At 73.7% G+C, this 92,643-nt stretch carries 76 protein-coding genes, 2 rRNA genes, 2 pseudogenes and 2 riboswitches (1 of these 82 running past the window's edge); of the genes and pseudogenes, 34 read left to right on the forward strand and 46 right to left on the reverse strand.

Annotated elements, in window-relative coordinates:
- Nucleotides 1-68: 68 nt before the first annotated feature.
- Complete coding sequence (locus tag ACF9IK_RS05780; RefSeq protein ID WP_395293155.1) at nt 69-1,166, forward strand: NUDIX hydrolase; 1,098 nt, start codon at nt 69-71, stop codon at nt 1,164-1,166.
- A 76-nt stretch (nt 1,167-1,242) separates the two neighbouring features.
- Complete coding sequence (locus tag ACF9IK_RS05785) at nt 1,243-1,668, forward strand: DUF6188 family protein (protein ID WP_395293156.1); 426 nt, start codon at nt 1,243-1,245, stop codon at nt 1,666-1,668.
- A gap of 66 nt (nt 1,669-1,734) precedes the next feature.
- Here ACF9IK_RS05785 and ACF9IK_RS05790 read toward each other — a convergent pair whose 3' ends face one another.
- From ACF9IK_RS05790 to ACF9IK_RS05810, 5 genes are all read right to left on the reverse strand, one after another.
- Nucleotides 1,735-2,109 (reverse strand): hypothetical protein, encoded by a 375-nt coding sequence (locus tag ACF9IK_RS05790; protein WP_395293157.1) that lies wholly within the window; start codon nt 2,107-2,109, stop codon nt 1,735-1,737.
- A 195-nt stretch (nt 2,110-2,304) separates the two neighbouring features.
- On the reverse strand, nt 2,305-2,709 hold the full coding sequence (locus ACF9IK_RS05795) for a roadblock/LC7 domain-containing protein (RefSeq protein WP_395293158.1): 405 nt from the start codon (nt 2,707-2,709) through the stop codon (nt 2,305-2,307).
- 82 nt (nt 2,710-2,791) lie between these two features.
- Nucleotides 2,792-4,225: a hypothetical protein gene (locus ACF9IK_RS05800; protein WP_395293159.1), complete on the reverse strand. Its 1,434-nt coding sequence runs from the start codon at nt 4,223-4,225 to the stop codon at nt 2,792-2,794.
- Between the two features lie 223 nt (nt 4,226-4,448).
- Nucleotides 4,449-4,832: a hypothetical protein gene (locus tag ACF9IK_RS05805; RefSeq protein ID WP_395293160.1), complete on the reverse strand. Its 384-nt coding sequence runs from the start codon at nt 4,830-4,832 to the stop codon at nt 4,449-4,451.
- A gap of 686 nt (nt 4,833-5,518) precedes the next feature.
- A complete protein-coding gene (locus tag ACF9IK_RS05810; RefSeq protein ID WP_395293161.1) occupies nt 5,519-7,906 on the reverse strand; it encodes an ATP-binding cassette domain-containing protein in 2,388 nt (795 codons plus the stop codon).
- 193 nt (nt 7,907-8,099) lie between these two features.
- On the opposite strand from ACF9IK_RS05810, the gene ACF9IK_RS05815 reads away from it, so the two are divergent.
- The 4 genes from ACF9IK_RS05815 to ACF9IK_RS05830 all read left to right on the forward strand — a co-directional run bounded on the left by ACF9IK_RS05815 (nt 8,100) and on the right by ACF9IK_RS05830 (nt 12,771).
- Complete coding sequence (locus ACF9IK_RS05815; RefSeq protein ID WP_395293162.1) at nt 8,100-8,741, forward strand: alpha-ketoglutarate-dependent dioxygenase AlkB; 642 nt, start codon at nt 8,100-8,102, stop codon at nt 8,739-8,741.
- A gap of 154 nt (nt 8,742-8,895) precedes the next feature.
- Nucleotides 8,896-9,711 (forward strand): VOC family protein, encoded by an 816-nt coding sequence (locus tag ACF9IK_RS05820; RefSeq protein WP_395293163.1) that lies wholly within the window; start codon nt 8,896-8,898, stop codon nt 9,709-9,711.
- A gap of 448 nt (nt 9,712-10,159) precedes the next feature.
- The gene (locus ACF9IK_RS05825) at nt 10,160-10,885 is read left to right on the forward strand and encodes an alpha/beta hydrolase (protein WP_395293164.1); all 726 of its coding nucleotides are present in this window, start codon (nt 10,160-10,162) and stop codon (nt 10,883-10,885) included.
- Between the two features lie 80 nt (nt 10,886-10,965).
- Nucleotides 10,966-12,771, forward strand: coding sequence for a zinc-ribbon domain-containing protein (locus tag ACF9IK_RS05830; RefSeq protein ID WP_395293165.1), 1,806 nt, complete (start codon nt 10,966-10,968; stop codon nt 12,769-12,771).
- A gap of 62 nt (nt 12,772-12,833) precedes the next feature.
- Here ACF9IK_RS05830 and ACF9IK_RS05835 read toward each other — a convergent pair whose 3' ends face one another.
- The 5 genes from ACF9IK_RS05835 to ACF9IK_RS05855 form a co-directional block, all read right to left on the reverse strand.
- Complete coding sequence (locus tag ACF9IK_RS05835) at nt 12,834-14,210, reverse strand: nitrate/nitrite transporter (RefSeq protein WP_395293166.1); 1,377 nt, start codon at nt 14,208-14,210, stop codon at nt 12,834-12,836.
- Entirely contained in the window at nt 14,207-14,620 is a 414-nt protein-coding gene (nirD, locus tag ACF9IK_RS05840) for a nitrite reductase small subunit NirD (RefSeq protein ID WP_395293167.1), read from the reverse strand. Before nirD ends, ACF9IK_RS05835 begins: the two co-directional genes overlap by 4 nt.
- On the reverse strand, nt 14,617-17,211 hold the full coding sequence (gene nirB, locus ACF9IK_RS05845) for a nitrite reductase large subunit NirB (protein ID WP_395293168.1): 2,595 nt from the start codon (nt 17,209-17,211) through the stop codon (nt 14,617-14,619). Before nirB ends, nirD begins: the two co-directional genes overlap by 4 nt.
- 148 nt (nt 17,212-17,359) lie before the next feature.
- A complete protein-coding gene (locus tag ACF9IK_RS05850; RefSeq protein WP_395293169.1) occupies nt 17,360-18,568 on the reverse strand; it encodes an NAD(P)/FAD-dependent oxidoreductase in 1,209 nt (402 codons plus the stop codon).
- Nucleotides 18,565-20,727, reverse strand: coding sequence for a molybdopterin oxidoreductase family protein (locus tag ACF9IK_RS05855; RefSeq protein WP_395293170.1), 2,163 nt, complete (start codon nt 20,725-20,727; stop codon nt 18,565-18,567). The genes ACF9IK_RS05850 and ACF9IK_RS05855 overlap by 4 nt, the downstream gene beginning before the upstream one ends.
- 192 nt (nt 20,728-20,919) lie before the next feature.
- Here ACF9IK_RS05855 and ACF9IK_RS05860 point away from each other — a divergent pair, with 192 nt between their 5' ends.
- From ACF9IK_RS05860 to ACF9IK_RS05875, 4 genes are all read left to right on the forward strand, one after another.
- Nucleotides 20,920-22,068, forward strand: a complete 1,149-nt coding sequence (locus ACF9IK_RS05860; protein WP_395293171.1) for a uroporphyrinogen-III synthase — start codon at nt 20,920-20,922, stop codon at nt 22,066-22,068.
- A gap of 116 nt (nt 22,069-22,184) precedes the next feature.
- Nucleotides 22,185-22,988 carry a sirohydrochlorin chelatase gene (locus ACF9IK_RS05865; protein ID WP_395293172.1) on the forward strand — a complete coding sequence of 268 codons (804 nt, stop codon included), beginning with the start codon at nt 22,185-22,187 and terminating at the stop codon, nt 22,986-22,988.
- Nucleotides 22,989-23,155: 167 nt separating this feature from the next.
- Complete coding sequence (locus ACF9IK_RS05870) at nt 23,156-24,682, forward strand: carboxyl transferase domain-containing protein (RefSeq protein ID WP_395293173.1); 1,527 nt, start codon at nt 23,156-23,158, stop codon at nt 24,680-24,682.
- 583 nt (nt 24,683-25,265) lie between these two features.
- Entirely contained in the window at nt 25,266-25,640 is a 375-nt protein-coding gene (locus ACF9IK_RS05875) for a transglycosylase SLT domain-containing protein (protein WP_238864535.1), read from the forward strand.
- 223 nt (nt 25,641-25,863) lie between these two features.
- Here the strand turns inward: ACF9IK_RS05875 and ACF9IK_RS05880 are convergent, their stop codons facing one another.
- Nucleotides 25,864-26,355: an HD domain-containing protein gene (locus tag ACF9IK_RS05880; protein WP_395293174.1), complete on the reverse strand. Its 492-nt coding sequence runs from the start codon at nt 26,353-26,355 to the stop codon at nt 25,864-25,866.
- A 172-nt stretch (nt 26,356-26,527) separates the two neighbouring features.
- Here ACF9IK_RS05880 and ACF9IK_RS05885 point away from each other — a divergent pair, with 172 nt between their 5' ends.
- Complete coding sequence (locus ACF9IK_RS05885; protein ID WP_395293175.1) at nt 26,528-27,574, forward strand: AEC family transporter; 1,047 nt, start codon at nt 26,528-26,530, stop codon at nt 27,572-27,574.
- Nucleotides 27,575-27,637: 63 nt separating this feature from the next.
- Here the strand turns inward: ACF9IK_RS05885 and ACF9IK_RS05890 are convergent, their stop codons facing one another.
- Entirely contained in the window at nt 27,638-28,072 is a 435-nt protein-coding gene (locus tag ACF9IK_RS05890; protein ID WP_395298475.1) for a MarR family transcriptional regulator, read from the reverse strand.
- A 198-nt stretch (nt 28,073-28,270) separates the two neighbouring features.
- Here ACF9IK_RS05890 and ACF9IK_RS05895 point away from each other — a divergent pair, with 198 nt between their 5' ends.
- On the forward strand, nt 28,271-29,209 hold the full coding sequence (locus ACF9IK_RS05895; RefSeq protein ID WP_395293176.1) for an alpha/beta fold hydrolase: 939 nt from the start codon (nt 28,271-28,273) through the stop codon (nt 29,207-29,209).
- Between the two features lie 148 nt (nt 29,210-29,357).
- On the forward strand, nt 29,358-29,831 hold the full coding sequence (locus ACF9IK_RS05900; protein WP_395293177.1) for a carboxymuconolactone decarboxylase family protein: 474 nt from the start codon (nt 29,358-29,360) through the stop codon (nt 29,829-29,831).
- 130 nt (nt 29,832-29,961) lie between these two features.
- Here ACF9IK_RS05900 and ACF9IK_RS05905 read toward each other — a convergent pair whose 3' ends face one another.
- Nucleotides 29,962-30,225: a dsRBD fold-containing protein gene (locus ACF9IK_RS05905; protein ID WP_238864540.1), complete on the reverse strand. Its 264-nt coding sequence runs from the start codon at nt 30,223-30,225 to the stop codon at nt 29,962-29,964.
- 288 nt (nt 30,226-30,513) lie between these two features.
- Between ACF9IK_RS05905 and ACF9IK_RS05910 the strand changes: the two are divergent.
- Both ACF9IK_RS05910 and ACF9IK_RS05915 read left to right on the forward strand, forming a co-directional pair.
- A pseudogene (locus ACF9IK_RS05910) lies at nt 30,514-31,362 on the forward strand (DMT family transporter); the annotation flags it as partial.
- A 340-nt stretch (nt 31,363-31,702) separates the two neighbouring features.
- Nucleotides 31,703-32,785 carry a DUF6629 family protein gene (locus tag ACF9IK_RS05915; RefSeq protein WP_395293178.1) on the forward strand — a complete coding sequence of 361 codons (1,083 nt, stop codon included), beginning with the start codon at nt 31,703-31,705 and terminating at the stop codon, nt 32,783-32,785.
- Nucleotides 32,786-32,973: 188 nt separating this feature from the next.
- Here the strand turns inward: ACF9IK_RS05915 and ACF9IK_RS05920 are convergent, their stop codons facing one another.
- The 4 genes from ACF9IK_RS05920 to ACF9IK_RS05935 form a co-directional block, all read right to left on the reverse strand.
- On the reverse strand, nt 32,974-33,504 hold the full coding sequence (locus ACF9IK_RS05920; RefSeq protein WP_395293179.1) for an NUDIX domain-containing protein: 531 nt from the start codon (nt 33,502-33,504) through the stop codon (nt 32,974-32,976).
- A gap of 192 nt (nt 33,505-33,696) precedes the next feature.
- Entirely contained in the window at nt 33,697-35,064 is a 1,368-nt protein-coding gene (locus ACF9IK_RS05925; protein ID WP_395293180.1) for an MFS transporter, read from the reverse strand.
- Nucleotides 35,061-35,732, reverse strand: a complete 672-nt coding sequence (locus ACF9IK_RS05930) for an ArsR/SmtB family transcription factor (protein WP_395293181.1) — start codon at nt 35,730-35,732, stop codon at nt 35,061-35,063. The genes ACF9IK_RS05925 and ACF9IK_RS05930 overlap by 4 nt, the downstream gene beginning before the upstream one ends.
- Nucleotides 35,733-35,877: 145 nt before the next feature.
- Nucleotides 35,878-36,477 (reverse strand): hypothetical protein, encoded by a 600-nt coding sequence (locus ACF9IK_RS05935; protein WP_395293182.1) that lies wholly within the window; start codon nt 36,475-36,477, stop codon nt 35,878-35,880.
- A gap of 548 nt (nt 36,478-37,025) precedes the next feature.
- Here ACF9IK_RS05935 and polX point away from each other — a divergent pair.
- From polX to ACF9IK_RS05950, 3 genes are all read left to right on the forward strand, one after another.
- A complete protein-coding gene (gene polX / locus ACF9IK_RS05940) occupies nt 37,026-38,753 on the forward strand; it encodes a DNA polymerase/3'-5' exonuclease PolX (protein WP_395293183.1) in 1,728 nt (575 codons plus the stop codon).
- 364 nt (nt 38,754-39,117) lie between these two features.
- Nucleotides 39,118-39,855 carry a (2Fe-2S)-binding protein gene (locus ACF9IK_RS05945; RefSeq protein WP_395293184.1) on the forward strand — a complete coding sequence of 246 codons (738 nt, stop codon included), beginning with the start codon at nt 39,118-39,120 and terminating at the stop codon, nt 39,853-39,855.
- A gap of 166 nt (nt 39,856-40,021) precedes the next feature.
- Nucleotides 40,022-40,306, forward strand: a complete 285-nt coding sequence (locus tag ACF9IK_RS05950; protein WP_395293185.1) for a hypothetical protein — start codon at nt 40,022-40,024, stop codon at nt 40,304-40,306.
- A gap of 147 nt (nt 40,307-40,453) precedes the next feature.
- Here ACF9IK_RS05950 and ACF9IK_RS05955 read toward each other — a convergent pair whose 3' ends face one another.
- From ACF9IK_RS05955 to ACF9IK_RS05975, 5 genes are all read right to left on the reverse strand, one after another.
- The gene (locus ACF9IK_RS05955) at nt 40,454-41,509 is read right to left on the reverse strand and encodes a hypothetical protein (RefSeq protein WP_395293186.1); all 1,056 of its coding nucleotides are present in this window, start codon (nt 41,507-41,509) and stop codon (nt 40,454-40,456) included.
- A 186-nt stretch (nt 41,510-41,695) separates the two neighbouring features.
- On the reverse strand, nt 41,696-43,276 hold the full coding sequence (locus tag ACF9IK_RS05960) for an alpha-amylase family glycosyl hydrolase (protein WP_395293187.1): 1,581 nt from the start codon (nt 43,274-43,276) through the stop codon (nt 41,696-41,698).
- Between the two features lie 151 nt (nt 43,277-43,427).
- Nucleotides 43,428-44,066, reverse strand: coding sequence for a bifunctional 4-hydroxy-2-oxoglutarate aldolase/2-dehydro-3-deoxy-phosphogluconate aldolase (locus ACF9IK_RS05965; protein ID WP_395293188.1), 639 nt, complete (start codon nt 44,064-44,066; stop codon nt 43,428-43,430).
- Nucleotides 44,063-45,673, reverse strand: a complete 1,611-nt coding sequence (locus ACF9IK_RS05970; protein ID WP_395293189.1) for an N-acyl-D-amino-acid deacylase family protein — start codon at nt 45,671-45,673, stop codon at nt 44,063-44,065. The genes ACF9IK_RS05965 and ACF9IK_RS05970 overlap by 4 nt, the downstream gene beginning before the upstream one ends.
- Nucleotides 45,673-46,974: an amino acid deaminase gene (locus ACF9IK_RS05975; protein ID WP_395293190.1), complete on the reverse strand. Its 1,302-nt coding sequence runs from the start codon at nt 46,972-46,974 to the stop codon at nt 45,673-45,675. Before ACF9IK_RS05975 ends, ACF9IK_RS05970 begins: the two co-directional genes overlap by 1 nt.
- Before the next feature lie 186 nt (nt 46,975-47,160).
- Here ACF9IK_RS05975 and ACF9IK_RS05980 point away from each other — a divergent pair, with 186 nt between their 5' ends.
- From ACF9IK_RS05980 to ACF9IK_RS05995, 4 genes are all read left to right on the forward strand, one after another.
- Complete coding sequence (locus ACF9IK_RS05980) at nt 47,161-48,297, forward strand: sugar kinase (protein WP_395293191.1); 1,137 nt, start codon at nt 47,161-47,163, stop codon at nt 48,295-48,297.
- Nucleotides 48,294-49,046, forward strand: a complete 753-nt coding sequence (locus ACF9IK_RS05985; RefSeq protein WP_395293192.1) for an IclR family transcriptional regulator — start codon at nt 48,294-48,296, stop codon at nt 49,044-49,046. Before ACF9IK_RS05980 ends, ACF9IK_RS05985 begins: the two co-directional genes overlap by 4 nt.
- A 79-nt stretch (nt 49,047-49,125) precedes the next feature.
- The gene (locus ACF9IK_RS05990) at nt 49,126-49,539 is read left to right on the forward strand and encodes a RidA family protein (RefSeq protein ID WP_395293193.1); all 414 of its coding nucleotides are present in this window, start codon (nt 49,126-49,128) and stop codon (nt 49,537-49,539) included.
- Nucleotides 49,540-49,713: 174 nt separating this feature from the next.
- Nucleotides 49,714-50,457 carry a DUF2470 domain-containing protein gene (locus ACF9IK_RS05995; protein WP_395293194.1) on the forward strand — a complete coding sequence of 248 codons (744 nt, stop codon included), beginning with the start codon at nt 49,714-49,716 and terminating at the stop codon, nt 50,455-50,457.
- 266 nt (nt 50,458-50,723) lie between these two features.
- On the opposite strand, the gene ACF9IK_RS06000 is transcribed toward ACF9IK_RS05995, so the two are convergent.
- Nucleotides 50,724-51,716, reverse strand: a complete 993-nt coding sequence (locus ACF9IK_RS06000) for a peptidoglycan DD-metalloendopeptidase family protein (protein ID WP_395293195.1) — start codon at nt 51,714-51,716, stop codon at nt 50,724-50,726.
- A 3-nt stretch (nt 51,717-51,719) separates the two neighbouring features.
- Nucleotides 51,720-51,879: riboswitch (cyclic di-AMP (ydaO/yuaA leader) on the reverse strand.
- A gap of 311 nt (nt 51,880-52,190) precedes the next feature.
- On the opposite strand from ACF9IK_RS06000, the gene ACF9IK_RS06005 reads away from it, so the two are divergent.
- Nucleotides 52,191-53,690, forward strand: coding sequence for an MFS transporter (locus tag ACF9IK_RS06005; RefSeq protein ID WP_395293196.1), 1,500 nt, complete (start codon nt 52,191-52,193; stop codon nt 53,688-53,690).
- 79 nt (nt 53,691-53,769) lie between these two features.
- Here ACF9IK_RS06005 and purB read toward each other — a convergent pair whose 3' ends face one another.
- From purB to ACF9IK_RS06025, 4 genes are all read right to left on the reverse strand, one after another.
- A complete protein-coding gene (purB, locus tag ACF9IK_RS06010; RefSeq protein ID WP_395293197.1) occupies nt 53,770-55,200 on the reverse strand; it encodes an adenylosuccinate lyase in 1,431 nt (476 codons plus the stop codon).
- Between the two features lie 143 nt (nt 55,201-55,343).
- Nucleotides 55,344-55,799 (reverse strand): MarR family winged helix-turn-helix transcriptional regulator, encoded by a 456-nt coding sequence (locus ACF9IK_RS06015; protein WP_395293198.1) that lies wholly within the window; start codon nt 55,797-55,799, stop codon nt 55,344-55,346.
- Nucleotides 55,800-55,913: 114 nt separating this feature from the next.
- A complete protein-coding gene (locus ACF9IK_RS06020) occupies nt 55,914-56,330 on the reverse strand; it encodes a DUF3037 domain-containing protein (protein ID WP_395293199.1) in 417 nt (138 codons plus the stop codon).
- On the reverse strand, nt 56,327-57,082 hold the full coding sequence (locus ACF9IK_RS06025) for a HipA family kinase (RefSeq protein ID WP_395293200.1): 756 nt from the start codon (nt 57,080-57,082) through the stop codon (nt 56,327-56,329). Before ACF9IK_RS06025 ends, ACF9IK_RS06020 begins: the two co-directional genes overlap by 4 nt.
- A 309-nt stretch (nt 57,083-57,391) precedes the next feature.
- Here ACF9IK_RS06025 and ACF9IK_RS06030 point away from each other — a divergent pair, with 309 nt between their 5' ends.
- Nucleotides 57,392-58,750, forward strand: a complete 1,359-nt coding sequence (locus ACF9IK_RS06030; protein ID WP_395293201.1) for an NAD(P)/FAD-dependent oxidoreductase — start codon at nt 57,392-57,394, stop codon at nt 58,748-58,750.
- Between the two features lie 102 nt (nt 58,751-58,852).
- Here ACF9IK_RS06030 and ACF9IK_RS06035 read toward each other — a convergent pair whose 3' ends face one another.
- Nucleotides 58,853-60,043, reverse strand: a complete 1,191-nt coding sequence (locus ACF9IK_RS06035) for a GDSL-type esterase/lipase family protein (RefSeq protein WP_395293202.1) — start codon at nt 60,041-60,043, stop codon at nt 58,853-58,855.
- Between the two features lie 156 nt (nt 60,044-60,199).
- Nucleotides 60,200-61,537 (reverse strand): aminotransferase class I/II-fold pyridoxal phosphate-dependent enzyme, encoded by a 1,338-nt coding sequence (locus tag ACF9IK_RS06040; RefSeq protein WP_395293203.1) that lies wholly within the window; start codon nt 61,535-61,537, stop codon nt 60,200-60,202.
- A 34-nt stretch (nt 61,538-61,571) separates the two neighbouring features.
- Between ACF9IK_RS06040 and ACF9IK_RS06045 the strand changes: the two genes are divergently transcribed.
- The 6 genes from ACF9IK_RS06045 (at nt 61,572) to ACF9IK_RS06070 (ending at nt 67,330) form a co-directional block, all read left to right on the forward strand.
- The gene (locus tag ACF9IK_RS06045) at nt 61,572-62,234 is read left to right on the forward strand and encodes a pyridoxamine 5'-phosphate oxidase family protein (RefSeq protein ID WP_395293204.1); all 663 of its coding nucleotides are present in this window, start codon (nt 61,572-61,574) and stop codon (nt 62,232-62,234) included.
- A 12-nt stretch (nt 62,235-62,246) separates the two neighbouring features.
- A complete protein-coding gene (locus ACF9IK_RS06050) occupies nt 62,247-62,903 on the forward strand; it encodes an FMN-binding negative transcriptional regulator (protein WP_395293205.1) in 657 nt (218 codons plus the stop codon).
- A 116-nt stretch (nt 62,904-63,019) separates the two neighbouring features.
- Nucleotides 63,020-64,432 (forward strand): sugar porter family MFS transporter, encoded by a 1,413-nt coding sequence (locus ACF9IK_RS06055; RefSeq protein ID WP_395293206.1) that lies wholly within the window; start codon nt 63,020-63,022, stop codon nt 64,430-64,432.
- Between the two features lie 99 nt (nt 64,433-64,531).
- The gene (locus ACF9IK_RS06060; RefSeq protein ID WP_395293207.1) at nt 64,532-65,233 is read left to right on the forward strand and encodes a dienelactone hydrolase family protein; all 702 of its coding nucleotides are present in this window, start codon (nt 64,532-64,534) and stop codon (nt 65,231-65,233) included.
- A gap of 146 nt (nt 65,234-65,379) precedes the next feature.
- Nucleotides 65,380-66,675 carry an MFS transporter gene (locus ACF9IK_RS06065; protein WP_395293208.1) on the forward strand — a complete coding sequence of 432 codons (1,296 nt, stop codon included), beginning with the start codon at nt 65,380-65,382 and terminating at the stop codon, nt 66,673-66,675.
- A 121-nt stretch (nt 66,676-66,796) separates the two neighbouring features.
- A complete protein-coding gene (locus ACF9IK_RS06070) occupies nt 66,797-67,330 on the forward strand; it encodes an HAD domain-containing protein (RefSeq protein ID WP_395293209.1) in 534 nt (177 codons plus the stop codon).
- Here ACF9IK_RS06070 and ACF9IK_RS06075 read toward each other — a convergent pair.
- Nucleotides 67,308-68,099: a CPBP family intramembrane glutamic endopeptidase gene (locus tag ACF9IK_RS06075; RefSeq protein ID WP_395293210.1), complete on the reverse strand. Its 792-nt coding sequence runs from the start codon at nt 68,097-68,099 to the stop codon at nt 67,308-67,310. The genes ACF9IK_RS06070 and ACF9IK_RS06075 overlap by 23 nt on opposite strands.
- Nucleotides 68,100-68,238: 139 nt before the next feature.
- The gene (locus ACF9IK_RS06080; protein ID WP_395293211.1) at nt 68,239-69,744 is read right to left on the reverse strand and encodes a glutamate--cysteine ligase; all 1,506 of its coding nucleotides are present in this window, start codon (nt 69,742-69,744) and stop codon (nt 68,239-68,241) included.
- 365 nt (nt 69,745-70,109) lie between these two features.
- On the opposite strand from ACF9IK_RS06080, the gene ACF9IK_RS06085 reads away from it, so the two are divergent.
- Together ACF9IK_RS06085 and ACF9IK_RS06090 are read left to right on the forward strand one after the other, a co-directional pair.
- On the forward strand, nt 70,110-70,682 hold the full coding sequence (locus ACF9IK_RS06085) for a hypothetical protein (RefSeq protein ID WP_313766697.1): 573 nt from the start codon (nt 70,110-70,112) through the stop codon (nt 70,680-70,682).
- Between the two features lie 432 nt (nt 70,683-71,114).
- Entirely contained in the window at nt 71,115-71,306 is a 192-nt protein-coding gene (locus ACF9IK_RS06090) for a DUF5999 family protein (RefSeq protein WP_238864564.1), read from the forward strand.
- 111 nt (nt 71,307-71,417) lie between these two features.
- Here ACF9IK_RS06090 and gcvP read toward each other — a convergent pair whose 3' ends face one another.
- Complete coding sequence (gene gcvP / locus ACF9IK_RS06095; RefSeq protein ID WP_395293212.1) at nt 71,418-74,318, reverse strand: aminomethyl-transferring glycine dehydrogenase; 2,901 nt, start codon at nt 74,316-74,318, stop codon at nt 71,418-71,420.
- Nucleotides 74,319-74,554: 236 nt separating this feature from the next.
- A riboswitch (glycine riboswitch) is annotated at nt 74,555-74,658 on the reverse strand.
- 224 nt (nt 74,659-74,882) lie between these two features.
- On the opposite strand from gcvP, the gene ACF9IK_RS06100 reads away from it, so the two are divergent.
- Both ACF9IK_RS06100 and ACF9IK_RS06105 read left to right on the forward strand, forming a co-directional pair.
- Complete coding sequence (locus ACF9IK_RS06100; protein WP_395293213.1) at nt 74,883-76,082, forward strand: PRC and DUF2382 domain-containing protein; 1,200 nt, start codon at nt 74,883-74,885, stop codon at nt 76,080-76,082.
- Between the two features lie 146 nt (nt 76,083-76,228).
- Nucleotides 76,229-77,719, forward strand: coding sequence for an MFS transporter (locus ACF9IK_RS06105; RefSeq protein ID WP_395293214.1), 1,491 nt, complete (start codon nt 76,229-76,231; stop codon nt 77,717-77,719).
- 149 nt (nt 77,720-77,868) lie between these two features.
- Here the strand turns inward: ACF9IK_RS06105 and ACF9IK_RS06110 are convergent, their stop codons facing one another.
- The 14 genes and pseudogenes from ACF9IK_RS06110 to ACF9IK_RS06175 all read right to left on the reverse strand — a co-directional run.
- Entirely contained in the window at nt 77,869-79,047 is a 1,179-nt protein-coding gene (locus ACF9IK_RS06110; RefSeq protein WP_395298423.1) for an IS30 family transposase, read from the reverse strand.
- A 284-nt stretch (nt 79,048-79,331) separates the two neighbouring features.
- Nucleotides 79,332-80,825 (reverse strand): DNA polymerase IV, encoded by a 1,494-nt coding sequence (locus ACF9IK_RS06115; RefSeq protein ID WP_395293215.1) that lies wholly within the window; start codon nt 80,823-80,825, stop codon nt 79,332-79,334.
- A gap of 123 nt (nt 80,826-80,948) precedes the next feature.
- A complete protein-coding gene (locus ACF9IK_RS06120) occupies nt 80,949-81,647 on the reverse strand; it encodes a SanA/YdcF family protein (RefSeq protein WP_395298476.1) in 699 nt (232 codons plus the stop codon).
- Nucleotides 81,648-81,816: 169 nt separating this feature from the next.
- Nucleotides 81,817-82,476 (reverse strand): MerR family transcriptional regulator, encoded by a 660-nt coding sequence (locus tag ACF9IK_RS06125; RefSeq protein ID WP_395293216.1) that lies wholly within the window; start codon nt 82,474-82,476, stop codon nt 81,817-81,819.
- 268 nt (nt 82,477-82,744) lie between these two features.
- The gene (locus ACF9IK_RS06130) at nt 82,745-83,221 is read right to left on the reverse strand and encodes a bifunctional nuclease family protein (protein WP_148641491.1); all 477 of its coding nucleotides are present in this window, start codon (nt 83,219-83,221) and stop codon (nt 82,745-82,747) included.
- 74 nt (nt 83,222-83,295) lie between these two features.
- The gene (locus ACF9IK_RS06135) at nt 83,296-83,991 is read right to left on the reverse strand and encodes a MerR family transcriptional regulator (RefSeq protein ID WP_395298477.1); all 696 of its coding nucleotides are present in this window, start codon (nt 83,989-83,991) and stop codon (nt 83,296-83,298) included.
- A gap of 182 nt (nt 83,992-84,173) precedes the next feature.
- Nucleotides 84,174-84,716 (reverse strand): FHA domain-containing protein, encoded by a 543-nt coding sequence (locus ACF9IK_RS06140; RefSeq protein ID WP_313766689.1) that lies wholly within the window; start codon nt 84,714-84,716, stop codon nt 84,174-84,176.
- A 553-nt stretch (nt 84,717-85,269) separates the two neighbouring features.
- Complete coding sequence (locus ACF9IK_RS06145) at nt 85,270-86,274, reverse strand: DUF881 domain-containing protein (protein ID WP_395298478.1); 1,005 nt, start codon at nt 86,272-86,274, stop codon at nt 85,270-85,272.
- 265 nt (nt 86,275-86,539) lie between these two features.
- Nucleotides 86,540-86,872 carry a small basic family protein gene (locus tag ACF9IK_RS06150; protein ID WP_030062488.1) on the reverse strand — a complete coding sequence of 111 codons (333 nt, stop codon included), beginning with the start codon at nt 86,870-86,872 and terminating at the stop codon, nt 86,540-86,542.
- A gap of 249 nt (nt 86,873-87,121) precedes the next feature.
- Nucleotides 87,122-88,015: pseudogene (locus ACF9IK_RS06155) on the reverse strand (DUF881 domain-containing protein); the annotation flags it as partial.
- Nucleotides 88,016-88,222: 207 nt separating this feature from the next.
- The gene (locus tag ACF9IK_RS06160; RefSeq protein ID WP_395293217.1) at nt 88,223-90,718 is read right to left on the reverse strand and encodes a sugar phosphate nucleotidyltransferase; all 2,496 of its coding nucleotides are present in this window, start codon (nt 90,716-90,718) and stop codon (nt 88,223-88,225) included.
- 123 nt (nt 90,719-90,841) lie between these two features.
- Nucleotides 90,842-91,462, reverse strand: coding sequence for a CDP-alcohol phosphatidyltransferase family protein (locus ACF9IK_RS06165; RefSeq protein WP_395293218.1), 621 nt, complete (start codon nt 91,460-91,462; stop codon nt 90,842-90,844).
- A 104-nt stretch (nt 91,463-91,566) separates the two neighbouring features.
- Nucleotides 91,567-91,683, reverse strand: a 5S ribosomal RNA gene (gene rrf, locus ACF9IK_RS06170).
- Between the two features lie 79 nt (nt 91,684-91,762).
- Nucleotides 91,763-92,643 (reverse strand): 23S ribosomal RNA (locus ACF9IK_RS06175); it runs 2,237 nt beyond the window's last position.

Here is a 92,643-nt window from a genome sequence, read left to right on the forward strand (position 1 = left end):
GGGAGTGGGTCGCAGTGGTGACGTCATCGTCGGCAAGTGCACAGGACGGGCGCGCGGGACGCGAGTTGATGGCCGCCGCCGGGGTGCTCTTCCCGGACGGGCAGGGCCGGGTGCTGGTGGTCCGGCTTCCGTACGACCGGAAGCACCCGGTGGCGATCCCGGGCGGGGGCTGGGAGCCCGCGGACCTGTCGCCGCGCCGGACGGCCGTCCGGGAGATCGCCGAGGAGCTGGGGTTCACGCCCCGGCTCGGCCCGCTGGCCTGCATCGACTGGACGATGGACGACTTCCGGCCGCCGATCGCCGCGCACCTCTACTGGGCCGAGCCGCTCACGCCCGGGCAGGTGTCAGCGTTCACGCCGGACTCGGCGGAGGTCGGCGGCTGGGCGTGGCTGACGCCGGAGCAGGCGGGCCACGCGCTGCCGCCACGACTGTCCCGGCGGGTCGGCGCCTGTCTGCGGGTACCTCGTTCGGCCGGTCCGCTGGAGCTGGAGGACAGCCTGCCGGCCGGGCACACGCTCGACCACCTGGTGGCCGAACCGCCCGTCGACTACACGCGGTTGGCGGGCGTGGCGCTCACCGGCGGCGCCGACCGGCCGATCCCCGAGAACGCCGGTCCCCCGCTGGACCGCGCCACGTACATCGCCACCCGGCCGCGGATCCGGGCCAAGGCCCGGACGCTCTTCACGGACCGGGACGGGCGGGTTCTGCTGGTCCGGCTCCGGCCGTGGGACGGCCCGGGGGGCGAGGAGCCGTACTGGGTGCTCCCGGGCGGCGGCATCGAGGCGGACCGGGAGCTGCCCCGGGCAGCGGCCCGCCGCGAGGTCCGCGAGGAGCTGGGGTGGGAGTGCGAACCGGGCCGGCTGCTGGCGCTGGACTGGCTGCCCGGCCGGGACGCGGACCCCGCGAGCCGGCGGGACACGGCCGTCCTGGTCTACCTCTTCGACGGCGGTACGGTGACGGAGGAACAGTCGGCTTCGGCCGTCCTGGCCGAGGACGAGCTGGTGGAACTGCGGTTCTGCGGCCCGGAGGAGGCACAGCGCCTGCTCTCGCCGGAGTCCTGGGCCCGGACGTCGGCCGCGCTCGCCGCCCGGCACCGCCCGGGCGGGCCGGCCGAGCTGGTCGGGGGACGTGCGGCCGAACGACCCGAGCGGCCTCAGGCGCGCTGACCCCGCGGGGTGGTCCGGTGGTGCTCGTCCCTGTGGTCCACTGCTCCGAACGGTGTTCCTGGGTGACACTGGGCGCATGCAGAACGGGATCGCAGAGGTGCTCACCGGACGGCGGGTGGCGGCGGTCAGCGGCGGCGGCCGGCTCGACCTCACACTGGACGGGCCGGTGACCGTGCGGGTGGCGCACGAGTTCCGTGTCGACGCGCCGTCCGAGGTGGAGCATCACTACCCCGGGCTGACCCTCCGCCCCACCGGCCCCCTGCTGGGTCTGGTCGGACGGGCGGTCGCCGGCGCCCGGGTGACCATGGCCGGCGGGCTGGAGGTGGCGTTCGACGGCGGCGTCACGCTCTCGGTGCCACCGCACGCGGTGGTCGCGCCCTGGAGCGTGCTCACGCCCGAGGGCGCCGTCTGCGACGGGCTCGCCGGCGGCGAGGTGGTCTGGTCGGCCGGCCCGGCAGCGGAACGCCGAACCGAGGGGTGGGCCGGGCCGCACGCCGGATGACGCGCGGCCCGGCCCCCGGGGAGGCCTCCGGGGGTGTGGCCTCCCCGGGGGTCGGACCCTCGGCCGTCAGACCTCCAGGTCGTTCTCGATCTTCGTCAGCTGGTGGCGTGCCATGGCGAGGTTGGCCCGGGCCTTGTCCAGTGCGAGGTAGAGGAACAGGCCCTTGCCGCTGCGGCTGGTGAGCGGGCGGATCAGGTGGTACTGGCTGCTGAGCGTGATGAGGATGTCCTCGATCCCGTCCCCCAGGCCCAGCATGTCCATCGTGCGCATCTTGGCACGGACCACATCGGTGTTCCCGGCGGCGGCGACGTTGAGGTCGAGCCCGCCCGCGCCGTCGAGGGTGGCGAGCGCCATCCCGCTGCTGTAGTCCACCAGGGCGGCGCCGATGGCGCCTTCGATCCCGCTCATGGCCTGCTTGAGTGCGCCGGGTGCGTCCGTCATGTCGGTTTCTCCAGTTCGTTCGAAGGGGTGGTTCGAGGTTGGTCGAAAGGTGGGTGGTCGAAAGGTGGGGTGGTCGGGTGGGTCGGCGGTCAGGTGGATCGGCGGTCAGGTGGGTCGGTGGTCGGGTGGGTCGGTGGTCGGGTGGTCGGATCGCCAGGTCGCCCTGGCGGGCGGGGAGGCGCCGGGGCGGAGCGGTCAGCTCACCTCGCGCGGTTCCCGGGCCTCCTTGGGGGTGAGGGAGTCGTTGAGCAGCGCGGCGATCCGCTGGGCGGAGCGGCGGGCCTCCAGGTGCAACCGGCCGACGTTCACGTCCGGGTGTGCCAGCAGCGTGAGCACGCAGCTGCCGCCCGCGCCGTAGGTGGCCACGTAGCCGTACTCGCCGCGGACCAACGACTCCCGGAAGTCGCCCTGCCCGGTGGCGTCGGCGAGGCGCTGGGCCAGACTGAGGGAGGCGGCGGTCATGGCGGCCACCCCGGTCGGCTCGGTTCCATGGGTGTCGTGTGCGACCAGCATGCCGTCCACACTCCCCACCAGGCCGCCCGCGAGGTGCGGCACCCGGTGCTTGAGGGCGCGGAGTTCGGCCAGCAGCTCGGTCTCCAAGGCGATCAGTTGTCTCCTTCCGACACGCTGCTTGAGCGCCCGCCTCATGGCCGAGAGGGCGGGGTCGCGGGCGGAGAGAGGTTCAAAGTCGGGCCTCCAGAAGGGTTCGGACCCGGGTCAGCAGCGCGATGTCCGGGTCGGTGACGGTCAACGGGTGGGCCGCTGCCGGGGTCGGTGGGTGGATCGGGGTGGGCGGACGGGCGGAGCGGGCGGCGGGCGGGAGCAGTCCTGCCAGCGCGGCGCCGGGCACCCGCCGGTGCAGGCCGCCGACGGTACGGCCGGCGACGGCCTGACCGGCACCCACGACCTGCCCTGCACCCGTCACCTGGCCCGTCCCGGCTGCCTGATCGGCAGTCGGGGCCTGGCCGGTACCGGCGCTCTGACCGGCCGCGACCGCCTGGTCGACCGCAGCCGTCGGACCGGCCTCGGCCACCGGGCCGGCGCCGACGACCCCACCCCCGCCGGTGGCCTGACCACTGTCGGGACCACTGCCTCCGGCACGGCCCGGAGCGGCACGGCCGGCGGCCTGTCCGCCGGGCCCCCGGACCTCCGCGGCGCGGGCGCCCCCGTCCCGTACCTCACCGGCCGGCACCCCCGCCGCCTGCACCCCGGTGGTGCGGACGACCGGCTCCGCGGCCGGACGAGCGGCGTGCCGCGGCGCGGGCCGGGGCACGTTTCGCCCCGGGGTGGCGACCAGTCCGGCGGCCGCCAGCCGCCGGACGTCGGCCGTGGTGGCGAAGGCCGAGCGGCCGAGCAGCCGGGCCAGCTCCGCCGGGGTTCTTCGGCCGTCGGCCTGGTCGAGCAGCTCGCACTGGCGCCGCGTGGGCGGGCGCTGACGGCCGGCGCGGTCACCCGGCCCGGCCACCGCTCCCCGGACGCCGGTCGGGCACACCGGCGCGGCGTCGAGCTGCGGCCAGGGCCAGATCCGGTCCAGCAGGCGGCGCCGGCGCTCGACCTCCCGGCAGAGCCGCTTGGCGCTCACCGCCGAGACCGGACCGAGCCAGTGCCGGACACCCGGTTCGAACAGCCAGTCCTCGGTGCCCGGTTCGCCGTCGTCGGCCTCGGCCACGACCTGCCCGCCACCACTGGACCCGCCACGCCCGAACCCGTCGCCCCCGGGGGCTCCGCCGCCCGGTCTCCCGGTCCGCAGACCCGCCTCCCCCGCACACGACGCGACACGGCCCGCCGTCAGAACACAGTAGGCGGCGTCGAACAGGACTCCGAGGTGGCTCACCTCCAACTCGCCGCGCGTGAGTCGCCGTTGGTCCACCAGCGCGCCGGCCACCAGGCCGTACGGACCGAACGCACCGACCACCTCGTGCCACGCCTCCGGGGCGATCCGGCCGCTCCGGGTGAGCAGCACGGCCAGGTCCGGGGCGAGGTCGGACTCGGCGTGCACCACCAGGCCGTCGGTGAAGTACACGGCGCCTGCCGGTCCTCGCAGTACGCCGGTCGCGCGCTGGTCGGCCAGCCAGCCGACGGCGGCGAGCGCGTCGACGGCGGTCACGGTCGTCACGCCGACCACCGGGGAAGCCGAACGGGACGGGAGCCCCGGGAGGAGGGAGGCCGGAGGGCACCGGCGGCCCGGAAGTCCTGGAGGAGCCGAAGCAGTCGGAGGGGACGCCCCAGGCGCGCGGTCCCGCCGTCGGTCCGGCCGACGTGGCCGCAACCACGGTCGCTTGGCCGAAACATGACGGCTCGCCCACGCTCGCCTCCCTGTACGTTCACCGACTCGTTCGTCATCCGAGCACCAGTTCCTCGGCAAGGGTCTGGAGGCGGTAGCGGGCAGCGGCGAGATTGCCGTCGACCCGGTCCAACCAGAGGTGCAGGACGAGCGGACTGTCGAAGACGGTGTCAATGAAGCAGATCAGGTGGTAACTACGGCCCGCAGTGACGATGATGTCCTGCAGCGGTGTCCGCACGTCCTCCGCAGCGGTGAAGGTCTGGCCCTCAACGGCCGCCCGCACCAAGTCGGTTGCCTCCGCCGCCGAGGTCTCGTGGTCTCCCGCGGGGCTGACGCCGAGGCTGCCGAGGGCGAGTCCGCTGCTCCAGTCGATGAGACTGGCTGCACGGGCGCCGGCGATCGCCATCGCCCCGGACAGGCATTCGTCGATACCCGGCACTCGGGCTCCTTCGGAGGGTTGGGGCAGCCGGTTTCACTCGGCCGGCGCCGGCCGGACCACCACGACCAGTGGCGGGTTCGACACGGAAGGCTACTGCCGGATCCCGTACGACGAACATTCCGATGGCATATTCACACCAGATGCGCCTGTTTCCAGCCAACCTGTGATAATGCATCAGCGCAGCGTGACCGGCAAAAGCCCTGGCCGTGACCGCGGTGCAGATCCGCCCAGTCGAGCCACCTGGGACGGGACCTTGGCCGGTACTCGGCCACGCCAGACGGTTTCAGCCACAACCTGCGATAGGACAGACCTTCGACCTCGCCCGGAACCGGCTCGGCCCACACCCGGCCGGCCCCAGGCCGAACCCCGGCCCCACCCGGCACGAGCACAGGCGGGCGGGCAGGCGGGCAGGCGCAACGCACCACGACGACACAGCGGCGCGACGACGACACGACGACGAGGGGCCGTTCCAGTGCGGAACGGCCCCTCGGATGGAGCGCCAGGCCCGGGTTGAACGGACTCTCCCTACTGAAAGTAGGACGTGCTCCGGTAGCACCACTGACGCCTGTTCGAGAGAACGTCTCCCCTCGACGCGATGAACAGTAGCAGGACATCACGCCTGCTCAGAAATCGCATGGAAGCGGACGGAGAGGTGGACCTCCCGGGCGGCGGCCGCACCCCACCCCTCAGGCGCCGACGTACTCCGCCAGGTGCCGGCCGGTCAGCGTGGAACGGGCGGCGACCAGCTCCGCCGGAGTGCCCTCGAAGACGACCCGGCCGCCGTCGTGGCCGGCGCCGGGCCCGAGGTCGATGATCCAGTCGGCGTGCGCCATGACCGCCTGGTGGTGCTCGATGACGACGACCGACTTGCCGGAGTCGACCAACCGGTCGAGCAGGCCCAGCAGCTGCTCCACGTCGGCGAGGTGGAGGCCGGTGGTCGGCTCGTCGAGGACGTAGACACCACCCTTCTCGGCCATGTGGGTGGCCAGCTTGAGCCGCTGCCGCTCGCCACCGGACAGCGTGGTGAGCGGCTGGCCGAGGGTCAGGTAGCCGAGCCCGACGTCGGCGAGCCGCCCGAGGATGCGGTGCGCGGCCGGCGTGCGCGCCGCTCCGTCACCGAAGAACGCCGCCGCCTCGGCCACCGACATCGCGAGCACCTCGCTGATGTCACGGCCGCCGAGCCGGTACTCCAGCACCGACGCCTCGAACCGCTTCCCCTCGCACTCCTCGCACGTGGTGGCGACGCCCGCCATCATCGCCAGGTCGGTGTAGACGACGCCGGCGCCGTTGCAGGTGGGACAGGCTCCCTCGGAGTTGGCGCTGAACAACGCAGGCTTCACGCCGTTGGCCTTCGCGAACGCCTTGCGGATCGGGTCGAGCAGACCGCTGTAGGTGGCCGGGTTGCTCCGCCGCGAGCCGCGGATCGCCGCCTGGTCGATCGCGACCACGCCCGCGCCGTCGCCGCCCGCGCCGCCGGCCCCCGGGGCGTTCACCAGCGACCCGTGCACCAGCGAGCTCTTTCCGGAGCCGGCCACACCGGTGACGACGCACAGCACCCCGAGCGGGACGTCGACGTCGACGTCGCGCAGGTTGTTCGCCGACGCACCGCGGATCTCCAGCGCACCGGTGGGCTTGCGGACCGTCTCCTTGAGCGCCGCCCGGTCGTCGAGGTGGCGGCCCGTGACGGTGCCACCGGCTCGCAGGCCGGCCACGGTGCCCTCGAAGCAGACCGTGCCGCCCCCCGAACCGGCTCCGGGTCCCAGGTCGACGACGTGGTCGGCGATCGCGATCATCTCCGGCTTGTGCTCCACCACCAGCACCGTGTTGCCCTTGTCCCGCAGGCGCAGCAGCAGCTCGTTCATCCGCTGGATGTCGTGCGGGTGCAGCCCGATCGTCGGCTCGTCGAAGACGTAGGTGGTGTCGGTGAGCGAGGAGCCGAGGTGGCGGATCATCTTGACGCGTTGCGCCTCGCCGCCGGACAGGGTGCCGGAGGGCCGGTCGAGCGCGAGGTAGCCGAGGCCGATCTCGACGAAGGAGTCGAGGGTCTGTCGTAGCGAGGCGAGCAGCGGCGCGACCGACGGCTCGTCAAGTCCGCGGACCCAGGTGGCGAGGTCGCTGATCTGCATCGCACAGGCGTCGGCGATGCAGATCCCCTCGATCTTCGAGGACCGGGCGCCCTCGTTGAGCCGCGTGCCGTCGCAGTCGGGGCAGGTGCCGAAGGTCGTCGCCCGCTCGACGAAGGCGCGGATGTGCGGCTGCAGCGAGTCGACGTCCTTGGCCAGGAAGGACTTCTGGATCTTCGGGATCAGGCCCTCGTACGTCAGGTTGATGCCGTCGACCTTGATCTTGGTGGGCTCCCGGTGGAGCAGGTCGTGCAGCTCCTGCTGGGTGAACTCCCGGATCGGCTTGTCCGGGTCGAAGAAGCCGCAGCCACGGAAGATGCGGCCGTACCAGCCGTCCATGGTGTAGCCGGGGATCGTCAGCGCGCCCTCGTTGAGCGACTTGCCGTCGTCGTACAGCTGGGTGAGGTCGATGTCGGACACCGTGCCGCGGCCCTCACAGGTGGAGCACATGCCACCGGTGACGGTGAAGCTGCGCCGCTCCTTCACGGTCTTCCCGCCGCGTTCGAGCGTGATCGCGCCCGCTCCGGCCACCGAGGGGATGTTGAAGGAGAAGGCCCGGGACGATCCGATGTGCGGCCGGCCGAGCCGGCTGAAGAGGATGCGCAGCATCGCGTTGGCGTCGGTGGCGGTGCCGACCGTGGACCGCGGGTCGCCGCCCATCCGCTGCTGGTCGACGATGATCGCGGTGGTCAGCCCTTCGAGGACGTCGACGTCGGGCCGGGCCAGGGTCGGCATGAAGCCCTGGACGAACGCACTGTAGGTCTCGTTGATCAGCCGCTGCGACTCGGCGGCGATCGTGCTGAACACCAGCGAGCTCTTGCCGGAGCCGGACACACCGGTGAACACCGTCAGCCGGCGCTTCGGGATCTCGACGCTGACGTCCTTGAGGTTGTTCTCGCGCGCGCCGTGCACGCGGATCAGATCGTGACTGTCGGCGGCGGCCATGCTCATCGTCGTCTCCCCTTGTCGCCTCGTCGGCCCCTGGCGGCCCATCGGCGGGCCCCACTTCGCCAGTGGGCCCCGCTTCGCCGGTGGGACGCGTCCACAGCCTCCGCGGCCCGGCATGGCCGAAGCCTAGCCCCGGGGTCGGACAGTCGCAGGAATCGGTTCGAGCAGGTGTTCGAATAAGGCGTACGCTGGAGGCATGCGCAACACCGTCGCCCTCCAGCCCTCACTGTTCGACGACGCCGGGCGGAGCGGGATCCTGCTCGGGCCGCTCGCCGGGGCACGGCGGGCGGAGCTCGGCGCGGGCGCCTGGGTGGAGGTGCTGGAGGGCTGGGTCAAGGGGGCGGACCAGCTGTTCGAACAGCTGGCGGCCGAGGTGCCGTGGCGGGCCGAGCAGCGGGAGATGTACGAGCGGGTGGTGGAGGTGCCGCGGCTGCTCGCCTCGTACGGGGAGCGGGACGAGCCGCCCCACCCGGTGCTCGGCGAGGCGCGAGCGGCGCTGAGCGCCCACTACGGGACCGAGCTGGGCGAGCCGTTCCGGACCCTGGGGCTCTGCTACTACCGCGACGGGCGGGACAGCGTGGCCTGGCACGGCGACCGGATCGGCCGCGGGGCGCGCGAGGACACCATGGTGGCGATCGTCTCGGTCGGCGAACCGCGGGCACTGCTGCTGCGGCCCCGGGGCGGCGGCGGGCCGGTCGTCCGGCACCAGGTGGGGCACGGGGACCTGCTGGTGATGGGCGGCTCGTGCCAGCGCACGTGGGAGCACGCCGTGCCGAAGACCGCCCGGCCGGTGGGGCCGCGGATCAGCATCCAGTTCCGGCCGCGCGGTGTGGCCTGATCCGTTCGTCGCCCCGGCCCGGCGCGGCCCGGACGGCCGGCCCTTCCACGGGGAGAAGGCAGGCGCCCCGGTTGCCGGGGCGGGCGGGGTCGCGGAGGCTGTCCGGGGAAGTCCACGGGGGGTCCACGGGGTCCACCGGGGTTGGGAGGACGACATGCCGAAGGCGGGCACTTACCACGAGGGCGTGCCGTGCTGGGTCGAGCTGTCCGTACGGGACGTCGGGCGGGCCCGGCGCTTCTACGGCGGACTCTTCGGCTGGGAGTTCGTCGAGCTGGACGGCTACACCGTGGCGACGCTGCGCGGGGCGCAGGTCGCCGGAATCACCCGGCCGGGCGACGGCGGGAACCGCACCCCGACGGCCGCCGAGCCGTCGGTCTGGACGACCTGCCTCGCGGTGCACGACGCCGACAGAGCGGCCGGGGCCGTCCGGGAGGCCGGCGGTCGGATCGCCCGCGAGCCCGAGGAGGTGGCGGAGCTGGGCCGCACCGCCCTGGCCGTGGACCCGCTCGGCGCACCGTTCGGCCTCTGGCAGGGCCGGCTGAACCCGGGTGCGGGCCTGGTCAACGAGCCGGACACGTTCACCTGGAACGAGCACCTGTCGCCCGACCCGGACGCCGCCCGCGCCTTCTACCGGCAGGTCTTCGGGTACGGCTACGACAGCCCGGCCGGCGACTACACCCTCTTCCGGGTCGACAGCCTTCCGAGCGGCGGGATCGGCGGCAACCCGGGGGTCGATCCGGCGGGCCCCGCCGCGTACTGGGCGGTCTACTTCGCCGCGGCCGACACCGACCGCACGGTGGAGCGGGCGCTGCGGCTCGGCGGTACCGTGCTGGACGGCCCGGAGCCGACCCCGTTCGGACGGATGGCGGTGGTGCGGGACGACGACGGTGCGGCGTTCACCCTGATCGCCGGCCCGTCGGGCGACAGCAGGGCCTGGAGCGACCTCGACGACACGGCGGAGGCGGCCTGAGACGGATCCCGAGCCGGGAGCGCGGACGGGGTCCGGCACCCTCACAGGCACCGGACCCCGTCCGACGATAGAGCGCCAGGCCCGGGTCGCACGGACTCTCCCTACTGAAAGTAGGACGTGCTCTGGTAGCACCACTGACGCCTGACGAGGAATCATCTCCCTCGCGACAGGAAGAACACTAGCAGGTCAGCGCCGGTGCACCCAACGCACAACCCTCGGCCCCGACCACCCCGCCCCGAGCCGGGAACGCGAACGGGGCCCGGCACCCTCACAGGAACCGGACCCCGTCCGACGATAGAGCGCCAGGCCCGGGTCGCACGGACTCTCCCTACTGAAAGTAGGACGTGCTCTGGTAGCACCACTGACGCCTGACGAGAGATCATCTCCCTCGCGACAGGAAGAACACTAGCAGGTCGGAACCCCTGCCCGAACCTGAGGAGAACAGCCCATGGCCACCCTGCACCCCGCCCCGACCGAGGTCGTCGAGTACGCCCCCGGCAAGCTGATGGACGTCCACCGCCCCTCAGGTGGCGAGGGCCCGTTCCCCGTCGTCCTGCTCTGGCACGGGAGGGGTCCCGACGAGCGGGACGTCATGCGCCCGCTGGGCCTCGCCGCGGCCGGGCTCGGCCTGCTGGTACTGGTCCCCGACTGGCGGTCCGACGAGGAGGACGGCGGCCGGGCCCACCTGCTCGCCTCCTTCGAGTACGCCCGCCGGCACGCGACCGCCCACGCCGGCGATCCGGACCGCTTCGTGCTGGCCGGCTGGTCGATGAGCGGCCGGGAGGCCGTCGCCCTGGCCACGCACCCCGACACTCCCGCCGAGCTGCGCCCGACGGCCGCCGTCGGCATAGCCTCCAGCTACGAGCGCGCCGCCGTCACCACCGGCGAGTCCCCACTCGCCCACCTCCGCGCCCACCCCTCCCCCGTCCCGGTCCGGCTGGTCCACGGCACGCGCGACGAGCTCGTGCCCGCGGACCGGAGCCGCGAGCTGAGCACCGCCCTCGCGGCGCGGGGCTCGCACCACCTCCTGGAGCCGGACTCCGACCACGCCGGGGTGATCCTCACCGAGTACGATCCGGCGGTCGCCCGCTGCGTGCCCGCCGAGGCCGACCACGCCGTCCGGGCCGGCCTGGCCACGGCCCGCGTCCTCGCCGAGGCGGCCCGCCTGGACTGAGCCGCGATCGACCCGCTGCCGAACCGCCGCGCCGCCCGGGGCCGGGAATCACACGTCAGACACCGTGGAACGATTCGCACATGAGTGCAACTCCAGGCGGTAAGGCGGTCCAGCTCTGCTCCGAGCCGGAGTGTTCGCGGCCGGCCGCCTTCCGGACCCGCTCACGTCCCACGTGGTGCGACGACCACATCACGGAGATCCTCCGCGAGGGCGGCCTCGAACCGCTGGAGCCCTTCGACAAGCCGACCGCCTGGCGGCTGACCCGCTGTCTGGTCTGCGGCTGCGAGGCGCACTACCGCTTCCAGTACACACTCGACAACAACGCGCACGGCGAGGCCACCTGCCGGGCGTGCTACTGGCGGACGTGGGCCCGCGAATCGCGGGAACGACTCGGCCCCGACGCCGATCTCGCCCCGGTTCCCACCGGGGCGATGCGGGCGCACGCCGAGCAGCACGGGTACGACTACCTCGGCCCGCTCACCGATCCGTCGCTCCCCGACGACCCCCACCGCGTCCGCTGCCGCTACTGCGGGCGGCTGAGCGCCGATCGGCCGGGGGACATCGCCTTCGGCTGCCGCTGCCAGACCAACCCCAGGCGCGACCGTCAGACCACGAACGTTTCCGGGCCGCGGCAACGGGATCTGCTCAAGGACAGCGGTCTGCCCGTCCTCGACTGGTGGGACCACGAGGCCAACGACACCGCGACCTGGGAAACCGTCAGCGTCAGGGGGCACCGCGAGGCGGCCTGGCGCTGCCCCGCGTGCGGGCTGCGGTTCCGGCGGAAGGTCCTCGACATGGTCCACGTCCGCCAGTGCCCCGACTGCGAACCCCGGCACCGCGCCGCCCGGGAGGCGGAGTACGAGCGCCACCGGGTGACGCCGGTCGCCGAGGTGCCCGAGTTGCTCGCGGCCTGGGCCGACGAGGCCGACCCGCACACGGTGACGGTCGTCGACGACGGGCCGCCGCGCCGGTTCCGCTGCCCGCAGGGACACCATCCGCGGCTGGCGCCGCGCACGTACCTGAAGTCCGGTTGCCCGTCCTGCACCGGCCTGGCGACGCGCGCCGAGAACCAGGCGATCGCCGACACCCACCGGGCGGGCGTCCGGCTCAACCCGGAGATCGCCGCGCAGTGGCACCCGGAGCTCAACGGCGACACCCGGCCGGCCAAGGTGTCCCCCGGATCGCGCAAGGCGGTCTGGTGGCAGGACCCGAACTGCGGCCACGTGTGGCAGGACGCCCCGGCCGGGCGGGACAAGGGCCAGCGCCTGCGCTGCCCCGAGTGCCGCACCATCCTCGACTCGCTGGCCTTCCACTTCCCCGAGCTGGCCGCCGAGTGGTCGCCGGAGAACCCGGTCACCGCCTGGCACGTCCGCCCGACCGGGCAGACGCCGTTCGTCCCCGTCTGGTTGTGCGCGGCGAATCCCGAGCACGTGTGGCAGGCGGCCCTGGCCTCGCGCTCCAACGGCAGCGGATGCCCGGAGTGCCGCGTGCCGGGGAAGTCGCAGGTCGAACTGGACCACCACGCGGCGGCGGAGCGCGCGTTCGGCCGGGCCGCCTCGGGCCGGTCCGTTCGCCACGAGGCGTTCGTCCGACGCGGCTCCTGGATCGTCGACATCACCGTGGAGCAGGCCGACGGACGGCTGCTCGCCATCGAGTACGACGGCTCCTACTGGCACGCGGACAAGGTGGGGTTGGACACCGACAAGTCCCGCAACCTGCTGGCCGCCGGCTACCTGGTGGCCCGGCTGCGCGAACACCCGCTGCCCCCGCTGCCGATCGGCGACCCGGCCTACGCGGAGTTCCCCGTCCACTCCGCCACCCCCGATCCGGACGGCGCGATCGCCCGCGTCCGCGCGTGGACCCTCGGGAGCGGAGCACCGGTGTAGGGGCGCACCGGCCGGCCCCCGGGCGGCGGGGCGCCCGGGGGCCGGCCGGCGGGTCGAGACCGTCAGGCCTCGGCGGCGGCCGACCGGGCCGCCCGCGGGCGGAGCCAGACCGCCCAGGTGAGCACGGAGCAGACCACGTACGTGGCCAGGAAGCCCAGGTAGGCCGCGTCACCGTTGTGGCTGGCGAGGAAGGACTGCCGGAAGGCGAGGTTGACCAGCACCCCGCCGAAGGCGCCCACCGCGCCGGCCAGGCCGATCAGAGCGGCCGAGCGGCGGCGGGCGTCGTACTCGGCCGTCGCCGGGTCGGTGCCGGCCGCGACGGCTGCCCGCGCCCTGGCCTGGTAGTGGGCCGGGATCATCTTGTAGGTCGAGCCGTTGCCGATGCCGCTGAGCACGAAGAGCGCGATGAAGCCGCCGAGGAAGAGCGGCAGCGAGTGCGCCCGGGAGGCGACCAGGACGACCACGGTGCCGGCTCCCATCGCCACGAAGGTGGCCAGGGTGACGCGGGCGCCGCCCCAGCGGTCGGCCAGCCGGCCGCCGACCGGCCGGAGCAGCGAGCCGAGCAGCGGACCGAGGAAGGTCAGCGCGGCCGCCTTCACCGGGGTGTCGAAGCGGTCGTGGAACTGCACCTGGAGCACCTGCCCGAAGGCGAAGCCGAAGCCGATGAACGAGCCGAAGGTGCCGACGTACAGGACGGAGACCGCCCATCCGTACGGGTCACGGGCCGCCTCCCGCAACGCCCGGCCCTCGCCGCGCGGTGCGGCCGCCAGGTTGTCCATCCGCCACCGGGCGCCGGCCGCGGCCAGCACGATCAGCGGCAGGTAGAGCAGCGGCAGCAGCCGGGGGTGGGCCGCGCCGGCGGTGGCCAGGACGAGCAGGCCGAGCAACTGCACCGCCGGGACGCCCAGGTTGCCGCCGCCCGCGTTGATCCCGAGCGCCCAGCCCTTGAGCCGGTGCGGGTAGAAGGCGTTGATGTTGGCCATCGAGGAGGCGAAGTTGCCGCCGCCGACACCGGACACGCAGGCCACCGCGAGCAGCGTGCCGTAGGAGACGCCGGGGGTGAGCACCAGGGCCGCCAGGGCGGCGGGGACGAGCAGCAGCAGCGCGCTGACGACCGTCCAGTTGCGGCCGCCGAACCGCCCGACGGCGAAGGTGTAGGGCAGGCGCAGCAGGGCGCCGAGGGCGGTGGGCAGCGCCGTCAGGGTGAACTTGCCCGCGGTGTCGATGTGGTACTCGGGACCGAGGAAGAGCACCAGGACCGACCAGATGCTCCAGACCGAGAAGCCGATGTGCTCGCTGAGCACGGAGTAGACCAGGTTGCGGCGGGCGATCGCGGCACCGGTCCGCTCCCAGAAGACCGGGTCCTCCGGGTCCCAGTGGGTGAGCGGCGCGGCGCCGGCTCTGCCGCTCGCGGGCGGGGTCTCGACGGCGGCGCTCATTCCGCGCCCTCCTGCCCGGCGAGTCCGGCCCGCGCGGCGCGCGCGGACCCGGGGCCGTCCGTGCCGTCGCCCGCGCCGTCGCGGATCGGCCAGAGCCGAAGGACGGCCGGGGCGCCGTCGGGCCCGGTCTCCTCGTCGAGGCAGCGGCCGTCGGTGAGGTCGAAGACCTGCTTGTACATCGGGGAGGCCAGGGTCGGCCGGTCGCCGCGGCTGCCCATCAGTCCGCGGGAGAGGACGTGGGCGCCGCTGAACGGATCGCGGTTGTCGACGGCGTGCAGCGCGCCGGCTCGGTCACGGAACACGGCCACCTGGTCGGCGCCGAGCAGTACGGCCACACCTCGGCCGGGCTGCAGGTCGTCGAGGGTGCAGACGGGCTGCCAGCGGGTGCCGTCGTGGATCTCCACGGTCACGGGGTGAGCACCTCCAGTCGGGACCCGGCCACCAGGACCGGGGTCGGGGCGGCGAGGACGTGCCCGTCCTCGTCGGGGCGGGCGGGGCGGATCTGGCCGCGTTCGGGGACGAAGGTGACGGCCGGATCCGGGGTGCCGGGGGCGTTGACGAAGGACGAGAACCGGCGCAGCCGGTCCGGGTCGGCCAGGGTGGCCGCCCATTCGTCCTGGTAGGAGTCGATGTGGCGGGCCATCAGGTCGTCCAGTTCGGCGGCGATGCCGAGCGAGTCGTCCATGACCACTGCGCGCAGGTGGTCCAGGCCGCCTTCCAGCCGCTCCAGCCAGACCGAGGTGCGTTCCAGGCGGTCGGCGGTGCGGATGTAGAACATCAGGTACCGGTCGACGGTCCGGATCAACGCCTCCCGGTCCAGGTCGGCGGCCAGAAGGTCGGCATGACGTGGCGTCATACCACCGTTGCCGCCGACGTAGAGGTTCCAGCCGGAGGAGGTGGCGATGATGCCGAAGTCCTTGCTCCGGGCCTCGGCGCATTCCCGGGCGCACCCGGAGACGGCGGACTTGAGCTTGTGCGGGGAGCGCAGCCCGCGGTAGCGGAGCTCCAGTTCGATCGCGAGCCCGACCGAGTCCTGCACCCCGTAGCGGCACCAGGTCTCGCCCACGCAGGACTTCACGGTGCGCAGTGCCTTGCCGTAGGCGTGGCCGGATTCGAAGCCCGCGTCGACCAGTCGCCGCCAGATGGTGGGGAGCTGGTCGACGGTGGCGCCGAAGAGGTCGATCCGCTGGCCACCGGTGATCTTGGTGTAGAGGCCGTGGTCGCGGGCGATCTCGCCGATCGCGATCAGGCCCTCGGGGGTGATCTCGCCGCCGGGGACGCGGGGCACCACCGAGTAGGAGCCGTTGCGCTGGAGGTTGGCGAGGAAGTGGTCGTTGGAGTCCTGCAGCGCGGCCTGCTCGCCGTCCAGGATGTGGCCGTTGCCGAGGCTGGCCAGGACCGAGGCGACGGTCGGCTTGCAGATGTCGCAGCCCTCGCCCCCGCCGTGGCGGTCGACGAGTTCGGAGAAGGTGGTGATGCCGGTGACGCGGACGATCTCGTACAACTCGGCGCGGGTCTGCGGGAAGTGCTCGCAGAGGCCGCTCCGGGTGGCGACGCCGGAGGCGGCGAGCTCCTCGTTGACGACGGTGGTGAGCTGCTTGACGCAGCTGCCGCAGCCACTGCCGGCCCGGGTGCACTTCTTGACGGCGGCGACGGAGTCGCAGCCGTCCTCGTGCACCGCTGCCCGGACGGCGCCCTGGGTGACGTTGTGGCAGGAGCAGAGCACCGCGTCGTCGGGCAGCGCGACCGGACCGGCTGCGGCGAACCCGGCGGGCAGCACCAGCTGTTCGGCGGGGGTGGTGAGCGGCTTCCCGGCCGTCGCGAGCGGCCGCAGGGTGCCGTAGGACTCGGTGTCACCGACCAGGACACCGCCGAGCAGCGCGCCGTCGGTGCCGATCACGAGCTTGCGGTAGACGCCGCGCCGGCTGTCGCTGTAGAGCACGTCGAGCGCGCCCTCGGCGGTACCGTGCGGGTCGCCGAAGCTGGCCACGTCCACGCCGAGCAGCTTGAGCTTGGTGGAGGTGTCCGCGCCGGTGAAACCGGAACCGGCGGTGCCGGCCAGAGCGCGGGCGGCCGTGTCGGCCATCTGGTAGCCGGGTGCGACCAGGCCGTAGACCCGGCCGTCCACGGTCTGCGCGCACTCGCCGATGGCCAGGACGGCCGGGTCGGCGGTACGGCAGTGCTCGTCCACCACGATGCCGCCACGCGGACCGACCGGCAGGTCGCAGTCGCGGGCGAGCTGGTCGCGGGGGCGGACGCCGGCCGAGAACACCACCAGGTCGGCGGCGAGTTCGCGGCCGTCGGAGAGGGCCAGGGCGCGGACCCGGCCGTCCTCGCCGGTCTCGACGCCACTGGCGCCGGCGCTGGTGTGGACGGTGACACCGAGCTCCTCGATCTTGCGCCGGAGCAGTTCGCCGCCGCCCTCGTCGACCTGGACGGCCATCAGCCGGGGGGCGAACTCGACCACGTGGGTGGCGACGCCCATCGCCCTGAGCGCGCCCGCGGCCTCCAGCCCGAGCAGGCCGCCGCCGACCACCACGCCGGCCCCGGCCCGGCCGGCGTCGGCGCGGATCGCGTCCAGGTCCTCGATGGTGCGGTAGACGTGGCAGCCGGCCGCTTCCTTGCCGGGCACCGGCGGCACGAACGGCACGGAGCCGGTGGCCAGCACCAGGGCGTCGTAGCACAGCCGTTCTCCCGCCCGGGTGGTGACGGTCCGTTCGGCGCGGTCGACCGCGGTGACCGGGTCGCCGAGACGCAGGTCGATGCCGTGCTCGGCGAGGAAGCCCGGCGGGCACAGCGCGAGGTCCTCGGCGGTCTTCCCGTCGAACAGTGCGCTGAGGCGGACGCGGTCGTAGGCCGGGCGCGGTTCCTCGGCGAGCACGGTGATCCGCCAGCCCTCGGCGCCGGGCTGCTCGGTGAAGGCCTCCAGGAAGCGCTGGCCGACCATGCCGTGGCCGACGAGGACGAGGTCCCGTGGTCGGTCGGGCGTGTGCGATGTCATCGCGATGCTCCTCGGGATCGTGCGGGGTGCGGGATGCGGGATGCGAGGTGCCGGGGGTTCCGGCGGGTCCCGGTGTCCGGGTGTCCGGGTGTCCGGGTGTCCGGGTCCGTGGGACGCCGGGTCCGGGCCGGGGAGCCGGTGGGGCGGCTCAGGTGAGCAGGTGCAGGGGGTGGTCGACGAGCGGGTCGTCGCGCCGCCAGGCCTCGGCGAGGGCGTCGACGCCGGCGAGGTCGCCGAGCAGGATCGCGCCGACCAGCCGGTCCCCGCGCAGCACGAGCTTCTTGTAGCTCCCACGCGTGGCGTCGGTGAGCCGCAGCACGTCCAGGCCGGCGTCGAGACCCTCGTCCACCGCACCGAAGGCCGCGTACTCCAGGCCGCCGGTGCTCAGCCGGGCCGGGGACCTGGAGCCGGTGTAGCGGGCGTCCGGCCCGGCACCCGACAGGCGCAACGCCAGCACGTCGGCCTGGTCCCAGGCAGGCAGTGCCAGACCGTGCACGGTGCTGCGGTGCTCCGCGCAGTCGCCGATCGCGTGGACGCCCGGGGCCGCCGTGGCGAGCGCGTCGTCCACCAGCACGCCGGTGGCGACCGGCAGGCCGGCGGTGTGCGCGAGCGCGGTCCGCGGCCGGGTGCCGCAGGCGAGCACCACCAGGTCGCAGTCGAGGACGTACCCGTTGGCCAACTCGACACCGGTCACCCGGTCCTCGCCGCGCAGGGCGCGGGCCCGGTTGCCGGGGTAGGTCTCCACACCGGCCTCCAGCAGCCGGCCGCGGAGCACCTCCCCTGCCTGCGCGTCGAGTTGACGCTCGATCAGGTACGGCCCCTGGTGGACGATCTCGGTGGGCACCCCGAGCGCGGCCAGGGCACGGGCGGCGCTCACCCCGAGAACCCCGCCGCCGATCACGACGGCCCGGCGGGCGGCCACGGCGTCCTCGGCGAGCCGGCCGCAGTCCTCCAGGGTGCGCAGGGTGTGGACACCTTCGGTGAGGCCGCCGGCGTCCGCCCGCCGCAGGCCCCGGACGGGCGGCAGCACCGGGTTGGCACCGGTGGCGAGCACCAGCTCGTCCCACGGCTCCACGGTGCCGTCGGCGAGGCCGAGCGTGCGGGCGGCCGGGTCCAGGGCCACCACCTCGCAGCCGGGCCGCGGCTCGGCGCCGCCCAGCGGCAACGCGATCGACTCGGCGTCGTAGCGGCCGGTGAGCACGTCGGCGAGCAGCACCCGGTTGTAGGGGGCCCGGGGCTCGGCGCCGTACACGGTGACCCGGCCGGTGCCGCCCAGCGCGGTGTAGCGCTCGGCGAAGCGGGCCGCGGCCATCCCGCCGCCGACCACCGCGATCCGCCGGTCCTGTGCGTTCCTCACGGCGCCACCTCCTGGTCTGCTTCCCGGGCCGGCTCGTGGGCCGGCCCCTGGGCCGCCTCCCGGGCCGGCTCCACGCGGACGGCGCAGAGCTTGAACTCCGGCATCCGGGAGACCGGGTCCAGGGCCGGGTTGGTCAGGGTGTTGGCCCGCCCCGCGCCGGGCCAGTGGAACGGCATGAAGACGGTGTCCGGGCGGATGGCGTCGGTGATCCGGGCCGGCGCCACCGCGCGGCCGCGCCGGCTGGTCACCGCGACCAGGTCGCCCTCCGCGACGGCCAGCCGGGCGGCCAGCCGCGGGTGCAGCTCGACGAACGGCCCGGGCGCGGCCGCGTTCAGCTCCGGCACCCGACGGGTCTGCGCGCCGCTCTGGTACTGGGCGAGCACCCGGCCGGTGGTCAGGTGGAGCGGGTAGTCGCGGTCCGGCTCCTCCCCGGCCGGGCGGTGGGTGACGCCGGCGAAACGGGCGCGGCCGTCCGGGGTGGCGAAGCGGTCCAGGAAGAGCCGCGGGGTGCCCGGGTGCGCGTCGTCGGGGCAGGGCCAGAAGACGCCGTCCTCGGCCGCGATCCGCCGGTAGCTGATGCCGGAGTAGTCGGCGTCCCCACCGGCCGAGGCGCGGCGCAGCTCGTCGAAGACCTCCTCGGCTCCGTCCGGGAAACCCTTCTCCACGCCCAGCCGGGCGGCGAGTTCGCGCAGCACCCGGAGCTCGCTGCGCACGCCCTCGGGCGGGTCCAGCGCGCGGCGGCGCAGGACCACCCTGCCCTCCAGGTTGGTGGTGGTGCCGTCCTCCTCGGCCCACTGGGTGACCGGCAGGACGACGTCCGCCAGCCGGGCCGTCTCGGAGAGCACCGGGTCGGCGACGACGAGGAGGTCCAGCCCGCGCAGCCGGGTCGTGACGTGGGCGGCGTTCGGCGCGGAGACCACCGGGTTGGAACCCGTCAGCAGCAGAGCGCGGACCCCGCCAGGCCGGCCGAGGCCGTCCAGCAGCTCGTAGGCGGAGCGGCCTGCGCCGGGCAGCTCGTCCGGGTCGACGCCCCAGACTCCGGCGACGTGCGCCCGGGCCTCCGGGTCCTCGATCGAGCGGTAGCCGGGGAGCTGGTCGGCCTTCTGGCCGTGCTCCCGGCCCCCCTGGCCGTTGCCCTGACCGGTCAGGCAGCCGTACCCCGAGTACGGGCGGCCGGCCTTCCCGGTGGCCAGGCAGAGGTCGATCCAGGCGCCGACCGTGTCGGTGCCCTTGCTCTGCTGCTCCGGGCCGCGCGCGGTCAGCACCATGCCCGTCTCGGCACGGCCGAACAGCTCGGCTGCGGCGCGCAGTCGGGCGACCGGGACGCCGGTGATCCGCTCCACCCGGTCCGGCCAGTGCGCCATCGCGGCGGCCCGGGCCCGTTCGAAGCCGGTGGTGCGGGCGGCGACGAACTCCTCGTCCACCCGGCCGTCGGCGATCACCAGGTGGAGCAGGCCGAGCGCCAGCGCGAGGTCGCCGCCGGGCCGCGGCTGCAGGTGCAGGTCGGCCTCCGCCGCGGTTCGCGTGCGGCGCGGGTCCACCACGATCAACGTCCCGCCGTTCTCGCGGAGTTCGCGGAAGTAGCGGAGCGCCGGCGGCATCGTCTCGGCGGGGTTGCCGCCCACCAGGATCAGGCAACCCGTCTGCGGGATGTCCGCCAGCGGGAACGGCAGGCCGCGGTCCAGTCCGAACGCCCTGCGGTGCGCGGCGGCCGCCGAGGACATGCAGAACCGGCCGTTGTAGTCGATGTTCGCGGTGCGCAGCACCACCCGGGCGAACTTACCCAGCTGGTAGGCCTTTTCGTTGGTCAGCCCGCCGCCGCCGAACACCCCTACGGCGTCCGCCCCGTGGCGCTCGCGCACCTCGGCCAGGCCCGTGGCCACCCGGTCCAGCGCCTCCGTCCACCCCGCCGACCGCAGCGGGCCGCCCGGACGGTCGCGCAGCAGCGGGCCGGTCAGCCGGGCGCCCGGCGCCAGCAGCGCGGGCGCCGAACGGCCCTTGTTGCAGAGCGCACCGCGGTTCACCGGGAACCCGGGCCGCTCCAGCACCTCGGCGGGCGCCCCGGCCGCACCGGCCTCGGCCGGGTCGCCCCCGGTGCGCAGCCGCATCCCGCACTGCAACGAGCAGTACGGGCAGTGGGTGTCGGTGGTCGTCGTCATGCCGAAGAATCTCGACGGCGATCGTTTCGCCGCCGGGTCCTCCGTGTTGCGGGCGCGGTACGCCTCGCTCACGCCGCCGCCCGCACGGGGTGCGCGGCCGGACATCGGCCGTAACCGGCCGGCCTGATTCGCTAACGCGCAGGTGACGGCCGGGCAATCCACCCGTAATGCGGCCGACGCACCCTTGCCGCCATGGTTCCCTCCCCCGCCCCCGCCGTCCCGCGTCCCAGCGCGCAGCCGGGACCCCTCACCGGCTTCACCATCGGCGTCACCGCCGCCCGGCGGCGCGACGAACTGGTCGCGCTGCTCGCCCGGCGCGGCGCCCAGGTGGTCGAGGCACCTGTGCTGCGGATCACCCCGCTCGCCGACGACCTGGCCCTGCGTCAGGCCACCGAGCGCTGCCTGGCCGCACCGCTCGACTACGTGGTCGCCACCACCGGCGTCGGCTGGCGCGGCTGGATGAGCGCGGCCGAGGGCTGGGGCCGGGGCGGCGCCCTCGCCGACGCCTGCCGGGACGCGGTGGTGCTCAGCCGGGGCCCCAAGGCCACCGGCGCGGTGCGGGCCAGCGGCCTCGGCGAGCGCTTCTCCCCCGGCTCCGAGGCCACCGACGAACTGCTCACCTGGCTGCTCGCCCGCCCGCTGGCCGGCCGCCGGATCGCCCTCCAGGAGCACGGCATCCGGCTGGACGCGTTCGCGGCGGCGCTGCGCGAGCGCGGCGCCGAGGTGATCTCCGTCCCGGTCTACCGCTGGGAGCCGCCGGACGACCCGGCCCCGGTGCGCCGACTGGTCGAGCAGACCGTCCGGCGCCAGGTCCACGCGCTCACCTTCACCAGCGCCCCGGCGGTCACCGCTTTCGTCGAGACCGCCACCGCCGAGGGCCTGCGCGAACCACTGCTCGACGCGCTGCGCGCCGACGTCCTGCCGGTCTGCGTCGGTGCGCTCTGCGCCCGGCCGTTCGCCGAGCTCGGCCTGTCGGCGGTCTTCCCGGAGCGCGGCCGGCTCGGCTCGCTGGTCCGGCTGCTCGCCGAGGCCCTGCCCGGCCGCGGCCGCCAGGAGGTCGCGCTCGCCGGGCGGGTGCTCACCCTCCAGGGCAACGCCGTCCTGGTCGACGGCCAGAGCCACTGGCTCAGCCCGCGCGGCGCCGCCGTCCTGCGCGCCCTCGCCGCGCAGCCCGGCCGGGTACTCAGCCGCGCCGAACTCCTCCGCACCGCCTGGGCCGACTCGGCCGCCGACGAGCACGCCGTCGAGGCGGCGGTCGGCCGGCTGCGCGCGGCGCTCGGGCCGCACGGTGCACTGATCCGCACGGTGCCCAAGCGCGGCTACCGCCTGGCGGCGAGTTGACGGCCGGCGCAGTGGCGGCGACGGCGGGCGGAGTGGTGACGGCAGGCGGAGTGGTGACGGGCCTGGCGGCCGGCGGGCCGCCGGGACCGCAGGACCCTCCCCCGGCGGGCGTCGCGGTGAGGCGGCCGGAGGCCCCGACCCGGGGCACCGACCGGCCGGTTCTGCTCGCCGTCGCCCACGGCAGCCGGAACCCCGCCGGCGTCGCCGCGACCCGGGCGCTGCTCGATCTGGTCCGCACACAGCGGCCCGAACTCGACGTCCGCTGCTGTTTCCTCGACCTCGCCTCACCCTCCCTGCCCGAGTCCCTGGCCGGGCTCGCCGGCGACGAGCCGGCCGTCCTCGTGCCGCTGCTCCTCGGAACCGGCTACCACCTGCGGGTGGACATCCCCGGTGCGCTGGCCGCCACCCGGCTGCCACACGTCCGGCTCGCCCCCGCACTCGGCCCGGACCCGTTGCTGGCCACCGTTCTCGCGGACCGGCTCGCCGAGAGCGGACGTGCCCCGGGCGCCGGCCCGGTGGTGCTCGCCGCAGCCGGCTCCTCCGACCCGGCGGCCGCCGCCGACACCCGCCGGACGGCCCGGCTGCTCGCGGCCCGGCTGGCCGACGGCCGACCGGTCGTCCCGGCCCACCTCTCCGCCGCCCGGCCGACCCCGCGCGAGGCGGTCGAGGCCCTGCACGCCGCGGGCCACGAGCGGGTCTCCGTCGCCACCTACCTCCTCGGCCCCGGCTTCTTCGCCGACCGGGCGGCCGACACCCCCGCCCACTGGACCAGCGCGCCGCTGGGCACCCACGACGCCCTCGCCCGCCTGGTCGGCACCCGCTACGACAACGCCTGCGCCGACCTCCTCGACCGCGCGCACGCCGGGCCGACGGCCCGGTCCGGCCGGCTCCGACGGCCCGCCCTGGCCCGCGCGCACTGACGGTCCGGCCTGCTGACGGGCTTCCCGAGGCCGGTGGGTCCGCCGCAGCCGGCGGGTCTGCCGGGGCTGTCGACCCGGTCACATCCGCACGTCGGACCGGGACGCGCCCGCGCCCGCTGCGTAGGGTGGATCTTGTCGGTGCGGGCGGCTCGGGTGCGGGGTGGGCGTTGGGTACGGGAAGCTCTCTGACGGCGCGCCAACTCCTCGGACTCCTGGTGGACCCCGGCTCGTTCCTGTCCTGGGACGAGCCGGTCGGCCGCGAGCCCGCCGACGCCGGGTACCGCTCGGCGCTGGCCCGGGCACAGGAGCGCACCGGGGCGGACGAGGCCGTGATCACCGGGACCGCGCTGATCGGCGGCCGGGCGGTGGCCCTGGTGGCGTCCGAGTTCCGGTTCCTCGGCGGATCGATCGGAGTGGCCACCGCCGAGCGGATCACCCGGGCCGTGGAGCGGGCCACCGCCGAGCGGCTGCCCCTGGTCGCCCTGCCGGTGTCGGGCGGCACGCGGATGCAGGAGGGTTCGGCGGCCTTCCTCTGCATGCTCCGGATCACCGCCGCCGTGCAGGCACACCGGGCAGCCGGCCTCCCCTACCTCACCTATCTGCGCAATCCGACGATGGGCGGCGTGTTCGCCTCCTGGGGCACCCTCGGGCACCTGGTGTTCGCCGAGCCGGGCGCCCGGCTCGGCTTCCTCGGCCCCCGGGTGTACGAGGAGCTGCGCGGCGTCGAGCTGCCCCCGGACGTGCAGCGCGCCGAGACCCTGGCCGGCCACGGCCTGGTGGACGCGGTGGTCCCGCCGGAGGAACTGCGCGAGGTGCTGCGGCGCGCGCTCGCCGTCCTGGGCCTGGCCGCCGGGTCGGCGACCGGCCCCGCCGGCGCGCCCCGGACCGGCGCCGCCCCCGACGGACCGCCGCCGGCCGGCCGCCCCGACGCCTGGGAGTCGGTGCGCCGCACCCGCCGCCCCGACCGCCCGGGAACCCGCGAGCTGCTGCGCCGGACCGCCGAGGAGCTGCTCCTGCTGGACGCCCCGGGCGGCCGGGACGGCGCGCTGGTGCGCGCACTCGTCGTGCTGCACGGCCGGCCCGCGCTGGTGGTCGGGCAGCAGCGGCAGGACGCGGAGCGCGAGCGCCCCTTCACCGCCGCCGACCTGCGTGCCGTCCGCCGCACCGCCCGGCTCGCCGAACAGCTCGGTCTGCCGCTGGTCACGGTCGTGGACACGGCCGGCGCCGAACTCTCCGCACAGGCGGAGCTGGACGGCATCGCGATCGAGATCGCGCACTGCCTCACCACCCTGCTCGCCCTGCGCACACCGGTCCTCGCGGTGCTGCTCGGCCAGGGATCGGGTGGCGGTGCGCTCGCCCTGCTCCCGGCCGACCGGGTACTCGCCGCCGAACACTCCTGGCTGGCCCCGCTCCCGCCCGAGGGCGCCTCGGCGATCGTCCACCGCGACGGCGCCCACGCCGCCGAGCTCGCCCGCACACAGGGCATCGGCGCGTACGACCTGGCGGAGGTCGGCCTGGTGGACGCGGTCGTCCCCGAGCGGCCGGACGCCGCCGAGGAGCCGGCCGCGTTCTGCGAGCGGCTCGGCCTCGCCCTCGGCACCGCGCTCGACGCACTCGCCCCGGCATCGGCGGCGGACCGGCTCACCGCCCGCGCGGCCCGCCACCGCCGGCTCGGGGACGTGCTCGCCGGCTGAGGTCCACGGGCCGGGCCGCACCGGGCCGGACGGCCCTCACCGTCAACGCCGGTGCGGCGGACCGGGTGCAAACGGCAGCGGCACCCCCGCCGACGCCCGCGCCGGCTCCGACCGGGCTCCGGCTGTGGCGCCGCTCTCAGATCGTCTGTACGCGCAGTGGCGCCCGCCGTCCCGTCGGTGACGGTGCGGGGCAGTCGCTCGGTGAGTGCGCTCACACGCGATTGGACGCCACGACGGCCGGTAGTGCGTGCCGAGCAGCGCTGGCGGGCGGCCCCGCGGGAGAACGTTCCCGCAGGTCGGCCGGCACTGCGATGACCGCCTCAGCCGGCCCTTCGATTCCACGGCGGGGAGCGGCGCTACGACGGCGGGTCGTAGCCGGGGGGTCTTGGCGGCGGGCGATCCGGTCTGGCAACAATGGCTCAGTCGTCAGCCGCCCCGGCTCCTGTCCCGCCGGAGGACGGCTCGTTGCCGAGTCACGCCCCGCGACCGTTTCGGCCCCTGTCCGGCCACCGGTCGAGGCGGGGCGTGACACCGGCCCAACCCGATTGAGGTCCAGTTCTTCATGCCCGCTTTCAAGCTCCGTATGCGTACTTCTGCCGCGATTCTTGCCGGCGCCGCCGGTCTGACCGCCGTGGGTGCCGGTCTGCTGCCCTCCACCGCCTCCGCCGCGACCGTCTCCCCGAAGACCATCGCCGCGCAGATCGTGCCGGCCAACCAGCTCGCCTCGTTCAGCCAGATCATCAGCCACGAGTCCAGCTGGAACGTGACCGCGACCAACCCGAGCTCGGGCGCGTACGGTCTGGCGCAGGCGCTGCCGGGCTCCAAGATGGCCTCCGCGGGTGCTGACTGGAAGACCAACCCGGCCACCCAGATCAAGTGGGCGCTGGACTACATGAACACCCGCTACGGCAGCCCGAACGCCGCCTGGGCCTTCTGGCAGACCCACCACTGGTACTAAGCCGCTGGTACCGGACCACCGGTGCTGAGCCGCCGGCATTCGAGCCGCCCGGCTCCGCTTCCCCCAGCTTCCGAACCGCTGTCCCCCCTCACCCCGGGGATCGGACAGGGATCACCGGGGTGACCGAGAGGGCCCGTGCACGCGCGATCCGCGTGCACGGGCCCTCTCGCCCGTCCGACCCCCGCAGCCCGGACACGACACCGACCGGTGGACCGGCGCCCCGTCAGTCTTCGGCCAGACCGAGCAGTTCGCGCGTCCGCCGGTACTTCTCGGCGAGGCGGGCGGCGGTCACGTCGTCCAGCGAGGCCAGCCGCGCCGGGTTCGAGTTGTGGGCCAGATCGGCCTGCTTGACCAACAGGGCGCCCGGGGTCGCCAGGATCCGGGCGGTGTAGACCTCCAGCGACTCGCCGGGCCGCTTGGTCAGCGCATCGACGATCGCCTTCGTGGCGCCGGAGAGCGCGGCCTCCGCCAGCCACTCCCGGCTCAGTGCATCGTCCTCGATCGCGTCGTGCAGCCAGCCGGCCGCGACCTGCTCGTCACTCCCGCCACGCGCGGCCACACCGTGCGCCACCGCGGCGAGGTGCTCGGAGTACGGGTGACCGTTCTTGTCGACCTGCCCCTCGTGCGCTCGACGTGCGATCGTCTCCACCTCGGCCAGGCTCAGATAGTCCACCGGGTCATGGTAGGCCGCGGGGCGTCTGGTTGACTTCGGCATGGCCGGGCGACCCCCGGCTCGGCGGCCACCCCGCCGACCCGCCCCCTCGCCCCGAGGACGCCGCCACCACCCGGGCGGTGCCACCGCACCGCCGCGCCGACGTCGCCCCACCGCTGCGCCGCCGACTCGGCCCGGCACCGCCACCCGGCGCGGCCGAGCCCTCCGAGGAACCATGCCCAGCCTGCATCCGCTGCTCTCCGGGTTCGCCCCGATCTGGGCCCTCACCGGGGTCGGCTACCTGGTCGGCCGCAGCGGACTGCTCGGGCCGCAGGCGGAGGCGGTACTGAGCCGGTTCGTCTTCCACGTGGCGATGCCGGCCGCGCTGTTCCTGATGATCGGCCGTACGCCGCTGGACCAGTTCGCCAACCCGTCGATGCTGGCCTTCGCCGCCGGAACGGCGCTCGCCGTGGGCATCGGCACACTGGTCGCACACCGCTTCTTCGGCCGGCCGCCGGCCGAGCGGGCGATCGGCGGCATGGCGGCCGGCTACGTCAACTCGGCCAACCTCGGCATCCCGGTCGCCATGCAGATCCTGGGCGACGCCTCCTTCGCCGCACCGGTGGTGCTGTTCCAGACCCTCCTGGTGACGCCCGCCGTACTGACGGTGCTGGACACCGGGCGCGCGGGCCTCCGGGCAGCGCTCACCCTGCCGCTGCGCAACCCCATCCTGCTCGCGGCGGCGCTGGGTGCAGCGGCGTCGGCCGGTGGCTGGCAGCTGCCGGCCGAGCTGAACCGGTCCTGCGAGCTGCTCGGCGGCGCCGGCGTGCCGACCGCCCTGGTCGCTCTCGGCATGTCGCTGTACCGCCCCTCTGCCGACCGGCCGGGCACCGACTCCGGTGACGCAGCCCTTCGGGCCACGGATCCTCGGCGCGCCGACCCCGTCGGCACCGACCCGCGAGGAGCCGACCGGCGGTTCGGCGACCGCGGGCGGGGCCGCCGTCCGGGCCGCTACGCGGAGGTCGGCGCGGCGGTCGCGATCAAGACGCTGATACAGCCGCTCGGCGCGTTCGCCACGGGCGCCTTCCTGCTCCACCTGCCGGCACACCAGTTGCTCACCGTGGTGCTGTTCTCCGCACTGCCGACGGCCCAGAACGTCTTCGTCTACGCCCGCGAGTACGGCCATGCCGCCGCCCTCGCCCGCGACTCGGTGCTCTGTTCGACCCTCGTGTCGATGGCCACCCTCTCCGCCGTCAGCTGGGTGCTCTCCCCCGGTCACTGAGCCGGCCGCGGTCGCCGCCCCCTCGCTGCGCGGCCGGTCCCGCGGCCCACCGCGACGGCCGGGTCACCCTTCCCGGGCCGCGGCGACCACGGCGGTCATGGACTCCAGGAACCGCTGCGCCGTCGCCAGCTCTCCGGCGTCGAACCGGCCCATGGCCGCCACGAGGTCCCCGATCAGGCCGCCGAAGAAGTCCTGCCCCAGCTCCATCGCCCGGTCCTCGACCAGCAGCCGGACCTTTCGCCGGTCCTCCGGGTCGCGCTCGCGGCGGATCAGGCCGAGCCGCTCCAGCCGGTCGACCAGGCCCGTGGTGCCCGCCGAGTTGAGCCGCAGCGCCGCACCGAGCCGACCGGGCGTCACGACCGTGCCGGCCCGTGCGGCGTCCAACAGGTGGATCAGCGCCCGCAGGTCGGTCGGGTGAAGTCCGTGCCGGCCGGCGAATTCCGCACCGAACAGGTCGAGTTCGACGGTCAGCCCACGCAGGAGATGGACCAGCTGCATCGGCTCCGCGGCACCGCCCGCCCGCCCCTCCGGCCGCCCGGCGACACCGCCTCCCCGCTGCGCGTCAGGCTGCCCGTCCGGCCGCCCGTCGACCTGTGCACCCACCCTGTCGTCCTTCCCTCGGCACGCCCTGTACGACTATTCTCTCGCTCAGCGAGACTATTGGTCAGCGAGTGAATTCGCCATCCATCGGAGGGCATGATGTCAGCACGCACCACCGGGTCCGCCCACGCCTCGTCCGGCTCGCCCGGCCCGGCCGCCGCACAGGCCTCGCCAGCGCTCGCCGCGTTCCTCGCCGCCTACGACGCGACCCTCGGCCACTGGCCCGTGCCCGCCGAGGCGATCACCGTCCGGACTCCGCACGGCACCACCCGGGTCAACGCCTGCGGCCCGCGCGACGGCCGACCGCTGATCCTGCTGCACGGCGGCGGCGCCACCTCCACCGGCTGGTTCGCCAATGTCGAGGCGCTCACCAAGGCCGGCCACCGCGTCTTCGCCGTCGACCTGATCGGCGACCCCGGCCGCAGCACCCTCGACGCCCCGCTCGGCGGCGTGGGCGGCCTGATGCGCTGGCTCGGCGCGGTGCTGGACGGGCTCGGCGTCGCCGAGGCGGACCTCTGCGGCCACTCCTACGGCGGCTGGATCGCACTGGAGTACGCGCTGCACGCGCCGACGGGGATCGGCCGGCTGGCCCTGCTCGACCCGACCCAGTGCTTCGCCGGCTTCCGCCCGGGCTACCTGCTGCGCGCCCTGCCGCTCTTCCTGCCGCCCCGGACGGCCGGCAAGGCCTGCTCCTACCTCGCCTGGGAGACCCGGGGCGGCGGTTCCGGCACCACCGCCGAATTCGCCTGGCGCGAGCTCTACGCACGCGGGTTCGCCGACTTCCCCTCCGCCCGCCCGGTCACCGGCCCCCGACCGACCCCCGACCGGCTACGCCACCTCACCACGCCGACGCTGGTCCTGCTCGCCGCCCGCAGCCGCACGCACGACGCCCGGCGCGTCGCCGACCTGGCGCGAAAGGCCCTGCCCGAGGCCACCGTGGACGTGCTCGCCGACGTCTCCCACCACAATCTTCCGGCCGCCCACCCGGCCGAACTCAACCGCCGCCTCACCGAGTTCCTCGCCGTCCGCACGTAGCGGGCGCCGAGCGGATCGGGTCGCGCCGCCGCGCCAGGGCCGACGAGCCACAGAGGAGTGACACCCGTCACGCCGGCTCCGTGTCACAAACGACCGGGCTTTCCCGTCAAGGACGTGGAACCGCAGAACGACGGCAACGGAGCCCATCATGGACGCACGCCTCGACCCCTTCACCAACCCGGTCCTCGGCAAGGTCTTCAAGCACATCATCGCCGCGGGCAAGGTGCTCGCCGACTCGACCCTGCCGGCCTCGACCCAGGAGCTCGTGAAGCTCCGCGCCAGCCAGATCAACGGCTGTGGCTTCTGCACCGACATGCACTTCAAGGACGCCGTGCACGCCGGCGAGAGCCCCGAGCGCCTCAACCTGGTCGCGGCCTGGCGCGAGGCGACGGTGTTCACCGACGCCGAACGCGCGGCGCTGGAGCTGGCGGAGGAGGCCACCCGCATCGCCGACGCCTCCGGGGGCGTCCCGGACGAGGTCTGGGCCAACGCCGCCGAGCACTACGACGAGGAGCAGCTCGGCGCCCTGGTGGGTGTCATCACCGTCATCAACGCCTTCAACCGCGGCAACGTCATACTCCAGACGCCCGCCGGCGACTACCAGCCCGGACAGTTCGGCTGATCGGCTGATCGGCTGATCAACCGGAGACCCGACGGGGCCGGGCGCACACTGTGCCCGGCCCCGTTGCTGCAGCGGCCCCGTCGGCCGGTTCGCGGCCGTCGACGGCTACGCGGACGCCGGTCGGTACCGTTCAGTAGATCAGGTAGCCGGGCCGGTGGCCCTCGTCCTCGATCTCCCCGGTGGCCTGTGCCCGGAGTTTGTGGGCCAGTTCCTCCAGTGCACGGGAGGCCGCCATCTCCTCGCCGATCCGCGCGAGAGGGCGGTCGTCCGCGCTCTTGACGGACTCCCCGTGCGCGCTGAGGCCCGGTGCCCTGGCCCCGGTCAGCCTCGCGTCGCACGCCGTGTGCACGCCGTCCTCGTCGAAGCTCAGCTCCACATCCCATTGGTTGTGCATGCCACACCTCCTGGCGTCCGCCCCCGTCGTGCCTGCTCTGACCGGCACGGATGCCGACGCCGTGGCGGCCGCTCACACCAGCGTGCGCCCGCTCCGCCCACCGCGGCAAGCGCGGACGGGGCCACGGGCGGGGGCCACGGCCGCGAACCCCGGCGCCACGCCCACCCCGGGCGGCTACCGGGGGTCGGCGGGCCGCCCCGGCGGTACGCTGACGAGAGCGCGCCGCAACCGCCGTCGAACCACAGACCGCCGGTGCGGCGCGGGCAGCGACATTGGGGTGGTCCCTTCGTGGCGGTCTTCCTCCTCGCACTGAGCGCCGCCTGCTGCCTGGGCCTCGGGTTCGTCCTCCAGCAGCACGCGGCACAACGGGCCCCGCGTGGCGACCTGCTGCACTGGCGACTGCTGCTCGACCTGCTGCGGATGCCCGAGTGGCTGCTCGGCACCGGCTTCATGATCAGCGGACTCATCCTCTCCGCGCTCGCCCTCAACCAGGGCGAGGTCTCGCTGGTCGAGCCGTTGCTCGCGACCAACCTGCTCTTCGCCATGGCCCTCTCCCGGGTCCTGACCCGCCAGTCCCTCGGGCGGTCCGGCTGGATCGGGGTACTGCTGCTCGCCCTCGGTGTCACGGCCTTCATCGTGGCCGGACGGCCCACCGGCGGCGGTCCACCGGCAGGTGAGCTGCGGCACTGGCTGGTGGTCGGGACGGTCACCGGCCTGACCCTGCTCCTGGTCGCGCTCGCCCGCCGGCTGCCCCTCTTCGAGGAGGCCACGCTGCTCGCCCTGGCCGCCGGCCTGCTCTACGGCCTCCAGGACGCCCTCACCCGCACCACCACCCAGCGTCTCGACCACGACGGCCTTCGAGCGGTGCTCGGCACCTGGCAGCCGTACGCGGTGGTGGCGGCCGGCGTGGTCGGACTGCTGCTGGTGCAGAGCGCGTTCGAGGCGGCGCCGCTGCGGATGTCACTGCCCGCGCTCACCGCCGCGCAGCCGATCACCGGGATCGTCTGCGCGGTCGGCTTCCTCGGCGACCGCCTGCGGGTCACACCCGGCGCGCTGGCGTGGGAGATCGCCGGGCTGATCGCCATCGTCGTCGGCGTGATCGTGATCGGCCGCCACCCCGCGATGCCCGGCTCCACCGGCGACCTGCTGGAGAGCGTCGGCGACCTCCCCGAAGACGCGGACCGGACCGGGGCTGAGGCCGCCCCCGCCGCAGGTTCCGGTTCCGGTTCCGGTTCCGACCCAGGTGCCGGTGCGGATCCCGCCCCTGACCACACCCCGGGCCCGCCGCCCCAGGACTCCCCCGGCAGCGGCCCCGCCGGTGGCACCGGCGACGGCAGCCCGACAACCGACCGCAGCGGGTCCGGCCGCCGTACGCCCGACGACCGCGGACCCGACGACCAGGGCCCCGACCGCCGCGAGGGCAACGATCCGCGCGGCACCGGCGGGAGCCCCCGGTAATCCCGGGACGGGCAACGGCATGTGTTGGAGCGCGCAGGCGGACTTGGCGGCCGGCGGCGTGGTCGCGGGGATCGGTCTGCTCTGCCTGGCCCGCACGTACCGCGCCGGACGACCGGAGCGCCTGCTTCTCGCCTCGCTTCCCCTGGTACTCGGCGTGCACCAGCTGATCGAGGCCGCGGTCTGGTTCGGCGCCGACGGCGACCTGCCCGCACCCGCGGCAGGGTGGGCCCGCACCGCGTGGGCGGTGATCGCCCTGCCGCTGCTGCCCGTGCTCGTCCCCGCCGGCGTCTGGTGCGCGGCACGCGAACCGGGCCGCCGACGGCGCCTCCTGCCCTTCGTGCTCCTCGGCCTCCTCGTCGCCGCCCCGCTTGCCGTGGCCGTCGCCACCCACCCGGTCGGGGCCACCGAGCACGGCCACACCCTCGCCTACGCCGTCGACCTCCCGCACCCGGGACTCCTGCTGACCGGGTACCTGCTCGCCACCGTCGGCCCGCTCCTCCTCAGCGGAGACCGCCGGCTGCGGCAGCTCGGTCTGCTCGCCGGCGTGGGCGCTGCCGTCTGCGCGCTGCTGTGGCGGCTGGCCTTCGTCTCCACCTGGTGCGCCCTCGCGGCTCTGGCCAGCATGCTCCTGCTCCGCTGGACCGCCACCCCGTCCGGCGGCCGCCCGCCACGCGGCCGCCCGTCCGGCGGCCGCCGCCCCCACCGGAAGCCGGCCGACCAGGGCACGCCCTCCGGCGGAGCGCGAGGTCCGGGCAGCGTCTGGCATCGCCGGAACGACCGCGCCCGGGTCCTGGCTGATCCTCGTCGCGCACGACGAGAGCGTCTCCGGCCGCCTCCGGCCCGCAGCCGCGGCCCGCGCCGGACCACGGGATCGGGGCATCGACCGGGCCCCCTCACCGCCGACGACATCCGCTCCGGCCTGACCTGCGACGTCGGCCCGGACGGCCGACGGCACGGCTGGTTCCACGTCCACCTCCACGGGCCGCTCCTCCGCCGGCTCGGGCTGCACCCCGATCAGCGGGCCCCGACGGTCACCGGAACGGCCCCGCCCGGACGGTGGCACGCCGAAGCCCGGCGCCACGCCCACGCCCCCGGCCCGTGATCCCGTCGGCCGGCCCTTGCGGACCGGCCCCCCGGGAACAGCTGCTCGCGTCCGGCGCCTTCACCGTCACGAGCTCGCGGCCCGCACCACCCGGCAGGAGATCTCCGGGCACTGCCGACGCCACGAACCCGTGGCGCCGGTAGAGCGCCACGGCCGGTTCGTTCCCCGGGAGCCCGGGGTTCCTCGGATCAGGCGGTCGGCGGGGGCTCGCTTCCGACGGTGGAGGGCAGGTAGACCGCAGCGCCGCTCCTGCGGGCAGCGTCCACCTGCTGCAGGCGGGCGAACTCAGTCGCCCCCATCAGGTCGAGCCATCCGGCCACGGGCCGGACCTGCCACTCGGTGTGCTCGTCGGGGTCGAGGACGATGCCCGCGAGTTGGTCGTCGGTCAGCTCGCCGCCGTCGAAGACGAATCCGACCTTGGCCAGCGGCCAGGCCTCATCGGGCCCGTTGAACATGACGGCCAGGAGCCGGGGCCTCGCCAGCAGACCGGGGCAGGCGGTCTCCAGGTCGATGCCGGTCTCCTCATGGCACTCCCGCGCCGCGGTCTCCAGGGGATGCTCGCCGCGCTCGACGTTCCCGCCGGGCCAGCCCCAGAACCCCGGGTCGTGGCGCGAGCGCATCCCGAGCGGACGACCGAGGGTGTCCGTGAAGTAGAAGCAGCCGAAGACGGTCGCGTTCTCGATGGTCTGCACGTACTGTTCCGGCGGCAACCAGCCCATGCTCGGTCTCCTCGTCGGGCGTGCGCCACGGCGCGCCTGTACGTCCGGGGGCCACGCTATCGCCCGCACCCGCGGTTCGTCCGCGGGTGCGTTCGGCCGACGCGGGTCTCGGCTCGGGCGGCTCGGGCGGCTCGCGCCGGCCGGCAGGAGAGCGAGCAGGCCCGGACGCCCGGCGCCGCACGGGCGCCGCCGTCACCGGGCCGCCGCCCCCAACGGTTCGCCGACCGCCGAATCGGCACCGACCGGGCTCCTCGGAACCGATCCGGCCACCGCGCCCCGGCCGCGCGAGCGGTCCATCTCCCGCCACTCCGGGCGCAGACCCGCCAGGGTGGTGGTGGCGAGGTAGAGGCCGCCGAAGGCGAGCAACACGGGCAGCAGGCCGGTGAGCGCGGCGGCGCTGCCGGCCAGCAGGCCGCCGAGAGGTATGCCGGCCCAGGCCAGCGAGTCCCCCAGGGCGCCGACCCGGCCGAGCAGGTGGCGCGGGACGCGTTCGAAGGTGATCGCGCCGAGGATCGGGTTGAGGAACCCGGCCCCGAAGCCACCCACCGCGAACACGGCGAGCACCACACCCATCGGCGCATCCAGTGCGAGGACCAGGAAGCGCGGGGCGCCGCACAGCAGGAAACCGGCGAAGAAGACCGACCGGCGCGGCAAGCGGTGGGCGACGGACGCCGCCACCAGGCTGCCCGCGACCGCGGCGATCCCCCAGGCGCTGCCGGAGAGCCCGATCGCCGCCGGGCCGCCGCCGGACTCCTTGGCCCAGAGCGGTATCAGGACCGTCATGAACCCGGCGTCCAGCAGGTTGGTGATGCCGATCATCACGATCACGGTGAGCATCAGCGGCTCGCTGCGCAGGAAGGTGAACCCCTCCCGGAACATCCTCCAGTAGCCGGCCCTCTCTCCGGGTGCGCCCTCGTCGGCGGGCTCGGGCGCGGCGGCCGCGCGGCCCATGCCGGCCGGCAGGGCGAGCGCGATCACCAGCGAGCCGAGCGCGAACGCGGCGGCGTTGACGGCCAGTCCCGCCATCGGGCCGAGCAGCGCGATGAGACCACCACCGACGGCCGGGCCGACCGTCGAGGCCAGCCGCTCGGTCACGCCGGCGAGGCCGGTGGCCCGCTCCAGCGGTATCCGGGCTCGGTCGGCCGCCTCGGGGACCATCACCTCCTTGGCGAGGTCCCCCGGGCCGCGGACCCCGCCGACCACACCCACCATGACCAGGAGCAGCCAGAACGGCAGCGCGCCGAGGCCGTGCAGCAGCGGGATCAGGCCCGCGGCGACGGCACTGACCGCGTCCGTCGTCCAGGAGACGACGCGCGGGCCCAGCCGGTCGATCAGCGGCCCGGTGAGGGCCTTGACCAGCACGTACGGCGTCATCTCGACGAAGGCGACGAGGCCGGTCATGGTGGCGCTGCCGGTGGTGGCGAGGACGAACCAGGGCAGGGCGATGGCCGATACCCGCGTCCCCGTCAGCGAGATCGCCATCGCCCCGAACACGCCGGCCAGCGGGCGGACGGTGCGGGGCGCCGCGGGGGCCGGACCCCGCTCCGGTGCGGGGCTCATCGCGACTCCTCCTGCTCGTCCGGGCCGCCCTCTGCCGCCTCGGCCTCGTCCGGTTCGTCCGCCGGCAGCCCGCCCGCGGGATCAGGCAGCACCTGGAGCACGACCGCGACCCGCTCGGCCCCCTCGGGTGCGTCCTCCCGGGCGTCGTCCCGGCGGTAGCGGGCGACCACCGCCGCCAGCTCCTCGGCGAGCTCGCGCGACTCCTCCGGCGTCAGCAGCAGCGCCCAGTCGCTGAAGTCGAACGCGTGCCGCCAGCTGCGCGGCATGGCGTCGAACTCGTTCAGGGCGCGCTGGGCGGTCAGCGCGTTCGCGGCGACCACCGACCGGAGGAAGCCGATTGCGGCCTCGGGCTCCTGCTCGGCCAAGTCCCGATCCGACCAGACGGTGTTCCGATGGGCGGCCTTCCACCACCGCTCACGGGCGTTGCCGCGCTCGGTGTCCTCGGTGACGAAGCCCGCGGCCGCCAGCTGGCGCAGGTGGTAGCTGGTCGCACCCGACGTCAGGCCCATCCGCTCGGCGAGCCTGGTCGCGGTGGACGGCCCGAGTCGGCGCAGCAGCCCGACCAGTTGCACGCGCACCGGATGGGCCATCGCCCGCAGGCCCCGGGCGTCGAGGACGACGTCGGTCTGCGGGTCGGGGCTGTGCGGCCACCGCTTCTCTTCGGTCATGGCAGTAGCCTAGAACCGCAAAGGGTTCTTCGCAAAGGAATTTTGCGAAGAACCCTTTGCGGTTCTCCGAAGGCGATCCGAAGGCGATCCGAAGGCAGCCGAAGGCAGCCGAAGACGCTCCGGCCCGGCACCGCCGGGCCCGTCGTCACTCCAGCGCGACCGTCAGCGCCAGCACCACGGTCAGGCCGCCGCCCGGGGTCTGCTCCACGGCGAGCCGCCCGCCCGCAGCCCGGACCAGCCCGTGCACGGCCGGGCCGACGGGCCCGCTCGTACGCATCCCCGCCAGCAGCCACTGCCGGGCCTCGGGCAGTTCACACGGACCGCGGTCCACCACCCGGACCTCCACCCGGGCCGGGGCCCCGCGCCATCCGCTCTCCGGATCCGGGCCGCCCCCGCCCCCGAGGCCCCCCGCGTCGTCGGCGTCGCCTGCACGCCGCGGGCGGGTCCGGCCGCCCGCGGCGACCTCGGCCCGGACCACCACCGCGGAGCCGGCCGGACTCCGCCGGACGGCGTGGTCCACCAGCCCGGCCAGCGCCGTCTCCAGCCGCCGGGCGTCGCCCTTCACCACCGGCAGCCCACCGGGTATCCGCGCCGAGACGGCCGCCGCACGACCGCCGCCCCGCAGCACCCGCTGCACCACCTCGGCCACCTGGACGTGCTGCGGCTGCGGGCCGCAGCCGATCGGGCGGACCGTCCAGCGCACCCGCTCCAACTCGGCCCGGCTGAGCGGCCGGGGGCCGGCCATCACCCCTGCGCGCGACCGTCCCGGGCCCTCCGCGGCACGGCCGGGTCCGCCCGGACCGGCGCCCCCGCCCCAACCGGGCCCACCGGGCCCGCCGCCACCGCCCGGCCGCCCCCCGGCGCTGCCGCCGGCGCCCCCGGCCGCGGCGAGTCCGCCGAGCATCCGGGCACCGGAGGCCACGTAGCCCCAGAGCCTCCCGCGTGCCATCGCGCCCTGCCCCTCGTACTTCGCCGACCGGTACCGCCGTCGGACGCGGGCGGGCCGGAGCGGGCCGCGTTCCCGGCCCCTCCGCCAAGCCTGCGCCCCTGCCGGACGGGTGACAATCCGGCTCAGGGACGCAGATTCGCCCGACTCCCCCGCCGACCGGCGGGGTCCGGGCCGGCCGACGGGCGGGGCGGACCGGACGGCACCGCCGGCCCCCACCACCCGGAGGTCCGCGCGGCCCGCTCCCGCCCGGTCGCCCCGCACACGACCCGTCCCGCACCACCGGCTCCGCCGGACCCGGCCGGCCCGATCCGACCCGATCCGGCCGCCGAACCTAGACTGGCCCCATGACCCGGATCAACGACCAGGTCCAGGAGCTCCTCCAGGAGTACGCCGACCTGATCTCGATCAGCGGAGGGGACGCCTTCCGGGCCCGTTCCTACGAGAAGGCCGCCCGCGCGGTGGGGGGCCACCCGGAGGACGTCGGACGACTGGACCCCAAGGGGCTCCAACAGATCCCGGGCGTCGGCAAGTCCACCGCCGAGAAGATCGCCGAGTACCTCGCCACCGGCCGGATGTCCGCGCTGGAGAAGCTGCGCGCCAGGATCCCGCCCGGTGTCCGGGAGATGATGGCCGTCCCCAGCGTGGGGCCCAAGCGCGCCCTCGCCCTCTACCGCGACCTCGGCATCGCCTCCGTCGACGAGCTCGCCGAGGCCGTCCGCGCCGACCGGCTGAGCGAGGTGGCCGGATTCGGCGAGCGCAGCGGCGAGAAGATCCTGCACGGCATCGAGCTGATGCGGCAGTCCGGCGGCCGGACGCTGCTCGACGCCGCCACCGAGCAGGCCGAGCAGATCGTCACGGCGGTCTCCGCCGTCCCGGGCTGCACGCGCTGCGCCTACGCGGGATCGCTGCGCCGGATGCGCGAGACCGTCGGCGACATCGACGTCCTCGCCACCGCCGAGGACTCCCGACCGCTGATGACCGCACTCACCGAACTCCCCTACGTGGCCGAGGTGATCGTCCACGGACCGACCAAGACCTCGGTACGCACCACCAGGGGCCTGCAAGTGGACCTGCGGGTGGTGCCCGAGGAGGACTGGGGCGCCGCGCTGGTCTACTTCACCGGATCCAAGGCCCACAACATCAAGCTCCGCACCATGGCGGTCCGGGCCGGGCTGAAGCTCTCCGAGTACGGCCTGTTCGACGCGGGGAGCGGGGAGAAGGTCGTCTCGGCGACGGAGGACGAGGTCTACGCCGCACTCGGGCTGCCCTGGATCGCGCCGCCGCTGCGCGAGGACCGGGGCGAGGTCGAGGCGGCGCTGCGCGGCGAACTGCCGGACCTGGTGGCCGAGTCGGACCTCCGTGGCGATCTGCACACCCACACCGACCTCACCGATGGGCTGGCCACCCTGGAGGACATGATCGACACGGCCGCCGCCCGCGGCTACAGCTACTACGCGGTCACCGACCACGCACCGGACCTGGTCATGCAGCGGATGACGGACGAGAAGATGCTCGCCCAGCGCGAGCGGCTGCGCGGGCTCGCCGACCGGCACAGGCGGATGCGGCTGCTCCACGGCACCGAGCTGAACATCGGTCCGGACGGCGGGGTGGACTGGCCCGCCGAGTTCCTGGCCGGTTTCGACGTCTGCGTGGCCTCCGTCCACTCGCACTTCGGCGCCGACCGCACCGCCCAGACCCGCCGGCTGATCCGGGCCTGCGAGAACCCGCACGTGCACGTCATCGGCCACCTCACGACCCGGCGGATCGGCCGGCGCGGGCCGATCGACGTCGACCTGGACGCCGTCTTCGAGGCCGCCGCCCGGACCGGCACCGCGATCGAGATCAACAGCTCGCCCCAGCGGCTCGACCTGCGGGACGAGGACGTCCTGCGGGCCAAGCGGTACGGCGTGAAGTTCTCGATCGACAGCGACGCCCACGCCACCGGCCACCTGGCCTACCCCCGGTACGGGATCGGCACCGCCCAGCGGGCCTGGCTGACCACCGAGGACGTGATCAACACCTGGACCTGGCAGCGACTGAAGAAGTTCCTGCGCAAGGACGCGCTGCGCTGACCACGAGGATCGAAATGCCGGACTCCGCCCGGATTAGCAGCGGCGAAACCCTGGTGCAACGACCGGGACAGGCGCATGATGGAAGTGGACCTGCGAGGTAGACGAGGAAGTTCGACCGCAGGAGGCAGTGGCGACAGATCGAGACGGATCAGGGTCTGCCGCTGGTACCTAGGTCGACGATCGAACTACAGGCCGGAGGACGCGACGTCCGGAGGCCGCCCCCGCCTCGCAGGTTCCGCACGTCCGGACCTCCGCGGCCGTCGGCGCTCCCGAACTCCGGCCACGCGCTACCGTTCCTCCGTACCGACAGCGGCCCTCGCCCGACGGCGCCGGGCCGCCCACCGCCGACCCGGAGGACGGCCCGATGCCCGACTACCGCCGACTCGCCGTCGTCGGGCCGTACTTCGCGCTCGACACCGCCCCCGCCCCCGCCGACACCCCTCCGCCGGGCTACCGTCCGCTGCGCGAGCTGTACGCGACCGGGCCGGACTCCCTGCCGGCCGCGCGGGTCCGGGAGGTCGCGCGCCGACTCGGCACCGCCGAGCCCCGGGTGGCGGCGTCGATCCTGCACCTCGGGCTGGCCGCCCGGTTCTGCTCGGTGGGCCTCGGCGCCGCCGTCCTGCTCGGCACCGTCCCCGAGTTGGACCCCGACCGGGCCCACGTGCGCATCCCCGAGCAGGGCCCGATCGACCTGTGGACACCCCTCCGACCCCAGCCCGCGGACGACGGCCCCCCGCCCGGCGAGGCCGGCCCCGAGAACCTCCCCGAACTGGCCGACCGGCTCCACCGAGTGCTGATCCAGGGGCAGTTGGCGCCGTTGGCCACCGCCGTCCGGGCGGTGGTCCCGCTCTCGGAGCGGCTGCTCGACGGCAATGCCGCCTCGGCGCTGGCGGGCACGCTGCGGATGCTCCGCCCGCACGCGACCCCCGGCCGGGCCGAGTCGCTCGTCGCGCGCCTGCTGGACCGGCCGCCACTGGCAGGCGCCGGGACGCTGCGCACCGGCGGCTTCCGGCGCACCAGCTGCTGCCTCTACTACCGCGTCGGCCCGACCGCGGGCGTCTGCGGCGACTGCTGCTTCACCGGCCCGCCCCGCCGCTCCTGACCCCCACCGGCAGAAGCCGCATCGGCACGCGCCCTCCACTCCCCTCCCCCGGACGCCTCAACTCCCCCCGGACGGCTCACCCGCCGCCACCGGGTCACCGGTCCGGCTTCACCGTCGCCCCGCCCCCGCCGGCCCCGCACCACGGCACGGCGGGTAGGGTCGCGCCGTGTCGCTCGCTCTTCTCCTGCTCGCCGGGGTGGCCGTCGGGGCCTACTGCCTCGGCCTGCTCACCACCCGGCTCGCCGTCGGCGCCGGGCCGTTCGCAGCCGTGCTCGCTGCACTGCTGGTCACGGGTGCGGTGACGACGGCCGCCGGGTGGGCGGCCCGGCCGTCCTACCTCACCCCGTTCTTCGCCCTCGCCGGCGCGGTCGGCTCCCTCTTCGGCGCGGGCCGCGGCGTCCTCGGCCAGGGGCCCGCCGGCCGTTACGCCCGGGTACCGGGCCGGCGCTGACCGCGCGATCCGTCGGCCCGGGGGCGCCCCGGTGCCGCGGACGCCCCGGACACAGGTGACATCGGTGAGGCCGGCGAGGCCGAGGGCTCCGCGATCACCGGCCCCGGTGCCGGTACCGCCCTCCTCGGCCTCGTCGCCGTCGCGTGGTCAGACCGCGACGACCCCCTCCATCTCCTCCTCGGCCTCCGCGTCCGTCGCGAGCGGCGCGGGCCGCCCGCGCCGCTCGTACAGCGCCGCGCCGGCCATCACCAACCCACCGAGCAGGAGCCAGAGCGCCAGCGTCAGGACGTGCCGACCGAGCCCGGCGCCGCCGTCGAAGTAGAGCAGGCTGCGCGCCCCCTCCAGGAATCCGGCGCCGGTCCAGACGGAGTGCAGGGTGCCGAAGAAGCCGTTCTGCAGATCGGGCCGGTAGACGCCACCGGAGGTGGTGAAGTTCAGCATCACGAAGAGGACCATCATCACCAGCGTGGTCCACTTCCGGAGGAAGGTGTGCAGGCCGATGCCGACCGCCACGACCCCGGCCGAGTAGAGCCAGCCCAGCGCCCAGACGGCCGCCAGGTCGTGGTCGACGACGTGGAAGACCGGTCCTGCGGTGGCGATGCCGATCAGGCTCACCACCAGCGAGACCGCCAGGCCGACCAGCGCCCGGATCCGCATGGTCAGCGCCGCTCCGGCCGCGCCGATCACCGCGACGCTCGCGTAGGAACCGATGCTGAGCGCGACCAGCAGGAAGAACAGGCCCTGGCCGGTCGGGTCGCCCTTGGCCGGGGCGGCGAGGTCGGTCACGGTCAGCGGCACGCCCTGCCTGTCCGTGACGTTCTGGAACACCGCTTCCGCCGCCATCGCGGAGGTGTCGGAGCCGGCCTTGGCGACGAGCAGTTCGGGCCGCCGGGGGTCCGGGAGGAACGCACCGACCAGGTCGCGGTCGTGCAGTCGCCGTTCGGCGGCCACGCGGTCCGGCAGGGTGCTGACGTCGAGCGCCGGGCCCGCCTTGGCCCGGACGGCGTCGGCGAGGCCCCGGGCCTGCGCGGAGCTACCGACGACCGCGACCTTCAGGTGGTTGGGCTCGGGCTGGTGGAACGCGCCCTGATAGGCGAGCGCCATGCCGAGGCACATGAGCAGCGGGGTGAGCAGGTGGACGGCGAGGTGCTTGAGCGCGTGCCCCGGTGCGGGCGTCGTGGCGGTGGTCTGGGGTGTGCTCATGGCGCTGTCCGGCCCTCCGGGGGTTCGGGATACGGGCCCGGGCGCAGGCCCGAGCAAATCAGATGGTAAATGCAACTATCTGGATGCATTCTACAACCACCTGGGACCGTACGTGGGCCGCGCCCGCCACGCGACGCGGCCCGGGCACCCGGCGACCTCACCGGACACCCGGAGCCGCCCCGCCCCTCACGCCATCTCGAACACCCCGTACGAGAAACCGTCCGCCCGCAGCCGCCCGTCGACCACCCGCACCCCCTGGACGTCCAGCGGCCGCACCCCGACCCGGCCGAGCGGCACCTCACCCGGCTCCCGCCGCGGGTTGACGGCCACCAGGTACCGTCCGGCCCTGGTGTACACCAGCGGGTACCCGGCGTGCCGGACGTCCGCCTCCCCCACCGCGCCCAGCCCCGGGTGGGCGCGGCGCAGCGCGATCAGCCGCCGGACGGTGTGCAGCAGCGAGGTCGGATCGGCCCGCTGGGTGGCGACGTCGGGTCGGTGCGGATCGGGGTCGACGGGCAGGTAGAGGCGGTCGGCGGGTGCGGTCGAGAAGCCGGCGTTCGGCCCCGGCTCCCACTGCATCGGGGTGCGCGAGCCCGCCCGGTTGTACTGCGGACCGAGCACGCTGCCCTCGACGTCCGCAAGCCCCGGCAGGTACCGCATGCCGATCTCGTCGCCGTAGTAGACCGCCGGCAAGGTGGGCCAGGTGAGCAGGAAGGCGAAGGCGGGGGCGAGCTGGGCGCCGGTGCGCGGACCGGTGGCGAGCCGCGAGAAGTCGTGGTTGGCGGTGGGGAGGGCGATGTACCCGGCGCCGTCGGTGAGTTCGGCGGCGGAGCGCCAGGCGTCGAGGAACACCTGCGGGGTGCCGCGGCCCTCGGCCTCGAAGTAGCAGGGGCCCTGCTGCCAGAAGTCCTCCACCGTGCCGGCGTTGTTGTTCCAGAGCGAGCGCAGCGGCAGGCCTCGGTCGGCGCCGCCGAACTGGAGGAAGAAGTCGGCGTGGAAGCCGGCCGCGACCGCAGTGGCCGGGTCGCCCCACTCGGCGAACAGGGCGGCCTGCGGGTGGGCGCGGTCGAGCCAGTCGCGCAGTTCGGACCAGAGCTTGGCGGTCTCGGTGAATCCGGGGTCGTCCTTGACCAGCGAGGAGGCCATGTCGACGCGGAAGCCGGCCACGCCGAGGCCGAGCCAGTGTGCCATGATCTCGCGCAGCGCCCGGCGGTTCGCGCGCGGGCCCTCGGCGTCGACCGGCTGACGCCACGGTTCGTCGGAACGGCTGCGCGCATAACCGAAGTTGAGCGCGGGCTGGCAGTCGAAGAAGTTCGGCCGGTACCAGCCCGACCGGCTGCCGGGCGAGGCGACGAAGCCGTCCGCCTGGTGGTCGGACCAGATGTAGCGGTGGTCGGACGGGTCCTCGGCGGCGGCCAGGAACCAGGGGTGCCGGTCGGAGGTGTGACCGGCGACCAGGTCGAGCAGGATCCGGATGCCGCGGCGGCGGGCGGCCTCGACCAGCGCCGCCAGGTCGTCGGAGGTGCCGTAGCGCGGGGCGGGCGTGAGGTAGTCGCTGACGTCGTACCCGGCGTCGCGGAACGGCGAGGCGAAGCAGGGGGTGAGCCAGACCGTGTCGACGCCGAGCCAGGCGAGGTGGTCGAGGCGCTCGGTGGCACCGGCGAAGTCGCCGATGCCGTCGCCGTCGGAGTCGGCGAAGGTCTGCGGGTAGATCTGGTAGAGGACGGCGTCGGCCAGCCAGTCGGGGCCGGGGCGGGTCGAGGTCATGGGGTGGATCCTCCTGCCGGATGCCGGGGGCCGGGTCTACCGATTCTCGTCCAATCCCGGCCGTCCCGACAGCCCGCACCCGCACCGGCGTGGCGCCGGACCGGCACGGCCGGACACCCGCCGGGTCCGCCACGACCCGGCCGACGCTGCGCTACCGGTCCGCGCAGGCCTCGGTGAACGCCCTGGCCCGGCGGGTGATCTCCGCCCAGTCCCCGGCCTCCACCGCCTCCGGCGCCACCACCTCCGAGCCGGCGCAGACCGCGAGCGCGCCCTGGGCCAGGAACTCACCGGCATTGCCCGCGTTCACGCCGCCGGAGGCGACCAGCGGGATGTCCGGGAAGGGGCCGCGCAGGTCCTTGAAGTAGCCGGGGCCGAACGCCCGGGCCGGGAAGACCTTGACCGCGGCCGCGCCGAGTTCGTGGGCCCGGAGCACCTCGGTCGGCGTCAGCGCACCGAGCACCACCGGCACCCGCGCGGCGTGCGCACGCCGCGCCACCTCCGGCCGGAGTCCGGGCGTGACCAGGAACCGGGCGCCCGCGCCGATCGCCCGGTCGGCCTGCTCCGCGGTCAGCACGGTGCCGACCCCGACCCGCCAACCCGTCCGGGCGGCACGCCGCAGATGTGTCGTCACATCCGGTGTGGTGAAGGTGAGTTCGGTCAGGTGGATGCCGCCGGCGGAGAGCGCGGAGCAGAGCGCGGCGGCATCCGGTATCCGCGGGGCGCGGACCACGGCGATGACGGGCGAGGCGGCCAGCAGGGCGCGGGCGAGCGCGGCGGGCGTGGGGTTCATGCGGCAAGCGTTCCTCGGTCGGTTCGGCGCAGCGCCCGCCCCGGGCGGGCGCCCGTGGTGCGGCCCTGCCGGACGACGGCGGTGCCGTTGACGTAGACGTGCTCGATGCCCGCGGCGGGCTGCCGCGGGCGGTCGAAGGTGGCGGTGTCCCGGACCTTCCCGGGGTCGAGGAGTACCAGGTCGGCGTGGTGGCCGGGGGCGATCCGCCCGCGGCGGTCGAGCCGGAGCCGGGCCGCGGGGCGTCCGGTCATCCGCGCGATCGCCTCCTCCAGTGTGAGGACGCCCGACTCGCGGCTGTACCGGGCGAGGTAGCGGGGGAAGGTCCCCCAGGCGCGCGGGTGCGGGCGGGCGCCGACCAGCAGGCCGTCGCTGCCGACGGTGTGCGCGCGGTGGCGCATGATCGCCCGGACGTTCTCCTCGTGGCCGACGTGCTGGAGGATGCCGGTGGCCAACTCGTCGCGGCGCAGCAGATCGAGGAAGACGTCGGTACCGCTCAGCCCCTGTTCCACGGCGATGTCGGCGACCGTCCGCCCGACCAGGCCCGCCAGGGCGGGGTTGCGGACGCCGGAGAGCTGGACGGTCGCCCAGTCGGTGACCACGCCGTGGCAGCCGTCGCTGCCCTTCTCCTCCACCTCGTGGCGGATCCGCTCGCACGCGTCCGTCTCGGCGAGCCTGGCCAGGGTCGCCTGCGGGCCGCCTTCGGTGGCCCAACTCGGCAACAGAGCGGCCAGTGTGGTGGATCCGGGCAGGTACGGGTAGCTGTCCAGGGTGAGGTCGACGCCGTCGGCGAGCGCCCGGTCCAGCAGGTCCAGCAGTTCGCCGGCCCGTCCCCGGTTGACGCCGAAGTTCATGGTGGCGTGGGTGAGGTGGAGCGGGCAGCCGGAGCGGCGGGCGATCTCGACCATCTCGGCGTAGCCGGCCAACGCACCTTCCCCGTAGGAGCGTTGGTGGGGTGCGTGGAATCCGCCGTGCCGGGCGACCACCCGGCACAGCTCCACCAGTTCGGCGGTGTCGGCGTACATGCCCGGCGTGTAGCTGAGGCCGCTGGAGAGCCCGACCGCGCCCTCTTCCAGCCCCTCGGCCAACAGCGCGCGCATCCGGTCGAGTTCGGCCGGGGTCGGCCGCCGGTTCGCCCAGCCCATGGCGAGCATCCGCAGCGAGCCGTGCGGGACGAGGTAGCACGCGTTGACCCCGGTCCCCGTCCGGTCGAGGCGGTCCAGGTAACCGCCGACCGTACGCCAGTCCCAGTCGAAGTCCTCCGGATCGCCGTTCCAGCCGGCGAGCTGGCGGCGCAGCGCGGCGAGCGTGGTGTCGTCCACGGGCGCGTACGACAGGCCGTCCTGACCGAGGACTTCGCAGGTGACGCCCTGGGTGACCTTGGCCGGGTGCTCGGGTTCGAGCAGCAGGGCGAGATCGGAGTGGGCGTGCATGTCGATGAACCCGGGGGCCAGCACCAGCCCGTCGGCGTCCACCGCGGAAGCCGCCCCGAGGCCTCGGCCGATCGCGGCGATCAGCCCGCCCTCGACCCTGACGTCGGCGCGGTACCGGTCGGCGCCGGTGCCGTCGACGACGGTGGCGCCCTTGAAGACCAGCGGGCCGCCGGCCATCAGAAGAAGGTCCTGACCAGCCCGGTGACCTTCGGCTCGGCGGCCGAGGCGTCGTCCAGCACCGGGATCAGCGCCCACCTGTCGAAGGCCGTGCACGGGTGCGAGACGCCCAGCCGCAGCACGGCACCGACCGGTGCGAGGTCGCCCGCGTCGCGCAGGAAGGCGTGCTGGTCGTTGAGCGCGGTGATCCGTGCCGCCGTCCCGGTCAGGGCCGCACCACCGCGGACGAGTTGCGGCTCGGGCAGGCCCTCGTCGAAGGGCAGGTCGCGCTTTCCGGCGTCCAGCAGGGCGAGTTGCGGCTCCGGCCGGGACACCACGCGCGCCCAGCCGTGCAGGGCGCCGCGGAACGGCACGTCGCCGGCGCCGCGGGCGAGCGGCGAGATCCCCCGGTAGAAGCCGTCGTCGTGGGCGAGGTAGGCGCCGGAGCGCAGGACCACCACGGCCTCCGGGAGCGCGGCCAACTCCTCGGCGACCAGGTCGAAGTAGGCGCTGCCGCCGGCGGTGACCACCGGCGGCGCGTCCTCGGCGTACGCCGCCGAGAGCCGGCCGTGCAGGTCTGCGAGGTCCCGCAGATAGCCGCGGACGACGGCCAGAGCGTCGGCGGCGACGCCGTGGGCGAGCGCCCCCTCGTACCCGCCGATGCCGGCCAGCCGCAGGGTGGGCGCGCGCAGCACGGCGGCGGCCACGTCGACGGCGGCGTCGACGCCGCGGGCGCCGGTACGCCCGCCGGGCCCGCCGAGTTCGATCAGCACCTCGACCGGGCGTCCGGTGCCGGCCGCCCGCAGTGCCTCGTCCATCAGCCGGACGCTCTCGACCGAGTCGACCCAGGAGACGGAGGCGAACGCCGGGTCCGCCGCCAGCTCGGCGGCGAGCCAGCGCAGTCCGGCCGGGTCCAGCAGGGTGTTGGCGAGCAGGGTCCGCCGGACGCCGAAGGCCCGGGCGACCCGGAGCTGCGGCAGGTTGGCCAGCGTGATCCCGTGACTGCCGGCGTCCAGCTGGGCCTGCCAGAGCGCGGGCGCCATCGTCGTCTTGCCGTGCGGGGCGAGCGCGACACCGGCCTTGGCGCACCAGTCGGCCATGGTCCGCACGTTGTGCTCGACGGCGGCGCCGTCGAGGGTGAGCAGCGGCGTGCCGAACCCGGCGAGGCTGGGGCCGGTGGCGAGGTAGTCGCGGACGCTCAGCCCCCGGGCGGCGTCCGGAAGCGCCTTGAACCGCCAGTCGAGCACCTCGTCGGCGAGCGCCGCCACCTTGTCGGCGTCGATTCCCGGCCCGGTGCCGGCGCTTGCGAAGGTCTGATCCACTGTCACCCCTCCTCAGCAGGTTGCAACATGTGCAACGCTGGTTGCGCATGTTGACATCACGGTTCTAGCATCGGCGCCGGACGAAGGTCAACGGAACCGAATCCGGAACCCGACGGTCGACGGAGCCGGCAGAACGGACGGAACCGAAGGTCGACGGAACGGCACCCGCAGACGAGGAGCCCGCAGATGCCCCGACAGGAGTCCATCGAGGGCCCGGGCGCCCCACCGCCGCCCGGCGGACCGACGGCGGTCTGCGTGGGCGAGTCGATGGCCGCGCTGCTGCCGGACCGGCCGGGCCCGCTGGAGTCGGTGGAGGGATTCCGCATCTCCGTCGGCGGCGCCGAGTCCAACGTGGCGGGCGCGCTGGCCGCGCTCGGCGTGCCGAGCGCCTGGATCAGCCGGGTGGGTGACGACGGGTTCGGCCGCCGGCTGCTCGCCGAGCTGGCCGCCCGCGGGGTGGACGTCTCGGCGGTCGCCGTGGACCGGCACCGCCCGACCGGCCTCTACCTCAAGGAGGTCGGCGGCTCCGACGGAAGCCGCCACGACCTCGGTCCGGGCCGCAGTCGGCTGCACTACCACCGCCGCGGCTCGGCCGCCTCCGCGCTCTCCCCCGCACTGCTGGACGATCCGGCGGCCGCCCGCCTGCTGGCCGGTGCCCGGCTGCTGCACCTCTCCGGGATCACCGCCGCCCTCTCCGACGACTGCCTCGCGCTGCTGCGCGTCCTGATCGCCGCCCGACGACCGGGCCTCCTCGTCAGCCTCGACCTCAACTGGCGCCCCGCGCTGTGGCGCGAGCGCGACCCGGCCGTGCTGCCGCCGCTGCTGAACGCCTGCGACCTGCTGCTGCTCGGCGCCGACGAGGCCGAGGACGCGTTCGGCACGGGCGACGCACACGCACTTCGCCGCCGCTTCCCCTCCCCCGCCACCGTCGTGGTCAAGGACGCCGCCCGGACCGCGACCGCCCTGGACCGGGACGGCGCGACCGTCACCGAGCCGGCCCTCGCCGTCGAGGTGGTCGAGGCGACCGGCGCCGGCGACGCCTTCGCGGCCGGCTACCTGGCCGCCACCCTGCGCGGCCTGGACCAGCGCCGCCGACTGCGTCTCGGCCACCTCAGCGCCGCCTGCGCCCTGACGTCCCACGGCGATCAGCCCGACCTGCCGCCCGCGTCGGTGGTCGCCGCCCTGCTGGACGCATCCCCGTACGAGTGGGCGGCCACCGCGGTCTCGGTGGACGGCATCACCTCCCCCACCCTGCCCCCGGTCGGCGGCCCGACCACCGGCCGCCGACCGACCACCTCCCCGGCCCCGGGAGGCCGCCGATGAGTCAGACCGTCACCCGCGCCCTGCGCATCCTCACCGAACTCGGCGAGGGCGAACGCTCGCTGGACCAGCTCGCCGAGGTGCTCGGCGTGCACAAGACCACGGTGCTGCGACTGCTCCAGAGCCTCGAAGCGGAACGCTTCGTCCACCGCGACCAGGCCTACCGCTACCACCTCGGCGCCGGGCTGTTCGCGCTCTCCGGCCTCGCCCTGGAACAGCGCGGCATCCGCCGGATCGCCGCCCCGCACCTGGCCGAGCTGAACGCCGCCACCGGCCAGACCGTGCACCTGGCCGCCTACGAGGGCGGCGAGGTGGTCTACATCGACAAGTACGACTCGCGCCACCCCGTGCGGATGTACTCGCGGATCGGGCTGCGCGCCGTCCTGCACAGCGCGGCCGTCGCCAAGGTCCTGCTGGCCGACCTTCCGGCGCCCGAGCGGCGCCGGGTGGTGGCGGGCATCGACTTCACCCCGCACACCCCGCGCACCCTCACCGGCCCCGAGGCGCTGCTGGCCGAACTGGAGAAGGTCGCCGCCCAGGGCTGGGCGCAGGACCACGCCGAGCACGAGGCCTTCATCAACTGCGTGGCCGCGCCGGTACGGGACGCCGGAGGACGGGTCGTCGCCGCCGTCTCGATCTCCGTCCCGGACGTGGTCCTTCCCCACGAGCAGGTACTGGAGCTGCTGCCCCGCCTGCTCGCCACCGCCCGCGCGGTCTCCGCCGACTGCGGCCGGCCACCCCGGGAGGGCTGACCGTCCGGGCCCTCGGCCCTCGCGGGATCCCCCCTGCCACCTGCCCCTCCAACCGCCCGCCCGCGACACGAAGGAAGCCATGAGCGGCAACGAGAAGAGCGAGATCCGCACCGACGGCGCCCCCGCCCCGGCCTGGATGTTCTCCCAGGGCGTCCGCAAGGGCCCCGTCCTGCAGGTCTCCGGCCAGGGATCGCAGGACCCGGCCACCGGCGAGTACCTCCACCACGGCGACGTGAAGGCGCAGACCCGGCGCACGCTGGAGAACGTGAAGGCGATCGTCGAGGCCGGCGGCGCCACCATCGAGGACGTGGTGATGTTCCGCGTCTACCTCACCGAGCGGGCCGACTTCCCGCTGATGAACGAGGCCTACGCCGAATTCATCGAGGAGAACATCAAGCCCGGAGGCGTGAAGCCCTGCCGCACCACCGTCTTCGCCGAACTGCCGCAGGAGCCGATGCTCGTCGAGATCGACGCCCAGGCCGTGGTCGGCTGATCCACCGCCACGCAGGCGGGGGTCGGGCAAGGATCCTGAACCGCGGGGCCCGGACGACGAGCGTCCGGGCCCGCCGCGCGCCGGCCAGGCCGGCGGACCACCGGGCGGGCGGCCCTTGCCTTCCACGCGACCCAGGTGATTAGGTAAGCCTAACCTAATCACCTGGAGGTCGCCGTGAGCCCCACCCCCACCGACGCCGAGGCCGAGGCCGAGGCCGAGGCCGAGGCCCCAGAGCCCACGGCAGCCGAACGGATCTGCAGCCTGCTCAGCGCCACCTCCTCGGTGGTGGTCCGGGCCCGCGGCGAGCACCACGGCCTCGACACCCCCGTCTCGGTGCACGGCTCCCGGCTGCGCCTGAGCGCCCCGCTCGACTCCGGGCTCACGCTCGCCGCGACCGGCGACACCGAGGGCCTGGCCGTCGTGCTGGACGTCACCGACATCGCCCCGGTCGCCGTCCGCGACCGCGTCCGCGCCCGGCTCACCCTGGCCGGCCGGCTCCGGCTCGCCCACCTGGCCGACGACGGCCTCAGCGTCCACCTGCACCTGGACGTCGCCCACGCCGTCCTCGCCACCCCGTACGGCACCAGCGCGCTCACCGGCGCCGACCTCGACCTCGCCGCACCGGACCCGCTCGCCCTCTACGAGGCCGGCCTGCTCACCCACCTGGCCGACGACCACCCCGACGCGCTCGCCGCGCTCACCCGGCTGCTCGACCCCCAACTCCTCGCCGGGCAACCGGAGATCCGCCCGCTCGCACTCGACCGCCACGGCCTGGTACTGCGCCTGGACCACCCGCACGGCCACCGCGACGTCCGCCTGGTCTTCCCCGAACCGGCCGGTGACACCGAGGGGTTCGGCGAGCAGATGCACCGGCTGCTGACCGCCGCACAGACCGGCCTGCCTGCCCGCCGGGCGTGACCGGAGCGGCCGGACGGGCCGGCAGGGAAGGGGACGCGATCGGACGCCGGACCGCGACCGGGCCTACGGAAGCGGCACGGACACGAAAGCGGCCGGCCCGGCTCGCGAGGGAGGTCTCGCGAGCCGGGCCGGCCTGGGCGTGTCCCGCGCCCGTATGTCCGCCACTGGTGCGGCGATCACCCGGTCGAGCGGTCACCCGACATGACCATCCCGGGAGTTCGTTCGCCCCGCACCTGGCGGTGGTCTGAACTCGGTCGTGGACCGGGTCAGATGGCGACGCCGTGCGCCCGCAGGTAGGCGATCGGGTCGATGTCCGAGCCGTACTCCGAGCCGGTGCGGATCTCGAAGTGCAGGTGCGGGCCGGTCACGTTGCCGGTCGCACCGGAGAGGCCGATCTGCTGGCCGGCGGTGACGGCCTGGCCGACCTTCACGCCGATCGAGGACAGGTGCGCGTACTGGGCGTACTTGCCGTCGGCGAGCTTGATCTCGACCTCGTTGCCGTAGGCGCCGCCGTTGCCGGCCTTGACCACGGTGCCGGCCGCGACGGCGCGCAGCGGGGTGCCGGTGGCCGCGACGAAGTCGGCGCCGGTGTGGTGGCCGGAGGCCCACATCGAACCGGCGACGCCGTAGGCGGTGCCGAGCTTCGGGTTGGCCAGCGGGGCGACGTAACCGGAGGTGGAGGCCACGGCGGCCGGTGCCGGGGCGGCGGGCTTGGCGGCCGGGGCCTGCGCCGGCTTGGCGGCGGGGGCGGCCGGCTTCGCGGCCTGGACCGGCTTCGCCGGGGCGGCCGGCTTCGCGGAGTCGTGCGAGACCTGCGGCTTGGCGGCGGGGGCGGCCGGCTTGGCGGCCTCGGCCGGAGCGGCGGCCTTGGCACCCAGGGCCAGCTTCTGGCCCGGGAAGATCAGGTTCGGGTTGGAGCCGACGACCGAGCGGTTGTGCTCGTACAGCGCCTTCCAACCACCCTGGACGTCCTTGGCGTTGGCGATCTTCGACAGGGTGTCGCCGCTGACGACCTTGTAGCTCTCCTCGACCGGGGCGGCGGCCTCGGCGGCCGGCTGCGCGGCGGCGACCGGGGCGGCGTCGACGCTGGTGGCGCCGGTCCAGGTGGCGGCCTGCTGCGGCTTCGCGGCCGGGGCGGTGTGGGCCTGGGCGCTGATGGCGGTCACCAGCGGGAGGGCGAACGCGGCGCCGGTGACGGCGGTCGCGATACCGATGCGGGCGGCGCGGGGCAGGGCGATACGACGGGCCTGTGCGGGCATGGAAGAGTTCCTCTCCGACGCCTGCGAGGTGAGCTGTCGGGTTCGGGCTGGAGTTGCCCGGCCGCATAGGCGGCTTCACCCCAAGCCGGACCGCGAATTCCGGTCCGGCGACTTACCTGTGGGTCCCCCGCTCCTGCCGTACAGAGTTCAGTTCGTACCACCGGGCAGCGGCAGGACTAGGCGTTCCACCCGGTGGCCACCCGGGCTGACGCCGGGCGGTCGCTGAACTAAAACCCATCCGTTCGAGCGAAGCAATGTCGATCTCCCGCATCAGGCGATTCCGCGGGCGGCACCGTGACGCTCCGGATGGCCCGCTGCACAGTACGTGCACAATCCATTAACGGCGCGCCACTGATCCGCGACACTCCGCCCATTTCGCTGGCCGTCCGCACACGATCACTCACGGAAAGCCAGCCGCCGACACACCCCCGGTGACCCTTGTCACTCGGGCCCCGGGGGGCGGACCATCGGGCCGTGGCCACTTCCGAGGCAGGCACCCTGCGCCTGAGCACCGCGCAGGGGCGCTGGGTACTACTGGCGACGGTGCTCGGCTCCAGCATGGCGATGCTCGACGGCACCGTGGTGAACGTCGCCCTGCCCCGGATCGGCGAAGACCTCGGCGCCCCGCTCGCCGCCCTGCAGTGGACGCTGAACGCCTATCTGCTCACCCTGGCGGGGCTGATCCTGCTCGGCGGCGCCCTCGGCGACCGCTACGGCAGGCGCCGGGTCTTCCTGCTCGGCGTGGTCTGGTTCGCCGCCGCCTCGGCGGCCTGCGCCGCCGCACCCAGCATCGAGGTGCTGATCGCCGCCCGCGCGGTGCAGGGCATCGGCGGGGCGCTGCTCACCCCGGGGTCGCTGGCGATGCTCCAGGCCGTCTTCCATCCGGACGACCGCTCGGCGGCGGTCGGCCTCTGGTCCGGCCTCGGCGGGGTGGCGGCCGCGGTCGGCCCCTTCGTCGGCGGCTGGCTGGTGGACGGCCCGGGCTGGCGGTGGATCTTCCTGCTGAACGTCCCGCTGGCCGTGCTGGTGGTCGTGGTGGCCACCCGGCACGTGCCGGAGAGCCGGGACGAGAGCGCGACCGGGCGGTTCGACGCGCTCGGCGCGGTGCTGGCCGCCCTGTCCCTCGGCTCGCTCACCTACGCGCTGACCGCGGCCGGAGACGGGCTCTCCGCCGGCGTCTGGATCACCGCTGCGGCAGGCCTGGTGCTCGGCGCGACCTTCGTCCTGGTCGAGCGCCGCACCCCGGAGCCGATGCTGCCGCTCGACCTCTTCTCCTCCCGGCTGTTCACCTCGGTGAACCTCGTGACCCTCTGCGTCTACGCCGCCTTCAGCGGGGTGTTCTTCCTGCTGGTCGTCCAGTTGCAGATCGTCGCCGGCTTCTCGCCTCTGGTCTCCGGGCTGGCGCTGGTCCCGATCACCGTCCTGATGCTCGCGCTCTCCGCCCGGGCCGGCCGGCTCGGCAAGCGGATCGGCCCCCGGCTGCCACTGACCGTCGGGCCGCTGCTCTGCGCGGCCGGGGTCCTGCTGATGCTGCGGATCGGGCCCGGAGCCTCGTACTGGACGGACGTGCTGCCCGCCGTCACCGTGATGGGCTCCGGCATGGTGCTGCTGGTCGCACCGCTCACCGCGACGGTGCTGGCCGCCGTGGACGTCCGGCACGCGGGCATCGCCAGCGGCGTCAACAACGCCGCCGCCCGAGCGGCCGGCCTGCTCGCGGTCGCCGCGCTGCCCGCGCTCGCCGGCCTCAGCGGCGACGCGTACCGGGTGCCGTCTTCGGTGGACGCCGCCTTCCACACCGCGATGCTGATCTGCGCCGGACTGCTGGTCACGGGCGGGCTCATCGCGTTCACCACCGTGCGGGGCAATGTGCTCGCTCCCGAGGACCACCCGGTGGCCGAGCCTGAATGCCGCTACAACTGCGGCACCAACGCCCCACCGCTCGACCCCGGCCACCCGGCCGCCGGCGCCCCCTAGGGGCCGGGGAACGGCGAGGGCCCCGTCACCGAACGAACGGTGACGGGGCCCGCCGACTCCCACTACGGACGACCAATCGTCAGAGGATGTCGCCCGGGGCGTACTTGGCGGCCTCCGGGCGGGCGGCCGCGACCGCCTCGACCCGGCGGACCACCTCGGCGACCTGGGCGCCGGCCGCGCCGGTGAAGGCGAGCCGGTCGGCGAGCAGCGCGTCCAGCGCGGCGCGGTCCAGCGGGATCCGCTCGTCGGCGGCCAGCCGGTCCAGCAGCTCGTTCTCCCGCGCGCCGGCCCGCATCGCGAGCGCCGAGGCGACGGCGTGCTCCTTGATGACCTCGTGCCCGGTCTCCCGGCCGACGCCCGCGCGCACCGCGCCCATCAGCACCTTGGTGGTGGCGAGGAACGGCAGGTAGCGGTCCAGCTCGGCCTCGATCACGGCGGGGAAGGCGCCGAACTCGTCGAGGACGGTCAGGAACGTCTCCAGCAGGCCGTCGAACGCGAAGAACGCGTCCGGCAGCGCGACCCGGCGGACCACCGAGCAGGAGACGTCACCCTCGTTCCACTGGTCGCCGCCGAGCTCGGCGGTCATCGAGGCGTACCCGCGCAGGATGACGGCGAGGCCGTTGACGCGCTCGCAGGAGCGGGTGTTCATCTTGTGCGGCATCGCGGAGGAGCCGACCTGGCCCTCCTTGAAGCCCTCGGTGACCAGCTCGTGTCCGGCCATCAGACGGATGGTCTTGGCGAGGCTGGACGGCGCGGCGGCCAGCTGGACGAGCGCGGTGAGCACCTCGAAGTCCAGCGAGCGCGGGTAGACCTGGCCGACGCTGGTGAGCACGTTCTCGAAGCCGAGGTGGCCGGCGACCCGGCGCTCCAGCTCGGCGAGCTTCCCGGTGTCACCGCCGAGCAGGTCCAGCATGTCCTGGGCGGTGCCGACCGGACCCTTGATCCCGCGCAGCGGGTAACGGGCGATCAGCTCCTCCAGGCGGTTGAAGGCGACCAGCAGCTCGTCGGCGACGGTCGCGAACCGCTTGCCCAGCGTGGTGGCCTGCGCGGCGACGTTGTGCGAACGGCCGGCCATGACCAGCTCGGAGTGCTGGGCGGCGAGGCGGGCCAGGCGGACCAGCACGGCCACCGTGCGGTCGCGCACGTGCTCCAGCGACTGCCGGATCTGCAGCTGCTCGACGTTCTCGGTGAGGTCCCGGGAGGTCATGCCCTTGTGGATCTGCTCGTGGCCGGCGAGCTCGCTGAACTCCTCGATCCGGGCCTTCACGTCGTGGCGGGTGATCCGCTCACGGGCGGCGATCGAGCCGAGGTCGACCTGGTCGATCACCCGCTCGTAGTCGGCGACGGCGCCCTCGGGCACGTCGACGCCGAGGTCCTGCTGGGCCTTCAGGACGGCGAGCCACAGGTGGCGCTCAAGGACCACCTTGTGCTCGGGGGACCAGAGCTGGGCCAGGGTCGCAGAGGCGTACCGGGAGGCCAGGACATTGGGGATCTGGGGCTTCGCGCTCACGCTTCGCAAGCCTAACAGCCGAGGTCAGCCGGATCGGCGCCGGACCGGCCGCTACCACGGGTGCCGCCGCGGGCGCAGCCCGCGGCGTTGCGGCGCCCCCTCGCTGCGGCGCCCCCTCGTTGCGGTGCTGCCCGGCAACCCCGCTACTGCGCCCCGGCGGAACGCCCGGCGAGCACCGGGAGCACCTGGGCGCAGATGGAGTGCAGCGCCACCCGCTGCTCGTCGCTCATCGCCTCGAAGGCCTGGTGGGTGCGGGCCATCTCGCCGCGGATCAGGTGCAGGATCTCCCGGCCCTGCTCGGTGATCACGACGATCTTCACCCGCCGGTCGCCCGCCGCCGCCTCGCGGTTGGCCAGGCCCAGCGACTCCAGCCGGTCGACGATGCCGGTCACGTTCGACGCGTCGCAGCCCAGCCGGCCCGCCAGCGCCCGCATCGGCACCGGCTCCCGTACGGCGCCGAGCGCCTTGGCCTGCGAGGAGGAGAGCCCGTGCCGGGCCGCCGCCGCGGCGAAGTCATGGAAGTACGCGGCGCCTACGGCGGCCAGCGCCTCCATCAACTCGGCGTTGGTCGGTACGGTCGTCGTCGCTGTCGAACCCATGGGACAAGGGTACGGTGGAGTGCTTCAGCAACTCAAGCTTTGACCACGGCAACGGTCCGCCCCGGTCCGGGCCGGTCCGGTCCGGGGCGGAACGCGGGGCGACCAGCCGCCGGCTCAGAGCACCAGCTGGTCGAAGAGCCGGCGCAGCTCCGTCTCCGGGTCGGCGGTCAGGCCGGTGTGCACCGGCCCCGGCTGGACCACCGCGCTGCGCGGCGCCGTCAGCCAGCGGAAGCGCTGCCCGGGGCTGTCCCCCGCGGCCGGACCGGCCGCCGCACCCCCCGCACAGACCGCCTCGATCCCCTGGAGGGCCCGCCGCACCCCGGCGACGTCCGTCACCGGGTCCAGTGCCAGCAGCCGGGCCTGGTCGAGATGGGTGCGCGCGGCCAGGTGACCGTTCTGCCGGCAGTACAGCAGCACGCCGACGTTGACGCACTCGCCGCGCTCGACCCGGGGCACCGCCCGGATCACCGCGTACTCGTAGTCGTGCAGCTCGGCGGCGGCCGCCGGCGCGGGGGTCGTGGGCTCGGTCATGCGGCCACCTCCGGCAGCCAGTCGCGCGGACCGGCCAGACGCCCGGTCAGCTGGGCACGGTACGCGGCGCGCACCGCCTCGGGCGAGTCGAAGCCCGGCTCGTCCTCCAGCCAGACGTCCGGGATCTGCGCCACCGCCTCCCCGATCGCCGCCTCGGCGATCGGGGCCAGGGCCTTGTCCGCGGCCGCCAGGTCCGGCTCGGCGCCCAGCAGTGCGTGGTCGGAGGCGTCGTACGGGCGGCGGACCCACGCATCCGCGCCGGCCCAGTGGTGGTGGAAGATCAGGCTGGCGCCGTGGTCGATCAGCCGCAGCCCGCCGGTCGCCACCAGCAGGTTGGGATTGCGCCAGGAACGGTCGACGTTGCCGATCAGCGCGTCGAACCAGAGCACCTGGCCGGCCAGGCCGGCGTCCACGTCGAAGCAGAGCGGGTCGAAGTTGAGCGCGCCGCTGACGAAGGCCATGCCGAGGTTGAGGCCGCCGCTGGCCCGCATCTGGTCCTGGATCTGCTGGTCGGGCTCGCTGCGGGCGAGCACCGGGTCCAGATCGACCGTGACCAGCTCCGGCACCGGCAGGCCGAGCCGGCGGCCGAGCTCGCCGGCCAGCACCTCCGCCACCAGCGCCTTGCGGCCCTGGGCCGCGCCGACCCATTTCAGCGCGTACAGCCGCCGGTCGTCGGCCTCGACCAGGCCCGGCATCGAGCCGCCTTCTCGCAGTGGCGTCACGTAGCGGACCGCCGTCACCTCGGGGAGCACGCCGGACAGCCTATCGGGACGCCGTCCGGGCCGCCCCGCCGACCACCCGAGCGGCCCCGTCCACCGCCCCCTGCCACTGCCCGTTGTTCCCGCCCCACCCCGAGCCCCCACGCCGCCGCACCGCCCCGTGCCCACGCCTCGCTCCCTGCGGCCGACGGCCGGCCCTCCGAGCACCCCGCCGGCCCCGTCGGCCCGGCCCTCCGCCCATCAGCCCCGCCCCGGTGGCAGCCCGCGCTGCTCCGTGCGAGTGTGGCGGGCAGTAACAGCCTCGGACCCTGCACGGTACGACCTGCACCTAAGGGATGAGCGATGGAACGACCTCGGATCCTGATCGTCGGCGGTGGCTTCGCCGGACTGGAGTGCGCCCGGCGGCTGGAGCGCAAGCTCTCGCCCTCGGAGGCGGAGATCTCGCTGGTCACGCCGTTCAGCTACCAGCTCTACCTGCCGTTGCTGCCGCACGTCGCGGCCGGCGTGCTGACCCCGCAGTCGGTCGCGGTGTCGCTGCGCCGCTCCCTGCGCCGCGCGCACATCCTCCCCGGCGGCGCGATCGGCGTCGACCCGCGCTCCAAGGTCTGTGTGGTCCGCAAGATCACCGACGAGGTGGTCGCGCAGCGGTACGACTACCTGGTGCTCGCGCCCGGCAGTGTCACCCGCACCTTCGACATCCCCGGCCTGACCGACTACGCGCGCGGCATGAAGACGCTCGCCGAGGCGACCTACGTCCGCGACCACGTGATCGCACAACTCGACCTCGCCTCAGCCACGTTGGACCAGCGGGAGCGCGAGTCCAGACTGCAGTTCGTGGTGGTCGGCGGCGGCTACGCGGGTACCGAGACGGCAGCCTGCCTGCAGCGGCTGACGACGGCGGCCGCCCTACGCTACCCGCGCCTGGACGCCCGGCAGATCAAGTGGCACCTGATCGACATCGCCCCCAAGCTCATGCCCGAGCTGGGCGACGCACTCGGCACCGCCGCGCTGGAGGTGCTGCGCGGGCGCGGCATCGAGGTGTCGCTCGGCGTCTCGGTCGCCGAAGTCGGTGCGGAGTCGGTCAAGTTCACCGACGGCCGGGTGCTCCCCTGCCGCACCCTGATCTGGACCGCCGGCGTCGCGGCCAGCCCGCTGATCGGCACCCTGGACGCCGAGACGGTGCGCGGCCGGATCGCGGTGACCGCCGAGATGCGGGTGCCCCAGTTCGAGGGCGTCTTCGCGCTCGGCGACGCGGCCGCGGTGCCGGACCTCGCCAAGGGCGACGGCGCGGTCTGCCCGCCGACCGCCCAGCACTCCGCCCGCCAGGGCAGGGTGGTGGCGAACAACGTGATCGCCGCCCTCCGCGGCCAGCCCCTGGAGCCGTACTACCACAAGGACCTGGGCCTGGTGGTGGACCTCGGCGGCAAGGACGCGGTGTCCAAGCCGGTCGGCGTCGAGCTGCACGGCGTCCCGGCACAGGTGGTGGCACGCGGCTACCACCTGATGGCGATGCGCACCAACGTCGCCAAGTTCCGGGTCGGCGCCAACTGGCTGCTGAACGCCGCTGCCGGCGACGACTTCGTCCGCACCGGCTTCCTCGCCCGTCAGCCCGCCCGGCTGCGCGACTTCGAGTACACCGACGCATATCTGACGAAGGATCAGGTGCGGGCGCACGCCCAGGCACTGCTCGCCAAGGGCTGACCGCCGGACGGCCGGTGCCCTGCCCCGCGACGGTCCGCGGGGCAGGGCACCGGCCGTCGGCCCGGGAGGACCGGAGGCCGACCCCACGAGCGTCCGGCGAGGCTACTCTGCGACCAGGTACATTCCGCTCGCGTCGCGCCCGGCGGTGTTGCGGCACGCGTAGCCACCGCTCGGCCGTGCGTACATCAGGGTCAGGCACCGGCCGAGCGCCTGCTGCCCGTAGTAGTTGGGGTGCATCGACTCCTGGACGGTGCCCTGCGAGCTGCTGAGGCCGGCGTCGACGAACCGGGCCCACTCACTGGTGGTGGCCGAGGGTGCGGAGGCCCCGGTGGCCTGGCGGGTCGCCGTGGAGCAGACCTCGCGGCCCTGCAGCATGTCGGAGAGGTCCATGAACTGCACGCCCTTGGCGGCGGCCACCTTGCCCAGTTCCCGGGAGATCTGCGGCACCAGTGAGTCCCGGGCCCAGTCGGCGTCGCCGTCCCAGAACGGGCAGCCCCCGGTGCTGGCGCGGGTCCAGCCGCTCTCCGGGTAGCGCATCTCCGCACTGCGCGGGATCGGCGAGGGGTAGGACTGCAGCACGATCCGGTAGTCACCGGCCCGGTAGCCGGCGCCGGTCATCACCGTCCGGATCTCGTCCAGGGCCTTGCCGACACCGGCCATCGCCTCCGGCATCCGCGAGTCGATCTCCTCCTGCTGGTCGTCGTGACAGTAGGAGTACCAGATCAGGTAGTCCTTCACGCAGGTCTCGATGACGTCGGAGAAGCCGAGGTCGTTGCCTCCGATCGAGAGCGTGACCACCTTGACGTCGTACTGGGCCGCCACGGCGGCGAGCTGGTCGGCCTGCGGAGCCTCCCCCTTGAACGACTGGCCACCGTTGGCCGCGCGGTAGACGTTGGCGGCGACGGCTCCGGAGCAGGCCAGGTTGATCTGGGTCTGCGCGACGGTCGGGGCGCTGCGCACCTCGGCGACGTCCGAGCGATCGCACCCGCTCGCGTACGTGCTGCCGTAGATCCGCGCCGGGTCGTATCCGCTGCCCGTCCAGGACCGGTCGGTACCGGCCCGACTTCCGCTGGTGACAACGGAGTTGCCCTTCCAGCGGCCGGCCTCGCCGGAGATGTAGCTGTCGCCCAGGGTGACGCTGGCGGTCGCTCCCGTCCCGGCGGCGGCGTGGGCCGGGGCGGCGGCGCCGGCCACCAGGCCGACGGCGCTCAGCGGGAGGGCGAGGACGGCGGCGAGCAGTCGCCGGGTGAGGCGGGTGGTTCTGCGGGTGATGCTCGAACTTCTTTCGGGCACGGCGGAACTCCTGCTGTCGGTCCCACCCGTGTGTGGGGACGGGGGAGACGCGTAGGTGAGGGTGGGCCGCCGGCCGGTGGCGCGATGAAGATGGCACGCCCGCGGTTGTTACCGCTAGGTATCTGCAGCAGGTTTCTCGTTGTGTTACCGGTCGGTTCAGATCAGTCGCGAGACGGCACCGTCCGTTCCCAGGACGGCCGCCAGATCATCGGCCAGCCGCCGCGCGTCCGCGGGGTCGAGCTCGGAGACCGTGAGCCGCATACCGGGAGGCGACTGCAGCCGGTAGCGCGCCCCGGGCGCTGCCACCCAGCCACGCTGCACCAGCGCGGAGAGCGCCGTGGTCTCGTCCGGCACCGGCACCCACACGTTCAGTCCGCTCGCTCCGTGCGCCTCGATCCCGCGCGCGGCCAGCTCGCCCAGCAGGGCGTCCCGCCGCTCCCGGTAGGCAGCCGCCACCCGCTCGGCCGGCGCAGCGTCGGTACGCCACAGCTCGGCGACGGTGCGCTGGAGCAGGTGGCTGACCCAGCCGGCGCCGAGCCGCTGCCGCCCGAGCACCCGGCCGACCGTGTCCGGGTCGCCGACCGCGACCGACAGCCGCAGGTCCGGCCCGTACGCCTTGGCCGCCGAGCGCACCACCGCCCAGCGCGCCGGCCCGGCGCCGACCAACGGGTGGTACGGCTGGTCGACGATGCCGTGGCCGTGGTCGTCCTCGATCAGCAGCACGTCGGGGTGGCCGGCCAGGACGGCGCGCAGCTCCCGAGCGCGCTCGGCGGTGAGCGCGGCGCCGGTCGGGTTCTGCGCCCGGCCGGTGACCACGACCGCGCGGGCACCGCGGGCCAGCGCCTCGTCGAGCGACTCGGGCAGCGGTCCCGCGTCGTCCAGACGCACCGGCGCCGCGCGCAGGCCGAGGGCCGGCAGCAGGTCCAGCAGGCTCCCCCAGCCCGGGTCCTCCACCGCGACGGCGTCGCCGGGGCGCAGCCAGGCGAGCAGGATCCGCTCGATGGTGTCGAGCGAGCCGGAGGCGACGGCGATCGGGGCGTCCGGCAGGCCGTCGGACCGGAAGCCCTCCGCGGCCAGGGCGAGCAGCCCGGGGTCTGCGGACGGGTGCCCGTAGCGCACCGGGTCGCGCCGGGCGGCCTCGGCGGCGACCGCGAGGGCCGGCGCGAGGTCGGGCAGCTGGCCCAGGTCGGGGTTGCCGTGGGAGAGGTCGCGGGCGTGCGGCGGGACGGGCAGCCGGATCTGGTCGCGAGGGGTGTGGGCGGGCCGGGAGCGGATCCGGCTGCCCTTGCGGCCGGCGGTCTCGATCACGCCCCGGTCGCGGAGCAGCCGGTAGGCGGCGGCCACGGTGTTGGGGTTGACCCCGAGTTCGGCGGCGAGGTCGCGCAGCGGGGGCAGCGCGGTGCCCGGCGCGAGCCGGCCGCTGCTGACGCCCTGCTCGACGTCGGCCGCGATATCGCTGGCGCGCCGCCCCTTGATCGGATAGTCTCCTAGCACAAAACAGATTATGCACTAGTACATAGAGGTTGTCATGTCAGACGGCGCCGCGTCCTACGCCCGCACACCGCGGACCACCCCCACCCGCTACCGGGAGCGCGCGACCTGGGAGCAGGACGCCATCCACGCCGTCCTGGACGGCACCTGGCTCTGCCACCTCGGTTTCATCGCCGACGGCGCCCCGGTCGTGCTGCCGACCGTCTACGCGCGGGTCGGCGACCGCCTCTACATCCACGGCTCCACCGGCAGCCGCCCGATGCGCGGTGCCAAGGGTGAGCAGGGCCTGCCGGTCTGCGTCACCGTCACGCTCGTCGACGGCCTGGTGCTGACCAAGTCCGCGTTCAACCACTCGGTCAACTTCCGCTCGGTGGTCGCCCACGGCACGGCCCACCAGGTCACCGACCCCGAGGAGCTCTCGGTCGCGCTGGACGCGTTGGTGGACCAGGCCGTCCCCGGCCGCTCCGCCGAGGTCCGTCCGGCCAACGCCAAGGAACTCGCCGCCACCGCCGTCATCCGCCTGGTCCTCGACGAGGTGTCCGCCAAGACCCGGGACGACGACGCCGACGACGACGAGGCGGACCTCGGCCTCCCCTACTGGGCCGGTGTGGTGCCGGTGTCCACCGTGCTGGGCACGCCCGCACCGCACGCCTCGACCACCGTCCCGCTCCCCGCGCACCTGCGCGACCTCGTCGGCTGACCGGCGCCCGCGATGCTGATCCGCTCCTGGGACCGCGGCGACGAGGCCGAGTGGCGGGCGTGGCTCGCCGAGGGCCGCGACTTCGGTCTGCTCGCCGCCAACGGCCCGCCCGGCGAGGGCCCGGTGCTGGTCCCGACGCACTTCCTGCTGGACGCCGGGCGCGGCGAGATCCTGCTCCACCTCGCCGCGCCCAACCCGCTGCTCGCCGCGGTCCGCACCGACCCGGCGGTGACCCTCGCGGTCACCGACGACTACGCGTTCGCCCCCGGGCACTGGCGCGGCGAACCCGGCACCCCGACCAGCTTCTACGCCTCGGTGCACTTCCACTGCACGGCCGAGCCGGTCGAGGACGCCGCCGGCAAGGCGGAGATCCTCAACCGCCAGCTGGCGCACTTCCAGCCGGAGACCCCGGACGTCCGCGTCGTCCCCGGTGAGGGTCCGCTCGGCCGGCAGCTGCCGGGCCTGTGCGGACTGCGGCTGACGGTCCGCGAGGTGCGCGCCAAGTTCAAGTACGACGACAAGAAGCCCGCCGACGAGCAGTACGCCCTCGCACGGCGCCTGGCCGAACGCGGGCACGGCCTCGACACCGCCGTCCGCGGCCAGGTGCTCCGCCGCAACGCCCGGCGCGCAGGGCGCACTTCCGGGCGCGCGGCCGAACAGCGCCCCTGACACACGGTCACCCGAACAGCCGGAAATCGGGCGGATCCGGGCCGGCGCTGATCGAATGTGAGACGAATCCTGCCCACTCGGCCGCGCCGACGGGCCCGTCCACTCGGGGAGCGTCCGTGTCGACAACCCGCAGCCATCCGGTCTCCGGCGAGGCGCACCTCGGGCACGTCGTGTTCATCTCCGCGGCCGCCGCGATGGGCGGCTTCCTGTTCGGCTACGACAGCGCGGTGATCAACGGTGCGGTGACGGGCATCCAGAAGCACTTCGGCGTCGGCAACGGCGAGACGGCCTTCGTGGTGGCGATCGCACTGCTCGGCTCGGCGGCCGGCGCGGTGGCCGCCGGCCGGCTCGCCGACCACCTCGGCCGGGTGCGGACGATGCTGCTGGCCGCCACCCTCTTCGCGATCAGCGGCATCGGCTCGATGTTCCCGCCCACCGTCCAAGTGCTCGCGCTGTGGCGGGTGGTGGGCGGTGTCGCGATCGGCATCGCCTCCGTCATCGCCCCGACCTACATCGCCGAGGTCGCGCCCACCGCCTACCGGGGGCGGCTCGCCTCGTTCCAGCAGATGGCGATCGTGCTCGGCATCACCGTCTCCCAGCTCGCCAACTGGGCACTCAACCAGGCCGCCGGCGGCGAGTCCACCGGCCACCTCGGCGGCATCCAGGCCTGGCAGTGGATGCTCGGCGTCGAGACCGTGCCCGCCGTCGTCTACGGGCTGATGGCGCTGGCCATCCCGGAATCCCCGCGCTACCTGATCGCCGACCACCGCGAGGCCCAGGCCCGCAAGGTGCTGCTGGAGGTGGAGGGTCAGGGGGTCGACCTCGACAGGCGGGTGGCCGAGATCCGCGCGGTGCTGGAGTCCACGCACAAGCCCCGCGCCCGGGACCTCATGGGCGGGCGCTTCGGCCTGCTGCCGATCGTCTGGGTCGGCATCGGCGCCTCGGTGTTCCAGCAGTTCGTCGGCATCAACGTGATCTTCTACTACTCGTCCTTCCTCTGGCAGTCCGTCGGCATCAACGAGTCCAACTCGCTGCTGATCAGCCTCTCGACCTCGATCGTCAACGTGATCGGCACGGTGGTCGCGATGGTGCTGGTCGACCGGATCGGCCGCAAGCCGCTGGCGCTGGCCGGCTCGGCCGGCATGGCGGCGTCCCTCGCCACGGCGGCCTGGGCCTTCTCCTTCCGGGTGGGCACCGGCGACACCGCCACCCTGGACGACACCTACGCCACCGTCGCGCTGGTCGCGGCGCACGTCTTCGTGTTCTGCTTCGCGTTCTCCTGGGGCGTGGTGGTGTGGGTGCTGCTCGGCGAGATGTTCCCCAACCGGATCCGGGCGCTCGCGCTGTCCGTCGCCGCCTCCGCCCAGTGGATCGCCAACTGGGCGATCACCGTCAGCTTCCCCGACCTCGCCGACTGGAACCTGTCGGCGACGTACGTCATCTACGCGGTCTTCGCACTGCTCTCCATCCCCTTCGTGGCCCTCTGCATCAAGGAGACCAAGGGCCGGGCCCTGGAGGAGATGGGCTGATCCGCCCACCGATCCGGCCACCGGCCCACCGACCGGCCCACCCGCTGAGCCCCCACCCACCACGCCGCCGCGCGCGGCCCGTCCCACCGAGAGGAAGTCATGCCTGACCAGGGCGGCTCCCGGCAGAACGTAACCTTCCCGAGCAACGGCCGCGAGGCCCACGGCTACCTGGCCCGCCCGCCGCAAGGCGTCGGCCCCGGCCTGGTGGTCGTGCAGGAGTGGTGGGGACTCACCTCGCACGTCGCCTCGATGGCCGACCGCTTCGCCGCCGAGGGCTTCACCGTCCTCGCACCCGACCTCTTCGGCGGCGCCACCACCCACGACAGCGCCGAGGCCGCCCGGCTCAAGCGCGAGCTGCCGGTCGAGCGGGCCGTGGTGGACCTGCGTGGCGCGGTGGGCTTCCTGCTCGGCCTGGACGGCGTGGTGGGCGACGCGGTCGGCGTGGTGGGCTTCTGCATGGGCGGCGGCTTCGCCCTGCTGCTGGCCGCCGCCGAGGGAGACCGGGTGGCCGCGGTGGTCCCGTTCTACGGGCTGCCGCCCGACCCGGACTTCGACTACCGGGGCCTCACCGCCCACGTCCTCGGCCACTTCGGCGAGCACGACCGCTCGATCCGGATGGCCGTCGTGGACGAGGCCGCGATCCGGATCGGTGAGGCCACCGACGTCCGGCCCGAGATCCACTTCTACCCCGCCGGGCACGCCTTCATGAACGACGAGAACCTGCTCGGCAGCTACGACGCGCTGCAGGCCGGGATCGCCTGGCAGCGCACCCTCAGCTTCCTCTGGGGCCACCTGGGCTGACCCCCCGCCGCGCCGGCCCGACCGGCCTGCCCGGCTCCCGCCCGAGCGCCGCCACGCCGCCACGGGGCACACCGACTCACCGGTCCGCCGTCGGGCCGTCCGGTTATCGGATGGACACGGAGCATCCGCCCCGGCATAGTCACGGGGTGCAGAGCCCATCCACACCCCCGCACGCCTCCCGGTTCGCCTGGGCCGGCCGCAACTTCCGCATCCAGGCCGCCGCCACCGTGATCAGCGGGCTCGGCAACGCGGGCGCCCCCATCGCCACCGCGTTCGCCATCCTGGAGGGCGGCGGTTCCACCGCGGACGTCGGCTACGTCACGGCCGCCCGGCTGCTGCCCACCGTCCTGCTGCTGGTGCTCGGCGGTGCCCTCGCCGACCGGCTGCCGCGCCACCACATCATGGTCGCCGCCAACCTGTTCAGCGCCGTCGCCCAGGCGGCCCTCGCCGCCCTCGTGCTCACGGGTGGGGCCGAGCTCTGGCAGCTGCTGCTGCTCTCCGCCGCCGGAGGCGCCGGCTACGCCTTCTACTCCCCCGCCGCCGGAGGCATGATCCTGGAGAGCGTCGCGCCCGAACACGCCGCGCGCGCCTTCTCGGTGTTCCGGATGGGCCTCAACGGCGCCCAGATCGGCGGCGCCGCGCTCGGCGGCGCACTGACCGCCGCGATCGGTCCCGGCTGGGTGCTCGCCGCGGACGCCGGCTGCTTCCTGGTCGCCGCCGTCCTGCGCTTCTTCCTGGAGACCCAGCCGCCCACCGCCGCCCGGGGCGGCGGCGTGCTGCGCGACCTGCGCGAGGGCTGGCAGGAGTTCGCCTCCCGCCGCTGGCTCTGGGTGATCGTGCTCCAGTTCTCCGTGCTGGTGGCCTGCATCAGCGCCGTCGAGGCGGTCTACGGGCCGATCGTCGCCAAGCAGCACCTCGGCGGGGCGCGGGCCTGGGGGCTGGCGATGTCGGCCTACGGGATCGGCCTGGTCTCCGCCGGTCTGCTGATGGTCCGCTGGCATCCGCGCCGGATCCTGCTGGTCGGCAACTGGGGCGTCTTCCTGTTCGGCGTGCCGGCGCTCGCCCTCGCGGTGGCCGCCCCGCTGCCGGTCCTGGCCGCGGCGATGTTCCTCTCCGGCGTCGGGGTCACCGTCTTCGGCGTCAACTGGATGATCGCGCTCCAGCAGGAGATCCCGGCCGAGGCCTTCTCCCGGGTCGCGGCCTACGACGAACTCGGGTCGCTCTCGCTGGCTCCGCTCGGCACCGCACTGGCGGGGCCGGCCGCCGACGCCCTCGGTCTCTCCGGCGCGCTCTGGGCGTGTGCGGTGATCTCCCTGGTGCTCAGCGCCGCCGTGCTGCTGGAGCCGCAGGTCCGCCGGCTCGCCCGGCGCACCCCTGCCGCCCCGACCGCGCAGTCCGGCGAGGCGGCCGAGCAGGTCGCGCCCGCCGGCGCCCACCACTGACCCCCGGCGTGACCGGCCCCGGCACGCCCCGTGCGCACCCGCGGGTGCCCCCGGTGGGCAACCGCCGGCGGACGCCACTCGTCCGACCAGATGAACGCCGGAGTGACACCTGAGGGGCCCGATGCCGAAGCCACTGCTGTTCCTGGACGTCGACGGAGTGCTCAATCCGGTCTGCCCCGACCCCGAGGGCGACTTCGACGCCCACACCCTGCTCGGCTGCACCGTCCTGCTCTCCGCCCGGCACGGCGAGTGGCTGCGCGAACTCACCGGGAACTACGAGCTGGTCTGGGCCACCACCTGGGAGGAGAAGGCCAACACCCACATCGCCCCGGCGATCGGCCTGCCCGAGCTCCCGGTGGTCCGCTTCACCGGCCACGTCCCGCAGCCCGGGGACCCTCGCGTACCGCTGATGGAGCTGTTCTCCGCCCGTAAGTGGGCCCCGCTGCTGCGCTACGCCGGCGGCCGCCCGTTCGCCTGGGTCGACGACGTGATCCCGCCCCGTCTGGTCCGCGGCTCGCTCTTCCGGCGCGACCGCCTACTGCTCCCGATCGACCCCGGCCAGGGCCTGGAGCGCCGGCACGTCGACCGGTTGCTCGCCCGGCCCCCGCGCACCGCCCTCGCCCGGTCGACGATCAGCCGGTGGGCAGCCAGCTGACGTGCCCGGCCAGCAGGGCGTACCCGACGAACGCCACGGTGTCGATCAGCGCGTGCGCCACCACCAGCGGCATCACCCGCCCCCACCGCCGGTACAGCAGGCAGAACACCACGCCCATCACCATGTTGCCGACCAGCCCGCCGACCCCCTGGTACAGGTGGTACGAGCCGCGCAGCACCGAGCTGGCCACCACCGCGGCCGGCCACGACCAGCCCAACTGCCCGAGCCGGCGGAGCAGATAGCCGAGGACGACGACCTCCTCCAGGATCGCGTTCTGCCACGCTGAGGCGACCAGCACGGGGATCCGCCACCAGACGTCCGGGAGGCCGGACGGCGCCACCGTCAGGTTGTAGCCGGCCGCCTGCGAGAGCAGGTAGAGCCCCAGCCCCGAGCCGCCGATCGCGGCCGCGACGACGGTGCCGCGGCCGAGGTCGCGCAGCTTCTGGCCGAGGTCGAAGCCGAGCACCTTCAGCGAGGTGCCCTCGCGCACCAGGAGGTAGCCGACCAGGACGACCGGCATCAGCCCGCGGGCGACGTAGTAGAGCTGCCAGGCGAGGTCCAGCCAGGGGCGGCCGGGGGCACGCGAGGCGTTCAGGGTCGCGACCTGCTGGCCGAGCTTCAGCGTCTCGGTGAGCAGGCCGGTGAAGCTGATCAGCGCACCGATGCCGCTGGCCCCCAGCGAGAGGCCGAGGACGGTCAGCAGCTCCACGCCGAGCAGCCGGCGCGTCGGCTTCGCGGTCTCCGGCTGTTCGGTCGAGGCGGTGGTCACGGCGTGCTCCAGCGGTCCGGCATCGCTCCGGCCGTCGGCCGACCGCCGGAGCGATCATCCTTCCACAGGAGGGCGTCGGGTCCGGGTCAAGCACCGGCCGGCCGAGGCGGACCCGCGGGCTCGCGGTACCGGACAGGGCTCAGCCGACCGGCCAGGTGTGGACGGGCTCTCCGGCACGCATGTACTCGACGTACCGGCGGGTCATCGCCGCCAGCGCGGCCGGCCGGTCCATCCCGAACTGCTCGCGCAGCCGGTGGAAGGTGGCGCTCTGCCAGGAGGCGCCGTTGACCCGGCGCAGGCAGCGCTGCTCGATGATGCCGAGGTAGCGGTCCCGATCCGCCGGCTCCACGCCCCACTCGTCCAGCCCCTGGTGGGCCAGCGGGAGCAGTTCGTTCAGCACCAGGTCGACGGCGGGGACGGCGGCCAGGCCGCCGCCGCGCCCGGCCCGGCCGTGCCGCGGCCACTGGAGGACGGCGTCGATGCCGTACCGCGCGGCCTGGCGGAAGTTCTCGTCGGCCCGCTCGAACGGCATCCTGGTCCAGATCGGGCGCGACTGCTCGGCCAGCACCCGGACCAGCCCGTAGTAGAAGGCCGCGTTGGCCAGCGTGTCGGCGACGGTCGGCCCGGCCGGCAGCGCCCGGTTCTCCACCCTCAGGTGCGGCACCCCGCCGCTGACGTCGTAGACCGGCCGGTTCCACCGGTAGATCGTGCCGTTGTGCAGCCGCATCTCGGCGAGCCGCGGCACGCCGCCGGAGGCGAGCACCTTGAGCGGGTCCTCGTCGTCGCAGATCGGCAGCAGCGCCGGGAAGTACTTCAGGTTCTCCTCGAACAGGTCGTACGCCGAGTCCACCCAGCGCTCGCCGAACCAGGTGATCGGGCGCACCCCCTGCGCCTTGAGCTCCGCCGAACGGGTGTCACAGGCCTGCTGGAACAGCACCGGCCTGGTCTCCCGCCACAGCTCGCGCCCGAACAGGAAGGGCGAGTTGGCGCCCAGCGCCAGCTGGGCGCCGCAGATCGCCTGCGCGGCGTTCCAGACCGAGGAGAATCGCTCGGGGGTGACCTGAAGGTGCAGCTGCAGGGAGGTCGCGGCGGCCTCGGCGACCATGGTGATCGACTCCAGCTGGAGGTGCTCGACACCCTCGATGTCCAGCGTGATGTCCTCGCCGCGGGCGGCCAGGATCTGGTCGCTGAGCAGGCTGTAGCGCTGGTTGTGGGACATCGCGTCCAGCCCGGTGTGGTCGTGATCCAGGGTCGGCAGGATGCCCACCATCACGATCCGCGCCCCGGCCTCGGCGGCCCTCCGGTCGGCGTAGCGCAGACCGGTGTCGATCTCCTCGCGCAGCTCCTCGAAGACGTGGCCGCAGAGCCGGTGCGGCGCGATGTTGACCTCGATGTTGAACTGGCCCAGCTCGGTCTGGAAGTCGCTCGAACCGATCGCAGTGAGCACCTGGGCGTTGTTCATCATCGGCAGGCCCTGCTCGTCGGCCAGGTTGAGCTCGATCTCCAGGCCCATCACCGCCCTGGGGCGGTCGAAGCGCTCCTCCCGGAGCATCCGTCCGAGCGCGTCGAGACAGGACTGGAGCTTGCGGCGGTAGAGCTGCCGGTCCGACAGGTCCGCCCGCGTCGCCACGACCTTCTCGCCCATGATCCCCTCCTCTGAGCCGCCCGGCCGAGCGACCGCGCAAGCATCATGCCCACCCCGAAGATCGATACCCGATTGCTTCGAACGGCTTGCAAAGCAAGGAAACTGACGGACTTTCAGCACATCTCCCGACTTGCCCGGGGCCACGGCCTGTGATAAACAGGTCACCCTGTGCACCTGTTCGATAGAATTCGCACTGCGCCCGGGCCGGCCCGCTACCGCTCCGAAACCCTCGTCGACGGGAGCGGCCGCGCCCGCACCGCGATCATGCACAACCGGACACGGCCAGGTCCCGTCACCGACGCACACCGCGCCCCGCCGGTATGCCGCACTCGCACGCCGATCTCGCACGGAGAGGCGACCCCGCCATGACTCTGCAGACCCCCCAGCCCCCGCCCAGCGCCCTGCGCGCGGTCCTCGCCGCGCTCGACTCGGAGACCGCGCTGCGCCAGCCCGCCGCCGCCGCGCTGCGCCATCCGGCCGGCCCGCTGCTGCCCGCGCATCCGCTCGCGGTCCACGTCCTGGACGGGCCGCGCCCCGAGCTCGCCGCCGCCCGGCGCACGGGCTGGCGCTTCCTGATCAAGGACGGGGCGGAGGTGGCCGCCGCGGCCGAGGTGGTGCAGGGCGTCGAGGGCCACACCTTCTCCCACTTCACCGCCGGCCCGTACCTGGACTCCACGGTGCGGGCGCTGCGCCAGGCCTGGCAGCTCGCCCAGACCTCCCGGGCCCGCCGGCAGCCCCGGCTGCTGACCTTCCCGGGGCAGTACGCGACGGCGCTCTGGCTGCACGGCCCGGACGGCGGGCCGGAAGGCGACCTGCTGATCCCGCTCGCGCCGGCCCCGCTCGGGGTGACCGCACACCGCGCCTACCCGGCCGCCGACCTGCTCCCGGTACTGGCCCGGGCGCCGCTCGGCCGTCCGCTGCTGCTCGGCTCCCCCTGAGCCGACACCCCCACCACCCCTGCGCGCGCCCGGGCAGCCCCCGCCCCGCGCGCCCCGATCGACTCCCCCGCCACCCGTCGCCCCCGTCACCCCTGTCACCTGCATCGCCCGCCCCACCCGGACGGGCCATCGGGCATGGCCCTCCCGGGTCAGTCCCCTGATGGCCCGTCCGGGCGTGATTTCTGCCCGAAGCCACCTGAACGGGTGATCTCTGCCCGCCGGTTGTGGCCCATGTCACCGAATTGCTGCGCGAGCGTCCCGGGATGCCGACACTGGGAACCAGCGTGGAAGGACCACCTGTCCTACCCACTTGAGCGCCGGTCCACACCTGCTCCGGCGCCGGACAGGATCCGACTACCGCGGCGGCTCCCGACGGCCACCCGAAGGCGCCGCATCACGGGGAGGATCGCAGAGCGAAGCGAGGGTACGCGTATGTGCCAGCACCGTCCTGAGTGCCCGACGGCCGAGTCCGAGGACCGCGAGGCGGCCGTGCCGGTGGCCTGCCACCCGGAGCAGGGCTGGAGCCTGCTCTGCAACGGCGTCCTGATGTTCGAGGACACGGGAGAACTGCTGCCCGACGGCCGGGTGATCGCCCCGCGCCGCCCCGTCGCCCACGCGGTCTGACCACCGTCGGCGGGGGCAGCCGCCACACGTACGGAGCAACGGGCAGGGCCCCGGCGGATCGTTCTGCCGGGGCCCTGCCGTCTTCCGTCCGCGATCGGACGCCGTCCTACGTCAGACGCCGTACTCGTCCAGCGGCGGGCAGGAGCAGACCAGGTTGCGGTCGCCGTACGCGCCGTCGATCCGGCTGACCGGCGGCCAGTACTTGTCCGCCGGGTTCACGCCCGCCGGGAACACGGCCTCCTGGCGGCCGTAGCCGTGCGCCCAGTCCCCGGCCAACGCGGCCGCGGTGTGCGGGGCGTTGCGCAGCGGGTTGTCGTCCGCCGCCCACTCGCCCGAGCCGACCTTCTCGATCTCGCCGCGGATCTCGATCATCGCGTCGCAGAACCGGTCGATCTCGTGCAGGTCCTCGGACTCGGTGGGCTCGATCATCAGGGTGCCGGCCACCGGGAAGGACATCGTCGGCGCGTGGAAGCCGTAGTCGATCAGGCGCTTGGCGATGTCGTCCACCGTCACGCCGGTCTCCTTGGTGAGCGGGCGCAGGTCGATGATGCACTCGTGCGCGACCAGGCCGCCGGGGCCGGTGTAGAGCACCGGGAAGTGCGGGGCCAGGCGCTTGGCGATGTAGTTGGCGTTCAGCACCGCCACCTGGGTGGCGCGCTTGAGGCCCTCGCCGCCCATGAGCCGGACGTACGCCCAGGAGATCGGCAGGATCGCCGCCGAGCCCCACGGCGCGGCCGAGATCGGGCCGACGCCGGTGGCCGGGCCGGCCTCCTCCTGCAGCGGGTGGTTGGGCAGGTACGGCGCGAGGTGCGCGCGCACCGCGACCGGGCCGACGCCCGGGCCGCCGCCGCCGTGCGGGATGCAGAAGGTCTTGTGCAGGTTCAGGTGCGAGACGTCCGCGCCGAACTTGCCGGGCTTGGCCAGGCCGACCAGGGCGTTGAGGTTGGCGCCGTCGACGTACACCTGGCCGCCGGCCTCGTGCACCATGCCGCAGATCTCGGTGATCTGGGTCTCGTACACACCGTGGGTGGACGGGTAGGTGACCATCAGCACCGAGAGGCTGTCCCGGTGCTGCTCGATCTTGGCCTTGAGGTCCTCGACGTCGACGTCGCCGTCGACCAGGGTCTTCACCACGACCACGCGCATGCCGGCCATCACCGCGGAGGCCGCGTTGGTGCCGTGCGCGGAGGACGGGATCAGGCAGACGTCGCGCTGCGTGTCGCCGTTGGCGTGGTGGTAGGCACGGACGGCCAGCAGGCCGGCCAGCTCACCCTGGGAGCCGGCGTTCGGCTGGATCGAGACGGCGTCGTAGCCGGTCACCTCGACCAGCTGCTGCTCCAGCTGGCGGATCAGGGTCAGGAAGCCCTGCGCCTGGTCGATCGGCGCGAACGGGTGCAGCTGGCCGAACTCCGGCCAGGTCACCGGCTCCATCTCGGTGGTCGCGTTGAGCTTCATGGTGCAGGAGCCCAGCGGGATCATGCCGCGGTCCAGCGCGTAGTCGCGGTCCGAGAGGCGGCGCAGGTAGCGCAGCATGGCGGTCTCGGAGCGGTGGCTGTGGAAGACCGGGTGGGTCAGGTACTCGTCCTCGCGCAGCAGCGCGGCCGGCAGCGCGTCGGCGCTCTCCGCGACCTCCACGCCCTCGACGCCGAACGCGGCCCAGACGCCCGCCAGGTGCTCGCGGGTGGTGGTCTCGTCGGTGGAGGCCGAGATCCGGTCCTCGCCGTCCTGGTACACGTTGACGCCGTTGGCGCGCGCGGCGGCGGCGATCTCGGCGGCGCGGCCGGGGACCACCGCGGTCACGGTGTCGAAGAACTCGCCGTGCAGCAGCTCGACGCCGCCGGCCCGCAGGCCCTCGGCGAGGGCGGCGGCGTAGCGGTGGGTGCGGCGGGCGATGTCGGCCAGGCCGTCCGGGCCGTGGTAGACCGCGTACATCGAGGCCATCACGGCCAGCAGCACCTGGGCGGTGCAGATGTTGCTGGTGGCCTTCTCGCGGCGGATGTGCTGCTCACGGGTCTGCAGCGCCAGGCGGTAGGCGCGGTTGCCGTCGGCGTCGACCGAGACGCCGACCAGCCGGCCCGGGAGCGAACGGGCGTACTCGGCACGCACCGAGAGGTAGCCGGCGTGCGGGCCGCCGAAGCCCATCGGCACACCGAAGCGCTGCGAGGTGCCGCAGGCGATGTCGGCGCCCAGCGAGCCCGGGGACTTCAGCAGCGTCAGCGCCAGCAGGTCGGCGGCGACGGCGACGATCGCACCGAGGCCGTGCGCCTGCTCGATGACGGCGGTGAGGTCGCGGACCACGCCGGTGGCACCCGGGTACTGCAGCAGCACGCCGAAGACGCCGCGCTCGGCGACCTCGGCCGGGATGCCCTCGGACAGGTCTGCGACGACGACCTCGACACCGGTCGGCACGGCGCGGGTGTTGATCACCGCGACGGTCTGCGGCAGGGTCTCGGCGTCGACCAGGAAGACGCCGCCCTTGACCTTGGTCACGCGGCGGGCCAGGGCCATCGCCTCGGCGGCCGCGGTGCCCTCGTCCAGCAGAGAGGAGCCGGAGGTGGGCAGGCCGGTCAGGTCGGAGACCAGGGTCTGGAAGTTGAGGAGCGCCTCCAGGCGACCCTGCGAGATCTCCGGCTGGTACGGCGTGTACGCGGTGTACCAGGCCGGGTTCTCCAGGACGTTGCGCAGGATCACCGGCGGGGTGAACGTGCCGTAGTACCCCAGACCGATCATCGGCTGGAGCACCCGGTTGCGGCCGGCCAGCTCGCGCAGCTCGGCCAGAACCTGCGCCTCGCTGCGGCCGGCGGGCAGGTCCAGCCCGGTGATGGAGCGGATCGCCTCGGGCACGGCGGTGGCGGCGAGCTCGTCCAGCGAGCCGTAGCCGACCTGCGCCAGCATCTTCTCCTGCGCGGCGGCGTCGGGGCCGATGTGGCGGTTCTCGAAGGGGCTGGCCAGCTCAAGTTCGGTGAGGGTCGAGGCGCCGGTGGGGCGTCCCGCGTTCGGCTGGGCGTTCATGTGGTCGAGGCCTCCTGGTCACGGACCGGCGGGGGTACGCACGCCGGGCGGCTCCGCCGCTGCGGACAACAGCGGTTCGGCCCGACAGGCGAACCCGACAGGCCTCCCCCTCTGTCATCGGGACCTGAGAGCTTCGCCCGCACGGGGCGCGGGGGCACCCGTCGGCTTGCACCGTCGGTGAGGGTGGTCGCCGTCGGCTCCCTCGCCGGCGGTCCTGCCCTGCTTTCCAGAGTGACCTATCCCACACGGTACGGATGCCTGAGAGATTCCGGGGAGGAGTTGCTCCTTCGGCGCCCCGACCGGCGTTCTCCGACGTCGGGGACTCTCCCGAGCGGGCTCGGCGGTCGCGCCCAGGGTACCAGCGGGAGGCGGTTCGATCACGGGTGTGCCGGGTCACTCGGCCGCCGCACGGGTGCCCCGTACGGAGCAGTGCGGGGCCCGTCCGGCGGCTCCCCGGTCGCGGGCGTCCGGTTCATGGCTTTTGGTGTGAAGTGGCGGTGTCGGACGGGCGGGCCGGCCGCCGGCCTGCGGGAGTTCCGCAGGCGCAGCGCACTGGAGGAAAGAGTGCAGACCGATATCGACCCCCGGGACCTCATCGGCCACAAGGCGGTCGACCGCAACGGAGACAAGATCGGCACGGTCGACGAGGTGTACCTGGACGACGCCACCGGGCAGCCCGAGTGGGCCGCCGTCCGGACCGGCATCTTCGGCCGGGACGCCTTCGTCCCCCTGACCACGAGCGAGTTCTCCGGCGACGAGCTGAGGGTTCCGTACGACAAGTCGCTGGTGAAGGAGTCACCGGACTTCGGCGTGGGCCAGCACCTGTCGCCCGCCCAGGAGCTCCAGCTGTACCGCTACTACGGGCTGGACACCGCGCTGGACGGCAACCGGTCGAACGGGGCGGGCTCCGGCTCGCAGCCCGCCGACCTGGACTTCGGCACCGTGCCCGCCGGCACGGCCGCGGCCGCCGGTACCACCGCGGCCACCACGAAGCCGGCCGCCACCAAGCCGGCCGCCTTCCACCCGGCCGACACGGCCGCCCCCGCCCATCACACCAGCCCGGCGGCCGATCTCGGCAAGCCGTCCGAACACGCCACGGAGGCCCACGTGCGGACCCTCGACAGCACCGCACCGGCCGCCGCCCCGGCGACACCCGCGGCCCCCGAGACGCGTCCGCAGGTCTCGGTCCCGACCGCCCCGGCGGTGCCCGTCGCCGCGACGACGGCGGCCCCGGACACGACGGCCACCCCCGGCACCACGGCCCCCGCCGCTCCGCTGGAGATCACCTGCCGCGAGGAGCGGCTGGACATCACCACCGAGTGGCACGTGCTCGGCACCGCGAAGCTGCGCAAGTACGTCACCAGCGAGCCGGTGGAGCGCCGGGTGCCGGTGGTGCGCGAGCGGGTCCGGGTCGAGCGGATGCCGGTCGGCGACACGGAGCGGGCCGCTCTCAGCGACAAGGAGATCGCCGAGGCGGTGGAGGAGGTGACGCTCCGCGAGGAGCGGCCGGTGGTCCGCAAGTACCTGGCCCCCATCGAACGGGTGCGCCTGGTGGTCGAGCGCTACACCACCGAGGAGGTGGTCCGGGACGAGCTGCGCCGGGAGCAGGTCGAGGTGCACGACGACACCGCCCCCGCCGCCGACCGCTCCGCCGCCTCGGGCTCCGGCCACTCCGCCGCCCCCGGGTCGCCGGCCTCGACCTCGGCCGAGCACTCGTCGTCCGACGCGCCGTCCCACCCGGCCCCCCTCAGGCCGCTGGCCTGAGCCCTCCCCTCTCGACCCGAAGGACCCCGGGCCCGGCCCGGGGTCCTTCGACTTTGCCAAAGCTTCACCGATCGATATTTGACACAATGAAGTATCTCCCGGCATGGTTGCTTCAGTTCATTCACTATGTACGGGAGGAAGCAACCGTGAGTGAGGCACCCCAGCCCACCACCGCGGCCGAGAAGCAGAGCAGCGCCCGGGTCCTGCCGGCCCTGATTCTGGCGATGCTGTCGTTCAGCGTGGTGCAGACCGCGGTCGTCCCGATCCTGCCCTCGCTGGCCAAGGAGCTCAGCGTCTCCGGCTCCAGCATCACCTGGCTGATGACGGCCAACCTGCTCTCCGCCGCCGTGCTCACCCCCCTGCTGGGCCGGTTCGGCGACCTGCGCGGCCGCAAGCCGATGCTGCTGATCTCGCTGACCGGCCTGGTGGCCGGCTCCGCGCTGGCCGTCAGCACCCACTCCTTCACCTGGCTGGTCGTCGCCCGCGTCCTCCAGGGCGCCGGCGGCGGCGTGCTCCCGCTGGCCATCAGCATCGTCCGCGACGAGCTGCCGAAGCAGAAGGTCACCGGCGGCGTCGCCGCCATCAGCGCCTCGATGGGCGTCGGCAGCGGCCTCGGCCTCGTCGCCACCGGTCTCCTGCTGGAGCACTGGAGCTACAAGTCCATCTTCTGGATGGGCCTGGTCTTCGGCCTGATCGCGGTCGCCCTGGTCGCCCTTCGGGTGCCCACCGACCCGGTCACCGACAAGGACGGCGGTGCCGACCCGCTCGGCGCGATCACGCTGGCCGGCTGGCTCTCCGCCCTGCTGGTCGCGGTCAGCCAGGGCAACAACTGGGGCTGGACCTCCACCCGCACGCTCGGCCTGTTCGCCGTCGCCGCCGTGGTCGCCCTGATCTGGGGCGTCATCGAGGTCAAGGTGAAGCACCCGCTGGTGGACATGAAGATGATGTCCCGCCCGGCCGTCGCCTTCACCAACCTCGCCGGCCTGCTGATCGGCTTCGGGATGTACGGCTCGTTCATGGTGATCAGCAACTTCGCCCAGACCCCGGAGAAGCTCACCCACTACGGCTTCACCGCCACCGTGCTGCACGCCGGTGTGATGCTGCTGCCGTCCGCCATCGGCTCGATGGTCGCCGCCCCGCTGGGCGCCCTGCTGATCGCCCGTCGCGGCCCGCGCCTGCCGCTGGTCCTCGGCGGCGTGCTCGGCGCCGTCGCCATGGCCTACCTGGCCGTGCGGCACAGCCACGAGGGCGACATCTACACTGCTTCGGCGATCTTCGGCCTGGGCATCGGCCTCGCCTTCTCGGCCATGCCGGCCTACATCAACGGCGCCGTCCCGGTCGAGCAGAGCGGCATCGCCAACGGCATGAACGCCGTGCTCCGCACCGTCGGCGGCGCGATCGGCACCGCGGTCATGGCCGCCATCCTGACCGGTGACACCATGAAGCTCCCGATCCCCGTCACGCTGCCCACCCTGGACGCCTACAAGCACGCGTTCTGGGTCGCCGCCGCGGTCTGCGTGGTGGCCGGCGCCGTGCCGTTCATGATCCGCACGATCAAGCCCACCGCCACCGTCACCGCCGGCGCCGAGACGGCGGACCTCGGTTCCAGCCCCACGCTGGCCAAGACCGACGCCTGACGAGGCGTCCACCCCCGCGCTCAGGGACAGGGCGCGGGGGAACCGGTCCCCGAGCGGTCGACGAGGGCATCACGACCGCCGAGGCCGGCACTGCAAACGGCCCCGCCCGGCCCTGGGCGGATTCTTGGGGTCCTCGCAACACCTGATGGCTATGTGGTCGTTAGTAGATCACGCAGGCGCTCGGCTGGGGTTCTCCAGTCGAGCGTTTTGCGTGGTCGGCCGTTGAGTTGTTGGGCGACGTGTTCGAGGTCTTCGGGGCTGTGGACGGACAGGTCGGTGCCCTTGGGGAAGTACTGCCGTAGCAGGCCGTTGGTGTTCTCGTTCGATCCGCGCTGCCAGGGTGAGTGCGGATCGCAGAAGTAGACCGGCACGCCCGTGGCCACGGTGAACTGCTTGTGCGCGGCCATCTCGCAGCCCTGGTCCCAGGTCAGCGAGCCGCGTAGGTGCTGGGGCAGGGTCTGGATCAGGGGCACCAGCACTTCCCGGACCTCCTCGGCGGTGTGCCCGCCGGGCAGGTGTCCGAGCAGGACGTAACGGGTGGAGCGCTCGACCAGGGTCACGATCGCGCTCTCGTTGCGGGTGCCGACGATCAGATCGCCTTCCCAGTGGCCGGGAACCGCCCGGTCCTCGACCTCGGCAGGGCGTTCGGAGATCATCACCATCTCGTCGACGAACCGGGACGTGCGCTGCTCCGGGCTGCGCTGCGGCTTGCGTCGGGTGCGCCCGGTGCGCAGTGCGAGTGCGACCTCGCGACGCAGCCCGCCGCGGGCCTGGACGTAGATCGCCTGGTAGACCGTCTCCGGACTCACCCGCATGCTGTCGTCGTCGGGGAACTCCATGACCAGAGCGTGACAGATCTGCTCGGGCGACCACCGTTTCCGCAGCCCGTCCGTGACGAACTCGCGCAGTGGACCGTCCTGGGCGAGCTTGGAGTCCTTGGGGCGCGCCCGGCTCCCGGCCCAGGCCCGCTGGGCGCGGTGCGGCCGGTAGAGGCCGTCGACGGAACGGGCATCGATCTCGCGTTTGACGGTGGAGGCCGGCCGGCCCAATGCCCGTCCGATCGCCCGCAGCGACCGGCCCTCACGGTGCAGGTCCGCGATCAGCTCCCGCTCGGCCACCGTCAAGAACCGGGGATGCAGCTCGGCCTCGACCGCCGCGAGGGACGGTGTGGCCTTGGAGGAAACGGTGCTGGTCATCCCCGTTGTGTAGTCGATCCTGCGCCCATCGGGGTATAGGCGCGCGTTGCCGATCTTGCGGATCCCGCGGTCCCAGTCCCGGGCGGTGCGCTCGTGGACCCCAACCCGTGCCGCGGCATCACGGCGTCGCACCCCGGACGCGCGTAGCCGCTCGTACTCCGCCCGGCCCGGATGCCCGCCCGTACCGGACTTCCCCCGGCCGCGGACACCGGCCTTCCGCGCCCAGCCGGCCGCCGTATGACGACTCACCCCGACCATCCGGGCAGCACCCGAGACGCTGCCGTCCTCCCGGTCCAACGCCTCGAAGAACCTCGCCTTCAACACCCCGAAATCCACGATCCCCGCAACTCCCTGAACTACAGGGTGTTGCGGGGATCGCTAGAACCCGCCCTGCCGGGTGGGGCCGCTTCGCATCCTCAGCCCTTCCCGGCGGGGTCCTGTCCTGCCGGGTCCTGTCCGGCCGGGTCCGCACCGGAGCCTCCCTCCCGACCACGCCGCTCCCCGGGCTCGGCAACCTCGGCGCCACCGTGCTCGCCCCGGCCCGCGTCCCGGTGCAGCGGCAGCGGCCGGGCCGGCTCCAACGCCGGATCGTCCACCGCGAAGGTCCGCACCCGCCCGGGCCCGCTCCACGGCGTCTCGAACCGCACCGTGACCCGCCCGACCCCGCTGCCCTGCACCCAGCCGGGGCCGAACTCGTCGTGGTGCACGTCCTGCCCGGGCATCCAGTGCCGCGCCACGGCCTCCTCCTCCGCCGCCGGCCCGTTCTCCTCCCCGGCCGGCACCGGGTGCTGCTCGGCGGCCGCCTCGGTCCGCTCCGCCTGGGCGAAGAGGTCCTCCTGGGTGTAGTCGGCCAGTTGGGAGACCCCCACGCCGAGCAGCCGCACGCCGCCCGTGATGTCCACCTGGGAGGCCAGCCGGCGCGCGGTCTCCGTGATCACCGCCTCGTCGTCCGTCGGACCGCGCAGCGTCTCCGAACGGGTCAGCGTGGAGAAGTCGAAACGCCGGACCTTCAGCACCACGGTCCGCCCCGACCGGCCGGCCGCCCGCAGTCGCCGCACGCACCGCGCGGCCAGCACGTCCACCTCGCGCAGCACCCGCTCGCGGTCGGCGAGGTCCACCTCGAAGGTGTCCTCCACCGAGACCGACTTCGCGTCCTGGTCGGCCACCACGGGCCGGTCGTCCAGCCCTATCGCCATCTGGTGGACGCCGACGCCGTGCGACCGCCCGAGCAGCTGCACCAGCTCGGCCTCCCCCGCCTCCGCAAGGTCGGCCACCGTGTTCAGCCCAGCACGGCGCAGCACCTGCTCGGTGGCCGGGCCGATGCCCGGGAGCGCCCGCACCGGCATCGGCCCGAGCACCGCCCGCTCCTCACCCGGCTCGATCAGCACCAGCCCGTCCGGCTTCGCCTGCTCGGAGGCGATCTTGGCCATCAGCTTGGACCCGGCAGCCCCGACCGAGGCGGTCAGCCCGGTACGCCGCTGGATGTCGGCCCGCAGGTCCTCCGCGAGGGCCACCACCAACCGCTCCCCCGTCCCGTGGTCCGCCTCCGCCAGCACCGGCCCGTACGGGCCCGCCTCAAGGTCGACGAACGCCTCGTCCAGGCTGAGCGGCTGGACCAGGGGCGACAGCTCCCGCAGCAGGCCCATCACGATCTCGCTGACCTGCCGGTAGGCCTCGAACCGCCCGGACAGGAAGGCCGCGTTCGGGCAGAGCCGGCGCGCCTGTGCCATCGGCATCGCCGAGTGCACCCCGAACCGCCGCGCCTCGTACGAGGCCGTCGAGACGACCCCGCGGCCGCCCAGGCCGCCGACGATCACCGGCTTCCCGCGCAGGCTCGGCTTGGCCGCCTGCTCCACCGCCGCGAAGAAGGCGTCCATGTCGAGGTGGATGATGCTCGGCAGCGACCGCACCTGCCGATCATGCCGCACGGGTCCGACAGTCCGTGCGAACCACGGCCCGCGGTCGCTGCGCCGTACCCACTGCCCACGCCGCCCACTGCCCACGCCGCCCCGGGATCCCGGGCCCCGGGCGTGCTACGGCCGGGGCGCGGCCGCCGCGTCGGCCAGCGCGCGGGGGATGCCCTCCTCCTTGGGCCCGAGGAAGACCGGGTCCGGCCGCATCAGCACGTTCAGCGCCGCCTTGCCAGCCCCGGGGATCTCGCGCACCCCGCCGTACAGCCAGGTGGCGTCGCGCCACTCGGGCACACCCACCGCGTACGAGTCGATGCCGGCCGCCTCGCAGAGCGCCAGCGCCCGCCGGACGTGGAAGTCCTGACTCACCAGGACCGCGCGGTCCACGCCGAAGATCCGGTGCGCCCGGGTGCAGGAGTCCCAGGTGTCGAAGCCCGCGTAGTCACCGACCACCCGGATCTGCGGCAAACCGTGCTCGACCAGGTAGTCGCGCATCGCATCGGTCTCGTCGTAGCCGTCGCGCCCGTTGTCACCGGTGACCAGGATCGCCTGCACCTTCTGCGCCCGGTACAGGTCGACCGCCGCATCCAGCCGGTGCGCCAGGTAGGGAGAGGGCTTGCCGTCGAACAGCCCCGCGCCGAACACGACCGCAACCGGGGCGCTCGGCGCGCTCGCCACCGTGCCGACCCGGTCCCCCGCGGCGATCCAGAGCCAGGCGCTCGGCGCCAGCGCCAACACGCATCCGGCGGTGACGAGTTGGAACAGCCGCCGCTGGGTTCGCCGTTGCCGCAGCCCCGCCCCGAACCGGCGTACCCGCCGCACCGTCAGGTCGATCACTCCCGAGCCGCCCCGCACGTTCCCTCCCCCGCTCGGTGCGCCGGTTCCCCGGCAGCCCGGCCTGTTCGATTCCATCAGGCACGACGAGGCCGTGGGCCCGGACGGTTCCCCGTCCGGGCCCACGGCCTCGTCCTTCGCTCGATCAGTCCGGCGATCAGACCGCGCGGTTGCGGCGCTGTGCCAGCTCGTCGCCCGGGTCGTGCCCGACCACCGTCTCCCCGGTGTCGGTCCGCTCGGCGTGCAGCCGCCCGAGGGCCAGCTCCAGCTCCTTCCAGACCGCGCCGACCGCGATGCCGAACACGCCCTGACCACCCTTCAGCAGGTCGACCACCTGCTGCGGCGTGGTGCACTCGTACACCGTGGCGCCGTCGCACATCAGCGTCAGCCCGGTCAGGTCGCCGACCTCGGCCGACAGCAGGTGGGCGACCGCCACCCGGATGTTCTGCAGCGACACGCCGGCGTCCAGGAGCCGCTTGACGATCTTCAGCAGCAGGATGTCGCGGAAGCTGTACAACCGGTGGCTGCTCGCGGGGTAGACCGCACGGACGCTCGGCTCCAGCAGGCCCGTCCGGGCCCAGTAGTCCAGCTGGCGGTACGTGATCCCGGCGGCGGCACAGGCCGTCGGGCCGCGGTAGCCGATCAGCTCCGAGGTCGGGGCGAGCCGCTCGATGGCCGGCTGACCCGGCTGGACGGCCGGAAACCGGCCCATTCGGGGCAGGTCCGTCCGGGGCAGGTCCGACACGGTACGGCCGGTGCGCGGCATGTGCACGGCACACAGGCCTCCCACGGCCGCGTCATCGCCGGTGCCGGTCATGCCTACCTCCGTCCACTTGCTGCGGGCAACCCAGACTGCGGGGCGACAGGCACCCGGGCAGCCACTCCTGACGGTAGGCAGTCGCCCATGACCCGTCAACGATCGCCACGCCGGGCCGGGGAATCCCCATCGCTCAGGAGAGTGGTTTTTCGTGCCCCTAGTGTGGGTAGACGAACGCTATTTGGCAAAACGACCAAACGAGTACGTCCTATCGGCCCGGCTGCTTGCCGCACGCGTGCGCCCGCCGGACGGAAACCACCGGATCGGGCTACTGCGGCGCGCCGCCGCCGAAGTCCTCCGGCGAGACCTGGTCGAGGAACTCGCGGAACTTCTCCACCTCGTCCTCCTGCTCGTCCGGGATCGCGATGCCCGCCTCGGCGAGCACCTCCTCGCTCCCGTAGATCGGCGTGCCCGTGCGCAGGGCCAGCGCTATCGCATCGGACGGCCGCGCGCTGACCTCCACTCCGCCGGCGAAGACCAGCTCCGCGTAGAACACGCCCTCCCGCAGATCAGTGATCCGCACCTCGGTGAGCTGCTGGCCGAGCGCCTCCAGGACGTCCTTGAACAGGTCGTGCGTCAGCGGGCGCACCGGCGTCATGCCCTGCTGGGCGAAGGCGATCGCAGTCGCCTCGCCGGGGCCGATCCAAATCGGCAGGTAGCGATCGCCCCCGACCTCCCGCAACAGCACGATCGGCTGGTTGGAAGGCATCTCCACCCGGACACCCACGACGTCGAGCTCATTCACACAGGCAACCCTATGGCCCGCGCCCCGGATATGAAAGCGCAGAGCCGACAGCGCTGGTCAGCGGCCCGGAGCCGTCACGCGCGGGTGCGCAGACCGGCCTGGACCATAGCCGCGTGCAGCCGCACCGAGAGCGTCGCGAGCTCCCGTGCCGTGGCCTCGGCGTGCGCCCTGGTCTGCGGGTTCCGGTGTCGGCGCAACGGCGCCACGACCTGCTCGACCAGCGCGATCTCGCGGTCGGCGGCGGCCTTCATGGCCCGCAGGTGGCGAGGCTCCAGCCCGTACCGGCCGAGCTCCGCGACCAGCCGGGCGACCTGCAGTGCCTCGCCGTCGTAGCCGCCGTCGGGCCCGGACGCGACCAGCCCGTAGGACTCCCACTCGGCCAGCTCGCCCTCGCCGGCCTCGGCCGCGGCCAGCAGCTCGGCCCGGCCCAGCCGGACCCCGGTGGAGGCCTCCGCGGTCGCGACCAGCTCGCGGTCCGCCTCCTCCAGCGGTCCGGGGCGGCTCTCGGCGGCCGGCAGCGCCGGCGGGCTCTCGCCGCGCTCGATGGCTTCCAGGTGATCGCGGATCACCCGCAGTGGCAGGTAGTGGTCACGCTGCATCCGCAGGACGTAGGCGAGCCGCTCGACGTCGGCCGGGCTGAACTTGCGGTACCCCGAGGGCGTGCGCTGCGGCTCCACCAGGCCCTCGGCCTCCAGGAACCGGATCTTCGAGATGGTGACCTCCGGGAAGTCGTCCCGCAGGAAGGTCAGCACCGCGCCGATGCTCAGCAGCTCGTCGCCGCCGCGCCGGCGGCCGCCCCCGGCCGGCCGGTCCGGGCGGACCGGCTGCCTGGGGGCCGCGACCGCCCCCCACGTGCCCTGGTCCGTCTGCGGACCGGAGGATGCGGGGGCGGCCGCCCCGAGCGGAGAGGAAGGGGTATTCGTGCTCACTCGGGCTCCTGCCGAAGTTGGGTTCAGTACCCCCGGTTGTGGCTGGCGAAGAACACCAGCCGGTACTTCCCGATCTGCACCTCGTCGCCGTTGTTCAGCGGCACCTCGTCGATCCGCTCGCGGTTGACGTAGGTGCCGTTGAGGCTGCCCACGTCCGCGACGGTGAAGCCGCCGCCCGGCGTCCGGCGGAACTCCACGTGCTTGCGGGAGACCGTGACGTCGTCCAGGAAGATGTCGCCCTGCGGGTGGCGACCGGCCGTGGTCTTGTCCGAGTCCAGCAGGAAGCGGCTGCCGGAGTTCGGGCCGCGCTGGACGATCAGCAGGGCCGAGCCCGGGGGCAGCGCGTCGATCGCCGACAGCACCTCGGCCGACAGGGCCGGCGTGCCGGTCCCGGTCGTCGTGTTCGGGTCGTAGGACTCCAGACCGGAGATCGAGATGGTCGAGGTGGTCTCCACCGCCCCCTCGGGCAGCGCACCACCGCGCAGGGCCGTACCGCAGTTGGAGCAGAAGCGGGCCGACGCCGGGTTCGGGTTGCCGCACCGGGGGCACGGAGTGGGGCCAGCCATGTTCACAGCCTCCTGGCGAGGCACACCCGACGGGTTGTGCCCGGCGTACGGGTCCGGGGCAAACCCTCCACCAGAGATTGAGGGTCCTGACTGGAAACCTATGCGCGGGTCGCCGGAGGGGTCAACCGACGCGCCGTAGCCCGCCGGATTCCCGGCGAACTGCTGGCCCCCGCCCTCGCGGAAGAGCGGGCGCTCGGCGTACTCCACCCCCTCGGGGGCGGGTCGCATGCCCGGCACGGCGGGCTCTTCGTCGGCACGACGGTGACGCGCGGTGGGCGCCTCGACGGCGGCCGCGTCACGGTCCTTGCTACGACCGAACAACTTCGAGAAGAAACTCACGGGCGAATCCCCTTGCGTGTGACAGACCCGCCCGCGGGGCAGGGTGAGAACCTCGGACAGGCTGCGGGCCCGGTCTGCGATCGGGCCGGCTGGAGTGGTACTCCGACGTGTGGTGCTCCGACATGTGCTGGTGTGGACCAGTCTCGCCCACCCGACGGCGGCACCCCGCACCGGGGGCCGCCCGCAGGTGACGGACCGTACGGCAGGCGCCCCGTCACTTCGGAGCCGGCTTGGCGTACTGCGGCGTCTTCAGATCGACGAGGGCGTCGACGGCGACCTTCTGCTGTTGGGAGATGGTCGCCCGGGCCTGATGACTCTCCAGGGTGCGGACGACACCCCCCGGGATGTTCAGCGCGGGTGTGAGGTCCTGCGGGTTCCCCACGACGGTGAAGCGGTACGGCTGCGAGACCTTCTTCCCGTCGATCAGCACGCCACCGCCGGACGCGTCCGTGAAGTAGGTGTTGACCACCACGCGCACATCGTTGATCTGAATCGCCTCCGCCCCCGCTGCTCGGAGTTCCTGCAGGGTGTCCAGCAGCATATCCGCCTTCACCTGCCCTTGGGGATCATCGACCGTCAGTACGATGCCCGGACCAGTGGCTTTGACGGTGCCGGCGAGCACGCCGAGCTCCGTCACCTTCTTCCTGGTCTGCTCCTGGGCCTCCTTGGCCTGGTTGGAACTGTTCTCCAACTTGGTCAGGGACTGCTCAAGCTCCGCTTTCTCCTGTTGGAGACGCTGCTGACGGCTGTCCAGTTCGTCGAGGATCCGGACCAAGTCCTCCTGACGTGCGCCGCGCAGCTGGCTGTGGTGGTCGTTCGTCGAACGGACCTGGATCGCCAGGGCCAGACCGAGGGAGAACAGCAGCACCGCCACCACCAGCTGGCCGCGGGAGAGCCGCGGCGGCCAGAGCGCCGCCTTCAGCCGCCGACGCCCCGCGCCCCGGTCGGCAGCGGGAGCGGCGGGAGCGGCGGACGCGGGTTGCGCAGGGGAGGCCGCCGGCTGGGGTGCGGACACCGGCTTCGACGTCCCACCCTCCGGCTCGGGCTCGGGCTTCGCCGCCGGCTCCGCGACGGGCTCGGCCTGCTCGGCGGTCTGCTCGACCTCGGTCGCCGCGTCGGCCTGACCCTCCTCGGCCGACTCGTCGCCGGCCGACTCCCGGTCGGCCGCTGTCTGCCCGACCGCCGGCTCCTGCGCCGTTGCCGGCCCCGGACGCTTCACCGGCCCGGCCGGGCCCGGCCGCTCGGTCTTCCCGGATTCCACGGCCTTCTCGGCGGTCCCGGCCGACTCCGCCGACTCCGCAGGCGCGACCGTCGGCTCGGCCGCCTTCGGCAGCGGCTTCACCGGCTCCGGCGCCGTCCCGCGCTCCGCGCCGCCGTCCTCGCGCACGACCACTCCCGCCTGTCCGTCCACCGTCGTTCCGGCCTTCGCCGCATCCTCCGTCGCCACGTCCGTCCTCCTCGCGGCGGCCGGCCCGCGGCCCGACTCAGGCGCGGAAGACATGGCGCCTGATCGCTGCGGCGTTGGAGAAGATGCGGATGCCGAGCACGACGACCACGCCCGTGGACAGCTGGGAGCCGACGCCCAGCTGGTCACCGAGGAAGACGATCAGTGCTGCGACCACCACGTTCGACAGGAACGACACGATGAACACCTTGTCGTTGAAGATCCCGTCCAGCATGGCCCGGACACCGCCGAACACGGCGTCCAACGCAGCCACCACCGCGATCGGCAGGTACGGCACGACGGCGTCCGGCACCTCGGGCTGGACGAAGAGCCCGACGACCACCCCGATCACGAGACCCAGTACGGCAATCACGGTCTAGCTGCTCCTGTCCCTGCGGAGGAGGGCGACCCGCTCGCGGGCGCCGTCGACGAGTGGGTTGTCGTGGTCTTGCTGGAACCGCCCGGGGGGGCGCTTCCCGGAGGAGAACGTGCTCGGCGCCGCCGACGGGGTCGTGGAGGGGCTCGCCGACCGGCTGCCGGAGGCCGTCGGGCTCGGGGACTGGCTCGGAGCCTCGGACGGGCTCGTGCTCGGGCCGGCACCGGGACTCGCCGTGGGCTCGGGCGTGGACTCGGCCGTGGCGGGCTGCGCCGACCGCAGGGTCACACCGACCGCGGCCGGCAGCGTCAGACTCTTCTGCGCCGAGATCGTCGACTTGATGCCGTACTTCTCCTGCAGCAGGCGCAGGTACTGGCCCGCCATGTGGTTCTCGAACGCGCCGACCAGCCTCGGGCCGTCGCCGAGCGCCTGCACCGTGTAGGGCGGGACCAGCGGCCGGTTGTCCACCAGCACCGCCTCACCCGCGGCGCGTATCGCCGAGAGGGCGGTCAGCCGCTGCCCGTTGATCGAAACGGCCTCCGCGCCGGACTCCCAGAGCCCGTTCACCACCAGTTGCAGATCGCGGTCGCGCAGCCGGCCGCTGTTCGAGAAGCCCTGGCCGGCCCGTGGATCGACGTTCCCGCCGGCACCGGTCCCGGCGGCGTCCTCCAGGACCAGCCGGACACCCGGGCCGGTCACCTCGCCGAGGCCGACCGCCCCCGCCAGGACGGCCGGATCGCCGTCCCCCGGGGCCAGCGCCTGCTGCTGGGCGCTGTCGACCTTCCGCCGCAGGTCCTGGATCTGTTGTTGCAGCCGCTCCACCGAGGCGTTGCTGTCGTTGACCCGGTGGATCAACGCGTCGCGCTCCTTGGCCAACGTCGGCGCCGCCTCGTGCGCGTTCACCGCGCCCACCGTCAGGACCGCCCCCACCAGGGCAAGGCCCGCGCCCAGGGTCAGCAGACCCCGGACGGTGCCGGGTATCCGACCGTCGTGGTCCCCGCCCCTCGCCGCGGCCGCCTCGGCATAACCCTCGTCCAGACTGTGGTCCATCACGTTGGTCAGCAGGGACATCGAGGCGTCGGGACGGTTGAACCGTCCGTTGCTGGCACTCGGCGTCGGCGTCGCTGGCATGCGGACCATCGTCCCACGTCGGCTGAGGGGCCCGTGCACGCCCCCTGAGTCACGAACTCCCCAGAAGCCGCAGACCGACCTGAACAGCCATGGAACGGACAACGGGGCGGTGCGGCACACCTGCCGCCCGCCCCGCCGCCCTGGGCCCGTCACCGGGCCGCGGTGCCCGTCAGTGCCGACCGACCGGCACCCGGCGCCGCGGCCACGGTCAGATCCTCACCGCCCGGCGCTCTCGACCACCGCCGCCCACTCGTCGAGCAGGGCGTCCGTCGCCTCGTCGTCCGGGCCCTCGGCCCAGAGATGAGTGGTCGCCTCGGCCGGGTCCGGCAGGACCAGCGTCCACCGCCCGTCCGCCTCGACCACCCGGACTCCGTCGGTGGTGTCCAGCCGCCGGTTACCGGCCGCCTCCACCACCGAGCGCATGACCATGCCCTTCGCGGCCCACGGTGTCGCGATGTCCCGCCGGCGGATGTGCGCCTGGGGGATCCGCGCGTCGATCTGGCTCAGCGTGAGCTGGGTCCGGGCCACCAGCCCGACCAGCCGGACGAAGGCCGCTGCCCCGTCCAGCACCCCGCTGAACTCCGGGACCACGAAACCGCCGCGTCCGTCCCCGCCGAACACCGTGCCCTCGGCGGAGGCGGCCTTGGCCAGGTCGTCCGGCGTGGTCGTGGTCCAGATGACCTGGGTGCCGTGGTAGGCGGCGACCTGCTCGGCGATCCGGGTCGTGGTGACCGGGAGCGCCACCTGGCCGCTCCGGCGTTCGGCCGCCACCAGGTCGAGCAGCACCAGCAGCGCCCGGTCGTCGTCGATCACCCGGCCCAGCTCGTCGACGAAGGCCACCCGCTCGCCCACCGGGTCGAAGCGGACGCCGAACGCCGCCCGGGAGGAAGCCACCAACTCGCCGAGCCTGGCCAGGCCGGCCCGGCGCTCCTCCGCGTCCTCGGTTGGCCGCGCCTCGTCCAGCCCGCTGGAGACCGTGAGGGCCTCAACCCCGAGCCGGCCGAGGATGCTCGGCAGAACGAGCCCTGCGCTGCCGTGCGCGGTGTCCACGACCACCTTCAGGCCCGCCTCGCGGACACCGGTGGTGTCCACCGTCCGCAGCAGGTTGCCGGCGTAGGAGTCGAAGACGCTGGACGGGAAGGTCAGGTCCCCGATCTCGCCAGGGAACGCGCGCCGGTACTCCTGGCGTGCGTAGACCCGGTCCAGCTTCCGCTGCCCGGCCTGGGAGAGGTCGGCGCCGCGCTCGTCGAAGAACAGGATGTCCAGCGAGTCCGGCACCCCGGGCGTGGTCCGCAGGAAGATCCCGCCGGCGCTGCCACGCGCGGTGTGCTGGCGTGCCACCGGCATCGGCACGTTCTCCAGGTCGCGCACATCGATCGCGCTGGTCTGCAGCGCCGAGATCATCGCCCGTTTGAGCGCACGCGCACCACGGGAGTGGTCACGCGCGATGGTGACGGTGGCGCCCTTCTTCAGCGTGGTGGCGTACGCGCCGGCCAGCCGCACGGCCAGCTCCGGGGTGATCTCCACGTTGAGGATCCCCGAAACGCCGCGGAGCCCGAACAGGTGCTCCTGGCCGCGGGACTCCCAGATGACCGAGGTGTTGACGACCGCGCCGGCCTCGATGGTCTTGAACGGGTAGACCCGGACGTTGGCCGCGATGATCGACTCCTCGCCGACCAGGCACTCGTCCCCGATCACCGCGCCGTCCTCGATCCGCGCGGCCCGCATCACGTCGGTGTTCTTGCCGACCACGCAGCCCCGCAGATTGCTCTGCGGCCCGACGTAGACGTTGTCGTGGACGACCGCCTTGTGCAGGAACGCCCCGCGCTTGACGACCACGTTGCTGCCGAGCACGGTGTGCTCGCGGATCTCCACGCCGGCCTCGACCTTGGCGTAGTCCCCGATGTACAGCGGCCCGCGGAGGACCGCCTCCGGGTCGACCTCGGCGCCCTCGGCCACCCAGACGCCCGGCGAGATCTCGAAGCCGTCGAGCTCGACGTCGACCTTGCCCTCCAGGACGTCCGCCTGGGCCTTGCCGTAGCTCTCGTGCGTGCCCACGTCCTCCCAGTAGCCCTCGGCCACGTAGCCGTAGACCCGCTTGCCCTCCTTGAGCAGCTGCGGGAACACATCGCTCGACCAGTCGACGGACTCCCCTGCCGCCACGTAGCCGAAGACCTCGGGTTCCATCACATAGATACCGGTGTTGACCGTGTCCGAGAAGACCTGCCCCCAGGTCGGCTTCTCCAGGAAGCGCTCGACCCGTCCCTCGTCGTCGGTGATCGTGATGCCGAACTCCAGGGGATTCGGAACACGGGTGAGACAGACTGTGACCAGTGCGTTCTTGCTGCGGTGAAACTCGATCAATTCCGAGAGATTGAAGTCGGTCAGCGCGTCACCGGAGATCACCAGAAAGGAGTCGTCCTTGAGCGCGTCCTCGGCGTTCTTGACACTCCCCGCCGTGCCCAGGGGTGTCTCCTCGTTGGCATAGGTGAGGTTCATACCCAGCTCTTCGCCGTCACCGAAGTAGTTCTTGACCAGGGAGGCCAGGAACTGGACGGTCACGACGGTGTCGGAGAGGCCGTGCCGCTTCAGCAGCCGAAGCACGTGCTCCATGATCGGCCGGTTGGCCACCGGAAGTAGCGGCTTCGGCATGCTGGAGGTCATCGGGCGGAGTCGGGTGCCTTCGCCCCCTGCCATTACGACGGCTTTCATTACGGGTGCGTCCTCCTTCGCGGTGGTGGACCTGCAGGTCCATCAAACCGTTCCAGGGGTGGTCTACCCGGAAGATATCGTCCGACTCACCGTGTCGCCGTGGGACTTCTCTCAGATCACGTCTCAGACTGTGGACGCGGAGGAGGCCGCGCCACCGCGGATGATCTGCCGCACCTGGATCGCGTACAGAATCCCGGCCCACCAGTAGAGCGTGGTGCCCCACCAGATGAAGGCCCAGCTCACAATCTCCGCCGGCTGCGCGATCCAGCTGTCCCCGGTGCCGAGCAGCAGAAGCGGAAAGGCGTACATCAGATTGAATGTCGCGGCCTTCCCCAGGAAACTCACCTGCAACGGCCCGTAGCCGTGCCGGTTGAGAATCGGCAGGAGCGCCGCGATAAAGAGCTCACGGGCCAGCAGGATCGCCGTGAGCCACCACGGCAGGATCTCGCGCCAGGTCAGGCCGAGGAGGGTCGACAGCACGTAGAGCCGGTCAGCCAGCGGGTCGAGCAGTTGGCCGACCCGGCTGATCTGCCCCCACCTACGGGCGAGCTTCCCGTCGAGGTAGTCGCTGATGCCGCTCAGCATCAGGATCAGCAGCGCCCATCCGTCGTTGTTCGGTCCCCCGAACACCGGCCAGAGGATGAGCCAGAGGAACAGCGGAACGCCGACCAGCCGGCCCATGCTCAGCAGGTTGGGGATGGTGAGGACGCGATCCGTCTGGACCTGCGTCTCCTGGACCTCCACCCGGGGGCCTCCTGTACGTGTGACGACCGTGCACGACTGCACGTTGACCTTACAACAGAGAAGCCCCCGTCCGGTTCCCCGGCGGGGGCTTCTCTCGAAGAATTGTTCGGCGGCGTCCTACTCTCCCACAGGGTCCCCCCTGCAGTACCATCGGCGCTGTGAGGCTTAGCTTCCGGGTTCGGAATGTAACCGGGCGTTTCCCTCACGCTATGACCACCGAAACACTATGAAACTATCTACCGCCCACCCATCGATGGCGGGGGTCGTTGTTTCAGAACAACACAGTGGACGCGAGCAACTGAGGACAAGCCCTCGGCCTATTAGTACCGGTCAACTCCACCCCTCACAGGGCTTCCATATCCGGCCTATCAACCCAGTCGTCTACTGGGAGCCTTACCCTCTCAAGGAGGTGGGAGTGCTCATCTCGAAGCAGGCTTCCCGCTTAGATGCTTTCAGCGGTTATCCCTCCCGAACGTAGCCAACCAGCCATGCCCTTGGCAGAACAACTGGCACACCAGAGGTTCGTCCGTCCCGGTCCTCTCGTACTAGGGACAGCCCTTCTCAACACTCCTACGCGCACAGCGGATAGGGACCGAACTGTCTCACGACGTTCTAAACCCAGCTCGCGTACCGCTTTAATGGGCGAACAGCCCAACCCTTGGGACCTACTCCAGCCCCAGGATGCGACGAGCCGACATCGAGGTGCCAAACCATCCCGTCGATATGGACTCTTGGGGAAGATCAGCCTGTTATCCCCGGGGTACCTTTTATCCGTTGAGCGACGGCGCTTCCACAAGCCACCGCCGGATCACTAGTCCCTACTTTCGTACCTGCTCGACCCGTCAGTCTCACAGTCAAGCTCCCTTGTGCACTTACACTCAACACCTGATTGCCAACCAGGCTGAGGGAACCTTTGGGCGCCTCCGTTACCCTTTAGGAGGCAACCGCCCCAGTTAAACTACCCACCAGACACTGTCCCTGATCCGGATCACGGACCCAGGTTAGACATCCAGCACGACCAGAGTGGTATTTCAACGACGACTCCACAACAACTGGCGTTGCCGCTTCAAAGTCTCCCACCTATCCTACACAAGCCGAACCGAACACCAATATCAAGCTATAGTAAAGGTCCCGGGGTCTTTCCGTCCTGCTGCGCGAAACGAGCATCTTTACTCGTAATG

The organism is Kitasatospora hibisci (assembly GCF_043950205.1).
Lineage (GTDB): Bacteria > Actinomycetota > Actinomycetes > Streptomycetales > Streptomycetaceae > Kitasatospora > Kitasatospora hibisci.

Bases quoted from the DNA above. Each gene is read 5' to 3' on its own strand.
- ACF9IK_RS05780 (WP_395293155.1), top strand. From the start codon at position 69: ATGGCCGCCGCCGGGGTGCTCTTCCCGGACGGGCAGGGCCGGGTGCTG.
- ACF9IK_RS05785 (WP_395293156.1), top strand. From the start codon at position 1,243: ATGCAGAACGGGATCGCAGAGGTGCTCACCGGACGGCGGGTGGCGGCG.
- ACF9IK_RS05790 (WP_395293157.1), bottom strand. From the start codon at position 2,109: ATGACGGACGCACCCGGCGCACTCAAGCAGGCCATGAGCGGGATCGAA.
- ACF9IK_RS05810 (WP_395293161.1), bottom strand. From the start codon at position 7,906: ATGAGCATGGCCGCCGCCGACAGTCACGATCTGATCCGCGTGCACGGC.
- ACF9IK_RS05815 (WP_395293162.1), top strand. From the start codon at position 8,100: ATGCGCAACACCGTCGCCCTCCAGCCCTCACTGTTCGACGACGCCGGG.
- ACF9IK_RS05820 (WP_395293163.1), top strand. From the start codon at position 8,896: ATGCCGAAGGCGGGCACTTACCACGAGGGCGTGCCGTGCTGGGTCGAG.
- ACF9IK_RS05825 (WP_395293164.1), top strand. From the start codon at position 10,160: ATGGCCACCCTGCACCCCGCCCCGACCGAGGTCGTCGAGTACGCCCCC.
- ACF9IK_RS05830 (WP_395293165.1), top strand. From the start codon at position 10,966: ATGAGTGCAACTCCAGGCGGTAAGGCGGTCCAGCTCTGCTCCGAGCCG.
- ACF9IK_RS05835 (WP_395293166.1), bottom strand. From the start codon at position 14,210: ATGAGCGCCGCCGTCGAGACCCCGCCCGCGAGCGGCAGAGCCGGCGCC.
- nirB (WP_395293168.1), bottom strand. From the start codon at position 17,211: ATGACATCGCACACGCCCGACCGACCACGGGACCTCGTCCTCGTCGGC.
- ACF9IK_RS05855 (WP_395293170.1), bottom strand. From the start codon at position 20,727: ATGACGACGACCACCGACACCCACTGCCCGTACTGCTCGTTGCAGTGC.
- ACF9IK_RS05860 (WP_395293171.1), top strand. From the start codon at position 20,920: ATGGTTCCCTCCCCCGCCCCCGCCGTCCCGCGTCCCAGCGCGCAGCCG.
- ACF9IK_RS05875 (WP_238864535.1), top strand. From the start codon at position 25,266: ATGCGTACTTCTGCCGCGATTCTTGCCGGCGCCGCCGGTCTGACCGCC.
- ACF9IK_RS05880 (WP_395293174.1), bottom strand. From the start codon at position 26,355: ATGCCGAAGTCAACCAGACGCCCCGCGGCCTACCATGACCCGGTGGAC.
- ACF9IK_RS05885 (WP_395293175.1), top strand. From the start codon at position 26,528: ATGCCCAGCCTGCATCCGCTGCTCTCCGGGTTCGCCCCGATCTGGGCC.
- ACF9IK_RS05890 (WP_395298475.1), bottom strand. From the start codon at position 28,072: ATGCAGCTGGTCCATCTCCTGCGTGGGCTGACCGTCGAACTCGACCTG.
- ACF9IK_RS05895 (WP_395293176.1), top strand. From the start codon at position 28,271: ATGATGTCAGCACGCACCACCGGGTCCGCCCACGCCTCGTCCGGCTCG.
- ACF9IK_RS05900 (WP_395293177.1), top strand. From the start codon at position 29,358: ATGGACGCACGCCTCGACCCCTTCACCAACCCGGTCCTCGGCAAGGTC.
- ACF9IK_RS05905 (WP_238864540.1), bottom strand. From the start codon at position 30,225: ATGCACAACCAATGGGATGTGGAGCTGAGCTTCGACGAGGACGGCGTG.
- ACF9IK_RS05915 (WP_395293178.1), top strand. From the start codon at position 31,703: ATGTGTTGGAGCGCGCAGGCGGACTTGGCGGCCGGCGGCGTGGTCGCG.
- ACF9IK_RS05920 (WP_395293179.1), bottom strand. From the start codon at position 33,504: ATGGGCTGGTTGCCGCCGGAACAGTACGTGCAGACCATCGAGAACGCG.
- ACF9IK_RS05925 (WP_395293180.1), bottom strand. From the start codon at position 35,064: ATGAGCCCCGCACCGGAGCGGGGTCCGGCCCCCGCGGCGCCCCGCACC.
- ACF9IK_RS05930 (WP_395293181.1), bottom strand. From the start codon at position 35,732: ATGACCGAAGAGAAGCGGTGGCCGCACAGCCCCGACCCGCAGACCGAC.
- ACF9IK_RS05935 (WP_395293182.1), bottom strand. From the start codon at position 36,477: ATGGCCGGCCCCCGGCCGCTCAGCCGGGCCGAGTTGGAGCGGGTGCGC.
- polX (WP_395293183.1), top strand. From the start codon at position 37,026: ATGACCCGGATCAACGACCAGGTCCAGGAGCTCCTCCAGGAGTACGCC.
- ACF9IK_RS05945 (WP_395293184.1), top strand. From the start codon at position 39,118: ATGCCCGACTACCGCCGACTCGCCGTCGTCGGGCCGTACTTCGCGCTC.
- ACF9IK_RS05955 (WP_395293186.1), bottom strand. From the start codon at position 41,509: ATGAGCACACCCCAGACCACCGCCACGACGCCCGCACCGGGGCACGCG.
- ACF9IK_RS05960 (WP_395293187.1), bottom strand. From the start codon at position 43,276: ATGACCTCGACCCGCCCCGGCCCCGACTGGCTGGCCGACGCCGTCCTC.
- ACF9IK_RS05965 (WP_395293188.1), bottom strand. From the start codon at position 44,066: ATGAACCCCACGCCCGCCGCGCTCGCCCGCGCCCTGCTGGCCGCCTCG.
- ACF9IK_RS05970 (WP_395293189.1), bottom strand. From the start codon at position 45,673: ATGGCCGGCGGCCCGCTGGTCTTCAAGGGCGCCACCGTCGTCGACGGC.
- ACF9IK_RS05980 (WP_395293191.1), top strand. From the start codon at position 47,161: ATGCCCCGACAGGAGTCCATCGAGGGCCCGGGCGCCCCACCGCCGCCC.
- ACF9IK_RS05985 (WP_395293192.1), top strand. From the start codon at position 48,294: ATGAGTCAGACCGTCACCCGCGCCCTGCGCATCCTCACCGAACTCGGC.
- ACF9IK_RS05990 (WP_395293193.1), top strand. From the start codon at position 49,126: ATGAGCGGCAACGAGAAGAGCGAGATCCGCACCGACGGCGCCCCCGCC.
- ACF9IK_RS06000 (WP_395293195.1), bottom strand. From the start codon at position 51,716: ATGCCCGCACAGGCCCGTCGTATCGCCCTGCCCCGCGCCGCCCGCATC.
- ACF9IK_RS06015 (WP_395293198.1), bottom strand. From the start codon at position 55,799: ATGGGTTCGACAGCGACGACGACCGTACCGACCAACGCCGAGTTGATG.
- ACF9IK_RS06020 (WP_395293199.1), bottom strand. From the start codon at position 56,330: ATGACCGAGCCCACGACCCCCGCGCCGGCGGCCGCCGCCGAGCTGCAC.
- ACF9IK_RS06030 (WP_395293201.1), top strand. From the start codon at position 57,392: ATGGAACGACCTCGGATCCTGATCGTCGGCGGTGGCTTCGCCGGACTG.
- ACF9IK_RS06045 (WP_395293204.1), top strand. From the start codon at position 61,572: ATGTCAGACGGCGCCGCGTCCTACGCCCGCACACCGCGGACCACCCCC.
- ACF9IK_RS06050 (WP_395293205.1), top strand. From the start codon at position 62,247: ATGCTGATCCGCTCCTGGGACCGCGGCGACGAGGCCGAGTGGCGGGCG.
- ACF9IK_RS06060 (WP_395293207.1), top strand. From the start codon at position 64,532: ATGCCTGACCAGGGCGGCTCCCGGCAGAACGTAACCTTCCCGAGCAAC.
- ACF9IK_RS06070 (WP_395293209.1), top strand. From the start codon at position 66,797: ATGCCGAAGCCACTGCTGTTCCTGGACGTCGACGGAGTGCTCAATCCG.
- ACF9IK_RS06080 (WP_395293211.1), bottom strand. From the start codon at position 69,744: ATGGGCGAGAAGGTCGTGGCGACGCGGGCGGACCTGTCGGACCGGCAG.
- ACF9IK_RS06085 (WP_313766697.1), top strand. From the start codon at position 70,110: ATGACTCTGCAGACCCCCCAGCCCCCGCCCAGCGCCCTGCGCGCGGTC.
- ACF9IK_RS06090 (WP_238864564.1), top strand. From the start codon at position 71,115: ATGTGCCAGCACCGTCCTGAGTGCCCGACGGCCGAGTCCGAGGACCGC.
- gcvP (WP_395293212.1), bottom strand. From the start codon at position 74,318: ATGAACGCCCAGCCGAACGCGGGACGCCCCACCGGCGCCTCGACCCTC.
- ACF9IK_RS06125 (WP_395293216.1), bottom strand. From the start codon at position 82,476: ATGACCGGCACCGGCGATGACGCGGCCGTGGGAGGCCTGTGTGCCGTG.
- ACF9IK_RS06140 (WP_313766689.1), bottom strand. From the start codon at position 84,716: ATGGCTGGCCCCACTCCGTGCCCCCGGTGCGGCAACCCGAACCCGGCG.
- ACF9IK_RS06160 (WP_395293217.1), bottom strand. From the start codon at position 90,718: ATGAAAGCCGTCGTAATGGCAGGGGGCGAAGGCACCCGACTCCGCCCG.